Genomic DNA, 113720 nt, shown 5'->3' on the forward strand with positions numbered 1-113720 from the left:
GCTACACGTCGATCCTCAATGGCCGTTTCAAGGGCGGCTGGACCACGCGCCATTACGGCAAGCCGGAGAGCGGCGTCCACGCCATCCAGATGGAGCTTGCCCAGTCCACGCATCTGGCCACCGAAGCGGTTCCCTTCGCCTATGACGAGGCCAAGGCGGAAAAGCTCCGCGTGCATCTCAAATCCCTTTTGCAGCAGCTGGAACAGCTGGCTCCCAAATTAATTTCCTGAGGAGAACATCATGTCCAATCCACGCCATAACGAGCGCGAAGTGCGCGCTCCACGCGGCAGCGAACTCAATGCAAAAAGCTGGCTCACCGAAGCCCCGCTTCGCATGTTGATGAACAACCTCGACCCCGATGTGGCCGAGCGCCCGCATGAGCTGGTCGTTTATGGCGGCATCGGTCGCGCCGCCCGCACCTGGGATGATTTCGACCGCATCGTCGCGACCCTCAAGACGCTCAACGAAGACGAAACCCTGCTGGTGCAGTCGGGCAAGCCCGTCGGCGTTTTCCGCACCCACAAGGATGCGCCCCGCGTCCTGATCGCCAATTCCAACCTCGTGCCGCATTGGGCGACCTGGGATCATTTCAACGAACTGGATAAGAAGGGTCTTGCCATGTATGGCCAGATGACCGCCGGTTCGTGGATCTATATCGGCGCGCAGGGCATCGTTCAGGGCACATACGAGACCTTCGTGGAAGCCGGTCGCCAGCATTATGACGGCAACCTCAAGGGCAAGTGGATTTTGACCGGCGGTCTTGGGGGCATGGGCGGCGCACAGCCTCTCGCAGCCGTCATGGCCAGTGCCTGCTGCCTTGCGGTTGAATGCGATGAAACCCGCGCCGATTTCCGCCTCCGCACCCGTTATGTCGATGAAAAGACCCACAGCCTCGACGAAGCGCTGGCAAAGATCGATGAGTGGACCAAGGCAGGCGAGGCAAAGTCCATTGCGCTCATCGGCAATGCGGCTGAAATATTCCCGGAACTCGTCAAGCGCGGCGTACGTCCCGACATCGTCACCGACCAGACTTCCGCTCACGATCCGGTGCATGGCTATCTGCCGATCGGCTGGACGGTCGCCGAATGGCGCGCCAAGCAGGAAAGCGATCCGAAGGCCGTCGCCAAGGCCGCCCGTGCCTCGATGAAGGTGCAGGTTCAGGCCATGCTCGATTTCTGGAATGCAGGCATTCCGACCGTCGATTACGGCAATAATATCCGCCAGATGGCGCTGGAAGAAGGCCTGGAAAACGCCTTCGACTTCCCGGGCTTCGTTCCCGCCTATATCCGCCCGCTCTTCTGCCGCGGCATCGGGCCTTTCCGTTGGGCTGCCCTTTCCGGCGATCCGGAAGATATTGCAAAGACCGACGCCAAGGTGAAGGAGCTGCTGCCGGACAACAAGCATCTGCACAACTGGCTCGACATGGCGAAGGAACGCATCGAGTTCCAGGGCCTGCCCGCACGCATCTGCTGGGTCGGCCTCGGCGACCGTCATCGCCTCGGCCTCGCCTTCAACGAAATGGTCAGGAACGGCGAGCTGAAAGCGCCGGTCGTGATCGGTCGCGACCATCTCGACAGCGGCTCGGTTGCTTCACCGAACCGCGAGACCGAAGCGATGAAGGACGGCTCCGACGCCGTCTCCGACTGGCCGCTTCTGAACGCGCTTCTCAACACGGCCTCGGGCGCAACATGGGTGTCGCTCCATCACGGCGGCGGCGTCGGCATGGGCTTCAGCCAGCATTCGGGCATGGTCATCTGCTGCGACGGCACCGAAGATGCCGACCGGCGCATCGGTCGCGTGTTGTGGAACGACCCTGCAACGGGGGTCATGCGTCATGCCGATGCGGGCTACGACATAGCCCTCGACTGGGCAAAGCAGCAAGGTCTGCGCCTGCCCGGCATCCTCGGCAACTAACGCTGAATACCAAAGGCGACCCTCTCGCGGGGGGTCGCCTTTTTCATTGAAAAACCATGCATACAGGGGAATAACATGACAGACACCACACTTGGCCGCAATGAGAGCTCTCGCGGCCCTGCTGCCTTGAAACTGGTGCTATACAGTTTCATAGGCATCTTCTTCTTTTTCGTGCCCGTTACCATCGGCGGCAAATCCACCATTCTGCTCGACCACGCAGCCACCGCCGTAGCGACCCAGCTTCGCCCATTCGCACTGGCCTTTGTGTGCGTGCTGATCGCCTACGGCGCATTTGCGCCCTTCGTCACCGGCAAGTGGAAAGCCAACCTCACCGAAGCGATCTTCTCGGTCCTGCGCGTCGTCGGCTTCGTGCTGGCCTGCATGTATCTGGCCGGTGTGGGCCCTGCCGTCCTTTTCACGCCCGACATGCTGCCGTTCCTGTTCGACAAGCTCGTCCTGTCGGTCGGGCTCATCGTCCCTATCGGTGCGCTGGCGCTTGCCTTTCTCATCGGCTACGGCCTGCTGGAATTTACCGGCGTCATCGTCCAGCCGATCATGCGCCCGATCTGGCGCACGCCGGGCTGGTCGGCCATCGACGCCGTCGCTTCTTTCGTCGGCAGCTATTCGCTCGCCCTCCTGATCACCGACCGCGTTTATAAGGAAGGCAAATATACCGCGCGGGAAGCGGCTATCATTGCCACCGGCTTTTCCACGGTTTCCGCCACGTTCATGATCATCGTCGCCAAGACGCTTGGCCTGATGGATGCATGGAACCTTTATTTCTGGTCCACATTCTTCGTCACGTTCATCGTTTCGGCCATCACCGCCCGCCTGTGGCCGCTGAGCCGCATGGATCATCCGGGCGACCGCGATACGCCGCTGCCCGCTGGCAAGGGCCGCATTCAAACGGCAATCGAAACCGGCATCCAGCAGGCACAAAGCGCGCCAAAGCTTCTGCCGCTTCTGTGGGCGACCTTCCTTGATGGCCGGCGCATGGCGGCGATGATCCTGCCGAGCATCATGGCCGTCGGCCTTCTCGGCCTGCTTGCTTCCAAATATACGCCGATCTTTGACGTTCTGGGTCTCGCCCTCTACCCGTTCACCTGGATCGCGCAACTGGCCGACCCGATGCTTGCCGCAAAATCCATGGCCTCCGGCCTTGCCGAAATGTTCCTGCCCGCCATCCTGCTGAAAGACGCCGATGTCGTCCTGAAATTCGTGGCCGCAGTGGTTTCGGTCAGCCAGGTCCTGTTCCTGTCGGCTTCGATCCCTTGCGTGCTGGCAACATCGATACCGTTGAAGTTCCGCGACCTGATCGTGATCTGGTATATCCGCACCGCGCTCAGCATCCTGTTCACGGCGCCGATTGCGTTCTGGGCAGCGTCCAAGGGATGGCTCGGCTGATGCCCTCTCTCCTGAAGGCAGACAACCACCGCCGCATGCCGTGGAAAAACGGCGGCGGCGTCACGATCGAAATCGCCATTCACCCGCAAGGCGCGTCAGTCGATGATTTCGACTGGCGCATCTCCACGGCAACAGTGGCCAACGACGGCCCCTTTTCCGTCTTTCCCGGCATCGACCGCACATTGTCGGTGCTGGAGGGGGACGGCATCGTGCTTGATGTCGAGGGGCACGAAACGAAACTCACCCGCGAAAGCGCACCGCTGGCTTTCGCCGCCGACGCCCGTTCCAGCGCGCGCCTGACCGGATCGGCCATTACCGACCTCAATGTCATGACACGGCGCGGTCGTTTTACCCATAGGGTCAGCCGTCTGCCGGTCGATGACACCACATTGGTTGTGGCCGATGGCAACCCGGCGCTTCTTTTCTGCGCCGAAGGCCAGCTCCACCTGATTTCGGACGGCGAGGCCATTCGTCTGGAGAAACTGGACTGCGCGGATTTCGCAAACTGCGCCGCCATGCCCCTGACGATCAAGGGCAAGGGAACGGCATTTCTGATCTCGATCATTGCAGCCTGAACAAGCCCGTCGCAGCGGCCAGACGCCCGCACGAAAAATATTCCCATAAAACATGGGGTGGCATATGAAAGGGTCGCGACTTGTGTCGCGGCCCTTTCACGTCAGGACTTATCCCACATGGCCGTTTCAGCAGAAGAACTTGAAAACCGCATCGTTTATGTCAACGGCGAATATGTCACCGCCCGCGATGCCCGCATTTCCATTTTCGACCGTGGCTTTCTCTTCGGTGACGGCATTTACGAAGTGACCGCCGTTCTGGAAGGCAAGCTCATCGACAGCGAACCGCATATGACGCGCCTGCGCCGCTCGACCGGCGAGATCGGCATTCCCATGCCGATGAGCGAGGATGAGATTGTTGCCATCGAGCGCGAATTGATCCGCCGCAACAATCTGACTGAAGGTCTGGTCTATCTGCAAGTGACGCGCGGCGACGGACGCGACCGGGATTTTGTGCCTGCAAAGGACATGAAGCCATCGGTTGTTCTGTTCACACAGGAAACCGGCCTGCTCGACAAGCCGGTACTGAAGACCGGCGCGCGCGTGCTTTCGCTCGAAGATCTGCGCTGGAAGCGCCGCGACATCAAGACCGTCTGCCTGCTGCCGCAGGCGCTCGCCAAGGAAATCGCCAAAAACGCCGGTTGCGATGAAGCATGGATGATCGAGGACGGCTACGTGACCGAAGGCGCATCGTCCACCGCCTATATCGTGACGATGGATGATGTCGTCGTCACGCGTCCTAACAGCAATTCCATCCTGCCCGGCTGCACGCGGCGCTCGCTTCTGCAACTGATCGCAGAGACCGGCATGAAGTTGGAAGAGCGGCTCTTCACCATTGAAGAAGCCTATGCTGCAAAGGAAGCTTTCCTCACCAGCGCAGGCACATTCGTCACGCCGATTACGGTCATTGATGAAAAGACCATCGGCGATGGAAAGCCCGGCCCGATCGCCCAACGCCTGCGCGAAATCTATCTCGACCACGCCCGCTGCACGGCAATCTGAAGCAAGATGCGCCTTTTCCCTCGCTTCTCATCCTGAGCTTGCCGAAGGATCGAAGGAGAGAGGGAAACGCACTACGCCTGCCCCCATCCTTCGACAAGCTCAGGATGAGGGACAAACGCCGAGGTTCCTCAGCGCTTCTGGTTATAGACGTCGATACACACAGCCCCCAGCAGCACGACCCCCTTGATGACCTGCTGGTAATCGATACCGATGCCGAGGATCGACATGCCGTTGTTCATCACGCCCATGATCAGCGCGCCGATCACCGCACCCGTCACCCGACCGACGCCGCCATAGGCCGAGGCACCACCGATGAAGCAGGCCGCGATCACGTCCAGCTCAAAGCCGATACCGGCCTTGGGCGTCGCCGTGTTGAGGCGGGCCGCAAAGACTAGACCGGCGAGTGCTGCCAGCACGCCCATATTGACGAATGCAAGGAAGGTCAGCCGCTCGGTCTTCACGCCGGAAAGCTTGGCGGCATGGCGGTTTCCGCCCACTGCATAAATCTGCCTCCCGAGCACCGTCCGGTTGGTGAGAAACGCATAGGCCGCGATCAGCACAGCCATGATGATGAGCACGTTCGGCAGGCCGCGATGCATGGAAATCAACAGCGACAGATAGGCAATCGCGGCAAAGAACAGAATGTTCTTGATGACGAACAGGCCGAACGGCTCCGTTTCCACTTCATGGGCGATATGGCGCTGGCGCGATTTCACATTCTGCCAGATCATGAAACCTGCAAGCAGCACGCCGATGACGAGCGATGTCAGATAGACGCCGCCGCTTGTGCCGATGATTTCCGGAATGAACCCCGACGACAGCTTCTGGAACACGACCGGAAACGGACCCACCGACTGCCCGCCCAGCACGGCCAGCATCAGGCCCTTGAAGACCAGCATTCCCGCCAGCGTCACGATGAAGGACGGAATATTGAAATAGGCGACCCAGAAGCCCTGTATCGCGCCGATGAGACCGCCCACCAGCAGGCACAGAATTGCCGCGATGGGAAAAGGCACGCCGAGCTTGACCATCATCACGGCAGCAAGCGCGCCGATAAAGCCGCAGACCGAGCCGACCGAAAGGTCGATATGGCCGGTGACGATGATGAGCAGCATGCCGAGCGCCATGATGACGATATAGCTGTTCTGCAGCACCAGATTGGTGAGGTTCAGCGGCTTCATCAGCACGCCGCCCGTCACGATCTGGAAAAAGATCATGATCGCGACCAGCGAGAGCAGCATGCCGGATTCGCGCAGATTGTTCTTGAGATAGCGCCCCACGCTGCTTGCCGGAACCTTCGATCCGCTGCTTCCGATGATATTCTCGCTCATTGCCGTTTTCCCTTGTTCCGCATGATGGCGCGCATGATATTTTCCTGCGTTGCTTCCTCTCCGGCGACTTCGCCGACGAAAGCGCCTTCATGCATGACGACGATGCGGTCGCAGATGCCGATCAGTTCCGGCATTTCCGAAGAAATGACGACCACGCCCTTGCCGCTGTCTGCCAGTGAATTGATGATTGTGTAGATGTCGTATTTCGCGCCGACATCGATGCCGCGTGTCGGCTCGTCAAGGATGAGTACGTCCGGGCCGGTGAAGAGCCATTTCGACAGCACCACCTTCTGCTGGTTGCCGCCCGAAAGCGTGCCGGTTTCCTGATAGACGTTGTGGCAGCGAATGCTCATCTGCTCGCGATAGGAATTCGCGACCTTCATTTCGCGAATATCGTCGATGACGCCTTTCGGGCTGACACCGCGCAAATGCGCGAGCGAGATGTTGCGCGAAATATTCTCGCCCAGAACGAGGCCAAGCTTCTTGCGGTCCTCGGTCACATAGGCAAGGCCGGACTTGATCGCCCGCGCCACAGTGGAAATATCCGCCTGCTTGCCGTTGATGCGCGCCTCGCCACTGATATTCGTGCCCCATGAACGCCCGAAAAGGCTCATGGCGAATTCCGTACGGCCCGCGCCCATCAATCCGGCAATGCCGACGATTTCGCCCGCGCGCACCTTGAACGAGACGTTCTTGACCGAGTGCCGCTCCGGATGCAGCGGATGATAGACCGACCAGTTATCCACTTCAAAGATCACGTCACCGATCTTGGGATCACGCTTCGGGTAGCGGCTCTCCAGATCGCGATCCACCATCTTGCGAATAATGTCGTCTTCCTCGACCTCTCCCGCATGGCAATCGAGCGTGGCGACCGCCTTGCCATCGCGCAGCACCGTGATCTTGTCGGCAACTTCGCGGATTTCGTTGAGCTTGTGCGAAATGAGGATCGACGTGATGCCCTGTGCGCGAAACTCCCGCAGAAGCGCAAGCAACGCCGCGCTGTCGGTCTCGTTGAGGCTCGCGGTCGGTTCATCGAGGATCAGAAGCCGCACGCGCTTTGACAATGCCTTGGCGATTTCGACAAGCTGCTGCTTGCCGACACCAATATCGGTGACGAGCGTATCTGGCTGCTCCGACAGGCCAACCTTCTGCAAAAGCTCACGGGTGCGCTTGTGCACCGTGCTGCGATCAATGACACCATAGCTCGCCGGCGGATTGACGAGGAAAATGTTCTCGGCAATCGTCATCAGCGGTATGAGCGCCAGCTCCTGATGGATGATGACGATACCGAGCGCTTCGGAATCGTTGATGTCGCGAAACTGCCGTTCCTCGCCGTCAAAGAAGATCGATCCTTCGTAGCTGCCATGCGGATAAACACCCGACAGCACCTTCATCAGGGTCGACTTGCCCGCCCCGTTCTCGCCCACAAAGGCGTGGATCTCGCCCGGCATCACGGTAAAATTGACATCGCTCAGCGCTTTGACAACCCCGAAAGACTTGCTGATGCCGCGCATTTCCAGAAGCGGCTTGCCGGTGATTTCCGGCTTGCCGTCAGGCTGCTCGCGCAGGACAGGATTGGCTACATTCATCGCTCGCTCCCATTACAAGTTCTGCAACCATTGCCCACACAAAAAGACAACGCTGTCAATCGTCAAGCCTACCCCAGCCGTAAGGCTGGGGGGTTTGGGGCAATGGCTTGCAGAAAGCTCCGGGCATATCCTCCGATATGCCCGGAACATGAAATTACTGGATCTGGTCTTCCTTGTAGTAACTGCTATCGACCAGAACCTGTTTCCAGTTCGACTTGTCGACGATCACCGGCTTGAGCAGATAGGACGGCACGACCTTGACGCCATTGTCATAGGTCTTGGTGTCGTTGACTTCCGGCTCCGTGCCGCTCATCAGCGCATCGACCATGTCGACCGTGACCTTGGCCAGTTCACGGGTATCCTTGAAGATTGTCGAGTTCTGCTCACCGGCAAGGATCGACTTCACCGAAGGCACTTCCGCGTCCTGACCGGAGACAACCGGCATCGGCATGTCGCCGCTGCCATAGCCTACACCCTTGAGCGACGAGAGGATACCGATGGAAATGCCGTCATAGGGCGACAGGACCGCATCGAGCTTCTTGTCGGCATAATAGGCGGAAAGGATCGAATCCATGCGAGCCTGGGCGGTTGCGCCGTCCCAGCGCAGGGTCGCCACCTTGTCCATGCCGGTCTGGCCGCTGCCGATAACGACCTTGCCGCTATCGATATAAGGCTGCAGCACCGACATCGCGCCGTTGTAGAAGAAATATGCGTTGTTATCGTCCGGCGAGCCGCCGAAAAGTTCGATATTGAACGGGCCCGGCTTGTTCTTCAGGTCCAGAGCCTTTTCGATGGACTGTGCCTGCAGCACGCCGACCTGGAAATTGTCGAAGGTCGCATAGTAATCGACATTCGGCGTATCGCGGATCAGGCGATCATAGGCGATGACCTTGATGCCCGCATCGTGCGCCTTGGCCAGAACATCGGAAAGCGTCGTGCCGTCGATGGACGCAACGACGAGAACCTTGGCGCCCTTGGTCACCATGTTCTCGATCTGCGCAAGCTGGTTCGGCACATCGTCTTCGGCGTATTGAAGATCGGTCTGGTAGCCGCGCTCCTTCAACACCTTGACCATGTTGTCGCCATCGGCAATCCAGCGCGCCGAAGACTTCGTCGGCATGGCGACGGCGACAAGACCCTTGTCTTCCGCATGCGCCAGACCGCTAAAGGCAAGCGCGGCCATCGCGACTGCCAGTGTTAGAGATTTCATGCCTGCCATTGTCTCACTCCCAAATTGGGACAGGTTTGCGCCTGTCGTTCTCCCAAAATTTCCGCCCCCGCCTTCCGGCCACGCGGAATTCCTCACATCGTGGGCCTCGTCAGCCCGCGATCTTGTCCCATGCCGCAACCGCGCGTCCGGCACGTTCGCGAACCTCAGCCGCCGTAAAACCGGCCTTGTAAAGACTGGAACCCAATCCGAAACAGCTCACGCCCGCTGTCCGAAAGGTCGCAAAATCCGCTTCGGAAACGCCGCCCACGGCACCGACCGGAATATCCTTCGGCAAGACGGCGCATACCGCCTTAATGCCGTCAGCACCCAGCACGCTTGCCGGAAAGAACTTCAGTGCCGATGCGCCTGCGCGGATCGCCGTGAACGCTTCCGTCGGCGTGAACACACCCGGCATCGTCACCATGCCATGCTGTCCGGCACGGCGGATGACATCCGGCTCAACATTCGGGCTGACCAGCAGCCTGCCGCCCACATCATTGAGACGGTCCACATCTTCGACACTCAGCACGGTCCCGGCCCCGATCAACACATTGGCGGGCGCAAGCTTCACAGCCTTCGCGATCGACATAAACGGCTCCGGCGAATTGAGCGGGATTTCGATAGCCTCGAAACCGGTTTCGATCAGTGCACCGACAATCGCCTCGGTCTCCTCCGGGCGAATGCCGCGCAGGATCGCGACCAGCGGATAGCGCAATTTCGGCCATGCGATGCGGTCACTCATTGCGCAGTTCCTCCGAAAGCGTGCCGTGCCGCCATGAACAGTCCATCACGCACCAGCTCGTCCGCCGCCACGCGCCGAACCGTCAAGCCGCCGATTTCAAGCGCACTGCCGTAGAGCGCGCCCATCGTGTCATCCGAAAGGAGCAGCACTTCTCCGGGTCCGCCGTAAAGCGTGCGCCCGCCCGCAACCTCCAGCCCGATCAGCAGGCCGGAAAGCCGCGCCAGCTGGTCGGTCGGCTTGCGATCATGCACGAGCCATCCTGCGCGAATGGAGAAAAGCGCGTTGGAAATCAGCGCCGGATTTTCGAGCGACGCCCTGACGCCCGCTGCGAAAGCCGCGCCATGCGGATCGGCCCCGCCCGCACCTTCCAGCGCACCGGCCAGCACAGACTTGTCCTTCAAAAGAGCGAACATTTCGCCGGTCATGAAGGTTCGGTAATCGGCAAGACCGCCATCGGCAATCCGCACCCATTTGGCATGGGTGCCGGGCATGACGACAACGGCATCGCGGGTACCACCATGCACGAGGCCGAGCAGCTTTGTCTCCTCGCCGCGCATCACATCGGGCGATGCCTCGTCCCGCCGCGCAACGCCCGGCAGCATGATGACGTTGCGGCGCGCAGGCACGCGCACCGCAGCCTTCACGATACCGTCCAGCCCGGCGGGAAGGCTCATATAAGGAGCCTCGATCCAGCCAGTCCGCGAACCGGCCATCCCGCAGATCACCACCGGCAGATCATCCGGCGCACTGAGCGAAGCAAGGTGCCGTTCGAGCGTCGGCTCAAAACCAGCTTCCTTTGCCTGCAACAATCCATCGTCGCCGCGGCTTTCGCCCAGCACATTGCCATCGCGATCCAGCGTCCAGAGGCGGAACCGGGTGGTGCCCCAGTCCGCTACTGCTGCAAATGGCTTTTTATCGAGAGCCATCCGGGTCGGCCTTAGTGGTTGTCTCGCGGCAGGCCACGCGTATGCGCGATATCCTGATACTTGACCGCATTTTCCAGAACCGCGCCGGTTTCCATCTGGCCGACAACCGCACGCTGGATTTCCTGCCACGGCGTCTGGCTTTCCGGATATTTATAGCCGCCAGCCGCTTCCAAAGCCTTGCGGCGCTCAGCCAGTTCCTCATCGGAAATCAGGATATCCGCAGTGCCGCGACCGAGATCGATGCGCACGCGGTCGCCGGTCTTCAAAATGGCGAGACCACCGCCTGCCGCAGCTTCCGGCGAGGCATTGAGGATGGAAGGCGAACCCGAAGTGCCCGACTGGCGACCGTCGCCGATGCAAGGCAGCGAAGTAACGCCCTTCTTCAAGAGATAATCCGGCGCGCGCATGTTGACGACTTCCGCCGCACCCGGATAACCGATCGGCCCGGCACCGCGCATGAACAGCACCGTATGCTCGTCGATTTCCAGCGACGGATCGTCGATGCGGTGATGGTAATCCTCCGGCCCGTCGAACACGACCGCCTTGCCTTCAAAGGCATTCGGATCCTTGTCGTCGGAAAGGTAACGATTGCGGAACTCGTCCGAAATGACGCTCAGCTTCATGATCGCCGACGAGAACAGATTGCCGCGCAGCACGCGGAAACCGGCATGCTTCTTCAGCGGCTGGTCGTAGGTCTTGATGACATTGCCATCTTCGATGGTCGCGTTCTTGCAGTTCTCGCCAATGGTCTTGCCGTTGACGGTCAGCGCATCCTCATTGATGAGCCCCTGTCCCATCAGCTGATTGACGACAGCCGGGACACCGCCGGCATGATAATAGTCCTCGCCCAGATATTCACCGGCAGGCTGGAGATTGACCAGAAGCGGAATTTCCTCGCCATATTTCTGCCAGTCATCCACCGTCAGCTCCACGCCGACATGGCGCGCCAGAGCGTTCAGGTGGATCGGCGCATTGGTCGAGCCGCCAATGGCGGAATTGACGCGGATCGCATTGACGAAGGCATCCTTGGTCAGAATGTCCGACGGCTTCAGGTCTTCATGAACCATTTCCACAATGCGGCGTCCCGTCAGATAAGCCACTTCCTGACGGTCGCGATACGGCGCCGGAATAGCGGCGGAACCGGGAAGCTGCATGCCGAGCGCTTCGGCAAGCGAGTTCATGGTCGTGGCCGTGCCCATCGTGTTGCAATAGCCGGTCGATGGAGCGGAAGATGCAACCAGCTTGACGAAGCCCTGATAGTCGATCTCGCCCTTGGCCAGCAATTCGCGCGCCTTCCAGACGATGGTGCCCGAACCCGTGCGTTCGCCACGGAACCAGCCATTGAGCATCGGGCCCACCGAAAGGGCGATGGCCGGAATATTGACGGTTGCCGCCGCCATCAGGCAGGCAGGCGTGGTCTTGTCGCAACCAATCGTCAGCACGACGCCATCGAGCGGATAGCCGTAAAGCACTTCCACGAGGCCGAGATAGGCAAGGTTGCGGTCGAGACCGGCGGTCGGGCGCTTGCCGGTTTCCTGAATCGGGTGCACCGGAAATTCAATGACGATGCCACCCGCCTCGCGGACGCCTTCGCGAACACGCTTGGCCAGTTCCAGATGATGGCGGTTGCAAGGCGAGAGATCGGAACCCGTCTGCGCAATGCCGATGATCGGGCGACCGGACTGCAACTCTTCCTGGCTTAGGCCGTAATTCATGTAACGCTCCAGATAGAGCGCGGTCATATCGACATTATCGGGATTGTCGAACCAGGCGCGCGAGCGGAGCTTCGGTGTTTTCGGAGAGACGGGCTTGTTCATTTCATTGTCCTGCATGGGTAAGAGACCAGAAAGCGATCTCGATTCCTTCGACGCCGATCCTTAAAAATCAGATCGACATTCCAGATGTTTGGTTCATCGCGCATCTTGTCCGAAAACCGTTTCACACTTTCCGGGATGCGCTTTAATCTTCAAAAGCTTCGACGACATGGCGCTTTCCGAGCAGAAACGCATCGGCCACATGGGTCAGCGGAGCGAGATCGACATCCGAACGCCCCGCGCCGATCAATTGCACGAAACGCTTGTAAAGTCGTTGATATTCACGGTCAGGTTCGGCCATCTTCTCAGCCCCGGCAACGGTCAGGCGGCTGCCGCCATGGCTGAGCAGAACCGTGCCCTTGTCCGTCTCAACGCGAATATCCCAAGTCTGCGGGCCGGTTTGCCGCCAGTCCAGTTCAAACGAAACCGGTATGCCGCTTTCCGTCTGGAACTTGAGGTCAGCGGCAATGGGCGCCGCGCGGTTTTCTGGAAAGTACAGATCGGATTGGGTCAGGAAAAAGCGTTCCGGCAGGATATGCGTGACGATTGAAAGCGCATTGATGCCCGGATCGAACACGCCAAGCCCGCCCGGCTCCCATATCCATTGCTGGCCGGGGTGCCAGTGGCGCACATCTTCCTTCCATATGACCGAAACCGAACGGATTTCCGCATCTGTCAAAAATTCCCGCGCCGGTTCGACCGCTGCGGCCTCGCGTGAATGCCACGTGGCATAGAGCGTAACGCCTTGTGCTTCAGCGAGCCGCTCCAGCGCCTGCACTTCCGAAATGGTCGCGCCGGGAGGCTTTTCGAGCATCACATGCTTGCGCGCCTTCAGGGCTGCATAGGCTTGGGCGAAGCGGCCTTGTGGCGGTGTGCACAGCGACACCGCGTCAATGGCGACATCGCTGCCAAGCAACTGCTCGATATCGTGAAAGGACGGCAGACCGTCCAGCCCGGCATTGCGGCTGGCAATGGCTTTCAGCTCGATGCCATCGACGGCTTCAATCGACGGCAGATGCTGGTCGCGCGCGATCTTGCCGAGACCGACGATTGCAAGCGCGATGTTTGATTGCGCCGCCATTTCAGAGCGCCTTCACGACAACGTCTTCGGCGGCTGCCTGCGCCAGCCTGTTGACCAGCGGATAGCGGAACGGCTTGGCGGAAATCTCGAACTGGTCGCCAGTTTGCGTCTTCACGCCTTCCGAGAACGATAGGGTCGCCGTGCCGAAGAAATGGACGTGAATATCGCCCGGACGGCGGAACAGTTCATATTTGAAATGATGGTGTTCCAGATTGGCAATCGTGTGCGACATGTTCGCTTCGCCCGAGAGGAACGGCTTTTCAAAAATGACCTCATTGCCGCGGCGAATGCGCGATACGCCTTCCACATGATCCGGCAGCGCGCCCACATAAAGTTCCGGCCCGAGCGCCGCCTGCCGCAGCTTGGAATGAGCAAGCCAGAGATAATTCTGCTTCTCCGTCACATGGTCGGAAAATTCATTGGCAAGGCAGAAGCCGAGCCGGAACGGCGTACCATCCGGGCCGATCAGGTAGATGCCCGCCAGTTCTGGTTCCTCGCCGCCGTCTTCGGCGAAGGAAGGCGAAACCAGTTCGCCGCCAGTTGCCACCAGCGCGGAACCATCGCCCTTGTAGAACCATTCAGGCTGCACGCCGGTCTCGCCCGGCTTCGGCTTGCCGCCCTCGACGCCCATCAGGAACATGCGCATGGAATCGGTCGGCTTTTCAGCCGCCTGCGCGGCCTTGTGCATCTTGTCGCGACCGTCGGCGGAACCGAGATGCGTCAGGCCCGTACCGGCAACGATCAGATGCGCTGGATCGGCATGGGTGATCGGCAAGCCGACGCGACCCGCAGCAAGCGCTGCTTCTATATCGACGGCTTCGCCCTTGCCGCTCTGCGCCACCTGTTCTTCAAGGCTGATGCCTGCGGCAATTGCCGCCGAGGCCAGTTCATAAGTCGTTGCCACGCCCCTGACGACATGCGCCGCTCCCTCGTCATTGCAGGCAGCCACACGCATTTCTCCGCTTTCATCGCGGAACTGGACCAGACGTAACATTCAACCTCCCATTTTCCGCATTACCCTTTGCGGAATTCACCCTGACCGCTTGAAAACACCAGAAGGCGTCAATCCACGGTTCGCGTTATTAATATGACTATTTTGCTGTGGGTCGCTTTGTCAAGCAAGCAGACGCCCCCACATGCAACGTTCAGAAAAACGGCTCGACCAACCTTGCGTCAAGCCTTTGTTTAATATTCATAAATTTGGATATTGCCCGTTTGTCGCACCGGCATTTTATTGGGAAATACCGAAAGGCGCTTGCCATAAAGTAATATTATATGCTTCATAAAAGCGAAGGCCGGGAGGGCCTTGATATTGGGAGGAACTATCATGAAACGCAGTCTGGCGGCCCTGACGGCCGCACTATCGCTTGCCCTGATTTCCAGCGCATCCGCCGCATCGCTGACGGTCGGCTTTTCGCAGATCGGTTCGGAATCGGGCTGGCGCGCCGCTGAAACCGCCCTGACCAAGCAAGAAGCTGAAAAGCGCGGCTATACGCTGAAATTCGCCGACGCCCAGCAGAAGCAGGAAAACCAGATCAAGGCCGTTCGCGGCTTCATCGCCCAGGGAGTTGATGCGATCCTGATCGCGCCGGTCGTCTCCACCGGCTGGGACGCGGTTTTGAAGGAAGCCAAGGAAGCGGAAATTCCGGTCGTCCTGCTCGACCGCCAGATCGATTCCCCGGAAGACCTTTACCTCACCGCCGTCACCTCCGATCAGGTGCATGAAGGCAAGGTCGCCGGTGACTGGCTTGTGAAGGATGTGGGCGACAAGCCATGCAATGTGGTCGAGCTTCAGGGCACCACCGGCTCCTCGCCTGCCATCAACCGCAAGAAGGGCTTCGAGGACGCGATCAAGGGCCACGACAACATCAAGATCACCCGTTCGCAGACCGGTGACTTCACCCGCACCAAGGGCAAGGAAGTCATGGAAAGCTTCATCAAGGCCGAAGGCGGCGGTAAGAATATCTGCGCCGTCTATGCCCATAATGACGACATGGCTGTCGGCGCCATTCAGGCCATCAAGGAAGCCGGCTTGAAGCCGGGCACCGAGATCAAGATCGTATCGATCGACTCCGTGCCGGATATCTTCCAGGCCATGGCCGCTGGCGAAGCCAATGCGTCGGTCGAACTGACGCCGAACATGGCAGGCCCGGCCTTCGACGCGATTGAAGCCTTCAAGGAAAAGGGCACCGTTCCGCCGAAATGGATACAGACGGAATCGAAGCTCTACACGCAGGCTGACGATCCGAAAGCCGTCTACGAAGCCAAGAAGGGCCTCGGCTACTGATCCGCTTCATCCGGGCCGTTGCCGGCCCGGATATCCCTTTTGCGAAGCGCAAACGGAAGAATGCCATGGCTGCAAAAGACGCTGCATCGGCGGCGGGAACACCGCTTCTTGAAGCCCGTTCGATCACCAAATCCTTTCTCGGCGTAACCGCGCTCGACCATGTCGATTTCATGCTCAACCGCGGTGAAATCCATGCATTGCTCGGCGAAAACGGCGCGGGCAAATCCACGCTCATCAAGATATTGACCGGCGCCTATCACGGCTTCGACGGTTCGATCCTGCTTGAGGGACAGCCGATTGCGCCCGCATCCGTCGCGGAAGCGCAGACGCTCGGCATCGGCACGGTCTATCAGGAGGTTAATCTCCTCGAAAACCTGACAGTTGCCGAAAACCTGTTTTTGGGCCGCCAGCCCAAGCGCTTCGGGCTGGTCGATCGCGGGCGGATGGAAAAGGACGCGGCGAAACTCCTTTCGCGCTACAGCCTCGCTATTGATGTTGGTGCGCCCCTGTCCGCCTATTCGGTGGCCATCCGTCAGATCATCGCGATTGCCCGAGCCGTCGATCTTTCCGGCAAAGTGCTGGTGCTTGATGAGCCCACCGCCAGTCTCGACGCGCGTGAAGTCGACATGCTGTTCGGCGTGCTGCGGCAACTGAAGGCTGACGGCCTTGGCATTGTCGTCATCACCCATTTTCTCGATCAGGTCTATGCCATTGCTGATTGCGCCACCGTGCTGCGCAACGGACGGCTGGTCGGCAGCCGCAACCTTTCCGAGTTGCCGCGAACCGACCTGATTTCCATGATGCTTGGCCATCAGTTGCAGGAAACCGTACGCCGCCAGTTGACTGAAGAAGTCAGCGACGAGACGGTTGCGCCGATCCGTTTTTCGGGCTTCGGCAAGAAGGGCAGCGTTGCGCCCTTCGACCTCTCGATCAAGCCCGGAGAAGCCGTCGGCATTGCGGGTCTTCTCGGTTCGGGCCGCACGGAAACCGCGCTCCTGATGTTCGGCGTCGATCAGGCCGACAGCGGAACCCTTGCCGTTGACGGAAAGGAAATCCGGCTGCCCTCGCCGGTTGCGGCGATTGCCGAGCGCTTCGCCTTCTGCCCGGAAGAGCGCAAGACCGATGGCATCATCGGCGATTTTTCGGTGGCCGAAAACATCGCGCTTGCCGTTCAGGCCAAGCGCGGCTGGTCGAGACCGATCTCTTCACGCGAGAGGACCGCGCTTGCCCAGCGCTATATCAAGGCGCTTGATATCCGACCGCCCGATCCCGACAAGCCGATCAAGTTCCTGTCCGGCGGCAACCAGCAGAAAGCCATTCTGTCCCGCTGGCTCGCCACCGATCCGCGCCTCCTGATCCTCGATGAGCCGACGCGCGGCATCGATATCGGCGCCCATGCCGAAATCCTCAAGCTCATCGGCGAGCTTTGCGCGGAAGGCATGTCGCTTGTCATCATCTCGTCCGAACTCGAGGAGCTTGCCGCCGTCGCCAACCGTGTCGTCGTCCTCTCGGATCGTCGCCATGTCGCGGAACTGAAAGGCGAGGAAATCACCGCCGACAATATCGTGCGCGCAATCGCAGAGACCGGAAGCGAAAAGGAAGCGGCCGCATGATTGCCCGCATGACCAGAAAACTGAAAAGACTTGCCCCCCAGCTCGCTGCCCTTGTGCTCATTCTGGCGGCGAACACCATCATCGCGCCCGGATTTCTCGACATTTCCTTCCAGAACGGACGCCTCTATGGCAGCCTCATCGATATTCTGGTGCGCGCCGCTCCGGTTGCCATCCTGTCGGTCGGCATGACGCTGGTGATCGCAACGCGCGGCATTGATCTGTCGGTCGGCGCGGTCATGGCGATCAGCGGCGCTTTTGCCGCCTCGCTCATCGTGGCGGGCTATCCGCTTGCAATCGTCATTCCGGCAGCGCTCGGCGTCGGGCTGCTATGCGGCCTGTGGAACGGCTTTCTGGTTGCCGTCTTCGATCTCCAGCCGATCATTGCAACGCTGATCCTCATGGTGGCAGGGCGCGGCATCGCCCAGCTTGTCACCGAAGGCGCAATCCTAACCTTCAACAGCGATTCCTTTGCAGCCCTTGGCTCCGGCTCCTTCCTTGGCGTACCCGTTCCGGTACTGATATGGATTCTGGCCGGTCTCGCGGTGGGCCTTGCAGTGCGCACAAGCGCGCTCGGTTTCCTGATTGAGGCAACCGGCATCAACCGGCGCGCGGCGATGCTGGCAGGGGTCAAGGCCCGCTTTCTCCTGTTCAGCGTCTATGCTGTTTCCGGCGTGGGTGCTGCCCTTGCCGGGCTGATCGCGGCGGCGGATATTCGCGGCGCGGATGCCAACAATGCCGGGCTATGGCTCGAACTCGATGCCATTCTGGCGGTCGTCATCGGCGGCACCTCGCTCAATGGCGGCCGGTTCTCGATCATGGCCTCGCTGCTCGGCGCGCTCATCATCCAGGCGATCAATACCGGTATCCTGATGGCGGGCTTCCCCCCGGAATTCAACCTCATCATCAAGGCGATCATCATCGTGATCGTACTCACCTTCCAGTCGCCGGCCATTGTCCAGCTGATTGCCTTCCTGCGCTCCGAACGCAAGGGCAACCGAGCCAAGCCGGTTCGCCAAAGCCAGCAGGAGGCACAACAATGAGAGCGCTTCGCAATCTGCCTTTCCTGACAACTGTGGCGATCTTCCTGCTTGCCTATGCCGTCTGCATTATCCAGTTTCCGAACATGCTGTCCACGCGGGTGATCGGCAACCTTCTGACCGACAATGCCTTTCTGGGCATCGCCGCCGTCGGCATGACATTCGTGATCCTTTCGGGCGGAATCGACCTGTCGGTCGGCTCGGTCATCGCCTTCACCAGCATCTTTGTCGCCGTTCTGGTGGGGCAGCTCGGCGTGCATCCGCTCATGGCTTTCGCCCTCATTCTGGTGATCGCCGCACTGTTCGGGGCGTGGATGGGCATGATGATCCATTTCCTTGGCATTCCGCCCTTCGTGGCCACGCTTGCGGGCATGTTTCTGGCACGCGGCGCGGCCTTCCTCATTTCGACGCAATCCGTACCCATAGCGCATCCGTTTCTCGATACGTTGCAGGGGCTTTATCTCCGGCTTCCGGGCGGCGGCAGGCTGACATTCATCGCCATGCTCATGCTCGCGGTCTTCATCATCGGCGGCATCATCGCCCATCGCACGCGGTTCGGCGCCAACATCTATGCGCTTGGCGGCAACCAGCAGTCGGCGGAACTGATGGGTGTTCCGATTGCCCGCACCACAATCGGCATCTATACGATGTCGGGCATCCTTTCCGGCCTCGCCGGGATCGTCTATACGCTTTACACCTCATCGGGCTATTCACTGGCAACGGTTGGGGTGGAGCTGGACGCCATCGCCTCGGTGGTGATCGGCGGAACGCTTTTGACGGGTGGCGCGGGCCTTGTGGCAGGCACGTTCGTCGGCATTCTCATACAGGGCCTGATCCAGACCTACATTGTTTTCGACGGAACGCTGTCTTCATGGTGGACGAAAATTGCAATCGGTATATTGCTGTTCCTCTTCATTGCTCTGCAACGAGGACTTGTGTGGTTTTCCGATATAAAAAACGCGCGGCAACGCATGAAGGAGGCCTGAATTGGGATTGCTGGAAACGGCCATAACCGGACGCAAGCGCCACAACAGCCACGCGGTGGTGGTGGGGGAACTGGGCCGCGGGATCGTCGCGGGAAACATCCCTGAAGGCTCGATCCTTCCGGGCGACCATGAACTGTCGCTGCGCTTCGGCGTATCCCGCACCGTTCTGCGCGAGGCGATGAAGACGCTTGCCGCCAAGCGCCTCATCGAACCCAAGGCCAAAGTCGGCACGCGGGTTCTGGGCCATGCCAGCTGGAATTTCTTCGACCCCGATGTGCTGACCTGGCGCTTCGAAGCGGGCTTCGATGAAGTCTTCGTCGATCATCTGGCGGAAATGCGCATGGCGCTGGAACCGGCGGCAGCGGCTGCCGCCGCGGAACGTGCCTCCAGCGACGAGATCGTCGAGCTTTATGCGCTCGCCGCCAAATTCGACAATCCGGACCACACGCCGGAATCCATCGCCAAGGTCGATCTGGAATTTCATCTTGCCATTGCCCGCATGTCCGGCAACCCGTTCATGCGCTCGGTCAGCGGCCTGATCGAGGCGGCGCTGGCAATCTCGTTCCAGCTTTCATCGCCTGCGGCATCGCGGGAAGGCATTGCCGAATGTGCGGCCAATCACCTGCGCATCGCGCACGCCATTGCATCGCGCGATCCGCAGAAAGCGCGGCTGGCCATGGAAAGTGTCATCCAGCTTGGCGTCGAGCGTATCCGCGACGTGATATGACCGTTACGAGACGGTCAGCGCGAACTGAGGATCGCCGCGCAGCGTGTTGCTGACGGTGCAGATTTCCTCGGCCATTTCGGCGAGACGATGCTTTTCTTCATCGGTCAGATCGCCATCGAAATGAAAGGTGATGTTGAACCGCTCGATACGCGACGGTCCTTCATGCGCCTTGTCGCCCTTCACCTCCACTCGAACATCCGTCAGCTTTTCCTTCAGATCGAGCTTGCCGGCGGCAATGCGCGCGCTCAATGACATGCAGGCAGCGACCGACGAATAGATGAGATCGAGCGGATTGAACCCCGCCTGGCTAACGCTGGTGACGATCTCGACCACACCGCCGGTCGGCGTGGTGACGACCGGGAGCTTTCCATGCGGCATTTCGGCGACGGCACCCGTCTCGCGGGTTCTGACTTTCAGTTCGCTCATTCCTGAATTCTCCTGTAGTCCACATGCCGCGCCAGCCAGCAGCCGACGGTCATGCCTGTTATCCCGCCTTTTGCGTCGCGCTGGAAGACAAGTTTCCATTCGCCGGGTGACGGCGCATCCATCGAGCGCTGCACCGGCAAAAGCCAAACATCCGGCCCTGCTTCATAGAGCGGATACATATCGCTCTTGCCGAGAAAACCCTCGAAAGCCCCGTAGAACGCGCCGCCCTGATCAACGATCAGAAGATCGGCCTCCAGTTCGTCGCTGCGATAGCGCCCTGCAATATCCTGCTTCGCTGCACCTTTCAGGCGCTGCATCGTCAGGCTCAGATTTTCATACTCACGCATAAGCTTGATGGTATCGCCGTCGCGGCGGATCGTGGTCATCGAGGAACGCGCTTCACGTTCGCTCACCACATCCATCAATTCCGGCCCGGTGCCGAACCGCGCCTTCATGCGCCCGCGCCCGGCATCTTCGAGGCTCAGCACGAGGCCGGTTTCATGGTCCAGCCACGAACCGAACCATGCGGCATCGGCTTCAACCCGAGCCGGTTCGGTCGTTGAAACGCCAAGCGCGATATTCATCAGCTTGAAGGCAACATCCGATGCGCCGCCCTCAAAATTGAACATGGCGATGGTCGAAAGGCGTTCGTCGACGCTATGCCAGCGCTGGCAGCGCCAGCCGCGCAGCGCACCGCCATGGCCGGTGAGCCGCCTGCCGCCCGCTTCCTCGAACTTGAGGCCGAGACCGTAGGGAGCCGCGTTGCCGTCGCTGAAAGTCTGCGGACCGCTGAGGCGGCGATAGATTCCGTTTTCGTCATCCCGGGTCGCGTCGATGAACTGCTCCCACGCGATCATATCGTCGAGAGATGCGCAAATACCCGCATCGCCCATCCAGTGGATGCGATTGACGGCAGGCAGGAAGCCGCGCACCGTGTCGCCCTCATAGCCGGTGCATTCGTCAAACAGCGCCGTATCGGGGATGAGTTCTGCAGTCTTCATGCCCGCAGGCTTGAAAATACGCTCCGACAGCAGCTCGATCAGCGTTCGGCCTGTATGCTGTTCGATAAGATCAGCCAGAATGCGGAAATTGCCGTTGCAATAGGAATAATGCGTGCCTGGCGCGAAATGCGTGGTCTTCAGGCGGCGCAGCAGGCTTTGCGCCTGTTCAGGCAGAAAGACGCCTTCCGGATCGGCCCCGCACAGTACCGTGAGCGCCCAATAATCGCGCAGGCCCGACTGGTTGTTGCACAGGTCACGCACGCCTGGCCGCTTTTCCGCAAACCTGTCAAGATAGGCGGCAAGCGCATCGTCGAGAACTTCCGGCTCGCCAACGCTGTCGAGAAGCACGGCGCAGGTGAACTGCTTGCTGACCGAGCAGATCGGCATGCGCGTTTGCGGCGTCATCGCCTTGCGCGCGGCAAGATCGGCAAAGCCCCAAGCGTGGCGCAGCACCACCTTGCCATCCTTCACCACGGCAACCGCACCGCCCGGTCCCTTATAATGCTGCGGAACGGTGCGAACGAAGGCCTCAAGTGCGGGAAGATCGAATTTTTGCATGATGCTCAGGCGACTCAAATAAAATCAGGAGCCGCCACGAGGCATCATTTTGTCCGTTCGATCAAGGCCATCGCCGCGTGCGGATTATGCGCCTTATAGCCGCTGATGACATAGAGATAGACATCGCGGGCAATGTAATCGGCAACGGGCGGCGTGACGGTCTTCAAACCTTCGGCAAGCTCTCCGGCGGCAATCGCCTCGGCCCGCGCCGCCCATTGATCCAGTTCGTCCTTGCTGTAGCCGCCCGGTTCGCTTTCCTTCGTCCCCATGATGCGGAAATAGGCGAAGGGTGCGGTCATATCGGCAAATTGCGGAAAGTCGCTGTCGCCCGCAATCACCACCGCCACCCCATATTCGCGCAAGAGCGCGATGAACTCCGGCGAGTTGAAACTGTCGTGGCGCACTTCCACCGCGTGGCGCACATCGCGCCCGTCGACCCGCTTGGGCAGAAGCTTCAAGAACGCCTCGAAATCAACCGGGTCGAACTTCTTTGTCCCCATGAATTGCCAGTTGACCACACCGAGCTTGTCCTTCAGCTCCATCATGCCGCCAGTCATGAATTTCTCGATGCTCTCGCCTGCTTCAGCCAGCACGCGGCGATTGGTGGAAAAACGGGGCGCCTTCAGCGAGAATACAAAGCCGTCCGGCGTCTCGTCATGCCATTTGGCGAAGGTCGCAGGTTTCTGCGGACCGTAATAGGTGCTGTTGATCTCGATCGATGTGAGCTTGCTCGACGCATATTCGAGCTGGCGCTTCTTCGGCAGTTTTTCGGGGTAGAAGCTCTCGTCCCACGGTTCATAGGCCCAGCCGCCAATGCCGATGCGGATATTGCCCGTCTTTTCCTTGGCCATCGCCTTTCCTCCATACCGGTGCATCATGAGTTCATACTGTTTGGTCATGATGTTTAATCTGTATTCGCACCGCTGGCTATGTTCATATCAGCCACGGTTGGCTGGGAGGAAAAAGGGACGGCGAAAGAACCGCCCTAACCAAGCCAGTTTGGTGAGAGCCTGAATCAAAAGGCAACAGGCCAGTATGGCGACTTTTGGAACAGGCTCCGAGATTGAGGAAATGCATAGAATGACGAGCAAACCCAATGCCCGTACCGGAGGCCAGATTCTGGTGGATGCGCTGCGCATTCACGGGGCCGACCGCGTTTTCTGCGTGCCCGGCGAGAGCTATCTCGCGGCACTTGACGCCTTTCATGATGCCAGCGACGCGATCGATCTGGTCGTGTGCCGGCAGGAGGGCGGCGCGGCCTATATGGCGGAAGCCTATGGCAAGCTGACCGGCAAGCCCGGCATCTGCTTCGTCACACGCGGCCCCGGCGCGACCAATGCCTCGGTTGGCGTGCATACGGCCTTTCAGGATTCAACGCCGATGCTGCTCTTCATCGGTCAGGTCGCCAGCGATCAGGTCGAGCGCGAGGCGTTTCAGGAAATCGATTATCGCCGCATGTTCGGCCAGATGGCCAAATGGGTCGTGCAGATCGACGATGCCGCCCGCATACCGGAACTCGTCAGTCAGGCTTTCCATCGCGCCGTCAACGGGCGTCCCGGCCCGGTGGTGATCGCGCTCCCGGAAGACATGCTGACCTCCCATGCCGCCGTCAGCGACGCACCGGCTTACAAGCAGGTGCAGATGCATCCGGGCGCGGACCAGTTGCAGGACATGCAGGCGCTGCTTGCAAAGGCCGAGCGCCCACTGGTCATCGTCGGCGGTGGCGGCTGGAATGCACAAGCTGTCAGCGATCTGCGGAAATTTGCCGAGAACATGCATCTGCCGGTCGCGGCTTCCTTCCGCTGTCAGGACATGTTCGACAACACCCACCCGCTCTATGCGGGCGAAATGGGAACCTCGATCAGCCCCAAGCTGGCACAGCGCGTGCGCGATGCCGACCTGCTGATCGTCATCGGCGCGCGCCTCGGCGAAATGACGACGCAGGGCTACGAACTCGTCTCCATTCCGGTGCCGCAGCAAAAGCTCGTGCATATCCATCCGGGTGCGGAAGAACTTGGCCGCGTCTATCATGCGGACGTTCCAGTCAATGCCTCGATGCCTGCCTTCTGCGCGGCCGCGGCAAAGCTTAAGCCGGTTGCCGATCCGCGCTGGAAGGCATGGACCGACAGCGCCAATGCCGATTACCGCGACAATATCACATCGCCGGTCATCCCCGGCGATGTGCAGATGGGCGAAGTGATGGAATGGCTGCGCGCGCATCTGCCAGCCGACGCCATTATCACCAATGGCGCGGGCAATTATTCCGCCTGGCCGCATCGCTTCTACCAGTACCGCACCTATCGCAGCCAGCTTGCGCCCACCAACGGTTCCATGGGCTATGGCGTGCCGGCGGCGGTCGCGGCCAAGCTCACCGCACCGGAACGCACCGTGATTGCCTTTGCGGGCGACGGCTGTTTCCTCATGAACGGACAGGAACTGGCAACGGCGGCGCAATATGGCGCCAACGCTATTTTCATCGTCGTCAACAACGGCATGTACGGCACGATCCGCATGCATCAGGAACGTACCTATCCGGGCCGCGTTTCGGGCACCGGCCTTGCCAATCCTGACTTCGCGGCACTTGCCCGCGCCTATGGATTGCATGGCGAGGTGGTCGAAAAGACCGCTGATTTCGCGCCAGCCTTCGAGGCTTGCGAAAAATCCGGCAAGCCGGGCCTCATCGAAATCCGCATCGATCCCGAGGCGCTTTCACCGAAGATGAGCCTCAGCCAGATGCGCGAACAGGGTTTCGCCAAACAGAAGTAAAAACAAAAGAGCCCCGGTTTTCCGGGGCTCTTTCATCATTGGTCTGGCTTTACTTTACAGGCGGCGCGTACATCAGCCCGCCCTTGTTCCAAAGCGCATTGAGACCCCGGTCGATCTTGAGCAGGCTGCCCTTGCCGACGGTACGCTCGAACATTTCACCGTAGTTGCCGATCTTGGAAACGACATTATAGGCCCATTTCGGCTCAAGGCCGAGCTGCTGGCCGCTATCGCCTTCCGAGCCAAGGAAACGGCGCACGTCGGGCTTCTTGGAAGTGAGGTCCGCCTCAGCCGAAGCTTGCGTAACGCCCAGTTCCTCTGCCTCAAGCATCGCAAACAGGGTCCAGCGGACGATGTTGAACCATTTGTCGTCACCCTGACGGACGGCAGGTCCGAGCGGCTCCTTGGAAATCACTTCCGGCAGAACCGTGAAGGCGTCCGGCTCGGCAAGTTTGAGACGCTGCGCATAGAGCGCGGATGCGTCGGTCGTGTAAACATCGCAGCGACCCGTTTCAAACGCCTTCAGGATACCATCGGCGGAATCGATCACCACCGGCTCATATTTGATGTTGTTGGCGTTGAAATAATCGGCGGCGTTCTGTTCGGTGGTGGTGCCCTGTTCGGTGCAGACCGACGCGCCGTCGAGCTTAAGTGCACTATCGACGCCCAGATCCTTGCGGATCATGAAACCCTGACCGTCATAATAGGCTGTGCCGACAAAAAGAATGCCCATGCCCGCATCGCGTGAAAGCGTCCAGGTAGTCTGGCGCGAAAGCAGGTCAACCGTGCCGGATTGCAGCGCGGTAAAGCGCTCCTTGGTCGAAAGCGGAATGAAGCTCACCTTGTCGGGATCGCCGAAGACCGCAGCCGAAACCGCCCGACAGAAATCGATGTCGAAGCCGGTCCATTTGCCCTGATCGTCCGGCGACGAAAAGCCCGCGACGCCCTGGCTGACGCCGCAATTGATCTTGCCGCGTTCCTTCACGGTCGAAAGCGTATCCGCCTGCGCTCCGGTTTGAGCGGACAGGGCAAAGCCAGCCGCCAGCAACGAACCCAAAAGAATATTTTTCATTGTTCCTCCTCCCAGAGTTTCGGGCCAAGCCGATCCATTGCCCGGCGACATGCCGCCGGGCTTGTTGTTTGTTCAGTTATCCGACGACGAACTACTTCAGCGCAGCCGCGAAGCTATCCTCCAGAACGCTTAAGAGATGATCCGCATTGGCGCGGCTGAAAATCATCGGCGGGCGCATTTTCAGCACATTGTCGAACGGACCTTCGGTCCCCATCAGGATGCCGCGTTCGCGCGCGCCATCATTGATTTTCTTGGCCAGCGCCGTCGCCGGTTCCTTGGTCTTGCGATCCGTGACGAGTTCGATACCGAGGAACAGTCCCTGCCCGCGCACGTCGCCAATAATATCGAAGCGCTTCTGCATCGAACGGAAACCGTCGAGGAGATAATTGCCGATCTCCAGCGCGTTGCGGCGCAGATCGTTGCGCTCGATCACATCCAGCACCGCCAGACCTGCCGCGCAGGAAACCGGATTGCCGCCGAATGTGTTGAAATATTCCATTCCATTGTTGAAGCTGTCGGCCACTTCGCGGGTGGTGACAACCGCCGACATAGGATGGCCGTTGCCGATGGGCTTGCCCATGGTGACGATGTCCGGCACCACATCCTGCATTTCAAACGCCCACCAGTGGCTTCCGACGCGGCCAAAGCCGACCTGCACCTCATCCGCGATGCAAACGCCGCCAGCCGCCCGCACCATCCTGTAGACTTCCCTTAGATAGCCCTCCGGCAGGAAGACCTGACCGGCAACGCTCGGGATCGACTCGGCGATGAAATAGGCAGGGCCGCGTCCAAGGCTTTTGATGGTCTCGATCTGTTCGGCAATGCTTTCGGCAAAGCGCTTGCCATGCTCTGCAAGCGGCCAGTCTTCCGGCGCGCGATAGCTGTCGGGGATGGTCGCCTCGAACACATGGTCCGGGCGTCCCTTGCCGCCCTTGCGCTTGTACTTGTAGGGGCTGAGATCGATCAGCTCCTGCGTCGTGCCGTGATAGGCCCAGTCGAGCACCAGCGCATCGCGCTGGCCCGAATGCGCGCGCGCCATGCGCAGCGCCAGGCTGTTCGCCTCGCTGCCCGAACAGGCAAACGAGGCCACCGTCAAGCCTTCCGGCAAGGTCGCCGTCAGGCGCTCGGCATAGGAAACGATATTGTCATGCAGATAGCGCGTATTGGTGTTGAGGATCGCCGCCTGTCTGGCAATTGCCTCCACCACTTCCGGGTGCGCATGACCGAGATGGCAGACATTGTTGAAGCAGTCGAGATAGGCGCGTCCCCGATTGTCGATCAGCCGTGCACCCTCGCCGCGCACAAACTTGATCGGCTCGGAATAGGAAATGGAGAGGTTCGGCAGCAATATATCCTTGCGGACGCTGACGATTTCCGCCCGCGTGCGGCCGCTCTGGTGGAAGGCTTCCGCCGGAATGTCGGCAAGGGATGCCGCATCCGGGAAAATATCGGCCCAGACATCGAGATAGGCATTTTCGCCGACGCCCAGAATTTCCGCCGCCGTCAGTCCGGTATCTGTCGAAATCTGGAAATGGAGATGCGGCGTCCAGCCGCCATTCTCGTGCATGTCGCCCATATAGCCAACCAGTTCGCCAGCAGCGAGCTTCTGGCCGGGTTTCAGCCGCGACATCGCCTCATGCGCCATATGGCCCCAGAGCGTGATGAAGGGCGGGCAGTCTTCCGGCTGGTGTTCCAGCGCGATCAACCCGCCATAGCCGAGCGGCGCGGTCTCGATCTCAACGCTCTTCACGATTGCTGCAAGCGGCGTGTAGACAGGCGTGCCTGCGGGCATGAACAGATCAAGCCCCAGATGGTGGACACGCCGCTCGCCTTCGACAAAGCGCGAACGGAACGCTTCGTCGGTATAAACGGTACGCCTTTCGCCCCATGGTCCGATGCCCAGTTCGATACGGTTGCGGGCGCAGAAATCATCCCACCAGGCGGTCGCCTCCTTCGGGCGCTGCCCGGCGGAATCGACCGTCATCACATGAGCCGGATCGCCATAAGGCACCAGCGCCTTGTTCATCGTGGCGGGATGCGGGCGCACCACAGGCGCGAAAGCCTTGCTGTTCGCCGCGATCCAGCGGCGCACCGCACCGGCTCCCTCCACTGCATCGAAACCGCAGGCTTTGCGCAGGATCGCGGTGGCAAAGCGCGGATTCATGGCGTCGAGCTTGTGCAGAAGCCGCCAGGCCGGTGCTTCGCTGATCGCCAGATAAGGGTTGTCATCGGTCTTTTCGCGGCGCGAAGCCGACAGCGTGACGCTTGTCACAAGACGCATCGCGATCAGGTCGAACAGAAGATCGATTTCCTGCGGCAGGAGCGGATATTTCGCATGGAACCCGGCTGCAAGGGCGGCGGCGGCACCAATCGGGTCATCCATATCGAGGATGGAATAGGCACAGGCAATCGCGACCTCGGCAATCAGCACCGTATGGACGGAATCGCCGAAATCGATCAGCCCGGCAATGCGTTCATTATCCTGAGGGTCGACCAGCACGTTCCAGTCATTGGCGTCGTTGTGGATCACCTGCGCGCGCAGAAGCGGCAGTTTCGGCGCCACATCGCGCTCGAAACGGGCAAGGAAACGCTCCACAACGGCGCGGTCTTCCGCCTTGTCGATAAAATGCAGCCGGTTGCGGGCACGACCGGCATGACGCAGGTCCCAGTCGAAATCGCGCAGCGCGCCGGGATGGATGAAGCCTTGCAGGGCACGGTCAAGCTCGCCCAGCGCAGCGCCCAGATTTCTCATAAGCGTTTTGGTGCGCTTTACCTCCGCCAGCGGCGTGCCGGGAAGCCAGCTTGCCACCCGCAGCGCATGCGGCTTGCCCCCATCCTTATCGACAGAAGCCAGCACTTCGCCCGACAGGCTTGATTTCAGGCGCGGCACGGCCAGCGCCGGATCGGCCTTGGCCAGATGTTGCAGCAGCGCGGTCTGGAACTCGCTTTCGACCCGCGGCTCGCTGGCATTGACGATCTTCAATATCCAGTCCGCCGACCCGTTGCCCGTCTTCAGTCGGAAATTGCGGTCACGCTCGCTGTCCAGCGGCGAGGCACTGGCCGTCACCCCGAAATGAAGCTGGGCCAGCACTTCGGCCTCTTGCGCGGAAAAATCGGGGGCGGGATGCGAAAGATCGGTCATGGGAAGCGCTTCACGGGTTGAATGCAGATGGGGCGTCTCAAGATGAAAGCTTGGCACGTCGACAAATTTCAGGCATCAGACAAGTGGTCGGTCGGACCGGCACTTTGCCGGAATGGACCGGCACATTTACGGCAGCACGAAAGAACCGACCATGCGGGAACTGGATGCGAAGGATCGCGAGATACTGGCCATTCTCTCCAAGGAAGCGCGCATACCGCTGAAGACGCTGGCGGGCCGCATCGGGCTTTCGCGCAGCGCGACCGGCGAGCGCGTCGCCAATCTGGAGAAAAGCGGCGTCATTCGCGGCTATCGCGCGGATATTGGCCAGATCGACAGCAACATCATCCGCGCCATGATCCTGGTCAGTCTGAAGCGCACCCCGGCCCTCGGCCTGCTCGATGAACTGGCGCGGCACGCCGAAGTGCGCCGGGTTTCGTCGGTAAGCGGACAGCTCGATTTGATCGTTGAGGTTGAAGTTCCTTCCATCGACCGTCTCAATCGCCTGCGCGATCTGATGGCCACCCATGAAACGGTAGAGGATCTCACTACAGCTATCGTTCTTCGCCGGGATATCGAGCGTGAAAACGGCTGAAGAGCAGCTCTACCACTTTAGTCTGGATAGTTGCAATTTGCAGTGGACATTCCACCGGAAGTCGAACATAACGCCCCTGGGTTGAAAGGGAGGGGTCATGAAAACACTTAACCTATTCATTATCGGGTTCGGTTTCACCGCACTCGTCGTCACCTGCATTGTCGCCATTGGCGGCGGCACGATCTGAACGGCAATCGGCCATATATCATGCCCGCAGCAGGGGTTCTCCAAGGAAGATTGCTGACGACTCGCGCACGGCGCGGATCATGAAATCGCTCAACACCCGAATTCGCGGTGCGGCGACCACGTCGACGTGACAGCTCATCCAGTATTCACGCACAAGATGCATCTCGCGCGGCAGAACCGGAACCAGTTCCGGGTGTCGGCTTGCGATGAAATAAGGCAGCACGCACAGGCCATAACCGATCTGGGTGGCAATCAGCTGCGCATGGATGCTTGAGCTTTGATAGGTGCAGCGTTGCCCCGGCAGAATCTCGCGCATGTAGTCGAGGCCGGGCGTAAAAACCATGTCATCGATATAGCCGATGAACGGATGGCGGGCCATGTCCTCGCGCGTCCTGATTGGCGGATGCCGCTCCAGATAATCGCGATGACCATAGATGAAGAGACGATAGGGCGTCAGCTTCTCGCTGTGATAGGGGCCGGTGCGCGGCATGTGCAGCGTGATCGACAGTTCCGCTTCGCGTCGCGACAGTGACATGATCTGCTGGATCGTCACCACTTCCACAAACAGGCTCGGATAGGATTGCGCCAGCACCGGCAGGCGGTCGGCGAGAAAGAAATTGCCGAAGCCTTCCAGCGTCGAAAGACGCACGACGCCCGACAGCGCCGCCAGATTGCCCGTAGCTTCGGTCTGAAACTTGACCGCCTCGCGTTCCATGACCTCGGCGGATGTCACCAGCCGCTCGCCGATGGGCGTCAGCAGATAGCCGCGGGGATTGCGCTCGAAAAGTTTGGTGGCGAGAGCCTGTTCCAGCCGATCGATCCGCCGCAGCACCGTGACATGGCTGGTGCGCAGCTGGCGCGCCGCCGTGGAGAGCTGGCCGGTACGCGCAACCGCCAGAAAATATTGCAGGTCGTCCCATGTGAACTGCCGCATTCTCCCCTCCCAAACAGCTGCGTTGGCCTTCGCCTCGCCTTCTGTACGTTTTTGAACAGACAATGTTCAAAAATTGTTGTTCTTGTACGCATTTGTCAATGCTACCGTTTCAATCCAAGGCCCGGGTGGAGGAACAAATCGGGCGAAAGCAGAGGGCGAACGGCGAAGAGGAAAGCTGTTTCCCTGTCTCGAAAGACTGCTTGATGGAGGAATGCCGTGCGGTTTCCCCGCAATGGCTCAAGGTGTTATTGGGAGGAGCACTTCATGAAATGTCTCGCACTGGCAACGGCAGCGCTTTTTGCGGCCACGGCCATCTCATCGGCGGCGGAAATTTCCGACGGCAAGGTCAAGATCGGTATTCTGAACGACCAGTCCGGCGTCTATGCCGACTTCGGCGGCAAGTGGTCGTTCGAGGCCGCCAAGATGGCTGCCGAGGATTTTGGCGGCAAGGTGCTCGACGCGCCGATTGAGATCATCACCGCCGACCACCAGAACAAGCCGGACGTCGCCTCGAACATCGCGCGCCAGTGGTACGACACCGAGCAGGTCGATTCCATCATGGAACTGACGACCTCGTCTGTCGGCCTCGCGGTGCAGGCGCTGTCGAAAGACAAGAAAAAGATCACGATCAATACCGGCGCCGCTACATCCGAACTGACCGGCAAGCAGTGCACGCCATATGGCTTCCACTGGGCCTATGACACCCATGCGCTGGCGGTCGGCACCGGCGGCTCCCTCGTCCAGCAGGGCGGCGATACGTGGTATTTCCTCACCGCCGACTATGCCTTCGGCTATTCGCTGGAAGAACAGACCACGAAATTCGTCGAATCCAAGGGCGGCAAGGTGCTGGGCTCCGTACGCCACCCGCTGTCCACGACGGATTACTCGTCCTTCCTGTTGCAGGCCCAAGCTTCCGGCGCGAAGGTGGTAGGCCTCGCCAATGCGGGTCTCGACACATCGAATGCGATCAAGCAGGCGGCTGAATTCGGCATCGTTGCCGGCGGACAGCGCCTTGCCGCCCTGCTCTTCACGCTTGCCGAAGTGCATGGCCTCGGCCTCGAAGCAGCACAGGGGCTGACGCTGACCGAAGGCTTCTACTGGGACCGCGACGATGAATCCCGCGCATTCGCCAAGCGTTTCTTCGAGCGCACGGGCCGCATGCCGAACATGATCCAGGCAGGCACCTATTCCGCCGTCCTTCAATATCTGAAGGCGATCAAGGAAGCGGGCACCGACGAAACCGAAGCCGTTGCCAAGAAGCTGCATGAAATGCCGGTCGAAGACGTCTTCGCCCGCCACGGCAAGGTCGGCCCCAACGGACGCATGATCTATGACATGTATCTGATGGAAGTGAAAAAGCCTGATGAAAGCAAGGCGCCTTGGGATTACTATAAGGTTCTTGCCACCATCCCCGGCGATCAGGCCTACATGAAGCCGGAAGAAAGCGGCTGCCCGCTTGTGACGCAGTAAGAGGCTGGTTGAATGAACACAGCAACTGGCAATATGACGGCCCTGCATGAAGCAGGGCCGCACGATGGCGGCTCACCCGGCAGGATCGTTCTGTCGGCGCGCGGACTGGGCAAGTCCTTTGGCGGCTTTCACGCGGTCAGGAATGTCGATCTCGATGTGGAACATGCCCGCGTCCACGCGCTGATCGGGCCGAACGGCGCGGGCAAGACGACCGTATTCAACCTCCTGACCAAGTTCCTGCAGCCATCGAGCGGTGAGATCACGCTTCTGGGCGAAACCATCACCAAGACCGATCCGGCCAGGGTGGCGCGCATGGGGCTGGTGCGCTCGTTCCAGATTTCGGCCACCTTTCCGCATCTCACCGTGCTGGAAAACGTCAAGGTCGCGCTGCAGCGCCCCAACGGGCTTGCCACGCAATTCTGGCGTCCGCTATCGGCACTCGACCGGCTCGATGCACAGGCGATCGCGCTTCTGGAGCGCGTCGGCCTTGCCGATGCCCGCCATGCGCTGGCCGCCGATCTGTCCTATGGCCGCAAGCGCGCGCTTGAGATCGCGACCACGCTGGCGCTCGATCCCAAGGTGCTGCTGCTTGATGAGCCGATGGCCGGCATGGGCCATGAAGACGTCCACACCATTGCCGCCCTCATCGCCGATGTGGCCAAGGACCGCGCGGTGCTGATGGTCGAACACAATCTCAAGGTGGTGGCCGACATTGCCCACCACGTCACGGTGCTGCAGCGCGGCGAAATTCTCGCCTCCGGCAATTATGCCACCGTCTCGCAGGACGAGCGCGTGCGCACCGCCTATATGGGAACCGAACATGAATAGAGGCCAACCGCTCCTGTCCGTGCGCGGGCTCAATGCCTGGTATGGCGAAAGCCACGCCCTGCACGGCGTCGACCTCGACATCTGGCCGGGCGAAACGATCACGCTTCTGGGCCGCAACGGCGTCGGCAAGACAACGACGCTGCGCGCCATCATGGGCATCATCCGCAAGCGCACCGGCACCATCACGCTCGACGGCAAGGACATCATGCGGGTGCCGCTGCACCGCATTGCCCATGCCGGTCTCGGCTTTGTGCCGGAAGAACGCGGCATCTTCGCCACGCTCAGCGTGCACGAAAACCTGCTTTTGCCGCCGGTCGTCGCCAAAAGCGGCCAGAGCCTTATGTCTCTGGATGAGATCTACGAACTCTTCCCCAACCTGCATGAGCGCCGCAACAGCCCCGGCACCAAGCTTTCCGGCGGCGAGCAGCAGATGCTGGCCATTGCGCGCATCCTGCGCACCGGGGTCAAGGTGCTGCTGCTGGACGAGCCGACCGAAGGGCTTGCGCCCGTCATCGTGCAGCGCATCGGCGATGTGCTGGTGGAATTGAAGAAACGCGGCATGACCGTGCTTCTGGTCGAACAGAACTTCCGCTTTGCCGCCAAGGTCGCCGACCGCTTCTACCTCATGGATCATGGCGTGGTGACGGAAAACTTCCCGACCGCCGAACTGCCTGCCCGCATGGCAGAACTCACGCATGCGCTGGGGGTCTGAATGACAACGATTTTTGGAATACCTTTGCAGGCCCTTCTCGGGCAGTTGCTGGTCGGCCTCATCAACGGCTCTTTCTATGCGATGCTGAGCCTCGGCCTTGCCATCATCTTCGGGCTCCTGCGCATCATCAATTTCGCCCATGGCGCGCAATATATGCTCGGCGCCTTTGTGGGCTATCTGCTGTTGAGCTGGCTCGGCATCGGCTACTGGCCGGCGCTGATCCTCGCCCCGCTCATCGTCGGGCTGGGTGGCGCCATTGTCGAGCGCGTGGCGCTGTCGCGGCTTTATAATCTCGATCCGCTCTATGGGCTGCTCTTCACCTTCGGCCTTGCGCTCGTGATCGAAGGCACGTTCCGCTATTATTATGGCGCTGCCGGTCAGCCCTATGCGGTGCCGCCGTCGCTTGCGGGCGGGCATAATCTCGGCTTCATGTTCCTGCCCAACTATCGCGCCTGGGTGGTCGTCGCCTCGCTCATCGTCTGCCTTGGCACCTGGCTCTTGATCGAAAAGACCAAGCTTGGCGCTTACTTGCGCGCCGCGACGGAAAACCCGACGCTGGTGAAGGCCTTCGGCATCAATGTGCCGCTGCTTCTCACCTTCACCTATGCGCTCGGCGCCGCCCTTGCCGGTCTTGCGGGCGTCATGGCCGCGCCGATCTATCAGGTCAGCCCGCTGATGGGTTCCAACATCATCATCGTGGTCTTTGCCGTGGTGGTGGTGGGCGGCATGGGATCGATCCTCGGCGCCATCATCACCGGCTATGTGCTGGGGCTGGCGGAAGGCCTCACCAAGGTCTTCTACCCGGAAGCCTCCAGCATCGTCATCTTCGTCATCATGGCAATCGTCCTTCTGGTGCGACCCGCCGGATTGTTCGGGAAGGAGGCCTGACATGGCTGATACCGCTCTCAAGGCCGCCCCCCACAGCAAGACGCCTGCCGTCAACAGCCTCTCGGTCGTCGTCCTCGGCATTGCCCTGATCGGGCTGCTGGCCGCGCCATTCATGGTCTACCCGATCTTCCTGATGAAGATGCTGTGCTTTGCGCTGTTCGCCTCGGCCTTCAATCTTCTTCTGGGCTATACCGGCATTCTGTCCTTCGGCCATGCCGCCTTCTTCGGCGGTGCGGCCTATATCACCGCCCACACGGTCAAGGTCTGGGGCGTCACGCCGGAACTCGGCCTCGTGCTCGGCATCCTTGCCGCCGCCGCCCTTGGCCTCGTCATCGGCTATCTCGCCATCCGCCGTCAGGGCATCTATTCGACGATGATCACGCTGGCGCTGGCGCAGATGTTCTTCTTCTTCTGCCTGCAAGCCTCCTTCACCCATGGCGAGGACGGATTGCAGGGCGTGCCGCGCGGCTATCTCTTCGGCTTCATCGACCTCAACCAGCCGATGACCATGTATTACTTCGTGCTGGCGGTGTTCGTGCTTGGAATGTTCGTCATCTGGCGCATCATCAACTCGCCCTTCGGCATGATCCTGAAATCGGTGCGCGAGAATGAAAACCGCGCCGTGTCGCTTGGGCTTTCCGTCAACCGCTACAAGCTTGCAGCCTTCGTCATGTCGGCAGCGCTTGCCGGTCTTGCAGGCGGGCTGAAGGCGCTCGTCTTCCAGTTCGCGACGCTCACCGATGTCGGCTGGCAGATGTCGGGCGAAGTGATCCTGATGACGCTGCTCGGCGGCATTGGCACGCTGATCGGCCCCATCGTCGGCGCCGCCTTCGTCGTCGCCTTGCAGAACTATCTTGCAACATCCGATTTCCCCGTCACCATCGTTACCGGCGTCATCTTCATGGCCTGCGTCCTTCTCTTCCGAAAAGGCATCGTTGGCGAGTTTTATGCGTCGCGCCTTGGAAAGAGGCTTTTCGGATAACCGACACTGCGGAGCCACCCGCGCATTCGGTGGCTCCCGTCTTTTACTGGATATGAGATCATGACCGACACCTACGATTACATCGTGGTTGGCGCGGGCACGGCAGGTTGCGCGCTTGCGAACCGGCTTTCCGCAGACCACAACCGCTCCGTGCTGCTGCTGGAGGCAGGCGGCAAGGACAATTATGCCTGGATTCATATCCCCGTCGGCTATCTCTATTGCATCGGCAACCCGCGCACCGACTGGTGTTTTACCACAGAGGCCGAACCGGGACTGAATGGCCGCTCGCTCGGCTATCCGCGCGGCAAGGTGCTGGGCGGCTGTTCCTCCATCAACGGCATGATCTATATGCGCGGCCAGGCCCGCGATTACGACCTGTGGCGTCAGGCCGGTTGCGACGGCTGGGGCTGGGACGATGTGCTGCCGCTGTTCAAGAAATCGGAAGACTATTTTGCCGGTGCAAGCGACCTGCATGGCGCGGGCGGCGAATGGCGGGTCGAAAGCGCCCGCCTGCATTGGGATATCCTCGATGCGTTTCGTGATGCGGCCGTTGCGGCAGGCATTCCCGCCACCGACGATTTCAATCGCGGCGACAATGAAGGTGTGTCCTATTTCAAGGTCAACCAGAAGCGCGGCATACGCTGGAACAGCGCCAAGGCCTTTCTGCGCCCGGCGCTGGATCGCAAGAACCTCACCGTCGAAACCGGCGCGCATGTCCGCCGCATCGAGATCGAGGACTTGCGCGCCACCGGCGTCACCTTCGACCAGAACGGCGCGACCCGCACGGTGAAGGCACGGCGTGAGGTGATTCTCGCCGCCGGTGCGGTCGGTTCGCCGCAAATCCTCGAACTGTCCGGCATCGGGCGCGGCGACGTGCTGCAACAGGCGGGCATCCCGGTCAAGCTGGAGCGAAAGCAGCTTGGCGAAAACCTGCAGGATCATCTGCAATTGCGTTGCGCCTATAAGGTCAACGGCATCCCGACGCTCAACGAGAAGGCAAGCAAGCTCGTCGGCAAGGCGATGATCGGGCTTGAATATCTGCTGCGCCGTTCTGGTCCCATGTCGATGGCGCCAAGCCAGCTCGGCGTTTTCACCCGGTCCGACCCGTCCTATGAAACCGCCAATCTGCAATATCATGTGCAGCCGCTCAGCCTTGAGAAGTTCGGCGAGGCCGTGCACCCCTTCCCCGCCTTTACGGCCAGCGTGTGCAATCTGCGCCCTGACAGCCGCGGCTCGATCCATATCAAATCGCCGGATCACCGGACCCAACCGGCGATCAGGCCGAATTATCTGGCGACCGAAAGCGACCGCCGCGTCGCTGCTGACGCAATCCGCCTCACCCGCCATATCGTTGCGCAGGCTCCCTTGCAGAAATATCATCCGGAAGAGTTCAAGCCCGGGCCTGCTTACGAAACGCAGGAACAGCTTGAAAAGGCCGCGGGCGATATTGGCACGACCATCTTCCACCCGGTCGGCACCTGCCGCATGGGGCAGGATGCGGAAGCAATCGTCGATCCGCGCCTGCGCTTCAACGGTATTGCGGGCCTGCGCGTGGCCGACGCCTCCGTCATGCCGACCATCACGTCGGGCAACACCAATTCACCGACTCTCATGATCGCCGAAAAGGCCGCGCAGATGATTATCGCGGATAATCGGTAGAACCAGATTCCTGCGAAGACAGTGAGCGGAAATGGCAATCCGCTCACCGTCTTGTGAACGCAATTTCGGCATCATCGCGTGAACAAATTCTGAAATAATTTTCCTTGTTTCTTGGCAGGTAAAAGGGAATTATCGGTCACAAGGTGGGCAGGGGGAGAAAGATCATCTCAAAGATCGCTTTCCGGGACCGGCTCTCCACAATGTTCAGCTAAGGAAAACAACAATGTCGTCAGCCCTTTCCCGTTATGCTTTGACCCGTCGCGCGGGTCTGAAAGCCCTTCTCTTCACTGCAGCCGCCCTGACCGTCGGCTTCGCGTCGGCCCCGAGCCACGCGGAAGACAAGACCATCAAGGTCGGCATCATGGGCGGCGAAGATGAAGACGTCTGGAAAGTCGTTGCCGAAGAAGGCAAGAAGCACGGCCTCAACATCGAGCGCGTGACCTTCAACGATTACAACCAGCCGAACGAAGCCCTGGAACGCAAGGAAATCGACGCCAACGCCTTCCAGCACAAGCCCTATCTCGACGAGCAGATCAAGCAGCACGGCTACAAGATTTCCGTTGCCGGTTACACCGCCGTCTGGCCGATCGGCATCTATTCGCGCAAGCACAAGAGCCTTGACGAACTGAAGGAAGGTGCGGTCGTCGGCGTACCGAACGATCCGTCGAACGAGGGCCGCGCGCTGCGCGTTCTGGAAGAAAAGGGCCTCATCAAGCTGAAGCCGGATGCAGGCATTCTGGCGACCCCGATCGATATCGTCGAAAACCCGAAGAAGCTTGAGATCAAGGAACTCGACGCCGGTGTCGTCGGCCGTTCCATTGACGACCTCGATGCGGCAATCGTGAACAACGACTGGGCCGCAAAGGCAGACCTCAAGAAGGAAGAGGCAATCGGCTGGGAGTCGAAGGAAAACAACCCGTACAACAATTTCATCGCGGTCCGCACCGAAGACGAAAACGCCGAATGGGTGAAGAAGCTCGTGGCTTCGTTCCAGAACGATGCCGTGAAGGCCGAACTCGACCGCGCCTACAAGGGCACCGGCATCCCGGCCTGGAACTAATCGACAGAATGGCAGAAAGACCGCGCCGGAAGCGTTTCCGGCGCGGCTTTTGTTGACGCGCAGACAAAAATTGCCCTAAAGCATCGCCACGGCAAAAGCTGATGGCTTGAGCCAGGCATCATCTTTCCTTGAAGCCTTATCCGATTGCAGTTCGCCGCTGTTTGCAGCGGCCCATACAGACATAGAAGAAACGACCGTGACCATTGAAAAGCCACCCGCCGCGTCCGCGCCCATCGTCGAGATGAAAGACGTGCGCCGAATGTTCGGCGAAACGGCGGCGATCAACGGCGTTTCGCTTTCCGTCGCGCGCGGCGAAATCCTCGGCATTATCGGTCGCAGCGGCGCGGGCAAGTCCACGCTGATCCGCTGCGTCAACGGCCTTGAAGAGCCGGATGCCGGTTCGATCCTGATCGAAGGCCGCGAAATCACTGGCCTTGGCGAAGACGCGCTGCGCCCGGTGCGCCGCCGCATCGGCATGGTGTTCCAGCACTTCAACCTGCTTTCCGCCAAGACGGTTGCCGAAAACATCGCCCTGCCGCTGAAGATCGCGGGCAAGCCGAAGGCCGAACGCGCCCGGCGCGTGGCCGAACTTCTGGAACTTGTCGGCCTTTCCGACAAGGCGGCACATTATCCGGCCCAGCTTTCCGGCGGCCAGAAGCAGCGCGTCGGCATTGCCCGCGCGCTCGCCGCCGAACCTGCCGTGCTGCTGTCCGATGAAGCGACATCCGCCCTCGACCCGGAAACCACGCAGTCCATTCTGGCGCTCTTGAAAGACATCAACACCAAGCTTGGCCTTACCATCCTGCTCATCACGCATGAGATGGAGGTTATCCGCCGCATTGCCGACCGCGTGATCGTCCTCGACCATGGCACCATCGCCGAGGAAGGCCCGGTTTGGAAAGTCTTCGCCAATCCGCAATCGCCTGTGACGCAGAGCATGTTGCAGGTGCTGACGCCGGAACTGCCCGTCGTCTGGCGCGACCGGCTGCAAAAATCCGGCGATCTCGCCGTGCTGAAAGTCAAGCTGTCGGGCGCGGCGGCAAAAGGCGCGTTCTTCAGTGATATCGCAGCCGCCACCCAGATAGCCCCGCAACTGATCCATGGCGGCATGGACACGATCCAGGGCGAGCCGGTCGGCACGCTGTTCATCGGCCTGCCCGCAGGCGACCAGGCGAAACTTGACGCCGCCATCACCTATCTCGACACCCATGCAGACGCCACGGAGGTACTCGGCTATGTCTCAGGCAATGCTTGATCTTCTCTGGCGCTCCTTCTGGGAGACGATCATCATGACCGGCTTTTCGAGCCTGATTTCGCTCGTCATCGGCCTGCCGCTTGCGCTCATCATGATCCTGACCGAGCGCGGCGGCCTTGCCCAGAACCTGACGGTCAACACGATCCTCGGCGCGATCATCAACGGCTTCCGCTCGGTTCCGTTCATCATCCTTCTGGTGGCGCTCATCCCCGTCACGCGCTTCATCGTCGGCACCTCCATCGGGACATGGGCCTCCATCGTGCCGCTGTCGATTGCCGCGATCCCCTATTATGCGCGCATTGCGGAAGTGTCGCTGCGTGAAGTGGACCATGGCCTCATCGAAGCCGCGCGCTCCATGGGCGCAAACCGCTGGACCATCGTGCGCGAAGTGCTCGTTCCCGAAGCCCTGCCCGGCATCATCGCCGGTTTCACCGTGACCATCATCACGCTTGTCGGCGCATCGGCCATGGCGGGCGCCATCGGCGCGGGCGGTCTTGGCGACCTTGCCATTCGCTACGGCTATCAGCGCTTCGAGACGCAAATCATGATCGCGGTCGTGATCATCCTCATCATCATGGTTTGCGGCATCCAGTGGATCGGCGACCGGCTGGTGAACCGCCTCGACAAGCGCAACCTGCGCGCCTGAGAACGGTCTTCGCCGCGCAACACAAGAGGCCGGAGCACTTTCCGCGAAAGCGCAACGCGGTTTTGCGGGGAATGCTCTACAGCCAGGGCAGCTCTTTCAGGCGGTCGGGCAGTTCCATCTGACCGCTCAGAAAGAAATACTTCATCAGTATGAGGAGCGATACGAGCTTCTCGGTTCGTTTATCGAAGAATATGGCGCAATAATCATTGGCGTTCTTGATTATTTCCTCCGCCGCAAACGGGTATTGATTATAATATTTGATCTTCTCGGGCAGGTCGGAGAAATCATCGTTCAGTAGAACGAAATGGAACCCCGGCACAAGCCGCCCCTCCATAAACCACGTTTCGTAGATGCATTTTGGCATCATGCACAGGGATTTGCTGGACATGATCCATTTCAGGTTGGTGGCAACATCTATTCCTTCGACGGACAGGATATAGCGATACTGAAGCTGTGCCCTCATCGACAACCAGGGCTTGATGTATTTTTCTGGAAGATTGCCGTTTACGAGCCCGACATCGCACAGGGGATGATCGTGGAAGCCCTCCACGAGTTGCCGCCTTTTGACGTTGTTATCCCTGCCCCGCCACACGGCCCGGGGGAGCTTGGCACGGAAATCCAACCGATCTTTTATGGTATAATAATGCCGAAACTTATCCAGATTCAGGACAACGGAGTTTGAATTATCGCCAGCGATGGGCCGGCTTTTTACGATGGACGGCACTGCCGGGATTTCCGTAACATCGCCAAAAACGTAGGAAAGACCCAGCCCCTTCTTGAAATACCTAAAGTATTCTTTTAGATCATAGTAATACATACTCCCAAATTTATCCACACCGCTCAAGGATACTGGGTCATATAACGTGAATTTTGAGCTCAGTTTGTTGCAATAATTTACCCTTTCGAAACTTTCGCATATTTCTTCCATCGAGAAAGGGTCTATTGCGGAATAGAAATCACATTGAGATATACGCGACTTAAAGCTGTCCGAAGCAACATTACCAATATAATATTGCAACCTGCGAAAAACACGCATAATATATCCTGATACAAAAATTAATTCATAGTATTCTATAATTTATTATAAACATTATGTAGAAATTATGGCATTATATTTGCATTTAAACAAGATATATATTATATAGTTGTGACAAATATATTGGCCGCTATTTTGATGGAATACTGTTTCCCCGCGAGCCATCACAGCGGCCCACACCGACATCGGGCGGATGCTGCAGCCGTTGAAATGATAGCGCCCGGAAGCTGCGGCGACGCGAACCGCCGCTTTTCGGGCCTCAGCGCTTACGCTCACGGAAACCCGCTTCCAGCGTGTTTCCATCGGGATCGAAGACGAGCGCGGCGTAATAGCCCATCTCTTCGGGCCCCTGATAGGCGGGGCCGCCGCTATCCCTGCCGCCCGCTTTGAGTGCCGCCTGATGAAACGCCTCCACCGCCTCGCGGCTTCCGGCTGTAAACATCAGGTGCAGGCGGTCGCCTGGCTTGTCTTCGCCGTCGACTATCCCATCGGCACTGCCGTGGATCCACAGAAACGGAACAGGTGCCCTCTCCCCGCCGCTGACGAAGAAGCCGCTGCCGGACCGGGCAATGACCTCCAGTCCGAGTTCGGGCATGCAGCTTTCGTAAAAGGAAAGGCTGCGATTGACGTTACGGGCCTTGAAACCGATGTGATCGAAGAGCGACATGGGATGCAATATATCGCGGCCAATTATAAAGAAAAGCGGCGCCATCAATCTTCAATACTTGGCAATATGAGAGCGTGAATCAAAAAGGCGGTATGTGTGGGCGAAAATGGTGATTTTCGAGTACCGGAGCGGAGCGTACGTCTAACCATAGCCCCGAAAAGTTGCAGACTTTTCGGATAAGACTATGCGTCTTTGAAACCTACGTGAGCACCGGAACGCAGATAAATTGCCATTTGCAGCCACACAAGGCGACTTTTGGAACAGGCTCTAAAGGTTATCCGCGCGTACGAGCCAGACCATCCTTGGCAGGCTGGTATTTCGGGTCGAGCTGCACGGCGCGTGAATAGGAATTGGCGGCCTTGGCCTTGTCGCCGTTGTGCTCATAGACAAGCGCCTGATTGGCCCAGCTTTCCGCCACGTTCTGGTCGAGCGTGATGGCGGTGTTGAAATCGTCGAAGGCGTTATCGTAGTCGTTCAGCGCCACATAGGAAATGCCGCGCCCGTTATAGGGTTCGGGCGCCGTGGAATTGAGCGAAATCGCCTTGGAGAAATCCTCAATGGCCTGCTTGTGCTGGCCCTTGGCCTGATAGATCAGGCCGCGATTGTGATAGGCGCGCCCATCGGTCGTCTGCAATGCGATGGCCTGATTGAAGTCGCTCAGCGCCTGATCGAGACGCCCCGCCTGCCGATAGACGTTGCCGCGCCCGATATAGGCGGCGTCATATTGCGGGTTGAGCTGGATGGCCTTGCTGTAATCCTGCACGGCTTTGGTGCTGTCGCCCATATAGCGATAGACCAGCGCGCGGTTGGCATAGGCCTGATAGAAATTCGGATTGAGCGCGATTGCCTGATCGAAATCGCGCAGCGCTTCCTTGTAGCGCCCGGAATTGCCATAGGCGGAACCGCGCACATTGTAGCCTTCCGGATCGCGTGGATTGCTCTGGATCACGCTCGTCAGCGAACTGATGTTCTCGCTCGACCCTTGCGCCTTGTCCACCGTGCTGAGCGCGGTCGTGGAGCTTTGGCAGCCCGCAACGGTCAAAGCCAGAAGTGCGGCGGCAATGAGAAGACCGTTTCGGCCGGTTCCACCCAATGCCTCAATTCCCGAAACTTTCGTTCCTGACGATTGCATCATCTTCAAGCGTGTGGGCAACGATCGCATTCCTTTCAGCTCGCATCGGGCGCAAGGACCCTTCTGCCTCTTCTCCATCCCGTGCCGGCCCGCCCCCAGGGCTTGCGCTTGCCGGACTATTCTGCCTGTCACGGTACTATACTGGCCTCTACCAGCAGATAAAAACAGCAAAAAGGCGGCATTGTCTTAAGCTTGTTTTATCTCCGGATGGCGCTCCGGACAGGCCGATACCCCAATTATTTGTTTTTACACATAATGATGGGCGACAAGTCCAGAAACTTTTCGTAACGCTGCATTAAAAATGGAAGCAGAATAAATAAATATGCCTGCCATGGTCGTGTCGGCCCTTCGCTTCATATCGGAAACGAACGCGCAAAGCTGAAGCCCGAACATGCAAAATCCGGCGCAGGCAAAAGCCGACACCGGAAAGCAGAAAAGGCGCTGCTCGACAGCGCCTGATTTCAGAGTCGATCAGCGAGCGCCAGCGCGACCGCCGACGAGGCCTTCACGCTGAGCGCGCTTGCGGGCCAGCTTGCGTGCGCGACGAACGGCTTCTGCCTTTTCGCGAGCGCGCTTTTCGGACGGCTTTTCATAGTGGCCGCGCATCTTCATTTCGCGGAAGATACCTTCGCGCTGCATCTTTTTCTTGAGAGCGCGGAGAGCCTGATCAACATTATTATCGCGGACGAGTACCTGCACGTGTATTCCCGTATCGGTTAGAATTTCGGTTAAGCCTGAGGCCGTTAGGGGGTCTTTTAACGATTTCAGCCGGTCTGACCGGCCGATCAACGCCCAAAGGCTCCCAAGCTTCGCAACGGATACGCTGCAAATTGGTCGTGGCTATTACCAGAAAGAGCCCAGCCTGTCCACCTCAAGATGCAACTTTGCCCACCGGCTTGCGCGAATTACCGGCTTGTGCGCGATTTGCTATGGCCGCAACCGCGCAAATAGGCTAAGCCGCACGCGTTTCTCGCACAAATCGGCTTCAATGGCGACCCAGAACACTTTTCCTGCAAACCGATAATGCCTCCTCTCATCCTATCCGATTCTCCTTATGCCTCTCCGCAAACGACTCGTTATCCAGTTCACAGGCTATGAAGGCCTGCATCCCAAGGCTGTCCGTGTGCGCCACGCGCAGGCATTGAAGGATTTCGACCGCTTGTGGAACGCCAAGACCAGACTGCCCCCAATGGTGGAGGAGCCTGACGATTGCGGCACGCTGACCGCCATCACGACCGGCAATGGCTGGCGGACAGAAACCGAGTTCTGCCAGTTCGGCACCGCGGATATTTTCGACGATTATGCCGCGCGCTCGACACCGAAGCGGATGCTGACCGGCTTTCACGCGTTCATGAACATCCTCTTTACCGGAACGTTGTGGCGCTATCTGAGGACGAGCTGGCGCTTCGTCCTGTTTTTCCTCTGGCCGTTCCTGCTGTCGCTGGCGATTCTGGCTGTCGCTGCGCTGATCGTCCTGGCACCGGTGGCGGCGGGCTTTTCGGTCTTGCATCTTTTCTGGTCGGTTCCGCTTGCCGCCTTTATTGCCACCCTGCTGGTGCGCAAGCCCGGCGACCGGTTTTTCATGTCCTATCTGCTCGACGACTGGTCCGCGGCCTATGACCGTATCCATGGCCGCAACGAGAAGCTTAGCCAGCGGCGCAAGGCTTTTGCCGAAGCCCTGAAGCGGAAGATCGAAGAAAGCCAGGTCGATGAGGTCGTCATTGTCGCGCATAGTCTCGGCACGGTTCCGGCGGTGGAGGCGCTGGCCGATCTCCAGCGCGAGCACCCCGACCTTCTGACAAGACAGCCCGTGTCGCTGCTTGCCATCGGCTCGTGCCTGATGATGATCGCACTTCACCCCAGGGCAAAATCCCTGCGTGAGGATGTGCGCGTGGTGATTGAGGAAAGCCCGGTCCTGTGGTCGGAATTCCAGGTTCTGACCGACATCATCCATTTCTACGGTTCGGACCCGGCAAAGGTGCTGAAGCTGAAGACCGCCAATCCGCCACTCATCAACCGCATCCGCTTCAAGCACGTTCACAGCGAAAACCGCTACAAGCGCTCGAAGGGCAATTTCTTCCTGATGCATCTGCTTTACATGCGCGGGGCGGAGAAGAAGAACTTCTATGATTTCGGCATGTTCCTGCACGGTCCGTTCCTGTTCCGGGAACTGATGACCGAGCACAAAGGAAAAGCCGCCCCTCTCGATGAAGAAGGACGGCTTCCGGTCTCTTATCGCGAAGCGGCTTAGCTTTCTGGCGGCTCCACAACAGCAATCGTCAGCCAGGTTGCGGTCAGCGCCGGCTTCAGCGAATTCTCTATTTCCAGCGTCACATCATAGTGATTGACCACGCGACCGGACGGACGGATATCCGCATCCGCCAGCTTGAAGCGGGCGCGCACGCGGGAACCCGTCTTGACTGGCGACATGAAGCGCAGCTTGTCGAAACCGTAATTGATGCCCATCGTGGCGCCTTCCAGCATCGGCAGCGCTTCATAGGCCAGCGTCGAAAGCAGCGACAGCGTCAGGAAACCGTGGGCAATGGTCCCGCCGAACGGCGTTTCCTTGGCGGCGCGTTCCGGATCGACATGGATGAACTGATGATCGTCGGTCGCATCCGCGAACTGGTTGATCATTTCCTGCGTGACTTCGCGCCACTCGGAACATCCGATTTCCGTGCCGATTGCCTCGCGCAACTGGTCGAGCGTGATTGCGTCTTTCATTCGCTGGCTATTCCTGCTGATGTGATTTGCCTTGTGTTTAACCAATAAAGCTCAGGCGGCAACCAGAATTTCCCGGGCAATGTCGTTCCAATGCGCGAAAACCCGATGCGCGCCCTTGCCCGCCAGTTTTTCTGCATGGCCCTCATAAGTGTGCCCGCCCCCCGTATAACCGAATGCCGTCATGCCCGCAGCGATGGCTCCTTCAACGCCAAAAGGCGAATCCTCGATCACCACGCAACGCGCCGGATCAACGCCCATTTTGTCGGCGGCAAACAGGAACAGGTCTGGCGCAGGCTTGCCGCGCTTCACCATGCTGGACGAATAGACCGCATCGCCGAAATAGTGGCTGATGCCGGTCTTTTCCAGGCTGAACGCAATGCGTTCCGGCTGCGACGACGACGCCACGCAGCGCTTTTGTGGCAGTTCGCGCAGGAAATTGGCGATGCCGATCGTCGGCTCCAGCGATTCCGCAAAGAGCGCCCTTGTCGCGGGCCAGAACTGGCTCGTCGCCTCCTCCGGCAGGCGATGCCCGGTCATATCCTCGATCATCTTCATGATATCGGCCTGCTTCATGCCGATGCCCTTGGCAACCGTGCCCTGCGGCAGCTTCATGCCGTGGTCGGCATAGACCTGCTCGAACGCAAGACAGGAAAGCGGCTCGCTATCGACAAGCACACCGTCGCAATCGAAGATCACGAGATCGAAGGGGGATACGCTGCTCATTTTGGCTCCAGTCACATGCCTATTTTGTCGCGCAGTTTGGAGGTGCGCGTCCCTCGGTGTTGATATAGAGACTGTTCATCTATTACGCACCTATATCAACACAAGCGTGACAAAATCACCGCGCTTGCCGGGTTCTGAGATTTTGCGGAGATTTTCATGACGACAAATGTTGCACTGGTTGGACTGGCGCGTGATCTCGCAGCACGGGCCGAAACCGGCAAGCCGATCCGCATCGGTCTTATCGGCGCTGGCGAAATGGGCACCGACATCGTAACCCAAGTCGCGCGGATGCAGGGCATCGAAGTCGGCGCGCTCTCCGCCCGCAGACTGCCGAACACCTTCAAGGCTGTCCGCACCGCCTATGGCGACGAGGACAACGCGCAAGAAGCCGCCACCGAATCCGCAATGACCCGCGCCATCGAGTCGGGCAAGATCGCCGTCACCGACGACAATGACCTCATCCTTTCCAACCCGCTCATCGATGTCATCATCGATGCGACCGGCATTCCGGAAGTGGGTGCAGAGACCGGCATCAAGGCCATCCAGAACGGCAAGCACCTCGTCATGATGAATGTGGAAGCCGATGTCACCATCGGCCCCTACCTCAAGGCCGAGGCCGACAAGCAGGGCGTGATCTATTCGCTGGGCGCAGGCGACGAGCCTTCATCCTGCATGGAGCTGATCGAGTTCGTTTCCGCCATGGGCCACAAGGTCGTGGCCGCTGGCAAGGGCAAGAACAATCCGCTCAATTTCGATGCGATCCCTGACGATTATCAGGAAGAGGCCGACCGTCGGAACATGAATGTCCGCCTGCTGGTGGAATTTGTCGACGGCTCCAAGACGATGGTCGAAATGGCGGCGATTGCCAACGCCACCGGCCTTGTGCCGGATATTGCAGGCATGCACGGCCCCAAGGCCGCAATCGACGAATTGAATCGCACGCTGATCCCGAAGGAAGACGGCGGCGTCCTCAACAAGACAGGCGTGGTGGATTATTCCATCGGGCGTGGCGTGTCGCCGGGCGTCTTCGTCATCGCCAAGATGGAACATCCCCGCCTTGTGGAACGTCTGGAAGACCTGAAAATGGGCAAGGGTCCCTATTTCACCTTCCACCGTCCTTTCCACCTCACCTCGCTGGAAGTGCCGCTGACGGTTGCCCGTGTGGTCCTGCACGGCAAGACCGACATGGTGCCGCTGCCGAAGCCGGTGGCGGAAGTCTGCGCTGTGGCCAAAAAGGACTTGCAGCCCGGCGACCAGCTCGATGCCATCGGCCAATATTGCTATCGTTCATGGATCATGACGACGCCGGAAGCGCGCGCGGCCAAAGCCATTCCCTGCGGCCTGCTGCAGAACGGCTCGGTCATCGCGCCCATCCGCAAGGGCGAACTCATCACCTATGCCAATGCGGCCCCCAAGCCCGGCTCGAAGATCGCCGAACTGCGGGCCTTGCAGGACAAGATGTTAGGGCAGTAAGGCAATAAGGCATTAGGGCAATATGTTAAGGGAGTAAGGGAGTAAGGGAGTAAGGGAGTAAGGGAGTAAGGCGAATAGGGGGAGCATATTTGCAAGTCAAACATACTGCCCTACTGCCTTACTGCCCTATTGCCTTCCCTTAGTGATCCAACGCCTTCACAATACTTTCCACCATCTTCTTCGCGTCGGCAAAGAGCATCATGGTGTTGTCGCGGAAGAAAAGCTCGTTCTCCACGCCTGCATAGCCCGAGCCCATGCCGCGCTTGATGAACAGGACCGTGCCAGCCTTGTCGACATCGAGGATCGGCATGCCGAAGATCGGTGACTTCGGATCGGTCTTCGCCGCCGGATTGGTGACATCGTTCGCGCCGATCACGAAAGCAACGTCGGCCTGCGCGAATTCCGAATTGATGTCTTCCAGCTCGAACACTTCATCGTAAGGCACATTGGCCTCGGCCAGAAGCACGTTCATATGGCCCGGCATACGACCCGCCACGGGATGGATGGCATATTTGACTTCCACGCCTTCAGCCTTGAGCTTGTCGGCCATTTCGCGCAGCGCGTGCTGGGCCTGCGCCACCGCCATGCCATAGCCCGGCACGATGATGACTTTCGAAGCGTTCTTCATGATGAAGGCCGCATCGTCGGCAGAACCCTGCTTGACCGGACGCTGCTCGACCTCACCAGACGGACCGCCGGACGTATCGCCGCCAAAGCCGCCGAGAATGACCGAGATGAACGAGCGGTTCATGCCCTTGCACATGATGTAGGACAGGATTGCACCCGACGAACCAACCAGCGCGCCGGTGATGATCAGCGCCAGATTGCCGAGCGTGAAACCGATGCCCGCCGCTGCCCAGCCCGAATAGGAGTTGAGCATCGAAACGACAACCGGCATATCCGCGCCGCCGATAGGAATGATGATCAGCACGCCAAAGAGAAGCGACAGGAGCACGATCAGCCAGAACACGAAATGGCTTTCGGTGTTCGTGAGCACGACGATCAGCAACACGATGGCTGCGGCCAGAGCCGCATTGATGACGTGACGCCCCGGCAGCATGATCGGCTTGCCGGACATGCGGCCATCGAGTTTCAGGAAGGCGATGATCGAGCCGGTAAAGGTGATCGCGCCAATGGCCACGCCCAGCGACATTTCCACAAGCGCCTGACCGTGGATCTGGCCCACTTCGCCAATCCCGAAGGAATGCGGCGAATAGAGCGCGGCAGCGGCCACCAGCACGGCGGCAAGGCCGATCAGCGAGTGGAAGGCGGCGACAAGCTGCGGCATGGCCGTCATGGCGATGCGGCGGGCGATGACAGCACCGATGCCGCCGCCGATGGCGATGCCAATGACGATCAGCACAAGACCGCCGAAGCTCGGGCGCGCCAGCAACAATGTGGTGAGGATGGAAATCCCCATGCCGATCATGCCGTACATATTGCCCTGACGGCTGGTCGTCGGATGCGACAGGCCGCGCAGCGCCAGAATGAACAGCACGCCGGAGACGAGATAAAGGAAGGCTGCGAGATTAACGCTCATAATGGTTCAGCCTCACTTTTCTTTTTTCTTGTACATGGCGAGCATGCGCTGGGTGACCAGAAAGCCGCCGAAAATGTTGACGCTCGCCAGAATGAGCGCGATGAAACCGAAGCCGGTTGCCCAGCCCGAAAGGGAAAGGCCGACCGCCAGAAGCGCGCCCACCACAATCACCGATGAAATGGCGTTGGTGACGGCCATCAGCGGCGTATGGAGCGCAGGCGTGACCGACCAGACGACGTAATAGCCGACGAAGATCGACAGGATGAAGATCGCAAAGCGGAACACGAACGGATCGATTGCGCCGCCCGATGCGGCATGCGCGGCAGCCGCCGCCGCATCACCCAGACCGCCAGCATTTTCCGCCGCCTGACGCACGGCATCCGCGGCTTGATTCAGGCTCTCAAGAGCTTTTTCGAGATTTGTGTCGGCCATTATGCCTCTCCTCCATCAACCGGAGACTTGGGGGAAGACGGAGTCTTCGGGGCTTTAGCTGGTGTTTTCTTGGCAGGCTTCGCTGCCGCCTTTGCGGCCGGTTTCTCCGCTTTCGGTTTCGGCGCGGCTTTCGGTTTTACAGCTTTTTCAGCGGCCTCAGCCGGTGCCGTTTCAGCCTTGGCGAAAGCCGGATGCAGGATTTTGCCCTGATGGGTGAGAAGCGTTGCCTTCACCAGTTCGTCTTCCGGATCGATTTTCAGAAGCTTCGTTTCCTTGTCGACCAGCGTTTCGACAAAGGCGATCAGGTTGCGCGCATAAAGCTGCGAGGCGCTTGCAGCGATACGGCCCGGAACGTTGAGATGGCCGACGATCTTGACGCCATTGACCTCGGCTATCTGACCGGCAATCGCGCCTTCGACATTGCCGCCGCGCTCAACCGCCAGATCGACCAGCACCGAGCCGGGGCGCATTGAGGCAACCATTTCCTTGGAGACAAGACGCGGGGCCGGACGACCCTGAATAAGCGCCGTGGTGATGACGATATCCTGCTTGGCGATGTGATCGGCAACAAGTGCCGCCTGCTTCGCCTGATATTCCTTCGACATTTCCTTGGCATAACCGCCAGCGGTTTCCGCCGCCTTGAACTCGTCGTCCTCGACGGCAATGAATTTCGCGCCAAGCGAAGCGACCTGTTCCTTTGCCGCCGGGCGAACATCGGTCGCCGTCACGACGGCACCGAGGCGGCGCGCAGTCGCAATCGCCTGAAGACCGGCAACGCCCGCGCCCATGACGAATACCTTTGCGGCAGGCACGGTGCCCGCGGCCGTCATCATCATCGGCATGGCGCGGTCATAGACTTCCGCCGCATCGATCACCGCCTGATAACCGGCAAGGTTCGCCTGTGATGACAGCACGTCCATCACCTGCGCACGGGTGATGCGCGGCATGAATTCCATCGTGAAGGCCGAGATTCCAGCCTTGGCAAGCGCTGCAACGGCGTCCTCATGACCATAGGGGTCCAGCATGGCGAAGAGTGCCGCGCCCGATTTATACCCTTTCAGTTCCGCATCCGAAGGGCGGCGCACTTTAAGAACGACATCCGCCGTTTTTGCATCCGCCGCCGTGCCGATCCGGGCACCGGCTGCAATGAATTCAGCATCGGGAATGCGCGATTTCTCGCCCGCGCCTTTTTCCACCACGACATCGAAGCCGAGCGCGATGAATTTCTTCACCGTCTCCGCCGACGCCGCGACACGGCTTTCATTGGGGTCGCTTTCTTTCGGGATAAATAACGTCTGGGCCAAGCTGGTTTCCCTTTCGTGGCGTTCTTCCGGGACTGATTCCGGTCATGCACAGTTACGGGCTTCCGGGACGAAGCCCGTTCAAACAAACTGAACGATAGACATGCATAAGGCCCCGGCACGGTATTCCATGCCAAGGCATTCGATCAAATCGTGCGGGTTTGATCCCGGTTCGCGCTTCAGTTCAACGATACTGCGCCGGATGCCAGCATCCGGCGGCAGCGGTCACGAAAGAATGAACCAGGCAGCGACACAGACCAGGATGAAAAGAACGGTCGCGGAGAAGAAACCACCAGCAAAAAAGCCGAACGCCATGGCAATCATAAGGGCGATAAGCGCCACCGTGCTCCATTTAACCAGGCCCGTGAAACCGGCATAAGTTTTCTCATGCTCGGAATAGTCCATCGGTGCGCCAAGTTCAGCCGGAGCCGTCGTATGATGTTCTGCCATTTTAGTTCCACCCATTCAGAATTTCCGCCCATATACCGTCATGTTAAGCGGAAATGCCTGCAATCTTCAATGTGCGAGCGAACAAACCCGTGCTTTGACAGCAAGGCTTTTCGTCGCAGCTACCCTCTCCGCAGAAGCGGTTCCGCAATCTTCGTAAAGCGAAACCGCCCCTCTGGCTATATTTAATTGTTTAATCCGAGGGAAGATTTTTCCAATAGTAGCACCTGGATCGGAATGCGCTTCTTTTGCGAAGCACTACGACGTCTGGATCGGATACTTACACGCCGAGGCCGGTATATTTCGCCGTCGGCAAGATGGTCAGCGGCACAGTGCCGTCTCGCATGTCCGCAAACATGGCGCGGCGCTCATGCGGCTGCGACTTGAAGAACGGAAAGCGCACGGCCACCGCATCGCGGATATTGCGAATAGGGGCAGCACCTAGCCCGACCCTGATTCCATAGCCTTCATGCTCGCGGGCATCGGCCATGACGGAGGTGCCGAAAATGCGCTTGTAAAAAGCCATATGCTCCGGCTTTACCGAGGCAAGGCATTGATCTGCCGCGAAAAATTCCGACGCCATCGCCGCGATGCGCAAGGTGATATAGGGAATGGCCGGATATTCGCTCAACAGTTCCGGATCGGCGGCAAAACGGGTCGGATCGACAAAATGCATACCGCTGTTCAGAAGCGGATCGAGAATATCGGGAAACAGAGCATAGCTGGTGCCGCGACGATGATCGGGCGTGATGTGGTGGATGCGCAGCGTGCTGACCAGTTGCCCGTCCACATGCACGCCATAGACGAAAGCATGGCTGTCGCGGTCGATATCATCGACGATGGACGGCACTTCCGCCTCATGCATCACATTGCGCGTACGGTAGGAACGGTAGCGCAAACGGCCGATTTCCTCGAGGTCTTCCGCATGGACGATGCGGCGATATTCCACCCGGTCGAGAAACTGCAACAGCTGTCGCGCAAAATTGGACAATGGCGGTTTATCGCCTGTAACAGCTGTATTCGTCATGCAATCGATTTTCCGCACCCCGCAAATCAGTGTGCAGAATATGCGCCTTTATCAGCATGTAAAGATATTACTTTAGGCGCCGCCTTCTTATTGCCGCATAATGAACGCTCCTTCGCCACAATTGGAATGGTCTTTCCTGCACGCATACCCTGCAAAACGTGCGAAATGGCCCGATTAGGGGCCATTTCGACACTTCGCCTTAATTTGGAAAAGGTGCGTCAAAGCGCGTTGGCGATCGCCTGAAACGCATGCATGGTTTCGTCTTTCATGTCCTGTCCATCGACATTGTAACTGGCATGGGCGGAAGTCTTGGCAATCACCACCCGCCTGGCCGGATTGACATAGATGAATTGCCCATAAATTCCGACGGCACAGAAATCGCCTTGCCAGTCAACCGGCGTCCACCACTGATAGCCATAGCCGAACGGTATCTGGCCGGATCCATCCTCGCGACCCGGCATCAGATAAGGCGCATCGGGCGTTACCGAATCATGCACCCACTGCGCGGGCACGAGTTGCTCCCCCTTGAAGTTTCGGCCTTCGTTGAGATAAAGCAGCCCGAACCGCGCATAGTCGCGAAGCACAGCGTTCATACCGACCGCCGCGGCAGCCTCTCCGGTGGGGTCCACGATCCAATAGGCATCGGCTTCGGCTCCAAGCTTCGACCAGAGCCTGTCCTTCATATAGTCCTGCAAGGGAATGCCCGTCGCGCCTTCCAGAACCAGCCCCAGCACCTGTGTATCCGCCGAAACATAATGGCTGAACGTTCCCTGCGGACGCACAGCTTTCAGATGCGCGGTGAAATCCGTGATCGAGCCGGTCAGAAGCTCGACGGAATAACGGACAATATCGGAATTGAGATCGCCATAGTTCTCGTTGAACCCGATGCCGGACGCCATCTGCAGCACGTTCTTGACCGTCACGCCCTTGTAGCCGCCTTTGGCCAGCTCCGGCGCATAGCGGTCGACCGGCTGGTTGATATCGATGAGCCCGTCCCGGACGGCATTGCCGATAAGGAAGGAAATAACCGATTTTGAAACGGAGAATGCGATCGACTGGGTGGTCTGGCTATTCCCGTGATCATATTGCTCATGAACGATGACGCCATCCTTCAGGACAATGAGTCCCGTGGTGCCGCCACGCGCCAGCCAGTCGGAAATCTTGCGCGTTTCGCCCTTGTAGACGAACGTTTCCGGCAAGGGCCGCTCCGCCTTGGCAAGCGGGCTGACCTCGCCCTCATGCGCAATGCGCACTGACGGATAGCGTTTGTAAATATTGCGGAAATTTTCAAAAATCTCCGGTCCCTTGAACATCTGGGCATATTGATAGACGGCCCAGCTTTCATGGATCTTCTTCCAGAAGACCGCCGCGCCGACACCGGCAAGCACAACCAAAGCGACCAAAACAGATAAAATATAACGATACAATCTTTTCATTAGCCTCCCCATAAACGGCAGGACCCATCCTGACGTTTCTTCTATAAGAATATGAATGAATACTTATTTTCTCTCTTCCCGCCTATTATGATCATAATAGTTCCCCGGAAAAACATCCCTATTATTTTGATAAATTCAAATTTATGCCCAAAAGGGATGAAGCACTGCAAAGAATAGGGAGCAACGCGCTTTTGCAGCGCAGCCGTCACGGGCGAGAATCCGCCGGTTTGCGCATGTTCTCGCCGCGAAAACGGTTCGGCTTTTCGGTAATATGTGCCGGAGCGGTTCCGGTCAAAACGGCATCAAACCCGCCCTGTCTTTGGATTGTCTCGCCTGAACAGCGGGATTGCGCAAGCCCGGTCAGGCGACGGTGCGCCCGCCATCGCGGCGCGCTGCGGCCTTGGCGGTCATGGCGCTGATCGCCTCCACCGGCACCGGCATGCCGAGAAGATAGCCCTGGACGAGATCGGCGCCCGCCGCCACGCGGATCAGCGCAAGCTGTTCCTCGGTTTCGACACCCTCCACCGTCACGCCCAGCCCAAGCTCATGCGAAAGCTGGGTGACGCCGCGAAGCAGCATCAGCGACCGCCGGTCGGTGGTGATGTCGCGCACGAAGGAGCGGTCGACCTTCACCTTGGTCAAGGGCAATGTGTTGAGGTAGCTGAGACTGGAATAGCCGGTCCCAAAATCGTCCAGCGCGATATTGATCCCTGCGTTCTTGAGCCGCTGCAACACCATGGAAGTCTTGTTGCGGTCGGAAATGATCGCGCTTTCCGTCACTTCAACCTCAAGCCGATGCGCCGGCAAGCCCGATTTCTGCAAGGCATTGGCAATATCGCGGGCGATGTCATTGCTTTTCAGGTCGATGGCCGACAGGTTGACGGAAACGCCGATGCGGTCGCCCCATGACAGGCAGTCGGCACAGGCCTGGTCCAGCATGAAGCGGGTTATGTCGGTGATGATGCCCATTTCTTCCGCGAGCGGAATGAATTCGGCAGGCGGAACGAAGCCCAGTTCCGGATGTTCCCATCGCGCCAGCGCCTCACATGCGACAACGCGCAGGGACTGCGCGCTGACGATTGGCTGGTAGACGACCTTGATCTCGCCGTGATCGATGGCAAGCCGCAGATCCGCCTTGAGTTTCTGTCGCCCGCGATATTTGGTGTCCATTGCGTCGATGAAGACGGACCAGGACTTTTCTTCCGTGCTCTTGGCTTCGTAAAGCGCCAGGTCGGCATTGATATGCATGCTGCCGACATCGGATTTTTCGACATTCTCGATCGCCACGCCCGCGCTGATATCGATCTGAACCTGATCGCCATCGAGATCATAAACCCCGGTCGCAACCGCCATGATGTGGTCCATCACGCCGGCAATATCGGCCTCGCTGCGCAGGTTGAACACAAACACCACGAATTCGTCGCCGCCGAAGCGCGACGCAACGAAGCGCTGCGGGTCGAGCGAGTTCAGCCGTTCGGCGAACAGGCGCAACAGCACATCGCCCGTATGATGGCCCAGCGTGTCATTGACATGCTTGAAATGGTTGATGTCGATGACGATGAGCGCGACTTGCGTGCCCTTTTGCTGATGGTGACGCAGCGACCGCACCATGGTCTCGAAATAATTGCGGTTCGGCAGGCCGGTCAGGCCGTCATAGCGCGCCATATGCTGGATGCGCGCTTCCGCTTCCACGCGCTGCGTCACATCCTCGAACATCAGAACCGCCCCTTCATTGAGCGTCTGGTTGCCGATGCATTCGATATAGCGCTGGTTGGAAAGCTGGAAAATGTCGCGGGCGCGCTTGCCGATCAGAAGATCCTGCATCCGCACATGCACGTTTTTCAGGTCGGTGTGCGGAAACAGACCCTTCTTGGCACAATAGCGCAGAAGCACATCGAGCTTGCGGCCATGCAGCTTTGTGTGCTCGGCGATCTGCAGCATCGCCTTGGCCTTGTTGTTGATGACAGCGATGCGCTGCTGGCTGTCGAACATCAAAAGGCCCTGCGGCATGTTGTTGAGCGCTGCATCGAAACGCCCGGCGACGATGGAGAGACGCCGCTTGCCCATGACCGCGGCGAAGAGAAACTCGCGCAGGCCATTGGCCATCTGGATGTTGGACAGGAAATACGGGATCAGCAGCAGGCCGATAATGACGTGAAACGGCGTCCCCGCCAGAATAAGCCCGGCCAGAACCGGAATGAGCGTGCAGGCCGACATCAGGACGACGGCCTTTGCCGAAGCATAGTTGCGGCCCACGATGGAAACGACCGAGGCGAGCAGCACGGTCAGGCTGGCAAGCTCGGCGAAGGAATCCCGCAGCACGAAGCTTGAGAAGAAGCACAACATGCCGAGCGTCAGGCACACCGCGGATGCGCCGATCAGATAGCGTGTTTCCCATCGGTCGAGATCGGCATGGGAGAGCTGCTGCTGCTTTGCCTGATCGAACTTGTGCATGTCGAAGATGCGGCCGACCGCCACGATGGCGAAAACGCCGGCAAACATCAGATAGCGCCAGTCGGCGGTTTTCACATAGATGACGACGCAGGCCACAACGTGCGCGAGCAAGCCGAACCAGAGCGTGGTACGATTCCCATACAGCGCTCTGAGAAAAGATAGCCGCACATCTGCAGGTATCTCAGGTTTACGGCTTTGCCACATTCGATGCATTCAATCCCTTATATGGGGCAGCAATATCGCACCAATGACTTAAAAATATCTTTCGGGATATTAAACTACAAGCTGTCATGGCAACCACCATAAGATGTATTCTGATCTTTCCAAAGGAAAACCACAGCAGTACAACCCCCGGCAGGCAATTACAACCATAGGCATGTGTTGTATTAGTTATCCCAATATTATTGAAACAGCCAAAACTGGAGAACAGGGCAGGTTAATTGTCGCCCTGCGGAGAATTAATCCAGATTAGTCGCGATGGATATTCTGCCGCCGGATTCCCGTCTTTTAGAGAAAAATCCTGCCATATAGGGTCCCGCGACGGGAAATAACCGCAAAAGCCTTCCAACCTTGTCAAAGTCGGTGGCCGCCGTCGACGGTGATGATCGAGCCGGTCATATAGCGGCTGGCATCGGAAGCCAGCATCAGCACAACCCCGTCCAGATCCTGCGGCTCGCCAAGGCGGCGCATCGGGTTTCGCCCTTTGAAGTATCCCCCTGCCGGACCGTGCAGCTGCTCTTCATTGATTCGCGTGGGAAACCAGCCCGGCGAAATCGCGTTGACGCGAATATCATGCGCGGCCCATTCCAGCGCCAGCGCCCGCGTCATCTGCGTCACGCAGGCCTTGGACATGGAATAGGCGGCGGCGCCCTTCTGCGGACGCTCGCCCAGAATGCTGGTCGTGTTGACGATGGAGCCGCCCTCGCCGTGCCGTATCATGCGGCGCGCCGCCTCCTGCGCCACGAAAAAGGCACCGGCGACATTCACCTCGAATATATGTTCGAGCATGTCGCGTGTCGTGTCGAGCGCGCGCGCCATATGCGCGACGCCGGCATTGTTGAAAAGCGCCGTTATCGGTCCGAAACGCTCTTCCGCCTCATCGAAAGCGCGAATGATTTCATCCGGATGGGTTACATCCGCCATGATTTCCAGCACTTCGCCGCCCGATGGACAAATGCTTTCGCCCGCATGGGTGCGCGAGATCGAAATCACGCGCGCACCGTGCCCGGCCAGCACGTGAACCATGCGCAGGCCCAACCCCGAAGAACCACCCGTCACCGCAATGACCTTGCCCCTGACGGAGAAAAGCTGATCGTCAGTCATTCATCCCCTCAACTGCCAATCCGTCTTTATTCTTTCCTAGAATATAGGGAGCTGTATTTGAACCAGTTTGGACCGTAAAAATCGGTTCAAATCAACACAATACACAGAAGGCGCGACAAATGACCTTCGACGTGGCTGAAAGACGACACCTGTTCGTGATTGCGCACGCCATTGCGGAGAAGTAAGGAACGAAGCAAATAAGAGCATAATCCGACTGGTGGATACGAACATTATGCCCAAGACTTCCCGCCCCCTCGTCGCCGTGCCGACCGATGTGAAGCCGTTTGAAAACTACACATGGCACGCCGCGCCCCAACAATATCTGGCAGCGGCCATCGATGTTGCGGGCCTAACGCCGCTTCTGGTGCCGAGCTTCGGCGACAAATTAGACCTCGACGCCATTCTGGATGCCGTGGACGGCGTTCTCGTGACGGGTTCCAAATCGAACGTTCACCCCGCTCTCTACGGTGCAGAGCCGGGCCCTGCCTTCGAGCCTTATGACAATGCGCGCGATGCAACGTCGCTACCGCTGATCCGCGCGGCAATCGAGCGGGGCGTTCCGGTTCTGGCGATCTGCCGCGGCATACAGGAACTGAACGTCGCGCTGGGCGGCACGCTCGCCACCGAAATCCAGGAACTGGAAGGCCGGATGGACCACCGTGCGCCGGAATCGGAAAGCCAGGCGGAACGCTTCGCCATCCAGCACCCGATCAAGCTCAACCCGAACTCATGCCTTGCGGAAATCCTGAAGGAAGAGAGCATTCGCGTGAATTCCGTGCACCGGCAGGCCATCGACAAGCTTGCCCCACAGCTTGAAGTCGAAGCCGTGGCCGAAGACGGCACGATTGAGGCCGTCTCGGTCAAGAATGCGAAGGGATTTGTCGTCGGCGTCCAGTGGCACCCGGAATATTGGGTGCATTCCGACGCCCCTTCCCGCAGGATTTTCGAGGCGTTTGGCGATGCAGTACGCCAACATAGGGCAGTAGGGCAGTAGGGCAGTAGGGCAGTAGGGCAGTAGGGCAGTAGGGCAGTAGGGCAGTAGGGCAGTAGGGCAGTAGGGCAGTAGGGCAGTAGGGCAGTAGGGCAGAGAAGAATATGGTGGTTGCGGTCACGCGCAATCAAAACATACTCCCCTACTCCCTTATTCCCCTATTCCCTTAACATACTGCCTTACTGCCCTATTGCCTTATTGCCTTAACTTACCGCCTTAACGTGGCCCGTCTCCGGCACGGGCGTCAGCGCCGAACCGGTGTCGAACCAAGCAATGAGATTGTCGATCACCAGATCCGCCATTGCCTGGCGGGTTTTTTGCGATGCGGATGCGATATGCGGCAGCAGAACCGTGTTGGGCGCATCGAGCAGCCCCTGCGAAACATGCGGTTCGTTCGCGAAGACGTCGAGACCGGCGGCGGCAATCGTGCCGTTGTTCAGCGCCGCGACCAGCGCATCCTCATCGACCAGCGAACCGCGTCCGACATTGATCAGCACGCCATCGGCCCCAAGCGCCTCCAGCACGTCCGCATCGACCGCCTTCGCCGTTTCCGCCCCGCCCGGCGCGACCAGAATGAGCGTGTCGACGGCCTTGGCAAGCTCCTTCAGGCTGGGATAATAATCGTAGTGCACGTCGCTCGCCTGACGGCGATTGTGATAGGCAATCGGCAGGCCGAATGCCTCGATCCGGCGAGCGACCGCCTTGCCGATGCGGCCAAGGCCGAAAATGCCGACCTTGCGGCCGCGCAGCGAAAGCTTTGACAGCGGGTAGCGACCCTCCTTCACCCAATTGCCAGCGCGCAGGAATGCCTGCGACTTCGACAGTTCGCGCACCGTGTCGATCAGGAGGCCGATAGTCGTATCCGCCACTTCATCGGTCAGCACGTCCGGCGTGTTCGTGACCATCACGTTGCGGGTGGCGGCATGTTTTGCATCCACCGCGTCATAGCCGACGCCGAAATTGCCGATGATTTGCAGATTGGGCAGGGCGTCGATCAGCGCCGCATCGACGGTGGACATGCTGGCAATGCCTTTCACCTCCCCGGCCCAGGCAGCATTGACCAGCGCTGCATCGCCGCGCGGAATGCGGCGCACCGCAAACTCACCCGACAGGCGCTCGACGGCATAGTCGTTGAAGTTTCCGAGCACAAGAATGGTGGCATCGCGCTTGGTCATGACAATATTCCTCTGGGCAGCATGGGGGCAGTTCGTTGAAGATCGGCGACCGGCCAGCCAAAGGCTGAACCGGATCCGAAGCGGGGGAAATCAGCCGTGTTTCGGCTTGGAGGTCGATTGCCGGATATGCAGTTCCGGCTTGATGAGTTCCTGCATTGAGGAAACCTCGACGCCGTTGAGCTGATCGAGCAGCGCGCGCGCCGCGCGGCGTCCCACCTCGCGCTGTCCGTTCCAGACGGTCGTCAGCGCCGGCGTCGCGATGGCCGCTTCCTCAAGATCGTCATAGCCGGTCACGGAAATATCCTCGCCCGGCACCAGCCCGGCGCGGGCGATGCCGTTCATCAGGCCGATGGCGGTGAGGTCATTCCAGCAGACCGCCGCCGTCGGCTTGTCCTTCAGCGCCAGAAATTGCGGCGCGACCTCAAAGCCGCCCTGCTTGGTGCGCGGCCCGGCGATGCGCCAGTCCGGGCGAACCTCAAGCCCGGCCTTTTCCATCGCCTGCACATAGCCGCGATAGCGGTCGCGGCCCGTCGACGTCTGGTCGGTGCCGCCGATCATGGCGATGCGCGTATGGCCGAGCGAAATCAGGTGGTTGGTGGCAAGGCCGATGCCGTAGGCGTCGTCACCCCGGAAAACCGGCGCGTGAACGCCTTCGACGCTACGCGCGATGAGCACAACCGGCAGGCCGTTGTCCTCGGCAAGCTGGATGTCTTCCGGCGGCGTGCCGATGGCAGGCGACATGATGACCCCGTCCGCGCCCAGTTGCAAAAGCGTATCCATGAAGGTGCGCTGCTTTTCGAGCTGGTCATAATGGTTGGACAGGATGAAGGTCTGGCGCGAGCGGTCCAGTTCCGTTTCGATGGATTTGAGAATTTCCGCGAAGAACGGGTTCATGATGTCATGCACCACGACGCCGACAATGCCGGAGCGTGAGGTGCGCAGGCTCGCAGCGCGACGGTTATAGATATAACCGATGGCGCGGGCATGTTCCTTGATCTTCTCGCGGGTCTGGTCGGCAACGAGGGGACTGTCGCGCAAGGCGAGCGAAACGGTGGCTGTCGAAACACCAAGCGCGTCAGCGATGGTCGATAGCTTTATTTTCTGGGCCAAGTCGCCTCCCCAAATTGGTCCGTGCCGCAGTTGGAGACGCGGCCGCAACCTGACAAGGCGGGACGCGACCGTTCGTCCTGCGAACGGTTATGCCATTGCCATCCTTGAATTGGAAGCATTTTCGATAGCGCGCAACCTGAAAAGTGTTTCACGGTTTCGCGCCAAGATGCGCGTCAAAACAAATAGTTAGAGCTCGCCGAAGGATGGACTTATTCCACCTCTTCCTCTTCCGGCACTTCCGTTTCCGACTCTTCGGCAAGGCGCACGACGCCACGCAGCGCAAGATTGCTCTCCATCCGGCTCAGCATCTTGAGGAAAGCCTTGCGGTCCTTCTTGTCGAGGCTTTTCAGCATGTCCTTTTCGGTCTTGCGAATGGATTTCTCAATCGCCTTGATGGTCTCAAGGCCGGCTTGCGTGAGATAGATATGCGATTGGCGCTGATCGGTTTCCGAGGCGCGTTTGGCGACAAAACCCTGGCTTTGCAGGCGCGCGATGGTTTTGGTGATGGTCGGCGGACGCACACCCAGGCGCTGCGCAAGAACGCCCGGCGTCAGCCCGTCCTCGGCCGCCAGTTGCAGCATGACCGCATCCTGCCCCGCATAAAGCCCCTGTTCGAGAAGCCTGGTGGCCAGCACCGTGCGCGACAGTCTCGCCACGGATTGGAGCCGGTAAAGTACAACCGCCTTATTGTCCTTGCTCATCGCCACCTCACCCTTTTTACGACGTTTCGCTGTCGTCCGATCGATAGTCCCGCCTGTTCTCATATCCTAAAATATTGTCCGACTTATGAAACAACAAGCGCCTGTTGCTGTCATGGCTAATGGACGTTACGCTTCCGGGCTCCGATGAAATGAATGAAGTGAGGAAAACATGACCGATCTGCGTGATCAAAACAGCGACATGATTGTCGTTCTGCCTCTTGGCGCTCACGAACAGCATGGGCCTCACCTGCCGTTTGAAACGGATACGATCATCGCCGAAGGTATTGTCGCCCGCGTCAGCGATGCGCTGCCGCCTGAGCTGAATGTCAATTTTCTGCCTGCGCAGCCGGTCGGCTATTCCATCGAGCATATGGACACGGAAGGAACTCAGAGCCTCGCCTTTGCCGAGGCCGTGAACCAGTGGATCGGCATCGGTGAAAACCTTCACGCAGGCGGCATCCGCAAGCTGGTCATGCTGAACGCGCATGGCGGCAACTCGCCGCTGATGACCATCGTCGCGACGGAACTGCGCACAAGGCTCGACATGCTCGCCGTCGCCACGAGCTGGACCCGCTTCGGCCTGCCGGAAGGGCTGATTACGCCGGAGGAGAAGGCGCTCGACATTCACGGCGGCTTCATCGAGACATCGGTGATGCTGGCGCTGCGCCCCGATCTGGTGGATATGTCGAAGGCGCGCAACTTCTCCAACGCCCAATCACGCTACGCCGAGGAATTCAAGTTCCTGCGCGCCTATGGCCCGCACGCTTTCGGCTGGAAGATGCACGACCTCAACCCGGAAGGCGTGGCAGGCAACGCGGCGGCTGCAACGGCGGAAGCGGGCGAAAAGCTGCTCGCCAACGCGGTGACGGGCTTTATCGACCTGCTGCGCGATGTCGACAGGTTCGAGCTCGCCCGGTTCAAATCGCAACGCCTCGCCAGTCAGGCGAACTGACAAATCAGCCTATTCGAGCCAGTTTTCGACCGATAATTCGCTGACCCGTCCGAACTCGGACACATTGGCCGTCACCATGGTTTTTCCAAGCGTGGCGGCATGGGCTGCAATCAGAAGGTTATTGCCGCCAATCGGCTGCCCTTTTGCTTCAAGCGCAGCCCGAAGCGCTCCATATTTTGCATCGGCGGGAACATCGAACGGCAGAACAGGTATCTCCCGAAGAATGGCCTCGACACGCTCGGCCAGGGCAGGCGAACCTTTTTTCAGAACACCATAACGAAGTTCGGCAGCAACGATGATGCTGGTGCAAACGGCATCTGCCCCAACCCGCCTGATATGTCCGGCAACCGAACCCGCCGGATTTTTTACCAGATCGCTGATGATGTTGGTGTCTAACATATAGCGCATCAGAAGATGTCTTTCGGCTCGACCGGGCGGTCCGCAACATCAGGCAGGGCTTCATCCAGGGGTTTCCAGCTGTCGAGCAGGGCCAGCAGTCCGCCCCGGCGAAGCGGTTCGACGATCAGCCGGTCGCCGTCGCGCGTAATCAATGCCCGATCGCCCGGCAGCTCGAATTCGACCGGAATCCGGATTGCCTGATTGCGATTGTTGCGGAACAGCCGGACTTCCCGCGATTTGGGCCGAGGTTTCTGGGACATTTCCTCACCTCCTTGACATATACCAGAAACATATGCCGGATACGGTCGCGCTTCAAGCCCCTGCGCTCCTGTCGTCATCGTGAACGGCAACAATGTAATATTATAGCATTGCATATGGCATTCACGCTGCCCTTCCCTTATATGAATTGTCCTATCCGGGGTTTCGGTCTGGCCGTTTCGCGCTGGCCGTTCTGACCCCCGACTTCAAAGGCCACAACTTCAAGAGGCATGACCATGAGCCAGGCTGAAGCCCAAACCGAAGCTCCGTCTGAAACCAAGACGACCACTGAAGCTGGCCGCATCCCCGTGACCGTTCTGACGGGCTATCTGGGTTCGGGCAAGACCACCCTTCTCAACCGCATCCTGACCGAAAATCACGGCAAGCGTTATGCGGTCATCGTCAATGAATTCGGCGAGATCGGCATCGACAACGACCTGATCGTCGAGTCGGACGAAGAAATCTACGAAATGAACAATGGCTGCATCTGCTGCACCGTGCGCGGCGACCTGATCCGCGTGGTGGAAGGGCTGATGCGCCGTCCGGGCCGTTTTGACGCCATCATCGTCGAAACGACCGGCCTTGCCGACCCGGTTCCGGTCGCGCAGACCTTCTTCATGGATGACGACGTGCGCGCAAAGACCAGCCTCGACGCCGTTGTTGCCCTTGTCGATGCCAAGCACCTGCCGCTGCGCCTGAAAGACAGCCGCGAGGCAGAAGACCAGATCGCCTTTGCCGACGTGGTGCTCATCAACAAGACCGATCTCGTCACGCCGCAGGAACTGGCCGCCATCGAGGCGACCGTGCGCGCCATCAACCCGCACGCCATCATCCACCGCACCGAGCGCGCCTCCATCCCGCTCGACCGCGTGCTGGATCGCGGCGCCTTCGACCTGAAGCGCGTTCTGGACAACGATCCGCACTTCCTCGACCATGATCATCCCGATCACGTATGCGGCCCCGACTGCGATCACGATCACCACGATCATGACCATCATGGACACCATCACCATGCGCATGATCACGATCATCATCATCATGACCATGAATGCGGCCCTGATTGCGATCATGACCATCATCATCACCACGATCATGCCTCGCCAATCCATGACGTGACGGTGAAGTCGGTATCGCTCAGGGCGGGTGAAATCGATCCGGCCAAATTCTTCCCGTGGATCCAGAACATCACCCAGACGCAGGGTCCGAACATCCTGCGACTCAAGGGCATCATCGCCTTCAAGGACGACCCGGACCGCTATGTGGTGCAGGGTGTGCACATGATCATCGAAGGCGATCACCAGCGCGCCTGGAAGGCAGACGAAAAGCGCGAAAGCCGCCTCGTCTTCATCGGACGCGAACTCGACCCCGCCGCCCTGAAGGCCGGTTTCGAGAACAGCCAGGCGAAATAGCGCCCTCTTTCATCTTACGCATTTCCAGTAACCGCTCCAAAGCTTTGCTGGAAATGCCCTCATCAATAAACAATACCGGAAGCCAATGCCTACAGTAGCTCCGCTCGACCTTGAAGGTCATTGTCTTTATGCGCGCTTTGTCGGCGGCATTCCCTTCTTCGCCATGGCCGATGGCGCGATCCATCAGCTCAACAATGCAAACAGCACCGCGACAGCCCATGACGGGCTGTTGAGCGCGGCTGTTTCCGTTGATGGAAAGTCGCTCATCACCGGCGGCGAGGACGGGCGCGTCTGCCGCACGGATATCGATGGAACGGTGACCGAACTGGCAAAGGTTCCGCGCAAATGGATGACCGCGGTTGCCGCAGGTCCGGGCGGCACGGTCGGCTTTGCGTCCGGTCGCACCGTGTGGGTGCGCACGTCTGACGGCAAGGTGCAGGAGTTTGCGCAGGAACGCAGCGTCGAGGGCATTGCCTTCGCGCCGAAGGGCCAGCGGCTGGCGATTGCCCGCTATAATGGCGCAACGCTGATCTGGACCGGCACGGCGGCAAAGCCTGTGGAGCTGGAATGGAAAGGCGCGCATATCGGGGTGACCTTCTCGCCCGACGGACGCTTCCTCATCACCTCGATGCAGGAAAATGCTCTGCATGGCTGGCGTCTCGAAGATGCCAAGCACATGCGCATGACCGGCTATCCGGCGAAGGTCAAGGACTGGTCGTGGAGCGCCAAGGCCAAGTGGCTCGCCACCTCCGGCGCGCCTGCGGCAATCGTCTGGCCCTTCGCGGGCAAGGACGGTCCGATGGGCAAGGCCCCGCTGGAGCTTGGGCTTCGCGGCGACAGCATGGTGACATCGGTTGCCTGCCATCCGGTCGAGGACATTGCGGCCATCGGCTATAGCGACGGCATGATCCTGATCGCACGTTTTGCCGACAGCAAGGAAGTGCTGCTGCGCCGCCCCGGCAAGGGCGCCATCACCAGCATGGGCTGGGACAATGAAGGCCACCGCCTCGTCTTCGGCTCGGAGGCCGGGGATTGTGGAGTGGTTTCGATAAGGGATTAGGGCAGTAGGGCAGTAGGGCAGTAGGGCAGTAGGGCAGTGAAAGATATGTCCGTTGCGGTTATCCGCAACCAAAACATACTCCCCTACTCCCTTAACATACTGCCTTACTGCCTTACTGCCCTATTGCCTTACTGTCTTTTCATAGAAACCGCCGGCGCGCCATCCGGCCCGAGCGACGCGACCCACTGGCTGATGGCGGCAATGTCCTTTTCACCGAGCATATGGTCCGCATCGATGGTGCGGGCATCGACCTTCGCGCCGCCGGAGCGCAGAAGTGCTGAAAGCGCTGGCGCGAACGGCGAATAGAGCTTGTCGTCCTCGCCCGTGATGGTCAGAACCCGCGCCTTGCTCAAATTGGCGGCGGGCGCATTGTCCAGAACCGGCATCGAGCGCATCAGGACAGCGCGCTTCACCAGATCGGGATGCAGCATCATCGTCGCCGCCAGAAGATTGGCGCCGTTCGAATAGCCCACGAAGGTCGCATGGGTGAGGTCGAGGTCCTTGTCGTCGGCAAGGCGTGTCAGGAAAGTCACGAAGGCATTGGCTTCGAGCTTGATGTCCTTCTGGTCGAACTTGACCGGCGTGATGCGCTTGTACCAGCGCGTGCCGCCATCCTGCATCACGCGGCCGCGAATGCCGAGCAGCGTGGCGCGCGGCCAGATCTTGGTCGCCAGCGGCACGAGGCTGGTTTCATTCCCGCCCGAACCATGCAGCAGGATCACCAGCTCGTTCGAGGCGTTTTCCGGCTTGTAGAAGCGGTGGATGAACTGCTTGCTGCGCGAAAAATTCTGTTCAGGCGTCGTGTCCGTATCCATCTTCTTCTCGCGCATTGTCACGCCTTCGCCCAGCTTGGGGGCGCCCTGCTCTTCTTTCATCGATGCGGCGATGGCGCTCAGGGCTTTGCCCTGGCCGTTCGTCGAAACGGGCTGTCCCTCGGCCAGAGCCGAGCCAGCCGCCACCGCGAATGCTGCTGCCGCCAGAGCGGCCATAAACATCTTCTTTACCATGATCTCAACATAGCCAATGAGACGTTAACGAAGGTTTGAAGGCAGCTCTTCCCGGGTGCGTCCCCACCCCTGCCGGCGATAGCGAATTTCCATGTCCGAAGTCGCTCATTCGGTTGCGCTAATGTAATGCGGTTAACAGCAGAGTTTTAGCGAGATTATGGCAGAATGCACGAAAAGTTACATCGTGTTACAATTCTGTTACGCACTCACGCGGTTTCAACAATGCGTGACCAACGCCGTGTCAGCAAATTATCCATGCTTTTGACGCGTTTACGTGGGATCGTATCTGCAACTTGAGGGTCAATAATTTTGGAAGTGGGCCAATTGTTTTAATGGGAGTGACCATGAGCAGCTTCAAACCGGGGCGATTTTCATCCGCGCGCCTCACTTACGATGCGGTGACGCCCAAAAGCCTTTACCTGAACCGCCGCTCTTTCATGGTCGGTGCGGGTGCGCTTGCTGCTGCCGGGGTCGCGTCACCGGCCTTTGCCGACCCGCTCAAGGCGAAGGCCTCGGCCTATAAGGTGGACGAGAAGCTGACGCCGCAGGAAGCGGTCACCACCTACAACAATTTCTACGAGTTCGGCACGGACAAGAGCGACCCGTCCGCCAATTCCGGCAATTACAAGCCGCTGCCGTGGAAGCTGACAGTCGACGGTCTCATCAAGCAGCCGAAGGAATTCGACATTCAGGAGCTGATCGCGAAAATGCCGCTTGAAGAACGCGTCTATCGGATGCGCTGCGTCGAGGCATGGTCGATGGTCATTCCGTGGATCGGCTTTCCGCTTTCAAGCCTTCTGTCGCAGGTGGAGCCGCTTGGCTCGGCCAAATATATCGCCTTTACCGGCGTCGTGCGGCCGGAAGAAATGCCGGGCCAGACCGGTCTCTTTCAGGTTCTCGACTGGCCCTATATCGAGGGCCTGCGCCTCGATGAGGCCATGCATCCGCTGACCATCCTTTCGGTCGGCCTTTACGGCGAGACATTGCCCAATGCCAACGGCGCGCCGATCCGGCTCGTGGTGCCGTGGAAATATGGCTTCAAGGGGATCAAGGCGATCACGAAGGTCAGCTTTGTCGAAAAACAGCCGCCGACCTCATGGCAGCAGCAGGCCGCCAATGAATACGGTTTCTACGCCAATGTGAACCCGGAGGTCGATCATCCGCGCTGGAGCCAGGCGACCGAGCGGCGCATCGGCGAAGGCGGTTTTCTGGGCTCGGGCCGTCGCCCGACATTGCCCTTCAACGGTTATGGCGAGGAAGTCGCATCGCTTTATGCGGGCATGGACCTCAAGGTGAATTACTGACATGGAAGCCGCGACCCAGACAGGGCGGAAGAAAAAGTCCCGGCCCGGCGAATGGAAAATCTGGCTGCTCTATGCAGCCGGTTTCGTCCCGGCGGTCTGGACATTCTATCTGGGCCTCACGGACAGCCTTGGCGCCGATCCGGTCAAGACCTTTGAACACACGCTTGGCCTGTGGGCACTGCGCTTTCTGATCCTCACCCTCATGGTCACGCCGATCCGCGACCTGACCGGCATTGCGCTGCTGCGCTACCGGCGGGCGCTCGGCCTGCTCGCCTTCTATTATGCGCTGATGCACTTCGCCACCTATATGCTGCTGGATCAGGGCCTGAACATGTCCGCCATCGTCACCGATATTGTGCGGCGGCCCTTCATCACCATCGGCATGGTGAGCCTCCTGCTGCTGGTGCCGCTGGCGCTCACCTCCAACAACTGGTCGATCCGCAAGCTCGGGCGTCGCTGGAACAGCCTGCACAAGCTGGTCTATGTGGCCATCGCCGGCGGCGCGATCCATTTCATCATGTCGGTGAAAAGCTGGCCCGCCGAGCCGGTCATCTATGCCGGGATCGTCGGCGCGCTTCTGCTGTGGCGTCTGGTGCGCCCGCACGCCCGCAATCGCAAGCCTGTTTCCCGTCCGCGCGGCCAAGCAATCGCGGCAAAGAAATAAGCTTCCATCGGGAGCCTTTTTTAAAAACTTCTAATATAGAACCTAAATTTTCCGTTCCGACGCTTATCCCCATGACATGACGATGCAAATCATGTCAGTATCGCCGCGATTTCCGCAAACGGAATAGTTCCCGGCGGCGGCAACTGACGAATACGGAATGCATATGTCTTCTCTCCTGAAATCGGCTCCCGTCCGCATCGCAGGCAAATTCGTCTTCATTTTATTCACCCTTGTCTTTGCGATCTGGGCCAGCTTCGCCATGTGGTTCCAGTTGCCCTTCGGCGATGCGGTGCGCGGATCGATCATCGCCGCCTGGCTTGTAATCGTGCTGGCAGTGATCATTGGCGAAAGACATTACAGTTGCTGGCGCAGGCGTCTTTTCTTCTGCCTGCTGGCGCTGGCGATGCTGGCCGCATGGTCCACGGTGCGCCCCTCCCTCAACCGCATCTGGGCGCCCGACGTCGCCCGCACGGTGACCGGGCAGGTCAATGGCGATCTCGTCACCCTTTCCAATGTGCGCGACTTCATCTGGCGGACGACGGAGGATTTCACACCCAACTGGAAGGAAGAAACCTACGACCTCAGCAAGATCACATCGGTCGATGTTTTTCTTTCCTACTGGTCGAGCCCGGCCATCGCCCACACGCTGCTGTCGTTTGGTTTCGAGGATGGTCGTCATGTGGTGTTTTCCGGCGAAATCCGCCGCGAGCATCACGAGGTGTTTTCCTCTATTGCCGGATTCTTCCGCGAATTCGAACTCGCGATGATCGCCGCCGAAGAACGCGACATCATTTATCTGCGCACCAATATCCGCAAGGAAAACGTCTATCGCTATCGCGTGAACCTGCCGCCCGCGGGCGCGCGCGAACTCTTTCTCTCCTATGTCAAAATGGGCAATGAACTGGCCGTACAGCCGAAATTCTATAATACGCTGACCGCAAACTGCACCACGATCATCTTCCACATGGCGCGGGTGCTGGACCCGAACTTCCCTTTCGATTACCGCATTCTCCTGTCAGGCTTCCTGCCGGGCTATCTCTACGATCACGGCTGGCTTGAGAATGGCGGCACGCTGGAAGAACTGCGCCGGCGCGCATCGATCGATGCAAGGGCGCTCGCAGGCGGACGCGACGGCTTTTCGGAACGCATACGCGAATAGAGCATTTCCGGCAAAAGAGCGAAGCGGTTTTGAGCAGGATAATGCGTAAAAACATAAGAGCGGCTCTATGGAACCGCTCTAGAAAACCCCGCCGAAACCGAAACCTTGACGGGGTTGGAATCGATATGAAAAATCACACCGCAGCGGTGATGATGATCTCGACCTTGTAGTCGGGCGTCGCCAGCGCTGCCTCGCCGGTGGCGCGTGCAGGCGTGTGGGCCGGATCGACCCATGCATCCCAGACGGCGTTCATTTCGGCGAAGTCCTTCATGTCGGCAAGCCAGATGATCGCCTGCAAGACCTTGGTCTTGTCGGAGCCCGCTTCCTTGAGAAGGCGGTCAACCTCGGCCAGAACGGCCTTGGTCTGTTCCGTGACGCTGGCGCCGGGATTCCCCACCTGACCGGCGAGATAAACAGTGTTGCCGTGAATGACGGCCTGGCTCATGCGCGGGCCGACTCCGATGCGACGGATGCTCATGGTGGACTCCTCTCGATACTGCTCTTTGCGGGAATGGTCCCGCATGTGAAAATGTTGCGCATCCTTATTAAAGCGCTGGCCTGCTTTGGCAATGCCAATGCCGGCCCGATCGATGCTATTTCAGTGAAAAGAGCACTTCCGGCAGCGAAAAGCGGTTTCACGTTGGGAATGCGAAAAATGGATTATACGGTTCCGGCGACTTCGTTTGTCTGGGACCGCTCTCAAGGAGGAGGACCATCATGTCGCAACCGCTCGCCGAGATTTATCGTGACTATATCGCGTGCCTGAACCGGCAGGATTGGGACAACCTCGGGCTCTACGTCCATGAAGAGGTCATTCACAATGGCAGAGCCATGGGGCTTGTCGGCTATCGCAGGATGCTGGAACAGGATTTCGAGGCGATCCCGGACCTGCGCTTCAACATTGAGCTTCTTGTCAGCGAACCGCCGCATATTGCCAGCCGCCTCCAGTTCGACTGCACGCCAAGGGCGATGCTTTTCGGGCTGCCGGTCAACGGCAGGCGGGTCCGGTTCGCGGAAAATGTTTTCTATGAATTCAAAAATACGGTGATAAGGAAAGTCTGGTCCGTCATCGACAAGGCGGCGATTGAAGCGCAGCTGTGATATGCCGCCCGCCGCCATTGACTCTTTGCCCCCCTCACCCTATAAGCCGCGTCACGTTCGCCCGCGCGGGTTTACGGATGGTTTTGTGCTGTCCGTCGCAAAGGACAGAACCAGCTCCTGTTCAATAGAGCATGATCCCGAAAGGCGAATAACGGTTTCGGGCCAGATCGTGTTCAACGGAAAAACAGAATCAAGAAGGGCCGCACACCGCGGTATTAAATAAATGAAGCGCACTTACCAGCCATCCAAGATCGTCCGCAAGCGTCGTCACGGTTTCCGTGCACGCATGGCAACCACCGGCGGCCGCAAGGTTCTCGCCGCTCGCCGCGCCCGCGGCCGCAAGCGGCTTTCCGCTTAATCTTTTCCCGCGCTGCCGCGCGGTGACGAAAAGAATGAAAAAGCCGAAACAAATACTCCGCCTTCGCAAGAGAGCGGAGTTTTTGGCTTTGAGGAATGGTGAAAAGCGACGTGGTCCACTGTTTCTTCTCGAAGTCCGGGAACGGACCGAAGAGGAATCGCAAGCCGCCAAGATCGGCGACAAACCCCGTGCAGGTTTCACCGTAACAAAGAAGAACGGCAACGCCGTGATACGAAACCGCATCCGCCGCAGGCTCAGGGAAGCGGTTCGTTGTCACGCAGGGCGTGACATGGCGCCTTCGACCGACTATGTGATCGTAGCGCGCGAGCAAGCCCTCACTGCGCCCTTTTCGCGACTGACCGAAGAACTCTCCCGCCGCATCAAGGCGAAGGGTGAACGGCGGAGCGATGGGAAACGCCGAACGGAAAGACCGGAATCAGGACCCGTCAATGGAAAATAACCGCAATTTCTTCATCACCATTGCCCTGTCCATCCTCGTGCTGACGCTGTGGCAAGTGTTTTATCTGGGTCCGAAGACGGAAGCCCAGCGGGAGCAGGCACGCATTGAGGAGCAGCAGCAGAAACAACAGGCGACGCAACAGCAGGCCCAGGGCGGCGACACGCCGCAGATGCCGGCCACGTCCGGTAACATTCCCGGCCAAGGCGACGTTGCAGCCGCTGGCGGCACGCTGACCCGCGAGGCAGCCATTGCCCAGACTGAGCGCGTCGAAATCGATACGCCTTCGCTGCGCGGTTCGATCAACCTGACCGGCGCGCGTCTCGATGATCTCTTCCTGAAGAAGTATCACGAGACCGTCGACGACAATTCTCCGAATATCGAACTCTTGGCGCCGTCCGCGCTGAAGCAGGGCTATTTCGTCGAGCTCGGCTTTACCGGCAACGACACGACCGGCCCGGTTCCGGGTCCGAACACCGTCTGGACCGTCGAAGGCAACAACAAGCTGACGCCGTCCACGCCGGTCACGCTGACCTATACCAACGAGAAGAACATCACTTTCAAGCGCGTCATCTCGGTTGACGATGCCTATATGTTCTCCGTCGACGATACGATCACCAACAATACCGGTGCGCCGATTTCGCTGGCCTCCTATGGCCGCGTGACCCGCTTCAACCAGCCGGAACATGCCAGCGCGACCTATGTGCTGCATGAGGGCCTGATCGGCGTCATGGGTCAGGACGGCTTGCAGGAAATCAAGTATTCCAAGGTCGAAGACGACAAGGACATCTCGTTCAAGGACGTCAGCGGCGGCTGGCTCGGCATCACCGACAAGTACTGGGCGGCAACGCTCGTCCCGCCGCAGGACGAAAAGTTCACCGGTCGGTTCTCGCACTTCACCAATGATCGCCCGCGCTACCAGACCGACTTCCTCAGCGCGCCGATGACCATTGCGCCCGGCCAGGCACAGACGCTGAAGAACCACGTCTTCGCCGGTGCGAAAGTGGTTTCCGACATCAAGAACTACGAGGAAAAGCTCGGCATCAAGCAGTTCGAACTGCTGATCGACTGGGGCTGGTTCTACTTCATCACCAAGCCGATGTTCTATCTCATCGACTGGATCTACAAGTTCTCGGGCAATTTCGGCGTCGCCATTCTCGTCGTCACCGTTCTGCTCAAGGGCCTGTTCTTCCCGCTTGCCAACAAGTCGTACAAGTCGATGGCACGCATGAAGCTGGTGCAGCCGAAGCTGACTGAAATCCGCGAAAAATATGCGGATGACAAGATGAAGCAGCAGCAGGAAATGATGCGGCTTTACAAGGAAGAGAAGATCAATCCTCTCGCCGGTTGCTGGCCGGTGCTGGTGCAGATTCCGGTGTTCTTCGCACTCTACAAGGTGCTCTACGTCACCATCGAAATGCGCCACGCGCCGTTCTTCGGCTGGATTCAGGATCTTGCTGCGCCCGATCCGACCTCGATCTTCAACCTGTTCGGCCTCCTGCCGTTCGGCGTTCCGGCCTTCCTGATGATCGGCGTCTGGCCGCTCCTGATGGGCATCACCATGTTCCTGCAAATGCGCATGAACCCGACGCCTCCGGATCCGACGCAGGCCGCCATCTTCACCTGGATGCCGGTGATCTTCACCTTCATGCTGGCTTCGTTCCCGGCTGGTCTGGTGATCTATTGGGCATGGAACAACCTGCTCTCCATCACCCAGCAGGGCATCATCATGAAGCGCCAGGGCGTGAAGATCGAGCTTTGGGACAACCTCAAGGGCCTCTTCAAGCGAAAGCCGAAAGAGGCGAAAAAGTAAAATCTGAAAAACCCCGCTTCAGTGTCGTGATCCCAAAGTTCGCCAAAGCTCTATATCCGCTCACCAGCGAACTTTGGGATCAAAACGACACTGGAAAGCAACCTAGGGCCAGCGCCTTCCAATTCTGAAATTCGCACCAGCTCGCTATGGGCACCGTATCGAATTTCAGAATTGGGCGCTGGCTGTGGTTTTTTGTGCCGTCGTGTTGACAATGCGGCCCATAACATTGATGCGTGTACTCAATAGAATACACCACTGGGACAGAACCATTGAGCGAGCAGGATAAGAAGCAGGCGGCGATCAGGGCCGCTCAGGCAGCGGCGGATGCGGTCCGGGAAGCCCAGGCGGCACTTGTCGAGGAAGGACGCCTGCTTTTCAAGAAATCATGGATTTTCATTCGCGGCGTGCCGTCGATGAAGTTCCTGCCGCCGGAAGGTCCGGTGGAAATCGCCTTTGCGGGCCGCTCCAATGTCGGCAAGTCGTCGCTGATCAACGCGCTCGTCAACAAGAAGGGCCTTGCGCGCACCTCCAATACGCCGGGCCGCACGCAGGAACTGAACTATTTCGTGCCGGACGGCTATTCGGGCGAGAACGGCGACCTGCCGCCGCTGGCGCTGGTGGACATGCCGGGCTACGGTTTTGCCGAAGCACCGAAAGCGCAGGTCGATGCCTGGACGCGCCTTGTGTTCGATTACTTGCGCGGACGCACCACGCTGAAGCGCGTCTATGTGCTGATCGACGCCCGCCATGGCATCAAGAAGAACGATGCGGAAGTGCTCGATCTTCTCGACAAGGCGGCGGTGTCCTACCAGATCGTGCTGACCAAGATCGACAAGATCAAGCCAGCCGGTGTGCCGCGCCTGCTGGAAGAAACGCACAAGCTCACCTACAAGCGCGCGGCCTGCTTCCCCGGCATCATCGCCACATCATCGGAAAAGGGTGTAGGTCTCGACGAGTTGCGCGCGGCAATCGCGCTGCTAATCAAGGAATCCTGATAATCAGCCGGGCAGTTTTCCATTTTTCACGGATTCCAATTGCCGCAAAACCAGTCTAGAAAAACCTGTTTCTTCCTGCCCTGTCGCCTGCCATGGAGCCCGCGATGACGACACTTGAAAATCCCGAAATGCAAGCGCAACTTCTGTCCGCAGCCCTGCCCTATATGCAGCGCTACGAGAACAAGCATGTCGTCGTGAAATATGGCGGTCACGCCATGGGCAATCCGGAACTGGGCAGGGCTTTCGCACGGGACATCGCGCTTTTGAAGCAGTCGGGCGTAAACCCGATCGTCGTGCATGGCGGCGGCCCGCAGATTCAGGCCATGCTGACCAAGCTCGGCATCGAATCCCGCTTTGAAGGCGGCTTGCGCGTCACCGACGAAAAGACCGTCGAAGTGGTGGAAATGGTTCTGGCCGGTTCCATCAACAAGGAAATCGTCGCCCTCATCAATGCGGAAGGCGAATGGGCGATCGGGCTTTGCGGCAAGGATGGCAACATGGTCTTCGCGCAGAAGGCGCACAAGACTGTCCTCGACCCGGATTCCAACATCGAGAAAGTGCTGGACCTCGGCTTCGTCGGCGAACCGGCGGAAGTGGACCGCACCCTGCTCGATTTGCTGGCTCGCTCCGAAATGATCCCGGTCATTGCGCCGGTCGCGCCGGGCCGCGACGGCCACACCTACAACATCAATGCCGACACTTTTGCAGGCGCGATTGCCGGTGCGCTCGCCGCAACGCGCCTCCTGTTCCTGACCGATGTTCCGGGCGTTCTCGACAAGGACAAGAACCTCATCAAGGAATTGTCGGTTGCCGATGCGCAGGCGCTCATCAAGGACGGCACGATTTCCGGCGGCATGATCCCCAAGGTGGAAACCTGCATCGACGCCATCCGCCGCGGCGTGGAAGGCGTTGTCATCCTCAACGGCAAGACCCCGCATTCGGTGCTGCTGGAGCTTTTCACCGAGCATGGCGCCGGCACGTTGATCGTGCCGTAAGGAAAAAACTATGACCGATATTCCGGACAGAGCTGCCTTCGCCCACGTCACGGACTGGGTGTTCGACCTCGACAACACGCTCTACCCGCACGCCGCCAATCTGTTTGCGCAGATCGACGTGAAGATGACGAGCTATGTCGAGGCCCTGTTGAACCTGCCGCGCGACGAAGCGCGCAAGATTCAAAAGCAGTTCTATCTGGAATATGGCACCACGCTGAAAGGCTTGATGGAGTGCCATCAGATCGACCCGGACGACTTTCTGCAAAAGGTCCATGATATCGACTATTCCTGGCTCACCCCAAATCCGGCGCTCGGGGAGGCAATCAAAGCGCTGCCGGGCCGTCGCTTCATCTTCACCAACGGTGATCGCGGCCATGCCGAACGCGCGGCGCGCCAGCTCGGAATCCTCGACGATTTCGACGATATTTTCGATATTGTCGCGGCCGGCCTGATGCCGAAGCCGGAACGGGCCACCTATGACCGTTTCCTCGGCGCTTTCGGTGTCGATGCGGGCAAGGCCGTGATGTTCGAGGACCTTGCCCGCAATCTCGTCGTGCCCAAGACCCTCGGCATGAAGACGGTTCTGGTGGTGCCGAACAATTTTGAGCCCACATTTTCCGAAATATGGGAAAGCGATCCCGAGTTCACCGATCAGGTGGACTATGTGACCGACAACCTGACCCTGTTTCTGGAAGAAATTATTGCGCGACGATAGGCATTTCACCGGTCTGGAAAAGCATATCGACGAGGCAGCCCATCGCCTGCTCGATAATCTGCCCCGTCACCGGATCAGCGATGCGCTGATCGAATTTCTGGTTTTCGGATTGAAACAGGCATGGGCCTGCCTTTTCGGCGGCGCGATGCTGGCGCTCATCATCGTCACCCGCTGGTTCTGGCCGGATGGCGGCGCGGGGTTCATAACACGCTATGATTTCCTGTTTCTCTTCGCGCTCGCGATCCAGCTTGCCATGCTGGTTTTCAAGCTGGAAGCGTGGGAGGAAGCCAAGGTCATCCTCATCTTCCATGTCGTCGGCACGGCGATGGAAGTGTTCAAGACCCATGCCGGTTCATGGGTCTATCCGGAAGAAAACTTCTTCCGCATTGGCGGCGTGCCGCTTTTCTCTGGCTTCATGTATGCGGCTGTCGGCTCCTATATGGCGCGCATCAATCGCATCTTCGATATAAGGCTGAACCACTATCCGCCGCTTTGGATGACCGTGGTTCTGGCTGCCGCGATCTATATCAATTTCTTCGCGCACCACTTCATCTGGGACATGCGCTGGCTGCTGTTCGCCGCAACCTTTGCCCTTTTCTGGCGCACCACCATGCATTACCGCGTCTTCCGCTTCCGGCACAAAATGCCGCTGCTGGTGGCCTTCCTGCTGACCTCGCTTTTCATCTGGATCGCCGAAAACATCGGCACATGGTCGAAAGCATGGCTTTATCCCAACCAGCGCAACGGCTTTGAACTGGTATCGATGAGCAAGCTCGGCTCGTGGTATCTCCTGATGATTATCTCCGTCGTGCTGGTGACCCTCGTTCACCGCCCACGGCCCTACATCACGAAGTCAGCTACTGATTCATCAGCTAGAAGCTAACTAAATACCCGAAGTGCAACGCTGGAAATCAAGTCCCCGATCGATACTGCAAAATATACTGCGAGATATAGAAAGACGCCGGTAACACTTAGGCTCAGTAACCAATTTGAGTTGCGCCCTTTTTCGGTCAATCCTTCGATCTGTCTCTCAAGGAACCAAGCAACCAAATAGAGAACTCCCGTAACGAAAGCTAAGAAAGCCAAAGCAGAAGAAGACTGTGGGTTATTGTGTACGACGCCTGACACAATGGCAATGCCAAACCATCCCCATACCTTCCACATGGCATCAATAAATTTCCTAAATGAATAACAGAAGTTCGAAAGGCTATCCCAATACTGAGTATTGCTCATAGTTTTCTCTCCGTTTTAGAAACATTAACTGATAGCATTAGATAACAGAAAAATGAATACGTAAATCGGTGAGTATTAGGAGGCCATGTGCCTCCTAATATAGGGCCTCCAATCAGAGCTTGTAGAAATCCTTGATGAGGTCCCATGCTTCGTCGGCGGTTTCGACAAAGTTCAAGAGCTCGATATCGGCGGGCGAAATCGTGCCCTGCTCGGCCAGAAACTCGATATTGATCGCCTTGGTCCAGAACGCCTTGCCGAACAGGATCAGCGGCATACGCTCCATGCGATTGGTCTGGATCAGCGTCATCGCCTCGAAAAGTTCATCCATGGTGCCAAAGCCGCCGGGGAACACGCAGATCGCCTTGGCCCGCATCAGGAAATGCATCTTGCGGATCGCGAAATAATGGAAGTTAAAGCAGAGATCGGGCGTGACATAGGTGTTTGGCGCCTGTTCGTGCGGCAGCACGATATTGAGGCCGATGGTCGGCGCGCCGACATCGGCGGCGCCGCGATTGCCCGCTTCCATCACGCCGGGACCGCCGCCCGTCACCACGATGAATTCGCGATAATAGGTCGTGGCGGAATATTCGGAGCAAAGCCGCGCGAATTTGCGCGCTTCCTCGTAATATTGCGCGTTGGCTTCAAGGTTCTTTTTCTGCACCTCGTTCTTGGCTGCCCAGGCCTTGCCGCCGGGCTCTGGAATGCGCGCCCCGCCGAACATGACCACGGTGGACTTGATGCCGCGGTCGGCCAGAATCATTTCCGGCTTCAGAAGCTCCAATTGCAGACGCACCGGGCGCAAGTCACGCCGGGTCATGAAGTCGTCGTCGGTGAATGCAAGCCGATAGGCAGGCGCTTCGGTCTGCGGCGTCTGCGGTACGGTGCGCGCCTGCTTGACCGCATCCTCGGAATTGGGGAACGGCGTCCAGCCGGACTTCTCCATCGGGTTCATGCTACTCACCTGCTCTTTCATTCCGCCATGCAAAGAATTGAACATTCATTCTGGCGCTAAATGCTTAATCTGTCTCAAACGTGGCGCCGCAATCGGATCACGAACGAGATTGACCCTCATGGCGCCATCGCTTAATCAATTTCCCAGCAAACGGGCTGGACCTCTCCCGCCTGCCTTCCGCCGCCCCATCATGGAGACCGCACCTTATGACCAAGCCAGACCTCGCCTCCCTTGAGAAGACAATCGACAAGGCTTTCGACGAGCGCGACGGCATCAATACGGCAACGCGCGGTGAAGTGCGCGATGCCGTCGAACAATCGCTCATTCTGCTCGACCGCGGTGAAGCCCGTGTCGCAGAAAAACAGGCGGACGGCAACTGGCATGTCAACCAATGGCTGAAGAAAGCGGTTCTGCTCTCCTTCCGCCTCAACCCGATGGAAGTCATCAAGGGTGGCCCCGGCCAGTCGTCCTGGTGGGACAAGGTTCCTTCAAAGTTCGACGGATGGACGGCCAACGAGTTTGAAAAGGCTGGTTTCCGCGCCGTGCCGAACTGCGTCGTGCGTCACTCGGCCTATATCGCGCCGAACGCGATCCTCATGCCTTCCTTCGTCAATCTCGGCGCCTATGTCGGCGAAGGCACGATGGTCGACACCTGGGCGACGGTCGGCTCCTGCGCGCAGATCGGCAAGAATGTCCATCTTTCCGGCGGCGTGGGCATTGGCGGCGTGCTGGAGCCGATGCAGGCTGGCCCGACCATCATCGAGGACAATTGCTTCATCGGCGCGCGTTCGGAAGTCGTTGAAGGCTGCATCGTGCGCGAAGGCTCGGTCCTCGGCATGGGCGTCTTCATCGGCAAGTCCACCAAGATCGTGGACCGCGCCACTGGCGAGGTCTTCTACGGCGAAGTGCCGCCCTATTCCGTCGTCGTTGCAGGCACCATGCCGGGCAAGAACGTTCCGGGCGAAAACTGGGGCCCAAGCCTCTATTGCGCCGTCATCGTCAAGCGCGTCGATGAAAAAACCCGCTCCAAGACGTCGATCAACGAATTGCTGCGCGACTGACTAGAGCATTTCCAGCAAAAGTGTGAAACGGTTTTGCGTTCGGAAATGCGGAAAAACAAATGGATAGAGCGGTTCCAACGATTCCGTCAAAATAGGAACCGCTCTAACAATACGTCATCCGAAAAGAAAAAGGCGAAGCTTGCGGGCTCCGCCTTTTTCATTTGAACCTGGTCGCCCCTTCGGATGGCACAATGCCTCTGATCCGGGCAGTCCGGGGAGACATTGAAGCCATCCTCCGGGGAGATTCCTGATTGCGGCCTTGACCGCCTTTCGGCATTCCCTCGGCCATCCCGTGCGTGAGGGGGGAAACGCAAGGGATGGCCTGGGGATTTCCAGCTGTCAGAAAGAATTAGTTCTGATAGCTGGCCGGGGAAGCGTCGCCGAAGCGATGAGCCGAACCGTTCTGATAGACCGGCGCAGACTGGCGAATGGAAGCCGGAGCGGTGTAATCGATATTGCCAAGCGCAACGGGAGCCTGGCCAGGCTCCATGAAAGCCTTGTCCTGGGCTGCCATATTTGCAGGCTCGCCAACGTAAGGGTTTTCGGCATAGGCAGCACCGGCGCTAAGAGCGACAGCAAGGGCTGCGAGAGCAAATTTTTTCATGTGTATATTCCTTTTCTTTATAGCGTCCCCGACATCGGTTTTGACCGATCGCACCATTTCGAGCTCATAGGGGACATTGGTTAGCTGGGCCTTCGTGGCCCTGCCCCGCAATGTCAGGCACATCTGGGAGGAAATGCACCGACACTTCGGGACTGTTCATGCGTGACCCACCAGGGCCGGAGGACCAAAAGTCCGAAGGAACTCTTAGTTCTCGTATGAGGAAGGCGATGCGTCACCGAAGCGATGAGCAGAGCCGTTCTGATAGACCGGAGCCTTCTGGATCGATGCAGGAGCCGTGTAGTCAACCTTCTCGGACGCAACCGGGGTGCGGTCGTTCGCGTAAAGATCGGCGGGCTCGCCAACACGCGGGTTTTCAGCAAAGGCGGCGCCGGCGGTAAGAGCAAGGGCAGCGGCAGCAAGAACAATCTTCTTCATTTTCCTATCTCCTTGGAAGTGGAGCGGCGTTTTGTTCGTCGTTCCGATGCAGTTGAAATGGGTGACAATGAGCAAAAGTTCCAGTCACGAAAACGTTTTCTTGATCACACCTTCGTGCAGCCAATTTTACGGGTCATAAATTCAGATTCAAAAATAAATAAAAGGAATCAAAGATTTATAATGAGCATAGGTCTTCACAAAACCGTTGTGAAAGAGTTTTTGTTCAAAAAGCGCGAACAGTCTGTCCGAATATATTGTCCAATGGGAGTGAACAATGAGAGGATTTTCGCAACTCTCGCTTTTTGGCGGCCGAGCAACTGAAAACAAAAAGCCGCATCGAAATGCGGCTTGATGAGGAGTGAACCGGCGTTGGGCGGAGCGCTATCGGTCAGTTCCTGGCGACGGCGACAGACCGTCCGACGATGGAAACCCATTGGCCCGAATTGGCCGGCGACTGCATCTTTATATAGCGGTACGATGTCTTCTCGACCGGCAGCACTTCGTCGCGCAGATTGTCGAGAATATAATCACCGTGATCCGTGCGGGCGGTCAGGATGACATGCGGCTCGCTGCCCTGCACCATGGTGATAAGCAGCAATGACGGGCTGATGCCGCGCGCCATGAGCTGCGCCCTCTTCATCAGCACATAGTCCTCGCAATCGCCCTTGCCGTTGACCGGAAGCGTCCAGTAATCGCGCTTGCCGTAATTGTCCTGATCGGAGACCGGCTTGATGCGGTGATTGACGGAGCTGCTGACCGATTGCAGCAGCTTCATGCGCTGCGGGGTGAGCTTCATCGGCGGCAGGACGCGATGCGCGCCGCAATCGCGCTTGTTGCGATCGCAATAATCCTTGTGTCCGTAAGGAATGCTTGTAAGCCCGCCTGCCTCACTCCATTGCGCGGCTTTGGCCGGCATCGCCGCCCCGCCGAAGAACACCATCATGCCTGCTATCGCAGAAGTGACAAAACGCATGCGCAATTTCCCATTTTTAAAAGAGTTCCCGTTGACCGGCCCTTTGCGGGTCTCGTTATCAACTCTTTTTTAACTAACGATGACAGTGCCCCTTCGGTCAAGGAAATTTCGTTCCCAAATTGAAACCGGGCGAGAAAAACAAGTGAAAGGCGAAACATCGCCTCCCACGCACAACCGCCGCCGTCTACGACACCATGTTCCGAAAACCGCTTCGCACTTTTCGGGATGCCGGTTGCCTCCACGCGCATCTTGTTCCGAAAACCGCTTCGCACTTTTCGGGATGCGCGATAATCTCGCCACCAGACGATTCCCTTTTCACAAAGTCCCGATCCCATGAGTTTAGCCATTAATCCCGCCGATAATCTTGCCGCCCTGATCCGCTGCCCGTCTGTCACGCCCGCCGAGGGCGGCGCCCTGACGGCGCTGGAAGCCATGCTGAAGCCGATGGGATTTTCGGTGGAGCGGCCCGTCTTCCGCGATGAAGGCACGCCCGATATCGAAAATCTCTATGCCCGCAAGTCAGGCAATGGCCCGCATCTGATGTTCGCAGGCCATACCGATGTCGTGCCGCCCGGCAATGAAGGCGACTGGAAGCACCCGCCCTTCTCCGCCGCCATCGAGGACGGCGTGATGTACGGTCGCGGCGCGGTGGACATGAAAGGCGGCGTCGCCTGTTTCGTCGCAGCCGTTGCCCGCCACATCGAAAAGCATGGCAGCATCAAGGGCAGCGTTTCCTTCCTGATCACCGGCGACGAGGAAGGCCCGGCCATCAATGGCACGGTCAAGCTTCTCGACTGGGCAAAACAGCGCGGCGAAAGCTGGGATGCGTCCATCGTCGGCGAGCCGACCAATCCGAACGCGCTCGGCGACATGATCAAGATCGGACGGCGCGGCTCGCTGTCAGGCACCATCACCGTCCACGGCGTGCAGGGCCATGCCGCCTATCCGCATCTGGCCGAAAATCCGGTGCGCGGAATCACAACACTGGTCGACAGCCTGCTTTACCCGGCTTTCGATGAAGGCACGGCAGATTTTCAGGCCAGCAATCTGGAAGTCACGACCATCGATGTGGGCAACAAGGCCACCAATGTCATCGCGAACAAGGCAACCGCCTCGTTCAATATCCGCTTCAACGACACATGGACGGCAGAAACCTTGCAGGCCGAAATCGTGGCGCGCCTCGAAAAGGCCGCCCGCGACGATCGCCTGCGCCCGGGGCGCGAAACGCCGATCAATTATGAACTGACCTGGCGCGAGCATCCGAGCCATGTGTTCCTGACCCGCGACGAGAAGCTGATCGGCACGCTGACCGCATCGGTGGAGGCAGTGACCGGCAAGCGCCCGGAACTGTCGACCTCTGGCGGCACCTCCGACGCCCGCTTCATCAAGGATTACTGCCCGGTGGTTGAGTTTGGCCTTGTCGGGCAGACCATGCACATGGTTGACGAGCGCGTGGCCCTTGCCGACCTTGAAGGCCTGACACAGATTTATGAGCGCTTCATCGCCGATTTCTTTGAGCCAGTTTCTTTGGATAGAGCATAGCCCCGGACAGTCGCACGACCTGTCCGCCCGGATTATGCGAAAGTTTGGGAATCTCATGCCAAGCCTGGACGATATTTTCAGATATTTCTGGGGCGTCTGGAAAATGATGCTCGGGCGCAAGGAAGGACTGGATCATCTCGACGTTTCTGCCGAGAGCTTCTGGTCGTCATTCTATGCGATAGCCGTTGCGCTGCCGCCAATGTTCGCAAGCTGGGTGGCCTATGCGGCGAACCTGGCGGCGGGTCGCGAGGAAGCGGGCCTGCGCTTTGCCATCGTCACCCGCGCCGCCTTCGTGGACATCGCGGCCTGGGTCATCCCGCTCGTCATCGTCGGCCTTGTCGCCAGGCAAATCGGCATCGCCAAGCGCTATGCGGCCTTCGTGATTGCCACCAATTGGGGCAGCGCGCTCATTGCATGGATCTTCGCGCCCATCACATTGCTGCAACTGTTCTTTCCCGGACGGACCGATGTGTCGACATTGTTCGCCTTCATCATGTTCGGCATATCCATCGTTCTGAGCTACCGGCTCACATTCGTCGCGCTGCAGCGGCCTCATGCCTATGCCGCGCCGTTCTTCGCCTGCATCTTCTTCGGCTCGCTGTTCCTGACTGTCCTGCTGCAGCAATTGCTCGGGATCGGCTTTGATCCGCAGTCGTATTAGGAAGCATGGACTCTTGAGAGACCATACTTCCTAAAACGGGAAGGCGTAATCGACGCCGACAAGATAAAGCCCATAGGGCGGGGCAACCTGCCCGCAAGCCTTGCGGTCTCTGGCTTCCAAGGCAGCCTGCAAATCATCCGCTGTCCAGCGCCCTACGCCCACTTCCATCAGGCTGCCCGCAAATGACCTGACCTGATTGTGCAGGAAGGACCGCGCTGAAACGCGCATCTCAACATAATCGCCATTGCGGGTGACATCCAGCCGGTCGAGCGTCTTGACCGGGCTCTTGGCCTGGCATTGCGTGGCGCGAAACGTCGTGAAATCGTGCTCGCCCAACAGCCGCTTCGCCGCTTCATGCATTGCATCGGCGTCAAGGCGTTTCTGCACCCACCACGCGCGCTGATAATCGATGGCCAGGGGCGCACGGCGATTGTGGATGCGATAGAGATAATGCCGGGCGCGTGCCGAAAAACGGGCGTCGAATGTGTCGGTCGTCTTCTCGACATTCAGAATGCTGACGCGCTCATCCGCCATGACCAGATGCGCATTGACCGCATCGCGCACCTTGCCCGCGTCCCAGTCCTTGGCAAGGTCGACATGGGCAACCTGTGCTGTCGCATGAACGCCCGCATCGGTGCGCCCGGCGGCGCTCAATGTCAGGTCCTCGCCACAGAACTTCTTGAATGCCAGCTCGATGGCATTCTGCACCGCATGGCCGTTTTCCTGCCGCTGCCAGCCGACATAGGGCGTGCCGTCATATTCGACAGTGAGCTTGTAGCGCGGCACCGCTTACAGAACCTTCGTGACCTGTGCGCCACGCAGAAATTCCTGCGCAGGCAATGGCTTGCCGCCGGAACGCTGCAGCGTGACGAGCCGGACGGCGCCCTCGCCGCAGGCAACCGTCAGCCGATCATCCAGCACCGCGCCCGGTTCGCCCCTGCCCTCGCCCAAGGTGGAGCGCTGCAGTTTCACGCGCTCGACAGCGCCGTTGATTTCCATCTCGCACCACGCGCCCGGAAAAGGCGACAGGCCGCGAATGGTGTTGTGCACGTCCTTTGCAGGCTTCGACCAGTCTATGCGCGCCTCGGCCTTGTCGATCTTGGCGGCATAGGTGACGCCTTCTTCCGCCTGCGGCTGCAAGGCAAGGCTTTCCCGCTCCAGCGCGCCCAGCGCGCGGATCATCAGGTCGGCCCCGATCATGCTCAGGCGATCATGCAGCTCGCCCGCCGTCATGTCCGGCGTGATGGCAATCTTTTCCGCCATGGCAACCGGCCCGGTATCGAGCCCCGCATCCATCTTCATGATCATCATGCCGGTTTCCGCATCGCCCGCCATGATGGCGCGCTGGATGGGAGCGGCACCGCGCCAGCGGGGCAAAAGCGAGGCATGGCCATTATAGCAACCAAGACGCGGCGCATCGAGAATGGCCTGCGGCAGCAGCAGGCCATAGGCCACCACAATCGCGACATCAGCTTCGAGACTTGCGAAAACCGCCTGCTCTTCCGGGCTCTTGAGGCTCTTCGGCGTGAACACCGGAATGCCGAACTGCTCGGCCTTTTCATGCACCGGCGACTTGGTCAGCTCCAGACCTCTGCGGCCCGCCGGACGCGGCGGCTGCGTATAGACCGCAACAACCTCATAACCGTGACCGATAATGGCGGTGAGGATCGGCACGGAAAATTCCGGCGTCCCCATGAAAACGACACGCATTAAAGCACTTTCCCGGATGCGCGCTGGCTGGCTAGCTTCTTGAACTTCTTGATGACCATATCGCGCTTGAGCTTGGAAATATGGTCGATGAAGAGCACGCCGTTCAGATGGTCGATCTCATGCTGCAGGCAGGTGGCCATCAGCCCGTCGGCTTCCATGGACTGCGGCTTGCCGTCGGCATCGAAATACTCGACCTTGACCGTCGCGGGGCGCTCCACCTCGGCATAATAATCCGGGATTGAAAGACAGCCCTCTTCATAGGTGCCGCGCTCGTCGGAAGACTGCACGATCGTCGGATTGACGAAGACATGCGGCGCCTTCGGCTCGCCTTCCTTGGCGAGATCGATGACGAGCATGCGGATCGGTTCGCCCACCTGAATGGCGGCAAGGCCAATGCCCGGCGCATCATACATGGTGTCGAACATGTCGCCGGCAAATTTGCGCAGCTGGTCGTCAAAGCGTTCCACAGGCGCGGAAACCTGACGCAGGACGGGATCGGGAAGGATGACAAGCGGTTTTACAGACATGCGCTTCACGTAATCGCTCGCATGGGAATCGTCAATTACACTTTGCAAAATGTTCCCGTTTTGATCTCATCAAGGCGATACGAATCAGCTAAGCTCTTCCCATGGAAAACCAAAATCTCTTGAATGAGCCGCTTCTGCAGCTCGGCGCCACATCCTTCACGCTCGGCAATATCCTGCTGGCGGGCATTGTCGTGCTGGTGCTGTGCCTCTGCCTTTTTCTGATCGCGGCGGCGCGTTCCGCCCGGCTTCGCGCAGTTGCGGAAGCGCAGGCCGAGGACCGCGCCCGCGACGCGGAATATCGCATGGCGGAAATCCTGAAAGCCCAAGCAGAAATGCAGGGTCGCATGCAGACCATGGCGGAAGTATTCGGCTCACGGCAGGCGGAATTGAATCAGTCGATCCGCGAACGGCTCGACGGCATGACGCACCGCATCGGCCAGACCATGACCGAGCAGACGCGCTCGACCCACGAGAACCTTGCCAAATTGCAGGAGCGCCTCGCCGTCATCGACACGGCGCAGAACAATATCCAGTCGCTCGCCGGTCAGGTGGTACAATTGCAGGCGATCCTCGCCAACAAGCAGACGCGCGGCGCTTTCGGCCAGTCGCGGATGGAGGCGATCATTGCCGACGGCCTGCCGCAGGGCGCCTACGAATTTCAGGCAACGCTTTCCAACAGCACCCGGCCCGATTGCCTTGTGCGTATGCCCAACAACGCGCCCTCACTGGTGATCGACGCGAAATTCCCGCTTGAAGCCTGGAATGCCATGCGCGAGACCGAACAGGCGGAGGCGCGCAAGGTGGCAGTCGCCCAGTTCCGCCGCGATATGGAAATCCATATCAAGGATGTGTCCGACAAATATCTGATCCCCGGCGAAACGCAGGACACTGCCTTCCTGTTCGTGCCGTCGGAATCGATCTTTGCGGATATTCACGAGCATTTTGAGGCGCTCATCCAGCGCGCGCACCGGGCGCGGGTGGTGATCGTCTCGCCGTCGCTGCTGATGCTCTCCATTCAGGTCATTCAGGCTATTCTGAAAGACGCCCGGATGCGCGAGCAGGCGCATGTCATTCAGGGCGAAGTGATCCGGCTGATGGAAGATGTGGGCCGCCTCGACGAGCGCGTGCGCAAGCTGCAGACGCATTTCGCGCAAGCCAACAAGGATATTGACGATATTCTGGTCTCTTCCAGCAAGGTAACGAAACGCGGCGCGAAGATCGAGGCGCTGGAGTTCGGCCCTGCGCCCACGGAGGAACCTTCACGCCCACAGGCCAGACCGACCGAACCGGGTCAGCTACGTTTGCGTGTCGTGGATGAAGACTAACCGCATTCCAAGCGGGTCAGCGAATTTGCAGACCCGCTATTCGGACTTCGGCTTATTGTCCGAATGACCGAGATCACGCTCCGGCCAGACCAGATCACGCACGCGCTGCTTCAACACCTTGGCTTCCGGAAAACCGCCATCGCGCTTGCGTTCCCAGATGAGTTCTTCACTGCCATCAGGCATTTGAACGCGGATTTCAAAAACCCCGCCCGTGCCCGGACGTAGAGCCACTTCCGCCAGATCCTGCCCGAAAGTTTGCAACAGTTCCTGCGCCATCCACGCCGCCCGCAACAGCCAGTTGCATTGAGTGCAATAGGTGATGGATATGCGGGGATGTTCGGACATGTGAACTAGTACCTCGTCCAATATTGATAGAGAACTTCAATTATATTAGCATATGCAAATATTAGAATGATATAATTTAAAGAACTGCTCTTTAAGCTCAAAAAAAATACCCTATATTATTCTAGTTATATTCGAACGGAGCCCTCATGCCCAATTTCGGAATTTCCTCTTTTCTCAAAATATTACACCTAAACGAAAAGCCTCAAAAGACAGAAATTCGAGGCCGCCTTGAACCAAAGACTGGCGGCGGCTACGATTTCCATGGAAGCGTTAGAAGACTCTGTACTGAAATCGCTCTAAACGACGGCGACCCAGCATTAGTGATTGGCCATATAAAGGATATTAAGAAAGCAGCCGAGCGCAATTCGGCTCGTTTAGGCCTTCAAGCTTTTCTTGAATGGAGAAAACATAATCTTTCAGAAGTATCTACCGCAACAAATGTTACTTATCAAAGCCCTAAAGATTTATTCAAAGTAACATTCAAGCCGAATTTCAGTATGATCGACAGTAACGGCGTCACTGCAGTGCATATCTGGAATACCGCTAAACCAAAACTTGACGATCATTTTGTCCGAGCAACACTATCCATATTTCCAGAACTGTATACAGAAAATAAACCCGATGACCTTGCTGTCCTCTGCTTGCGATCGCAGCGATTAATCCGGCTTGGCCAACCAGACGCAAAGCTGCAAGCGCTCGGAAACATTCTGATCAATAAAATTGAACGAATTATTTCTGAGATAAACGAGGGCGGCGACCGAAAACCTCGGGACATTGGAGAACATCCAACGCCCCCCCGATTCCATTAAACATAATGTGCCTGCCCGAAATGGGCAGGCACTCAATCATCGCCCATCTTGAGCGCCTGAATAAAGGCCTCCTGCGGGATTTCGACCTTGCCGAACTGGCGCATGCGCTTCTTGCCTTCCTTCTGCTTTTCCAGAAGCTTGCGCTTGCGCGTCACGTCGCCGCCGTAGCACTTGGCCGTCACGTCCTTGCGCAGCGCCGAGATCGTCTCGCGCGCCACGATGCGGCCGCCAATCGCCGCCTGGATCGGAATCTTGAACATGTGCTGCGGGATCAGCTCTTTCAGCTTTTCGCAGAGCGCGCGACCGCGCTTTTCCGCAGCCGAACGGTGCACCAGCATCGAAAGCGCGTCCACCGGCTCTTCGTTAACGAGGATCGACATCTTGACCAGATCACCCTCGCGGTAATCCGAAAGATTGTAATCGAACGAGGCATAGCCCTTCGAGATCGACTTGAGGCGGTCGTAGAAATCGAACACCACTTCGTTGAGCGGCAGATCATAGGTGATCATGGCGCGCGGCCCGACATAGGTCAGGTCGATCTGGATGCCGCGGCGCTCCTGGCAAAGCTTCATGATCGCGCCGAGATAATCATCCGGCGTCATGATGGTTGCCTTGATCCAGGGCTCCTCGATCGCGCTGATCTTCACCACATCCGGCATATCGGCCGGATTGTGGAGTTCCTTCTCGGTGCCGTCCGTCATTTTCAGGCGATAGACAACCGAAGGCGCGGTCGTGATGAGGTCGAGATTGAACTCGCGCTCCAGACGCTCCTGAATGATTTCCAGATGCAAAAGGCCGAGGAAGCCGCAACGGAAGCCGAAGCCAAGGGCCGCAGAGGTTTCCATTTCGAACGAGAACGACGCATCGTTGAGGCGCAGCTTGCCCATGGCAGCGCGCAGGTCCTCGAAATCCGCCGCATCGACCGGGAACAGGCCGCAGAACACAACCGGCTGCGCGGGCTTGAAGCCGGGCAGCATCTTTTCGGTCGGGCGGCGATCTTCGGTGATCGTATCGCCAACGCGGGTGTCGGCCACTTCCTTGATGGACGCGGTGATGAAGCCAAGCTCGCCGGGGCCGAGTTCGTCCACCTGAACCATTTTGGGCGTGAATACGCCGGTGCGTTCCACCGGATATTTCGCGCCCGTGCCCATCATGCGGATGGTCTGGCCCTTCTTGAGCACGCCATCGATGATACGCACCAGAACGATGACGCCAAGATAGCTATCATACCAGCTATCGACCAGCATGGCCTTCAGCGGCGCGTTGCGGTCGCCTTCCTTCGGCGCGGGCAACTGCGTGACGATGGCTTCCAGCACATCTTCAATCCCGAGGCCGGTCTTGGCGGAAATATGCACGGCCTGCGCCGCATCGATGCCGATGACTTCCTCGATCTGCTGCTTCACGCGCTCAGGCTCGGCGGCGGGCAGGTCGATCTTGTTCAGCACGACCACGATTTCGTGGTTGTTGTCGATGGCCTGATAAACGTTCGCCAGCGTCTGCGCTTCCACGCCCTGTGAGGCATCCACCACCAGAAGCGAACCTTCGCACGCCGCCAGCGAGCGCGAGACTTCATAGGCAAAGTCGACGTGGCCGGGCGTGTCGATCAGGTTCAGCACATAATCTTCGCCGTTCTTCGCCTTGTAGGAAAGACGGACGGTCTGCGCCTTGATGGTGATGCCGCGCTCGCGCTCGATATCCATCGAGTCGAGGACCTGATCCTTCATCTCACGCGTATCCAGCCCGCCGGTCAACTGAATGAGGCGGTCGGCCAGCGTCGATTTGCCGTGGTCGATATGGGCGACGATCGAAAAATTGCGAATATGGTCTAGTGGTGTGCTCATGCGCGCGATTTAACAGCAAGATGCCAAATTTCAAAGGAGTATTCGCGCCAAAAGGCGGGAAAACCGGCAGCTTTCGCAATCGTGACAACAAGTCCCCTTTGCCTTGTGGCAAAAAGGCGATAAATCACCGCTCGAATAGCGTGCTTTCATGCAGGAGTTTAGGATGAAGACCGAACCGAACGAAGTCCACAACAGGCCGAAACTGGTCACCGTTTTCGGCGGCTCCGGCTTTGTAGGGCGTGCGGTCGTCGCGGCTCTCACCAAGCGCGGCTATCGCGTGCGTGTCGCCGTGCGCAAGCCGGAAATCGCCTATTACATGGCCCCGCTCGGCAATGTCGGCCAGATCCAGATGGTGCAGGCCAATGTACGCCATCGCGGCTCGGTGGAGCACGTGATCAAGGGGGCCGATCATGTGATCAACCTCGTCGGCATTCTGTCCGAAAGCGGCCGCCAGCGCTTCAACGCCGTTCAGGTGCTGGGCGCGAAAAACATTGCCGAAGCCGCCAAGGCCGCAGGCATCCGCATGACGCATGTGTCCTCGCTTGCAGCCGACGCCAATTCGCCGTCGGATTATGCGCGCACCAAGGCGGAAGGCGAAAAGGCCATCCTTTCCGTCCTGCCGGATAGCGTGATCCTCCGTCCGTCGATCATTTTCGGCCCCGAAGACCGCTTCTTCAACCGCTTCGCCAATATGGCGCGCTTCTCGCCTTTCCTGCCGGCAATAGGCGGCGGCGAGACAAAACTCCAGCCGGTCTATGTCGGCGACGTGGCGGAAGCCGTGGCGCTTGCTGTCGATGGCAAGCTGGCGGCAGGCGGCATCTATGAGCTGGGCGGCCCGGATGTGCAGCCGTTCAAGAACTGGATGAAGGACATGCTTGGCGTCATCGGGCGCAAGCGCGCGATCCTCTCCATGCCATGGTGGGTTGCCCGTTTGCAGGCGTCGGTCCTCGGCCTGCTGCCGAACCCGATGCTCACCAACGATCAGGTGACGCTGCTGAAATTCGACAATGTGGTTTCCGAAAAGGCCATCAAGGAAGGCCGCACATTGCAGGGCATCGGCATCACGCCGGAAAGCGTCGACGCCGTGCTGCCATCCTATCTGTGGCGCTACCGCGTCGCCGGACAATACACCAAGACCGGCTTTGCGTGATCCATAGCCGCAGCGGAAACGAACAAGGGGCCTCGCGGCCCCTTTTTGCTGTCCGGCTCACAGGCTTTTTGTCCGCTACGCGGACCGCACCTCATCCCCAGATCAACAGCGCCGCCATTCCAAGCGCACCGACGATCAGACGCCACCAGGCAAACAGCTTGAAGCCGTGGCGAGACACATAGTCGAGCAGATAGCGCACGACGAAAACGCCGGAGATGAAGGCCATCACGAAGCCGACCCCGATCAGCGCCCCGTCGTTGAACGACAGTATATCGCGGCTCTTATAGAGGTCATAGGCAAAAGCGCCTGCCATGGTGGGCATGGCGAGGAAGAAGGAAAACTCCGCCGCCGAACGCTTGTCCGCCCCCAGCAGCAGCGAGCCGACGATGGTGGAGCCGGAACGCGACACGCCCGGTATCATGGCAAGGCACTGGATGAAGCCGATGGCAAGGCACATGGGCAGCGGATAATCCATCACATCGTGATAGCGCGGGCGCAGATTGAGCTGGTCCACCCAGAGCAGGATGAACCCGCCGATGATCAGCATGACGCAGACCAGCATCGGCGTTTCAAACAGCACGCTCTTGATGAAGCCATGCGCCAGCGCGCCGATGACGGCCGCAGGCAGGAAAGCGACCAGAATGCCGAAAACGAAGCGCCGCGTGCGGGCATCGCGGGGGAAATCAGCGAGGATTTTCAGAAGTTTCGCCGAATAGACCGTCAGAATGGCCAGAATGGCGCCGAGCTGGATCAGCACCTCGAAGGTCTTTCCTGTGGATTCAAAACCCAGAAAATGCCCGACCAGCAGCAAATGTCCGGTGGAGGAAACCGGAATAAATTCGGTCAGACCTTCGATAAGACCGAGAAATGCAGCTTCCAGAAGATTGAAAATATCCATGAAGTCAGTACCTTGGGATAGTGGGCACGGCGACGGGTTAAAAAGGCGGATCGGGATAGCGGGCCATCGGCTGAAAACACGCATTTCCAGCGATTGCTTGTCTCACGCAAACATAGCCCTTATAGACTTTATATTCCGTTGAGGCGGCTTCGAATCGCTTGATAGCAGGAAATAGCCTGCTGCATGCGCAAACGCCAGCCGCCGTGCAAACTCCGGACGTTCAATTCAAGCTTCAGTCGAGAGTCTCGCGTCGATCATGCTTACGCTTTTTCATCATCCCATGTCTTCGGGTTCGCGCTATGTGCGGCTCATCCTCGGCGAATATGGCGTTGAAGCGGAACTTATCGAGGAACGGCCGTGGTCGCGCCGCAAGGAATTTCTGGCGCTGAACCCGGCGGGAACCCTGCCAGTGCTCCTGGCCGAAAACGACCTGCCGGTCGTCGGCGCGACGGTGATCGCCGAATATCTGGACGAGACGCGCGGCGCATTGAAGCGCAGCCGCCGCCTCCTGCCGGAAAGCCCGATGGAGCGCGCCGAAGTGCGTCGTCTGGTCGACTGGTTCCTGCTGAAATTCGAGAATGAAGTGACGCGCCACATTGCCCGCGAACGTGTGTTCAAGCTGCAAATGGCGGCAGAGATGGGCGGCAGCGCGCCGGATTCGACCGCCATCCGCGCCGCCCGCACCAATATCCGCCAGCACATGAAATATATCGACTGGCTGGCGGCGACCCGCGACTGGCTTGGCGGCGCGCATCCAAGCTACGCCGACATGGCGGCGGCGGCCTCCATTTCCGTGCTCGACTATCTGGGCGAAATCGAATGGGGCGAAACCAAAGCGGCGCGTGACTGGTATGCCCGCATGAAGTCGCGCCCGGCTTTCCGCCCGTTACTCTCCGACCGCGTGCGCGGGCTTGCCCCGGTGGCCCATTATGGCGACCTCGATTTCTGATAGCCGCGAACAGAAACTCAAGCGCTTCCTGATCGAAGAGGCGAAGGCGGTGGGTTTCGACGCCGTTGCCTTCACCACGCCCGATGCAATTCCGCAAGCCCCCGAACGGCTGCGGCAATATATTGCCGACGGCCATCATGCCGACATGGAATGGATGGAGGAAACCGAAGCCCGCCGCGCCGATCCGAGCGTGCTGTGGCCGGAAGTCCGCTCCATCATGATGCTGGCCATGAATTACGGGCCGGACGCCAATCCGCTCGCCATTCTGGACAAACGAGATCGCGCAGCCATCTCGGTCTATGCGCAGAACCGCGACTATCATGGCATTATCAAGGGCAAGCTGAAACACATCGCGAGCCGCTTCGCCGCGCGCGCCGGGCAGGACGTCAAGGTGTTTGTCGACACCGCGCCCGTCATGGAAAAGCCGCTCGCGCAAGCCGCCGGTCTCGGCTGGCAGGGCAAGCACACCAATCTGGTAAGCCGCGAGCTTGGCTCATGGCTGTTTCTCGGCTCGATTTTCACCACGGCGGAAATCCCGCCCGACGAGCCTGATCGCGACCATTGCGGCTCGTGCCGCGCCTGTCTCGACGCCTGCCCGACCAAGGCTTTTCCCTCGCCCTATCGCATCGATGCGCGGCGCTGCATTTCTTATCTCACCATCGAGAACAAGGGGCCGATCCCGCAAGAGTTCCGAAAAGCCATCGGCAACCGCATTTATGGCTGCGACGACTGCCTTTCCGTCTGCCCGTGGAACAAGTTCGCGCAGGCGACCAGCGAAATGAAGCTGAAAGCCCGTGACGACTTGAAAGAGCCGCATCTGGCCGATCTTCTGGCGCTGGATGACCCGGCTTTCCGCACGCTTTTTTCCGGCTCGCCGGTAAAGCGGATCGGGCGCGACCGCTTCATCCGCAATGTGCTGATCGCCGCTGGAAATTCCGGTGATGCCGCGCTTCTGCCGAGTGTCGAACACCTGCTGGAGGACGCAGCGCCGGTCGTGCGCGGCGCGGCGATATGGGCCTTGAAGCAACTGGCAAGCCCCGATCATGTTGCCGCCAAGCGGAAACGTCTGGCCTCATCCGAAGAGGATGCTACGGTACAGGCCGAGTGGAATATGGAGGAAGTCTGATGCGCATTTTTCTGTTCGGAGCCGGTTATTCCGCCCAAGCCTTTGCTCAAAGGATGGCCGGTGAAGCTGAACGCATCGACGGAACCACACGGCACGAGCAGAAATTTCCCCTCCTTGAACAGGCAGGCATAAAGCCGCTGCTTTTCGATGGTGAGACGCCCTCGCCGAACCTTCTGGACCGGCTTGCCCAATCGACCCATGTGGTCGTTTCAATCTCTCCCGGCGAAAGCGGCGATCCCGCCGTCGCCGTGGTTGAGGAAGCGCTTCGCCGTCCCGACAACACCATCCGCTGGATCGGCTATCTGTCGACGGTCGGCGTCTATGGCGACCATCAGGGCGCGTGGGTGGACGAAACCACAGCCTGCAAGCCTGCCTCCCGCCGCAGCCTTGAGCGCGTCGAAGCCGAAAAGGCATGGGGGCAATTGAGCGAACGGCATGGAACACCGCTGGCGATCTTACGTCTCTCTGGCATTTTCGGGCCGGGCCGCAACGCCTTCATCAATCTGGAACGCGGCAACGCACGGCGCATCGTGAAAAAGGACCAGGTCTTCAACCGCATCCATGTCGGTGACATTGCCGGTTCCTTGCGCTTTCTGGCAGGCACCGACACAGGCGGCATCTTCAACATCACCGACAATGAACCAAGCCCGCCGCAGGATGTCGTCACCTATGCGGCGGAATTGATGGGCGCGACGCCGCCGCCGGAAGTCCCCTTCGAGGAGGCCGATCTGACGCCGATGGCGCGTTCCTTCTATGGCGAGAACAAACGCGTCTCCAACCGCCGCATCAAGGATCTCGGTTACGAATTTGCCTATCCCGACTACCGGACAGCCTTTTCGGCCATGTGGCGCGAGGATAGCTGGCGCTGAAGCCGTGCTGCTGCTAAAAGCAAGCCTGCAACCGAACCGGGACAACACAGAATGAGCAGTACCGAACTCGCAACCAGATAAGCCGCAACAGCCTTTCCGACCTGTTGCGGCGTCTGCCCCGGACCAACTTCCCTTAAAACGCATCCCGACGATGCGCGTTTATAAAAGGCAGACAGCCGCCCGATTTTCCTCGAGCGGATGCTTAGTCATGCCTTTTGATAACAAACAAACTCCTCAGTGGAGCTATTCCCTGCCGTTCGCGCTGGCGCTGATGGCTCCTTTCGACATTCTCGCCTCGCTGGCCATGGACATCTACCTGCCGGTGGTGCCGTCCATGCCCTCAATCCTGCAAACAACACCCGCCATGGTGCAGCTCACCCTCAGTCTCTACATGGTGATGCTGGGCGTCGGGCAATTGCTGTTCGGCCCATTGTCGGACCGTTTCGGACGCAGGCCGGTCCTCATTGGCGGCGGGCTGGTTTTCGCCCTTGCGTCTTTCGCCCTGGCGATCACCGACAATGCCACGCTATTTGTGGCGCTTCGCTTCGTGCAGGCAACGGGGGCGTCGGCGGCGCTGGTCGCCACTTTCGCAACTGTCCGCGACGTTTATGCGACGCGTCCCGAAGGGGCGACGATCTATGGCCTGTTCAGCGCCATGCTTTCCTTCGTCCCGGCGCTTGGGCCGATTGCCGGCGCACTGATTGCAAAGGGTTTCGGATGGCGGGCAATCTTCGCCACGCTCGGACTGTTCGGCCTCGCCGCAACGTGGCGCGCCTTGCGCCACTGGCACGAGACACGACCGAGCAGCACTGCGCCAGCAGCCGGAAGTCTTGGCCGGATCGTGAAGGACTTTTCGTTCTGGACCTATACGCTCGGATTCGCGACAGCCATGGGCACGTTCTTCGTTTTCTTTTCCACCGCACCGCGCATTCTGATCGAACGCGGCGGCTTTGGTGAAACCGGCTTCAGCTTCGCCTTTGCCAGCGTTGCCGTCGTCATGATCGCCGCCACGCGTATCCTGCCCCGCCATACGCAGAAATGGGGCGCGCGCATCAGCGTGGCGCTGGGCATGGCGACGCTGCTTGCAAGCGCCCTGCTTCTGGGCCTCGGCGAGACATTGCTCAAGCCCTCGTTCCTGAGCCTTATCGTCCCGATGTGGCTTGCCGCTGTCGGCATCGTTCTCACCGCATCGATGACTGCCAACGGTGCGCTTGCCGCCTTTGATGACAGTGCGGGCATGGCGGTCGCGGTCTATTTCTGCATCCAGAGCCTGATCGTCAGCCTTGCTGGAACAGCACTTGTCATCTTCCTGCCCGGTGATACCGCATGGCCCCTGATCGCCTTCTGCACGGCGATGCCATTGCTGGTTTTGACCTTGCTGGCAAGGCTGCGGCAGCGCTGAACGAAATGGCGGTCGGCAGCACAAACTGTCGACCGCCATTGAAGCCCCGCCGTTGACACAGCATAATGCCCGCAATCCGGCTGCCTTGATTCGCAGCCGCAGCGCCCTTTGGCAAAACTGGAATTGCCCCATGATCGCAAACAGCCCCAAGATCGCAAACAGATTGAAGAAGTTCGTTCTCGCAGCTTCGCTGGCCGCAATGATCGCGCCCGACTTCGTGCCCATGGCCGCGGCGGAAGACATGCCCGCCAAACAGGCATTTGGCGCGCAAGTGCTGCCGGTGCTTACGCAAGAGCCGCAATCCATCGGCTTTTATGCGAAGGGATGCCTCACCGGTGCCGTGGCCCTGCCGACCGACGGACCAAACTGGCAGGTGATGCGCCTTTCGCGCAATCGCCGCTGGGGCCATCCGCGCATGATCGGCCTTCTGGAAAAACTGTCCCGCGATGCGGCAAAGGACGGCTGGCCCGGCCTGCTCGTCGGCGACATTTCGCAGCCGCGCGGCGGCCCGATGCTGACCGGCCATGCCTCGCATCAGGTCGGCCTCGATGCTGATATCTGGCTGACGCCGATGCCGAAAAAACGTTTTACCGACGCCGAGCGCGAGAGCGTGTCAGCCGTATCGATGCTGCAAAAAGATTCGCTCTATGTCGATCCGAAGAAATGGACCCCTGCCCGCACGGCCCTGCTGAAACACGCCGCAAGCTATCCGGAAGTGGAGCGCATCTTCGTGCATCCCGGCATCAAGAAGCAGCTTTGCGACACGGTGACCGGCGACAGAAGCTGGCTCGGAAAGGTTCGCCCCTATTGGGGTCATTTCTACCATTTCCATGTGCGCCTGACCTGTCAGCCCGGATCGCCCGAGTGCAAGGCACAGCCGAAGGTGCCTGCCGGTGACGGCTGCGACAAGTCTCTCGCCTGGTGGTTCACCGATGAACCGTGGAAGCCCGCCAAGCCATCGAAGGAACCGCCGAAAAAGCCGCGTCCGGTGATGGTCTCCGATCTGCCGAAGTCTTGCGCCGCCGTACTGAACGGCCCTGCGCCGAATTCGATCGCGGACGTCACCTACGGCGCGCAGTGAGGCTTTTGCCACTTTTCAGGTCTTTGGCGCTTCGCTATAGACTTAAAACGATTTAGAAAGCCGGAGCGGTTCCGTTGGAACAGAACCGTTGAACCGCCCCGGCTCTGTACTCCATCGCATTTTCCCTACGCAAAACCGTTTCACACTTTTGCTGGAAATGCTCTAGGTTTCATCGCATTGTCCCACGCAAAACCGTTTCACACTTCTGCTGGAAATGCTCTAATGACAAGGTTATCAGCTCACAAGGTTGCTCATTCATGACGGAACGCCTGCGCATCGCATTGATCGCCCACGACCAGAAGAAGGACGACATGGTCGCCTTCGCAAAAGCGCATGAGCAGGCGCTGTCGCGCTATGACATTGTGGCGACGGGAACGACCGGCGGCCTCATTCTGGATGCCTGCCCTTCACTGCGCATCCAGCGCGTGAAAAGCGGGCCGCTCGGCGGCGACCAGCAGATTGGCGCGATGATCGCGGAGGGCACGGTGGAAGTGCTCATTTTCTTCATCGACCCGCTGTCGCCGCTTCCGCACGATGTCGACGTGAAGGCGCTGACGCGCCTCGGCAGCGTCTATGACATTCCGATGGCGCTCAATCGTGCGACTGCCGAAAGGCTGATCAAGGCGCTTGATTGATCAGGCGCGACCAACCAGCAGGCGAAAAGATGACCAGGGAGAGGACATGCTAGCGACTATCGACGCCGAACAGGGGTTCCGGTTTCCAGTGCTCGTCGGCGATATCGGTGGAACCAATGCCCGTTTTGCCATTCTCGTGGATTCCAATGCGGAACCGAAGGAGTTTCCCGTTCTCCAGACGGCGAATTACGCCACAATCGATGAGGCGATACAGAGCGCCATTCTCGACCACACCTCGATCCGTCCGCGTTCCGCCATTCTGGCTGTAGCCGGTCCCGTCGACGGGGATGAGATCGACCTCACCAATTGCGACTGGGTGGTGCGCCCGAAAAAGATGATCGCCGATCTCGGCTTCGAGGACGTAACCGTGCTGAACGATTTCGAGGCGCAGGCGCTCGCCGTCGTGTCTCTCGGCAGCGATCATCTGGAACAGATCGGCGGCAAGCCCGACGAGGTGATCGCTACCCGCGTCGTACTTGGACCGGGAACGGGGCTTGGCGTTGCCGGGCTTGTCCGCACGCGCCATGCCTGGGTGCCGGTGCCGGGCGAAGGCGGCCATATCGACATCGGCCCGCGCACGACACGTGACTATGAGGTCTTCCCGCATATCGAGCGCATAGAGGGCCGCGTTGCTGGCGAACAGATTCTTTGCGGGCGCGGACTGCGCAATCTCTATCTGGCCATATGCGCCGCCGACAAGGTGACGCCGACGCTGGAAACCCCCGCCGATATTACATCAGCCGGGCTCGACGGCAGCAATGCGCAAGCCGAGGAAACCCTGCATCTGTTCGTCACCTACCTAGGACGGGTGGCAGGCGATCTGGCGCTGATCTTCATGGCGCATGGCGGCGTCTATCTTTCCGGCGGCATTCCGCAGCGCATCCTTTCCGCGCTGAAAGCCGGTGCCTTTCGCGAGGCTTTTGAGGACAAGGCCCCGCATAAGGCCATCATGCGCGACATTCCTGTCCGCGTGATCACGCACCAGCTTGCCGCCCTTACCGGGCTTTCCGCCTTTGCGCAGGCCCCTGCCCGTTTTGAAGTCGCGACCGAAGGACGCCGCTGGCGCATCGACTGATCGGCAAAGCTTGAGGATGGTCAAGCCGCACGGATAACGTTATAGAAACGCTGCACTGAAATTGTCGCTGGCTTTTTCAGTGCAGCGTTTCCGTATGGGAAGTCGTATTTTTCAACGTTAGCCGCCGGTCCAGCCGGAGGGCAAAGAGACAAAAAGCGCTTTTGCACGTGAGCCTATTCAAGAAGAAGAACAAGAAGATCGATACGGGCGAAGCCACCCGCGTAATCCGGCGCATGATGTCGGAAAATATCCGCGAATATAAGAAGAACTACGTCATCGCCATACTGGCTTCGCTCATCGTCGGCGCATCGAATGGCGCGCTGGCCTATCTGATGAAGCCGATGATCGACAAGATTTTCTACGAGCAGAATCTCGGTCTGGTCTGGGTCATTTGCGGCACATTGCTGGCCATTTTCATCCTGCGCGGCATTTCCGGCTACATACAGGCCGTGGAGCTTGCCAAGATCGGCAACAATCTGGTCGCGCGCTATCAGAAGCGCATTTTCGACCATCTAATGAAGCTCGGCCTCGATTTCTACAACGATACACGTTCCGGCCATCTGGCGGCGCAGATCAACCAGAATGTTTCCGGCATCCGCGATCTTCTCAACATGACGATTTCGTCGATCGCGCGTGACCTCATTTCGCTGATCGGTCTCGTCGGCACCATGTTCTATATGGACCCTGTCCTGTCCGTCGCGATTTTCCTGATCGGGCCGCCGCTCATTCTGGCCGTCGCCTATATTTCGCGCCGCATCCGCTCCGTCACCCGCGATCTCGTGCATCTCAATTCCCATCTGCTGGGCGCGATGCAGGAATCGATTCAGGGCATTGCCATCGTCAAGGCCTTTACGATGGAGGATCAGCTGCGCGCCAAGATCGGCAAGCTTATCGATCAGTCGGAAGGCCGCAGCAACAAGATCGCCAAAGTGTCCGAGCGCACGACGCCCATTTCCGAAATGCTGGCCGGTTTTGCCGTGGCTGGCGTGCTGGCCTATAGCGGCTATCGCGCCATTCTCGACCACCAGCCGCCGGGCGCAACCTTCGCCTTCATCACCGCGATGCTGCTTGCCTATGATCCGGCGCGCCGCCTCGCCCGCCTTCAGGTCGGACTGGAAAAGGCGCTCGTCAATGCCCGCATGATCTACGAAGTGCTGGATATAGAGCCGCGCCAGCGCGATGTTCCGCACGCAATGGAGCTGAAAGCTGGCCCCGGCGAAATCCGCTTCGAGGATATCTATTTCACCTATAACGAAACCGCGCCGGTGCTGCATGGCGTGAGCTTTGTCGCCAAGGCAGGCGAAACCACTGCGGTGGTCGGCGCTTCAGGCGCAGGCAAATCCACCCTCATCAATCTCGTCCAGCGCTTTTACGATCTCGACAAAGGCAAGATCCTGTTCGACGGGCAGGATATCGCCCAGGTCAGAAAGCGGTCGCTGCGCCATGCCATCGCCTATGTCTCGCAGCAGCCCTATCTCTTTGAAGGCACAATTGCCGACAATATCCGCTATGGCCGCCCGGACGCGACGGATGAGGAAATCATCGAGGCGGCCAAGCTTGCCCATGCGCATGATTTCATCCTGCAACAGCCGCAGGGCTACGATACGCCGGTCGGCGAAAACGGTGTGACGCTTTCCGGCGGCCAGCGCCAGCGCGTTTCGATTGCCCGCGCCATCGTGCGCAATGCGCCGGTTCTCCTGCTCGACGAGGCGACTTCCGCCCTTGACAATGAATCGGAAAAGCGGGTCCAGCAGGCGCTGGAAGGCATCATGCAGAACCGCACTACGATCGTGATTGCGCATCGCCTTTCCACCGTGGTCAATGCCGATCGCATCGTGGTGATGGAAGCGGGCCGCGTGGTGGAGGAAGGCCGTCACGACGATCTGATCGCCATCCCGAACGGTGTCTATGCCCGTTTCTATCAGTTGCAGAGCGGCAACGGCGATTTCATCACTGAAAAGACGGCAGAAGAATTGCGGACAGGAGAACCACGATGAGCGGAGAAACCGAAAGCAGCGAAATGGGCCTTGTCGTCGTCGGCGCGGGCGGGCGCATGGGCCAGACGTTGATCCGCACCATCCAGACCATCGAAGGCGCGAAACTGGTGGGCGCCATCGAACGCTCAAGCTCCCCGCTTCTGGGCCGGGATGCCGGCGAGGTCGCCGGCGTAGGCCCGCTCGGCGTGACCATCACCGACGATCCGCTGCCGGTGTTCGCCAGGGCACAGGGCGTCCTCGATTTCACAAGTCCCGCGGCAAGCGTCGAATTTGCAGGCCTCGCCGCGCAGGCGCGCATCGTGCACGTCGTCGGCACCACAGGCTGCTCGGCGGAAGACGAAGAGAAAATCCGCGCCGCTGCCCGCCACGCAACCATCGTCAAATCCGGCAATATGAGCCTCGGCGTCAATCTTCTGTCCGTTCTGGTGCAGAAGGCGGCGCAAGCACTTGATCCGGCCGATTTCGACATCGAAATCCTTGAGATGCACCACAAGCACAAGGTCGATGCGCCATCCGGCACCGCCCTGCTTCTCGGCGAAGCGGCAGCCAAGGGGCGCGACATTGCCTTGGCGGAAAACAGCGTCCGTGTGCGTGACGGCTATACGGGCCCGCGCGAACCCGGCTCCATCGGCTTCGCCACATTGCGCGGCGGTTCGGTCATTGGCGACCATTCGGTGATTCTGGCCGGTCCCGGCGAACGCATTGTTCTCTCTCACCATGCCGAAGACCGTTCGATCTTCGCGCGCGGTGCGATCAAGGCCGCACTTTGGGCCTATGGCAAAAAGCCCGGCCTCTATTCAATGCTCGATGTTCTCGGGCTGAACGACTGATTTTCTTCATAAACGGAGCGTTGCATATGTCTCGTACTCTCGTCCTGGTCCGCCACGGTCAAAGCGAATGGAACCTCAAGAACCTTTTCACCGGATGGCGCGATCCGGGCCTGACCGAACAGGGCCACGCCGAAGCCAAGGCCGCTGGCCAGCGCCTGAAGGCCGCCGGTCTCAAGTTCGACATCGCATACACGTCCGCGCTGTCGCGCGCCCAGGTGACCTGCCAGCACATCCTCGATGAGCTCGGCCAGTCCGATCTCGAGACGATTCGCGATCAGGCCCTGAACGAGCGCGACTATGGCGATCTGTCCGGCCTCAACAAGGACGATGCCCGCGCCAAATGGGGCGAGGAACAGGTGCATATCTGGCGCCGTTCCTATGACGTTCCGCCTCCGGGCGGCGAAAGCCTGAAGGATACCGGCGCGCGCGTATGGCCCTATTATCTGCATACCGTGCAGCCGCATGTGCTGCGCGGCGAAACGGTTCTGGTCGCCGCACACGGCAATTCGCTGCGTGCGCTCATCATGGCGCTGGACGGCCTGACGCCGGAGCAGATTCTCAAGCAGGAACTCAATACCGGCGTTCCGGTCATCTACCGGCTCAATGCTGATTCGACCGTTGCCTCGAAGGAAATTCTCGAAGCCTGATAGCCGTTTGGCTGTGAATTCATCGGGCGCGTCCGCGCGCCCATCCCTCTTTCCAACGCGAAAAAAGCATCGGCTGAAAAAAAGCTGGCTGAATGTCGAAAACGCGATTGACAGAGGCAGGTCGACCCCTTAGATGGGTCCTCGTCGCCCAGATGGCGGAATTGGTAGACGCACCAGCTTCAGGTGCTGGCGCTCGCAAGGGCGTGGAGGTTCGAGTCCTCTTCTGGGCACCATTTCCAAGTCTTCGGACCACTACCAAGGTTCTGAAGCGCCCCAAAAAGCCCGCGCAAGCGGGCTTTTTTGTTTGGGATTGATGTTCACTGGCCGCAGGCTTTATGCCCCCGATTCACCCAGTATTCTGATAGACAATGCAGTTTTCTCCTTCCGAACGCGCCGCTTTCTTTGAATTGCTGAAATGGCGGCGCGACGTCCGCCACTTCAGCAACAGGGCCGTGGACGATGGAATCATTGAGGCTTTGCAGAAAGCGATGGATTACGCCCCCTCCGTCGGCAATGCCCGCCCCTGGCGGGTGATTTCAGTCGAAACTGCTGCAAAACGTGCAGCGGTTCACGACATCTTTCTGGCAGCCAACCGATCAGCCGCCGAGATCTATGACAGCGCGCGCGCAGAGCATTACCGGAACCTGAAATTGGAAGGCATCAGCGTTGCTCCGGTGCAGCTTGCCATTTTCACCGAAACCGCGCCGGTCGAAGGGCATGGTCTCGGTCGGCAGTCGATGGCCGTTACCCTTGAACACAGCACCGCCATGGCGGTCCAGAACCTCAATCTGGCGGCAAGATCGTTCGGGCTCGGCGTCGGCATGGTTTCCATTCTCGACCCCGACGCGATGGAAAAGCTTTTCGAGGCCCAGTCCAGCTGGCACTTCAGCCTCTATCTGTGCATCGGCTGGCCATTGGCCGATGACGACACCCCCCTGCTGCACAAAGACAGCTGGCAGAAAAACAAGCCGACCGTCTGGCAGCGCGCCTGAACTGCCTTCACAGCGCATTGTCAACAGCGCTACAAATTCTGCCTATTGCGCTGTTCTCGCAATTGGCGGCACAATTCCGCCTGCTATGCTCAAAATATAAAAATGGGGGGCAAACATGCGCCGCAGAGGCTTGCTGGAATTCGGCAGAAACAGAACGCTCTATGGCCTGTTCCTGCTTTGCGCGATCTGCGCCATTGCGGGCAGTGTGATGAGCTACAATGGCGAGGTTTCAGGCTGGCGCTGGCTGCATTATCTGACCAAGCCAACCGCAACTCTACTGCTGCTCGCAGCCGTCCTATGCGCCGGACGGCCCAAATCGAAAACTTACGGATTCGCCATCGCCTTCGGGCTGGTTTTCGCCGCACTTGGCGATTTCTTCCTGATGCTGTCCGGCGACTATTTCATGGCGGGCCTGATCTGCTTTCTCATTACCCATTGCGCCTATATCTATGCGCTTTGCCGCCAGACGCGCTTTGCCGCGCATAAGGGCGTTTTCGTCCTTTTCGCCATCGCCGCCCTTGCCATCATAGCTGGCCTCTGGTCGTCACTGCCGACGCCCATGAAAATCCCGGTCATTGTCTATGCCGCAGCCCTCGGCATCATGGCAGCACAGGCGATGAGCCGCGCGCTCGGCACCGAACCGGAAACGCCGCAACGCTACGCCGCCTGGCTTGCGGCCGCTGGCGGTCTTTTTTTCATGGCAAGCGACACGCTGCTGGCCTTCGGACGGTTCAGCCTCGACATTCCGCTAAGTGGCCTTTGGGTGCTTGCAACCTATTATGCCGCCCAATTCCTCTTTGCCCGCTCGACGGAGGACTTTGCCTATGGCAGTTGAAGAACAGAGACTGCAACTGTCGTTTGAGCGCCTGCGCAACGCCTGGCTTGAGAACCGTCCGGCCTATGAACAGCGTCTGGACGATCTGAAGCGGCTGCGTCAGGCGCTCGAAAAGCGGCTTGATGAAATGGCGAAAGCCATCAGCGCGGATTTCGGCAACCGCTCGCTGCACGAAACCCTGCTCGGTGAGGCCAGCGTCGTCTTTGCCGAAATCGACGATGCGCTGCACAACCTCAAGCGCTGGATGAAACCGAAACGCCGCAAGGCCGGATGGAAAATGTGGCCCGCCAAAGCGGAAATCCGCTATGTGCCGCTCGGTGTGGTTGGGGTCATCGCGCCGTGGAACTATCCCGTCAATCTGGCGCTGGCACCGCTCGTCGCAGCAATCGCAGCCGGAAATCATGTTTTCCTAAAGCCGTCCGAACATACGCCGCGCACGGCGCAATTCCTACAAAGCCTGCTTGCCGAAGTTTTCCCGGAGGATCGCGTTGCCGTGGCGCTTGGTGATGCATCGCTTTCCGCGCAATTCGCATCGCTGCCCTTCGACCATCTCTTTTTCACCGGCTCAACATCTGTGGGGCGCAAGATCATGGCGGCGGCAGCACCGAACCTGACGCCGGTGACGCTGGAACTTGGCGGCAAGTCACCCGCCATCGTCAGCGAGAATGCCAATCTCAAACGCGCCGCCCGCTCAATCGCGACGGGAAAATTCTTCAATGCCGGACAGACCTGCATCGCTCCTGATTATGTGCTGATCCACCAGAGCCGGCGCGACGAATTCATAGACCTTCTGCGCGCTGAAATGCAGGCGCGCTATGGCGGCTCATCAGCGGCAAAGGACCGCACCACGATCATCAATGAAGCGCAGGAAGCACGGCTCGCGAAGCTGCTGACCGATGCCGCGAACAAGAGCGAAGCTGTCATTGAACTTCTGGCCGGTTTCGATCGGCCGCGACTGATGTCGCCCGTCCTCGTGCTCGAACCCGCCGCTGACAGCGCAATCATGCAGGAGGAGATTTTCGGCCCGCTTCTGCCGATCCTCAGCTATCGCCTGCTCGACGATGCCATCGGTTTCGTTCTGCGGCTCGACCGTCCGCTGGCGCTTTACTGTTTCAGCGACAACACCGCAGAGATCGAAATGATGCTAGGCCGCATTGTTGCTGGCGGGGTCTGCGTCAATGATACGCTCTACCATTTCGCCTGTAGCGACCTGCCATTCGGCGGCGTGGGCGCAAGCGGCATGGGCCAGTATCATGGCCAAGACGGTTTCCTGACCTTTTCCAAGGCAATGCCGGTCCTGACCAAATTTGCCCCGGCGCCGAGCGATCTCATCAGGCCGCCTTATACCGGCCTCACCGACAGGCTTATCCGTTTCATTGCAAGATGAGGCTCGGAACCTGCCGAACCAACTTTGCGTTTAGTTCCGGAAGTCGCCGAATTGTGTAGGCAACTGCTATTCAAACAGATGAACAATCCGACTATATAGAAACGGATGCGGGTTTATCATAGGCTTTCGGACCGAATACCTCACAGGTGAGAACGGGTGCTGAAAAAGAAAGAACCAAACCGGATATCGAAGTCCATCCTGACTGCAATCCGGAACAGGCCGGGTTACAGGCCGCTCAACGCCAATATTGCTGGCGGTGACGTCGTTATTGCATCTTACAATGTCCATAAATGCATCGGCATCGACAAGCAGTTCAATCCGCAGCGAACCGCCGAGGTCATCAGTGAGATCGACGCGGACGTGATCGCCTTGCAGGAAGCCGACAGGCGTTTCGGCGAGCGATCCGGCCTGCTCGATCTGGGGCTGCTTGAGCGCCGTCATGGACTTATCCCCGTTCCCATCACAGCAACAATGCCCAAGGGCCACGGCTGGCACGGCAACGTGCTCCTGTTCCGCGAAGGTGTGGTGCGCAATGTGCAGCAGCTCAAGCTGCCCGGCGTCGAGCCGCGCGGCGCGCTGGTCGCGGACCTGCAATTTCCGGCAGGCCCTTTGCGCGTCATCGCCGCGCATCTCGGCCTTCTGAAACGCTCCCGCGAGCAACAGGCCGAGAGCATCCTTACCGTCTTGCAGGAGGCTGACACACTGCCGACGCTGCTGATCGGCGACCTCAACGAATGGCGCATCGGCAAGCGCTCGTCGCTGGCCGCCCTCATGCCGACATTCAACCATGTCGCAACGGCAGTACCGAGCTTTCCTTCGCGGTTCCCGGTTTTTGCACTGGATCGCGTACTGGGCGCGCCCCACAATCTGGTCACATCGGTTGAAGTGCACAACACGCCGCTGGCGCGTCTGGCGTCCGATCACCTGCCGATCAAGGCGCATCTCGACCTCAAATCGGCAACGAGCCTGCTTGAAGAACTCAGCCCGGAAATATTCAACAGCCGAACGGGATGATATTCACAGGTAAGGCGAACCCAGCCAGATAATCCGGTCCAGAAGACGCTCCAGGAAAGGCCGATTCTTGAGCCGCGCAAGATTGACCTCGCGGCTTCCCTCTATCACCTTGCCGATACGCTCTTCCACCTGACGCGCCACGTCACGGTCGAGAATTTCCAGATCGACCTCGAAATTCAGCCGCAGCGAGCGCGGATCGATATTGGATGACCCGACATAGGACCATGCGCCGTCGATGGTCATCAGCTTGGAGTGATTGAAGGCACCCCCAGCCCGCCAGATACGGCAGCCATCCTTCAAGAGTTGATCGAACTGCGCGCGCATGGCGCGGTCCACCAGCTTCAGGTTGTTGACGCCCGGCACGACGATATCCACCGACACGCCGCGCCGCGCCGCCGTCACCAGCGCGCTGATCAATTCGCGGTCCGGCAGAAGATAAGGCGTCATGATGAGAATATGCTGCTCGGCAATCGAGAAGGCGCCCATCATCATGCGCTGGTTGGTTTCCACGTTCTTGTCCGGCCCCGACCCGACGACACGCACCAGCGTTCCCGTTCCCGGCGGGTTTTCCGGCGGCGCGATCTTCCATGCTTCCCCGGTCAGAAGCTCGCCGGTGGCAAAGCGCCAGTCTTCCGATGCGATATGAAAGAGATCGGCGATAGCCGGTCCTTCCAGCTTGAAGTGCGTATCGAAGGCAACGGCATCGCCCGCAATCCTTCGCACAAACCCCGCGCGGATATTCATGCCGCCGGTAAAGGCGATCTTGCCGTCGACGATGAGGATTTTGCGGTGGGTGCGAAGGTTCGCGTAAGGCAGGCGCAGCCCGATGATGATGTTGCCGTTGAACACATCCACGGCAACGCCCTTGTCCTTCAGGAGCTTGACGATGCTTGGAAAGGAATAGCGTGCACCGACGGCATCCACCAGCACGCGCACTTCCACGCCGCGCCGGACCGCATCGCCCAGCGCATCGGCAAACACTTCGCCAATCCCGTCCCGGTCGAAAATATAGGTTTCCAGCATGATGCTGCGTTCAGCGCGGCCTATGGCGTCGAGCATTGCGGCATAAGCTTCGTCGCCCGTCTCCAGCATGTCGATATTGTTGCCGCTGGTGAAATCGTAAAGGCTGACCGCATCGCCAAGAATCTTCATGGCCCCGAACTGGCGTCCGAAGGCGGCCCGCACCAGATCGTTCGTCGTATCGAAGTGCGACAGGTGATAGAGCGCAATCTTGCCCCGGTTGGCGCGCTGGTGGCTGAGCGTCGAACGCCGGATGCGGTTTACGCCAGCAATCGCATAGACCACCGCTCCCACGATGGGCGAAAGCACAATCACGCCGACCCAGCCGATGGCTGTTCGGACTTCCTCTTTCGTCATGGTCGCGTGAATGGCGGCGATCGCTCCGAGAACGACCGACAGGACAAACAGGATATGCGGCCAGTAGTGGGAAACGAGATCGAACATCACATGAACTTTAAACGGAATACGATTTTAATAGCAAAGAGATATAATGGGAGATCGTCGAGACGAACAGTGGGGGGCATTGGCGTTCTCACCCGTTCATCGCAAAGCTGGCCAAATCCGGGACATGCCTTATATTGTTCTGGAGGCATGACAATTTGAGGGACGTCTCATGGCAACAGCTCACAATGATTTCGACCGTCCGGCTCTTCCAAAGGAACTCTCCGGCAAGTGGGGCTGGTTCGTCGCCCTTGGGGTGGCGCTTCTGATCCTCGGAGGCATCGCCTTCGGCAATCTGGTGCTGGCCACCGTGGTCTCGGTCTACTATGTCGGCCTGATGATGCTCATCGGCGGCGCCATGGAAATCGTTCATGCATTCGGCGTCAAAACCTGGGGCAGCTTCTTCTTCTGGCTCCTGAGCGGCCTGCTTTATACGGCGGCGGGCATCGTCGCCTTCATCAATCCCGTGCTGGCGGCCGGTGTGCTGACCTTCCTGCTGGCGGCGGCGCTTCTGGGTTCCGGTGCTTTCCGCATCTGGCTCGGCTTCAAGTCGAAACCCTCGGCTGGCTGGGGCTGGATCGTCGCAGGCGGCGTCGTCACGTTGCTCCTCGGCCTTATCATCGCCATGCAATGGCCGGTCAACAGCCTGTTCATCCTTGGCCTGTTTCTGGCGATAGACCTGATTTTCCAGGGCTGGTCTTTCATCGCCTTCGGTCTCGGCATCAAAAGCCGATAATATATGCAAAGCATTTAAACTCGACCTTTTGGCAAAGGACTGCTAGATGAACCGCCAATCTTTGCGGCGGTTCATGCTGCCCGTTCCTTTGCTATCACGAGTTTCTTCATGCCCGCTGACCATCCCGTTTCCAAGCGCCGCACATTCGCGATCATCGCGCACCCGGACGCCGGTAAGACCACGCTGACCGAAAAGCTGCTGCTGTTCGGCGGCGCCATCCAGCTTGCCGGTGAGGTGAAGGCCAAGAAAGACCGCATCCAGACCCGCTCCGACTGGATGAATATCGAGCGCGACCGCGGCATTTCCGTCGTCACCTCGGTGATGACCTTCGAGTACAAGGATTGCATCTTCAACCTGCTCGACACGCCGGGCCACGAAGATTTTGCCGACGACACCTATCGCACGCTGACCGCCGTTGATAGCGCCGTCATGGTCATCGACGCCGCCAAGGGTATCGAGCCACGCACGCTGAAACTCTTTGAAGTCTGCCGCATGCGCGATATTCCCATCGTCACCTTCGTCAACAAGATGGACCGCGAGGCGCGCGACCCGCTGGAAATCCTTGATGAGATCGAAGAGAAGCTGGCGCTCGACACGGCCCCCATCACCTGGCCGATCGGCTCGGGCAAGAGCTTTGCGGGCACCTTCGACCTGCATAACGACACGCTGCGCCGCCAGGACAACGAAGAACAGCCAACCAAGGTGAGCGGGCCGGAAGAAGCGGCAAAGCTTTTGCCGGAAAATGAGCGTGAAGCATGGCTGGAAGGCGTGGAACTGGCGCGCGGCGTCTGCCGCCCGTTCGACCTCGCCGCCTTCCGCGAAGGCCACATGACCCCGGTTTATTTCGGCTCGGCGCTGAAGAATTATGGTGTGCGCGACCTCATCGAAGCCTTCTGCGATTTCGGCCCCTCCCCGCGCGACCAGCAGGCCGATACTCGCATGGTGGCGGCAACCGAAGACAAGATGACCGGTTTCGTGTTCAAGATTCAGGCCAATATGGACCCGAACCACCGCGACCGCATCGCCTTCCTGCGCGTCTGCTCGGGCAAGCTGTCGCGCGGCATGAAGGCGAAGCTGGTGCGCACCGGAAAACCAATGAGCCTGTCGGCACCGCAATTCTTCTTCGCGCGCTCGCGCCAGATTGCCGACGAAGCCTTCGCGGGCGATGTGGTCGGCATTCCGAACCACGGCACCTTGCGCATCGGTGACACGCTGACCGAGGGCGAGGACATCCTGTTCCGTGGGGTGCCGAACTTCGCGCCGGAAATCCTGCGCCGCGTGCGCCTCGACGATGCGATGAAAGCCAAGAAGCTGCGCGAAGCGCTGCAGCAGATGGCCGAGGAAGGCGTCGTGCAGCTCTTCCTGCCCGATGACGGTTCTCCAGCCATTGTCGGCGTCGTCGGCGCGCTGCAGATCGACGTCCTGACCGAACGGCTCAAGGTCGAATATTCGCTGCCGGTCGGCTTTGAAATGTCGCGCTTCTCTGTCTGCCGGTGGATTTCCGCCGACGATCCGGCGGAAGTCGACCGCTTCATTGCCGCGCATCGCGCCGATATCGCACACGATCTTGACCGTGACCCGGTATTTCTGGCCCAGAACGGCTTCTCGCTCAATTACGAGGCTGAGCGCTGGAAAGCCATCCGCTTTGCCACCGTCAAGGATTACCAGGTCCGCGGCAAAGCCTGATCCTTTGGAGAGAAAATGAACGATCCGGTTCTGGCTGCGCTCGATCTGCCCGAGGCGCTGCGGCAGCAATTGCGGGAATATCGCAGTCGAAAGGACGAGCTTGGCCGCTCAACGGCCAATGTGCATCTGCTCGACCATCCCGAACGCGAACCTCTGGTTCTGAAAGTGGAGCCGCAAAGCCCGGTCGGCGAACTTGCCGACGAAGCGGCCCGGCTTCGCTGGCTCAGGCAGCAAAATCTCGCCTGCCCGGAAGTTCTCGCTTTCGAAATCGCCCCGGCGCGCAGCTTTCTGCTGATGACGCGTCTGCCGGGCCAAGATCTGGCTTCGGCAGTCGGCACGCTGACGCCGGAGCGGATTGTCGATATTCTGGCGACCGCCCTGAAATCGATGCATGCCATCGACCCGGCATCCTGTCCGTTCGATCACCGGCTGGAGTTTCGCATCGAAGACGCGCGCAAGCGTGTTGCAGCCGGTGCGGTGGACGAAGAGGATTTCGACGAGGAACGCGAAGGACGGACCGCTCAGGGCGTATTCGAAGAACTGCTTCACCTCAAACCTGAAAGCGAAGACATTGTCGTCACTCATGGCGATGCCTGCCTGCCGAATTTCATGGCTGACAACGACGCTTTTTCTGGTTTCATCGATTGCGGCAGGCTCGGCCTCGCCGACCGTCATCAGGATCTGGCGCTTGCCTGCTGGAGCATCCGCTACAATCTGGGCGAGGAATGGGTACAGCCTTTCCTTGACATCTATGGCGGGCCTGCCATCGATGAAGCAAAGATCACTTATTATCGTCTGCTGGACGAGTTCTTTTAAAAAAAACAAATAGATAGGCGCGATCTGATTGGATCAGCTCGCCGCCCCTTTACCGATCCGCACATGGCGGAGTTTTTCGGGATTGCGCACGAGATAAATCGCATGGACCTGTCCGTCGACGATCTCCAGTGCCGCAACCTGCGGCAGCCCATCCGCCTCCATGCTGATATGCCCCGGCAGGCCGTCGAATACTGCAAACTGCCGGATTGCGGGAGGCACGCCATTGGCCTTGCGGGAAATGCCCTCGTAAAAGCGCATGATCTTCGCCCGCCCGTAGATGGGATTGAGCGCCGCATTGCGAACACCGCCGCCATCTGAATACATTATCGCATCTTCCGCCAGAAGGCTCTGCAATGCAGTGAGATCGCCACTGCGCGAAGCTTGAAAGAAGGCGTCCGCGATGGTGCGTCCGCGGTCTTCCGGCAGGCTGAACCGCGGCTTTTCCTGACGCACATGCATCCGTGCCCGGCTAGCAAGCTGTCGGCAGGCCGCCGCATCGCGGTCGAGCACTTGCGCGACTTCCCGAAAATCCATGCCGAAAACATCATGTAACAGAAAAGCCGCCCGCTCCAGCGGTGACAGCCGGTCAAGCGCCAGCATGAGCGTCAGCGTGATCTCGTCGCTCCGGTCTTCCTCTTCCTCGACGAGAGGTTCGGGGAGCCACAGGCCGGGGTAGGTCTCACGGCGCACCCGTGCGGACTTCAGATGATCCAATGCGAGCCGGCTCACCACGCGCACCAGCCAGCCCTCCGGTTCGCGAACGGCATCCTGCGCTGCCCTGTTCCAGCGCAACCAGGCTTCCTGCACAATATCCTCGGCCTCCGCATGAGAGCCTATCATGCGGTAAGCGATGCGAACGAGCCGGGGCCGCAGAGCCTCGAACGCGTCCGCATCGAAAATTTTATCCGTTTCAGGCTGCTGACGCATCGGCCATGACCGGATGCACGGTGCGAAATCCGACCGCGACGCGGTTCCAGAGGTTGATCATATTGATGGCCATGCTGAGTTTCACGATTTCCTCATCGGTGAAATGCTCCTTCAGGGCATTGAAATCCTCATCCGGCGCGCGGGTCTGCGCGATAAGCGTCAATGCCTCGGTCCATGCAAGCGCGGCACGCTCGCGCGGCGTGAATAACGGCGATTCCCGCCACGCTGCCACGAGGTAGAGGCGTTCTTCAGTCTCTCCCGCCTTGCGGGCATCGCGCGTGTGCATGTGAATGCAATAAGCGCATCCGTTGATCTGCGATGCGCGAATACGCACGAGTTCATAAAGACTATATTCCAGCCCGGCCTCCGACACGGCCTTTTCCGCCTCGACCATGACCTGCATGATCTTGGGCGCCAGCTTATACGGAACGAGTCTCGCTTC

110 protein-coding genes and 1 tRNA gene (2 of these 111 cut by a window edge) are annotated in these 113720 nt (G+C 59.1%); 62 read left to right on the forward strand and 49 right to left on the reverse strand.

All coding sequences use genetic code 11. The features are described 5' to 3' along the window. From hutG to F9K78_RS01915, 5 genes are all read left to right on the forward strand, one after another. On the forward strand, window positions 1–230 hold the 3' end of the coding sequence (hutG, locus tag F9K78_RS01895) for an N-formylglutamate deformylase (RefSeq protein ID WP_121985896.1). It extends 571 nt beyond the left edge of the window; only the last 230 of its 801 coding nucleotides appear in the window; the start codon falls outside the window, past its left edge; the stop codon is at window positions 228–230. Window positions 231–240: 10 nt separating this feature from the next. After that, window positions 241–1914 (forward strand): urocanate hydratase, encoded by a 1674-nt coding sequence (hutU, locus tag F9K78_RS01900; RefSeq protein WP_121985895.1) that lies wholly within the window; start codon window positions 241–243, stop codon window positions 1912–1914. A gap of 75 nt (window positions 1915–1989) precedes the next feature. Beyond that, window positions 1990–3318, forward strand: coding sequence for a YjiH family protein (locus F9K78_RS01905; protein WP_121985894.1), 1329 nt, complete (start codon window positions 1990–1992; stop codon window positions 3316–3318). Next, window positions 3318–3893, forward strand: a complete 576-nt coding sequence (locus tag F9K78_RS01910; RefSeq protein WP_376902996.1) for a HutD/Ves family protein — start codon at window positions 3318–3320, stop codon at window positions 3891–3893. Before F9K78_RS01905 ends, F9K78_RS01910 begins: the two co-directional genes overlap by 1 nt. A 117-nt stretch (window positions 3894–4010) precedes the next feature. Continuing rightward, the gene (locus tag F9K78_RS01915) at window positions 4011–4892 is read left to right on the forward strand and encodes a D-amino-acid transaminase (RefSeq protein ID WP_121985893.1); all 882 of its coding nucleotides are present in this window, start codon (window positions 4011–4013) and stop codon (window positions 4890–4892) included. Between the two features lie 128 nt (window positions 4893–5020). Here the strand turns inward: F9K78_RS01915 and mmsB are convergent, their stop codons facing one another. The 8 genes from mmsB to araD1 all read right to left on the reverse strand — a co-directional run bounded on the left by mmsB (window position 5021) and on the right by araD1 (window position 14579). Further along, window positions 5021–6223, reverse strand: a complete 1203-nt coding sequence (gene mmsB, locus F9K78_RS01920; RefSeq protein ID WP_121985892.1) for a multiple monosaccharide ABC transporter permease — start codon at window positions 6221–6223, stop codon at window positions 5021–5023. Further along, window positions 6220–7812, reverse strand: a complete 1593-nt coding sequence (gene mmsA, locus F9K78_RS01925; protein ID WP_121985891.1) for a multiple monosaccharide ABC transporter ATP-binding protein — start codon at window positions 7810–7812, stop codon at window positions 6220–6222. The genes mmsB and mmsA overlap by 4 nt, the downstream gene beginning before the upstream one ends. Window positions 7813–7966: 154 nt before the next feature. Continuing rightward, complete coding sequence (chvE, locus tag F9K78_RS01930) at window positions 7967–9031, reverse strand: multiple monosaccharide ABC transporter substrate-binding protein (protein ID WP_121985890.1); 1065 nt, start codon at window positions 9029–9031, stop codon at window positions 7967–7969. 100 nt (window positions 9032–9131) lie between these two features. Next, window positions 9132–9764: a 2-dehydro-3-deoxy-6-phosphogalactonate aldolase gene (locus F9K78_RS01935; RefSeq protein ID WP_121985889.1), complete on the reverse strand. Its 633-nt coding sequence runs from the start codon at window positions 9762–9764 to the stop codon at window positions 9132–9134. Next, window positions 9761–10690 (reverse strand): 2-dehydro-3-deoxygalactonokinase, encoded by a 930-nt coding sequence (locus F9K78_RS01940; protein ID WP_121985888.1) that lies wholly within the window; start codon window positions 10688–10690, stop codon window positions 9761–9763. The genes F9K78_RS01935 and F9K78_RS01940 overlap by 4 nt, the downstream gene beginning before the upstream one ends. Window positions 10691–10701: 11 nt before the next feature. After that, window positions 10702–12507 (reverse strand): IlvD/Edd family dehydratase, encoded by a 1806-nt coding sequence (locus tag F9K78_RS01945; RefSeq protein ID WP_121985887.1) that lies wholly within the window; start codon window positions 12505–12507, stop codon window positions 10702–10704. A gap of 142 nt (window positions 12508–12649) precedes the next feature. Continuing rightward, on the reverse strand, window positions 12650–13585 hold the full coding sequence (locus F9K78_RS01950; protein ID WP_121985886.1) for a Gfo/Idh/MocA family protein: 936 nt from the start codon (window positions 13583–13585) through the stop codon (window positions 12650–12652). A 1-nt stretch (window position 13586) separates the two neighbouring features. Next, complete coding sequence (gene araD1, locus F9K78_RS01955; RefSeq protein ID WP_121985885.1) at window positions 13587–14579, reverse strand: AraD1 family protein; 993 nt, start codon at window positions 14577–14579, stop codon at window positions 13587–13589. 333 nt (window positions 14580–14912) lie between these two features. On the opposite strand from araD1, the gene ytfQ reads away from it, so the two are divergent. From ytfQ to F9K78_RS01980, 5 genes are all read left to right on the forward strand, one after another. Next, complete coding sequence (gene ytfQ, locus F9K78_RS01960; RefSeq protein WP_121981791.1) at window positions 14913–15872, forward strand: galactofuranose ABC transporter, galactofuranose-binding protein YtfQ; 960 nt, start codon at window positions 14913–14915, stop codon at window positions 15870–15872. Between the two features lie 65 nt (window positions 15873–15937). Continuing rightward, window positions 15938–17485 carry a sugar ABC transporter ATP-binding protein gene (locus F9K78_RS01965; protein ID WP_121985884.1) on the forward strand — a complete coding sequence of 516 codons (1548 nt, stop codon included), beginning with the start codon at window positions 15938–15940 and terminating at the stop codon, window positions 17483–17485. After that, on the forward strand, window positions 17482–18525 hold the full coding sequence (locus F9K78_RS01970; RefSeq protein ID WP_121985883.1) for an ABC transporter permease: 1044 nt from the start codon (window positions 17482–17484) through the stop codon (window positions 18523–18525). Before F9K78_RS01965 ends, F9K78_RS01970 begins: the two co-directional genes overlap by 4 nt. Then, complete coding sequence (gene yjfF / locus F9K78_RS01975) at window positions 18522–19508, forward strand: galactofuranose ABC transporter, permease protein YjfF (RefSeq protein WP_121985882.1); 987 nt, start codon at window positions 18522–18524, stop codon at window positions 19506–19508. The genes F9K78_RS01970 and yjfF overlap by 4 nt, the downstream gene beginning before the upstream one ends. 1 nt (window position 19509) lies before the next feature. Continuing rightward, window positions 19510–20235: a FadR/GntR family transcriptional regulator gene (locus tag F9K78_RS01980; RefSeq protein ID WP_121981746.1), complete on the forward strand. Its 726-nt coding sequence runs from the start codon at window positions 19510–19512 to the stop codon at window positions 20233–20235. A gap of 3 nt (window positions 20236–20238) precedes the next feature. On the opposite strand, the gene F9K78_RS01985 is transcribed toward F9K78_RS01980, so the two are convergent. From F9K78_RS01985 to F9K78_RS01995, 3 genes are read right to left on the reverse strand one after another with little or no spacing between them, the layout of a single operon-like run. Beyond that, window positions 20239–20661: an OsmC family protein gene (locus F9K78_RS01985; RefSeq protein ID WP_121985881.1), complete on the reverse strand. Its 423-nt coding sequence runs from the start codon at window positions 20659–20661 to the stop codon at window positions 20239–20241. Continuing rightward, complete coding sequence (locus F9K78_RS01990) at window positions 20658–22220, reverse strand: D-aminopeptidase (RefSeq protein ID WP_121985880.1); 1563 nt, start codon at window positions 22218–22220, stop codon at window positions 20658–20660. The genes F9K78_RS01985 and F9K78_RS01990 overlap by 4 nt, the downstream gene beginning before the upstream one ends. A gap of 44 nt (window positions 22221–22264) precedes the next feature. Beyond that, a complete protein-coding gene (locus tag F9K78_RS01995; protein ID WP_121985879.1) occupies window positions 22265–23071 on the reverse strand; it encodes a DUF72 domain-containing protein in 807 nt (268 codons plus the stop codon). Window positions 23072–23300: 229 nt separating this feature from the next. Here F9K78_RS01995 and F9K78_RS02000 point away from each other — a divergent pair, with 229 nt between their 5' ends. Beyond that, entirely contained in the window at window positions 23301–24986 is a 1686-nt protein-coding gene (locus tag F9K78_RS02000; RefSeq protein WP_122066396.1) for a thiamine pyrophosphate-binding protein, read from the forward strand. 49 nt (window positions 24987–25035) lie between these two features. Here the strand turns inward: F9K78_RS02000 and F9K78_RS02005 are convergent, their stop codons facing one another. Together F9K78_RS02005 and F9K78_RS02010 are read right to left on the reverse strand one after the other, a co-directional pair. Next, window positions 25036–26055 carry an amino acid ABC transporter substrate-binding protein gene (locus F9K78_RS02005; protein WP_121985877.1) on the reverse strand — a complete coding sequence of 340 codons (1020 nt, stop codon included), beginning with the start codon at window positions 26053–26055 and terminating at the stop codon, window positions 25036–25038. A 91-nt stretch (window positions 26056–26146) separates the two neighbouring features. After that, a complete protein-coding gene (locus F9K78_RS02010; RefSeq protein WP_121986031.1) occupies window positions 26147–29197 on the reverse strand; it encodes an aminotransferase class III-fold pyridoxal phosphate-dependent enzyme in 3051 nt (1016 codons plus the stop codon). Between the two features lie 151 nt (window positions 29198–29348). Here F9K78_RS02010 and F9K78_RS02015 point away from each other — a divergent pair, with 151 nt between their 5' ends. Further along, window positions 29349–29789 (forward strand): Lrp/AsnC family transcriptional regulator, encoded by a 441-nt coding sequence (locus F9K78_RS02015; protein WP_121981789.1) that lies wholly within the window; start codon window positions 29349–29351, stop codon window positions 29787–29789. A gap of 205 nt (window positions 29790–29994) precedes the next feature. On the opposite strand, the gene F9K78_RS02020 is transcribed toward F9K78_RS02015, so the two are convergent. Then, window positions 29995–30909, reverse strand: a complete 915-nt coding sequence (locus F9K78_RS02020; protein WP_121981740.1) for a LysR family transcriptional regulator — start codon at window positions 30907–30909, stop codon at window positions 29995–29997. 264 nt (window positions 30910–31173) lie between these two features. Here F9K78_RS02020 and F9K78_RS02025 point away from each other — a divergent pair, with 264 nt between their 5' ends. The 9 genes from F9K78_RS02025 (at window position 31174) to F9K78_RS02065 (ending at window position 40409) form a co-directional block, all read left to right on the forward strand. Further along, on the forward strand, window positions 31174–32379 hold the full coding sequence (locus tag F9K78_RS02025; protein WP_121981739.1) for an ABC transporter substrate-binding protein: 1206 nt from the start codon (window positions 31174–31176) through the stop codon (window positions 32377–32379). A gap of 12 nt (window positions 32380–32391) precedes the next feature. Next, window positions 32392–33207 (forward strand): ABC transporter ATP-binding protein, encoded by an 816-nt coding sequence (locus F9K78_RS02030; RefSeq protein WP_121981738.1) that lies wholly within the window; start codon window positions 32392–32394, stop codon window positions 33205–33207. Next, complete coding sequence (locus tag F9K78_RS02035) at window positions 33200–33919, forward strand: ABC transporter ATP-binding protein (RefSeq protein WP_121985876.1); 720 nt, start codon at window positions 33200–33202, stop codon at window positions 33917–33919. The genes F9K78_RS02030 and F9K78_RS02035 overlap by 8 nt, the downstream gene beginning before the upstream one ends. Further along, window positions 33920–34807 (forward strand): branched-chain amino acid ABC transporter permease, encoded by an 888-nt coding sequence (locus tag F9K78_RS02040; RefSeq protein ID WP_121985875.1) that lies wholly within the window; start codon window positions 33920–33922, stop codon window positions 34805–34807. 1 nt (window position 34808) lies between these two features. Beyond that, complete coding sequence (locus tag F9K78_RS02045; protein ID WP_121985874.1) at window positions 34809–35789, forward strand: branched-chain amino acid ABC transporter permease; 981 nt, start codon at window positions 34809–34811, stop codon at window positions 35787–35789. Window positions 35790–35849: 60 nt separating this feature from the next. Next, on the forward strand, window positions 35850–37448 hold the full coding sequence (locus F9K78_RS02050; RefSeq protein ID WP_121985873.1) for a GMC family oxidoreductase: 1599 nt from the start codon (window positions 35850–35852) through the stop codon (window positions 37446–37448). Between the two features lie 223 nt (window positions 37449–37671). Further along, entirely contained in the window at window positions 37672–38508 is an 837-nt protein-coding gene (locus F9K78_RS02055; protein ID WP_121981733.1) for a MetQ/NlpA family ABC transporter substrate-binding protein, read from the forward strand. A gap of 196 nt (window positions 38509–38704) precedes the next feature. Next, on the forward strand, window positions 38705–39763 hold the full coding sequence (locus F9K78_RS02060) for a methionine ABC transporter ATP-binding protein (RefSeq protein WP_121986030.1): 1059 nt from the start codon (window positions 38705–38707) through the stop codon (window positions 39761–39763). Beyond that, on the forward strand, window positions 39744–40409 hold the full coding sequence (locus F9K78_RS02065; RefSeq protein WP_121985872.1) for a methionine ABC transporter permease: 666 nt from the start codon (window positions 39744–39746) through the stop codon (window positions 40407–40409). The genes F9K78_RS02060 and F9K78_RS02065 overlap by 20 nt, the downstream gene beginning before the upstream one ends. A 76-nt stretch (window positions 40410–40485) precedes the next feature. On the opposite strand, the gene F9K78_RS02070 is transcribed toward F9K78_RS02065, so the two are convergent. The 4 genes from F9K78_RS02070 to rpsU all read right to left on the reverse strand — a co-directional run bounded on the left by F9K78_RS02070 (window position 40486) and on the right by rpsU (window position 43943). Further along, window positions 40486–41226, reverse strand: a complete 741-nt coding sequence (locus F9K78_RS02070; protein ID WP_162929752.1) for a glycosyl transferase family 90 — start codon at window positions 41224–41226, stop codon at window positions 40486–40488. A 478-nt stretch (window positions 41227–41704) separates the two neighbouring features. Continuing rightward, window positions 41705–42112, reverse strand: a complete 408-nt coding sequence (locus F9K78_RS02075) for a VOC family protein (RefSeq protein WP_121981787.1) — start codon at window positions 42110–42112, stop codon at window positions 41705–41707. Window positions 42113–42386: 274 nt separating this feature from the next. Continuing rightward, window positions 42387–43274: a tetratricopeptide repeat protein gene (locus tag F9K78_RS02085; RefSeq protein ID WP_121985870.1), complete on the reverse strand. Its 888-nt coding sequence runs from the start codon at window positions 43272–43274 to the stop codon at window positions 42387–42389. Window positions 43275–43715: 441 nt separating this feature from the next. Next, window positions 43716–43943 carry a 30S ribosomal protein S21 gene (rpsU, locus tag F9K78_RS02090; RefSeq protein WP_006471186.1) on the reverse strand — a complete coding sequence of 76 codons (228 nt, stop codon included), beginning with the start codon at window positions 43941–43943 and terminating at the stop codon, window positions 43716–43718. Between the two features lie 355 nt (window positions 43944–44298). On the opposite strand from rpsU, the gene F9K78_RS02095 reads away from it, so the two are divergent. Then, window positions 44299–45495, forward strand: a complete 1197-nt coding sequence (locus tag F9K78_RS02095; RefSeq protein WP_121985869.1) for an alpha/beta hydrolase — start codon at window positions 44299–44301, stop codon at window positions 45493–45495. Here the strand turns inward: F9K78_RS02095 and F9K78_RS02100 are convergent. Next, the gene (locus tag F9K78_RS02100) at window positions 45492–45968 is read right to left on the reverse strand and encodes a MaoC family dehydratase (protein WP_121981728.1); all 477 of its coding nucleotides are present in this window, start codon (window positions 45966–45968) and stop codon (window positions 45492–45494) included. The two genes, F9K78_RS02095 and F9K78_RS02100, sit on opposite strands and share 4 nt — an antisense overlap. 51 nt (window positions 45969–46019) lie before the next feature. Then, window positions 46020–46691 (reverse strand): HAD family hydrolase, encoded by a 672-nt coding sequence (locus F9K78_RS02105; RefSeq protein WP_121985868.1) that lies wholly within the window; start codon window positions 46689–46691, stop codon window positions 46020–46022. A 156-nt stretch (window positions 46692–46847) separates the two neighbouring features. Between F9K78_RS02105 and F9K78_RS02110 the strand changes: the two genes are divergently transcribed. Continuing rightward, window positions 46848–48164 (forward strand): 1-deoxy-D-ribulose 5-phosphate reductoisomerase, encoded by a 1317-nt coding sequence (locus tag F9K78_RS02110; RefSeq protein WP_121985867.1) that lies wholly within the window; start codon window positions 46848–46850, stop codon window positions 48162–48164. Window positions 48165–48303: 139 nt separating this feature from the next. On the opposite strand, the gene F9K78_RS02120 is transcribed toward F9K78_RS02110, so the two are convergent. The 8 genes from F9K78_RS02120 to F9K78_RS02155 form a co-directional block, all read right to left on the reverse strand. Continuing rightward, window positions 48304–49704, reverse strand: a complete 1401-nt coding sequence (locus F9K78_RS02120; RefSeq protein WP_121981724.1) for an NAD(P)(+) transhydrogenase (Re/Si-specific) subunit beta — start codon at window positions 49702–49704, stop codon at window positions 48304–48306. Between the two features lie 12 nt (window positions 49705–49716). Beyond that, entirely contained in the window at window positions 49717–50136 is a 420-nt protein-coding gene (locus F9K78_RS02125; RefSeq protein WP_114216199.1) for a proton-translocating transhydrogenase family protein, read from the reverse strand. Next, window positions 50136–51440 (reverse strand): Re/Si-specific NAD(P)(+) transhydrogenase subunit alpha, encoded by a 1305-nt coding sequence (locus F9K78_RS02130; RefSeq protein ID WP_151682036.1) that lies wholly within the window; start codon window positions 51438–51440, stop codon window positions 50136–50138. The genes F9K78_RS02125 and F9K78_RS02130 overlap by 1 nt, the downstream gene beginning before the upstream one ends. 222 nt (window positions 51441–51662) lie before the next feature. Further along, on the reverse strand, window positions 51663–51887 hold the full coding sequence (locus F9K78_RS02135; protein ID WP_006471190.1) for an aa3-type cytochrome c oxidase subunit IV: 225 nt from the start codon (window positions 51885–51887) through the stop codon (window positions 51663–51665). 277 nt (window positions 51888–52164) lie between these two features. Next, window positions 52165–52911 (reverse strand): N-acyl amino acid synthase FeeM domain-containing protein, encoded by a 747-nt coding sequence (locus F9K78_RS02140; protein ID WP_121981722.1) that lies wholly within the window; start codon window positions 52909–52911, stop codon window positions 52165–52167. Window positions 52912–53129: 218 nt separating this feature from the next. Next, complete coding sequence (locus F9K78_RS02145; protein ID WP_121981721.1) at window positions 53130–54347, reverse strand: serine hydrolase domain-containing protein; 1218 nt, start codon at window positions 54345–54347, stop codon at window positions 53130–53132. A 360-nt stretch (window positions 54348–54707) separates the two neighbouring features. Then, window positions 54708–57005 carry a putative bifunctional diguanylate cyclase/phosphodiesterase gene (locus F9K78_RS02150; protein ID WP_121985863.1) on the reverse strand — a complete coding sequence of 766 codons (2298 nt, stop codon included), beginning with the start codon at window positions 57003–57005 and terminating at the stop codon, window positions 54708–54710. A gap of 369 nt (window positions 57006–57374) precedes the next feature. Next, window positions 57375–58124 (reverse strand): SDR family NAD(P)-dependent oxidoreductase, encoded by a 750-nt coding sequence (locus tag F9K78_RS02155; protein ID WP_121981719.1) that lies wholly within the window; start codon window positions 58122–58124, stop codon window positions 57375–57377. 232 nt (window positions 58125–58356) lie between these two features. On the opposite strand from F9K78_RS02155, the gene F9K78_RS02160 reads away from it, so the two are divergent. After that, window positions 58357–59118 (forward strand): gamma-glutamyl-gamma-aminobutyrate hydrolase family protein, encoded by a 762-nt coding sequence (locus F9K78_RS02160; RefSeq protein WP_121985862.1) that lies wholly within the window; start codon window positions 58357–58359, stop codon window positions 59116–59118. 200 nt (window positions 59119–59318) lie between these two features. Here the strand turns inward: F9K78_RS02160 and F9K78_RS02165 are convergent, their stop codons facing one another. The 3 genes from F9K78_RS02165 to F9K78_RS02175 all read right to left on the reverse strand — a co-directional run bounded on the left by F9K78_RS02165 (window position 59319) and on the right by F9K78_RS02175 (window position 62101). Continuing rightward, window positions 59319–60290, reverse strand: a complete 972-nt coding sequence (locus F9K78_RS02165) for a 2-hydroxyacid dehydrogenase (RefSeq protein ID WP_121985861.1) — start codon at window positions 60288–60290, stop codon at window positions 59319–59321. Between the two features lie 90 nt (window positions 60291–60380). Continuing rightward, the gene (locus F9K78_RS02170) at window positions 60381–61400 is read right to left on the reverse strand and encodes a LacI family DNA-binding transcriptional regulator (protein WP_006471199.1); all 1020 of its coding nucleotides are present in this window, start codon (window positions 61398–61400) and stop codon (window positions 60381–60383) included. Window positions 61401–61609: 209 nt separating this feature from the next. After that, window positions 61610–62101 carry a MarR family winged helix-turn-helix transcriptional regulator gene (locus tag F9K78_RS02175; protein ID WP_121985860.1) on the reverse strand — a complete coding sequence of 164 codons (492 nt, stop codon included), beginning with the start codon at window positions 62099–62101 and terminating at the stop codon, window positions 61610–61612. A 169-nt stretch (window positions 62102–62270) separates the two neighbouring features. Between F9K78_RS02175 and F9K78_RS02180 the strand changes: the two genes are divergently transcribed. Beyond that, window positions 62271–63053, forward strand: a complete 783-nt coding sequence (locus F9K78_RS02180) for a creatininase family protein (protein ID WP_121985859.1) — start codon at window positions 62271–62273, stop codon at window positions 63051–63053. A gap of 9 nt (window positions 63054–63062) precedes the next feature. On the opposite strand, the gene F9K78_RS02185 is transcribed toward F9K78_RS02180, so the two are convergent. Both F9K78_RS02185 and F9K78_RS02190 read right to left on the reverse strand, forming a co-directional pair. Then, window positions 63063–63461 carry a type II toxin-antitoxin system VapC family toxin gene (locus tag F9K78_RS02185; RefSeq protein ID WP_144897092.1) on the reverse strand — a complete coding sequence of 133 codons (399 nt, stop codon included), beginning with the start codon at window positions 63459–63461 and terminating at the stop codon, window positions 63063–63065. Next, window positions 63461–63712 carry an antitoxin gene (locus tag F9K78_RS02190; protein WP_121981713.1) on the reverse strand — a complete coding sequence of 84 codons (252 nt, stop codon included), beginning with the start codon at window positions 63710–63712 and terminating at the stop codon, window positions 63461–63463. The genes F9K78_RS02185 and F9K78_RS02190 overlap by 1 nt, the downstream gene beginning before the upstream one ends. Before the next feature lie 234 nt (window positions 63713–63946). Between F9K78_RS02190 and F9K78_RS02195 the strand changes: the two genes are divergently transcribed. Next, the gene (locus tag F9K78_RS02195) at window positions 63947–65119 is read left to right on the forward strand and encodes a CobW family GTP-binding protein (protein WP_174813501.1); all 1173 of its coding nucleotides are present in this window, start codon (window positions 63947–63949) and stop codon (window positions 65117–65119) included. 85 nt (window positions 65120–65204) lie between these two features. Next, window positions 65205–66179: a WD40 repeat domain-containing protein gene (locus tag F9K78_RS02200; RefSeq protein ID WP_121981711.1), complete on the forward strand. Its 975-nt coding sequence runs from the start codon at window positions 65205–65207 to the stop codon at window positions 66177–66179. A 128-nt stretch (window positions 66180–66307) separates the two neighbouring features. Here the strand turns inward: F9K78_RS02200 and F9K78_RS02205 are convergent, their stop codons facing one another. Further along, window positions 66308–67186: an alpha/beta hydrolase gene (locus F9K78_RS02205; RefSeq protein ID WP_121985856.1), complete on the reverse strand. Its 879-nt coding sequence runs from the start codon at window positions 67184–67186 to the stop codon at window positions 66308–66310. 344 nt (window positions 67187–67530) lie between these two features. On the opposite strand from F9K78_RS02205, the gene msrP reads away from it, so the two are divergent. The 3 genes from msrP to F9K78_RS02220 all read left to right on the forward strand — a co-directional run bounded on the left by msrP (window position 67531) and on the right by F9K78_RS02220 (window position 70313). Next, a complete protein-coding gene (msrP, locus tag F9K78_RS02210; RefSeq protein WP_121985855.1) occupies window positions 67531–68490 on the forward strand; it encodes a protein-methionine-sulfoxide reductase catalytic subunit MsrP in 960 nt (319 codons plus the stop codon). Between the two features lies 1 nt (window position 68491). Then, entirely contained in the window at window positions 68492–69154 is a 663-nt protein-coding gene (gene msrQ / locus F9K78_RS02215; RefSeq protein ID WP_121985854.1) for a protein-methionine-sulfoxide reductase heme-binding subunit MsrQ, read from the forward strand. Between the two features lie 163 nt (window positions 69155–69317). Continuing rightward, on the forward strand, window positions 69318–70313 hold the full coding sequence (locus F9K78_RS02220; protein ID WP_235925376.1) for an Lnb N-terminal periplasmic domain-containing protein: 996 nt from the start codon (window positions 69318–69320) through the stop codon (window positions 70311–70313). Window positions 70314–70446: 133 nt separating this feature from the next. Here F9K78_RS02220 and F9K78_RS02225 read toward each other — a convergent pair whose 3' ends face one another. After that, the gene (locus F9K78_RS02225; protein WP_121981706.1) at window positions 70447–70791 is read right to left on the reverse strand and encodes a RidA family protein; all 345 of its coding nucleotides are present in this window, start codon (window positions 70789–70791) and stop codon (window positions 70447–70449) included. A gap of 239 nt (window positions 70792–71030) precedes the next feature. Between F9K78_RS02225 and F9K78_RS02230 the strand changes: the two genes are divergently transcribed. From F9K78_RS02230 to F9K78_RS02270, 8 genes are all read left to right on the forward strand, one after another. Next, on the forward strand, window positions 71031–71414 hold the full coding sequence (locus F9K78_RS02230; RefSeq protein WP_121985852.1) for an ester cyclase: 384 nt from the start codon (window positions 71031–71033) through the stop codon (window positions 71412–71414). Window positions 71415–71637: 223 nt separating this feature from the next. Next, window positions 71638–71772, forward strand: coding sequence for a 50S ribosomal protein L34 (rpmH, locus tag F9K78_RS02240; RefSeq protein ID WP_109707486.1), 135 nt, complete (start codon window positions 71638–71640; stop codon window positions 71770–71772). 34 nt (window positions 71773–71806) lie between these two features. Then, the gene (gene rnpA / locus F9K78_RS02245) at window positions 71807–72232 is read left to right on the forward strand and encodes a ribonuclease P protein component (RefSeq protein WP_121985851.1); all 426 of its coding nucleotides are present in this window, start codon (window positions 71807–71809) and stop codon (window positions 72230–72232) included. Then, the gene (gene yidC / locus F9K78_RS02250) at window positions 72222–74042 is read left to right on the forward strand and encodes a membrane protein insertase YidC (RefSeq protein ID WP_121985850.1); all 1821 of its coding nucleotides are present in this window, start codon (window positions 72222–72224) and stop codon (window positions 74040–74042) included. Before rnpA ends, yidC begins: the two co-directional genes overlap by 11 nt. Before the next feature lie 368 nt (window positions 74043–74410). Then, window positions 74411–75037: a ribosome biogenesis GTP-binding protein YihA/YsxC gene (gene yihA, locus F9K78_RS02255; RefSeq protein WP_376903291.1), complete on the forward strand. Its 627-nt coding sequence runs from the start codon at window positions 74411–74413 to the stop codon at window positions 75035–75037. Window positions 75038–75141: 104 nt separating this feature from the next. Continuing rightward, window positions 75142–76032, forward strand: a complete 891-nt coding sequence (gene argB / locus F9K78_RS02260; RefSeq protein WP_121981702.1) for an acetylglutamate kinase — start codon at window positions 75142–75144, stop codon at window positions 76030–76032. 10 nt (window positions 76033–76042) lie between these two features. Then, the gene (locus F9K78_RS02265) at window positions 76043–76747 is read left to right on the forward strand and encodes a pyrimidine 5'-nucleotidase (RefSeq protein ID WP_121985849.1); all 705 of its coding nucleotides are present in this window, start codon (window positions 76043–76045) and stop codon (window positions 76745–76747) included. Further along, window positions 76734–77630, forward strand: coding sequence for a DUF817 domain-containing protein (locus F9K78_RS02270; RefSeq protein WP_121985848.1), 897 nt, complete (start codon window positions 76734–76736; stop codon window positions 77628–77630). The genes F9K78_RS02265 and F9K78_RS02270 overlap by 14 nt, the downstream gene beginning before the upstream one ends. On the opposite strand, the gene F9K78_RS02275 is transcribed toward F9K78_RS02270, so the two are convergent. Next, window positions 77627–77980: a hypothetical protein gene (locus F9K78_RS02275; protein WP_121985847.1), complete on the reverse strand. Its 354-nt coding sequence runs from the start codon at window positions 77978–77980 to the stop codon at window positions 77627–77629. The genes F9K78_RS02270 and F9K78_RS02275 overlap by 4 nt on opposite strands. Window positions 77981–78092: 112 nt before the next feature. Next, window positions 78093–78932, reverse strand: a complete 840-nt coding sequence (locus F9K78_RS02280; RefSeq protein WP_151682037.1) for an LOG family protein — start codon at window positions 78930–78932, stop codon at window positions 78093–78095. A gap of 206 nt (window positions 78933–79138) precedes the next feature. Here F9K78_RS02280 and dapD point away from each other — a divergent pair, with 206 nt between their 5' ends. Continuing rightward, a complete protein-coding gene (gene dapD / locus F9K78_RS02285) occupies window positions 79139–79993 on the forward strand; it encodes a 2,3,4,5-tetrahydropyridine-2,6-dicarboxylate N-succinyltransferase (protein ID WP_121981698.1) in 855 nt (284 codons plus the stop codon). 349 nt (window positions 79994–80342) lie between these two features. Here dapD and F9K78_RS02290 read toward each other — a convergent pair whose 3' ends face one another. The 3 genes from F9K78_RS02290 to F9K78_RS02300 form a co-directional block, all read right to left on the reverse strand. Next, window positions 80343–80597, reverse strand: a complete 255-nt coding sequence (locus F9K78_RS02290; RefSeq protein ID WP_121985846.1) for a hypothetical protein — start codon at window positions 80595–80597, stop codon at window positions 80343–80345. A gap of 204 nt (window positions 80598–80801) precedes the next feature. Beyond that, window positions 80802–81032, reverse strand: coding sequence for a hypothetical protein (locus tag F9K78_RS02295; RefSeq protein ID WP_121985845.1), 231 nt, complete (start codon window positions 81030–81032; stop codon window positions 80802–80804). A 388-nt stretch (window positions 81033–81420) separates the two neighbouring features. After that, a complete protein-coding gene (locus F9K78_RS02300) occupies window positions 81421–81972 on the reverse strand; it encodes a transglutaminase-like cysteine peptidase (protein ID WP_121986027.1) in 552 nt (183 codons plus the stop codon). Between the two features lie 366 nt (window positions 81973–82338). Here F9K78_RS02300 and dapE point away from each other — a divergent pair, with 366 nt between their 5' ends. Both dapE and F9K78_RS02310 read left to right on the forward strand, forming a co-directional pair. Next, the gene (gene dapE, locus F9K78_RS02305; protein WP_121985844.1) at window positions 82339–83547 is read left to right on the forward strand and encodes a succinyl-diaminopimelate desuccinylase; all 1209 of its coding nucleotides are present in this window, start codon (window positions 82339–82341) and stop codon (window positions 83545–83547) included. Between the two features lie 55 nt (window positions 83548–83602). After that, window positions 83603–84208, forward strand: a complete 606-nt coding sequence (locus F9K78_RS02310; RefSeq protein WP_121985843.1) for a hypothetical protein — start codon at window positions 83603–83605, stop codon at window positions 84206–84208. A 30-nt stretch (window positions 84209–84238) separates the two neighbouring features. Here the strand turns inward: F9K78_RS02310 and truA are convergent, their stop codons facing one another. From truA to def, 3 genes are read right to left on the reverse strand one after another with little or no spacing between them, the layout of a single operon-like run. Continuing rightward, on the reverse strand, window positions 84239–84994 hold the full coding sequence (truA, locus tag F9K78_RS02315; RefSeq protein WP_121985842.1) for a tRNA pseudouridine(38-40) synthase TruA: 756 nt from the start codon (window positions 84992–84994) through the stop codon (window positions 84239–84241). 3 nt (window positions 84995–84997) lie between these two features. Continuing rightward, a complete protein-coding gene (gene fmt, locus F9K78_RS02320; protein WP_121981692.1) occupies window positions 84998–85918 on the reverse strand; it encodes a methionyl-tRNA formyltransferase in 921 nt (306 codons plus the stop codon). Continuing rightward, a complete protein-coding gene (gene def, locus F9K78_RS02325) occupies window positions 85918–86445 on the reverse strand; it encodes a peptide deformylase (protein WP_121981691.1) in 528 nt (175 codons plus the stop codon). The genes fmt and def overlap by 1 nt, the downstream gene beginning before the upstream one ends. Window positions 86446–86546: 101 nt before the next feature. Here def and F9K78_RS02330 point away from each other — a divergent pair, with 101 nt between their 5' ends. Then, window positions 86547–87770, forward strand: coding sequence for a DNA recombination protein RmuC (locus F9K78_RS02330; RefSeq protein WP_122066394.1), 1224 nt, complete (start codon window positions 86547–86549; stop codon window positions 87768–87770). Window positions 87771–87806: 36 nt separating this feature from the next. Here F9K78_RS02330 and F9K78_RS02335 read toward each other — a convergent pair whose 3' ends face one another. Beyond that, entirely contained in the window at window positions 87807–88115 is a 309-nt protein-coding gene (locus F9K78_RS02335) for an Rdx family protein (protein ID WP_121985840.1), read from the reverse strand. Window positions 88116–88261: 146 nt separating this feature from the next. Between F9K78_RS02335 and F9K78_RS02340 the strand changes: the two genes are divergently transcribed. Next, on the forward strand, window positions 88262–88924 hold the full coding sequence (locus F9K78_RS02340; RefSeq protein WP_144897094.1) for a hypothetical protein: 663 nt from the start codon (window positions 88262–88264) through the stop codon (window positions 88922–88924). Window positions 88925–88956: 32 nt separating this feature from the next. On the opposite strand, the gene lepA is transcribed toward F9K78_RS02340, so the two are convergent. Then, window positions 88957–90765, reverse strand: a complete 1809-nt coding sequence (lepA, locus tag F9K78_RS02345; protein WP_122066393.1) for a translation elongation factor 4 — start codon at window positions 90763–90765, stop codon at window positions 88957–88959. A gap of 163 nt (window positions 90766–90928) precedes the next feature. Here lepA and F9K78_RS02350 point away from each other — a divergent pair, with 163 nt between their 5' ends. Further along, on the forward strand, window positions 90929–91915 hold the full coding sequence (locus F9K78_RS02350) for a complex I NDUFA9 subunit family protein (protein ID WP_121981686.1): 987 nt from the start codon (window positions 90929–90931) through the stop codon (window positions 91913–91915). Between the two features lie 91 nt (window positions 91916–92006). Here the strand turns inward: F9K78_RS02350 and F9K78_RS02355 are convergent, their stop codons facing one another. Next, window positions 92007–92813 (reverse strand): undecaprenyl-diphosphate phosphatase, encoded by an 807-nt coding sequence (locus tag F9K78_RS02355; protein WP_121981685.1) that lies wholly within the window; start codon window positions 92811–92813, stop codon window positions 92007–92009. Between the two features lie 256 nt (window positions 92814–93069). On the opposite strand from F9K78_RS02355, the gene F9K78_RS02360 reads away from it, so the two are divergent. From F9K78_RS02360 to F9K78_RS02430, 15 genes are all read left to right on the forward strand, one after another. Further along, a complete protein-coding gene (locus F9K78_RS02360) occupies window positions 93070–93762 on the forward strand; it encodes a glutathione S-transferase family protein (RefSeq protein ID WP_112585422.1) in 693 nt (230 codons plus the stop codon). Continuing rightward, entirely contained in the window at window positions 93743–94888 is a 1146-nt protein-coding gene (gene queG, locus F9K78_RS02365) for a tRNA epoxyqueuosine(34) reductase QueG (protein WP_121985838.1), read from the forward strand. Before F9K78_RS02360 ends, queG begins: the two co-directional genes overlap by 20 nt. Further along, entirely contained in the window at window positions 94888–95757 is an 870-nt protein-coding gene (locus tag F9K78_RS02370; protein WP_151682038.1) for an SDR family oxidoreductase, read from the forward strand. Before queG ends, F9K78_RS02370 begins: the two co-directional genes overlap by 1 nt. Window positions 95758–95965: 208 nt before the next feature. After that, entirely contained in the window at window positions 95966–97159 is a 1194-nt protein-coding gene (gene cml / locus F9K78_RS02375; RefSeq protein ID WP_121985836.1) for a CmlA/FloR family chloramphenicol efflux MFS transporter, read from the forward strand. A gap of 130 nt (window positions 97160–97289) precedes the next feature. Further along, window positions 97290–98240 carry a penicillin-insensitive murein endopeptidase gene (mepA, locus tag F9K78_RS02380; RefSeq protein WP_121985835.1) on the forward strand — a complete coding sequence of 317 codons (951 nt, stop codon included), beginning with the start codon at window positions 97290–97292 and terminating at the stop codon, window positions 98238–98240. 257 nt (window positions 98241–98497) lie between these two features. Next, window positions 98498–98875: a methylglyoxal synthase gene (locus F9K78_RS02385; RefSeq protein ID WP_021587119.1), complete on the forward strand. Its 378-nt coding sequence runs from the start codon at window positions 98498–98500 to the stop codon at window positions 98873–98875. A 46-nt stretch (window positions 98876–98921) separates the two neighbouring features. Next, window positions 98922–99950, forward strand: coding sequence for a glucokinase (locus F9K78_RS02390; RefSeq protein WP_121985834.1), 1029 nt, complete (start codon window positions 98922–98924; stop codon window positions 99948–99950). 167 nt (window positions 99951–100117) lie between these two features. Beyond that, window positions 100118–101947, forward strand: a complete 1830-nt coding sequence (locus F9K78_RS02395) for an ABC transporter ATP-binding protein (protein WP_121981679.1) — start codon at window positions 100118–100120, stop codon at window positions 101945–101947. Then, window positions 101944–102777 (forward strand): 4-hydroxy-tetrahydrodipicolinate reductase, encoded by an 834-nt coding sequence (dapB, locus tag F9K78_RS02400; protein ID WP_121985833.1) that lies wholly within the window; start codon window positions 101944–101946, stop codon window positions 102775–102777. Before F9K78_RS02395 ends, dapB begins: the two co-directional genes overlap by 4 nt. Before the next feature lie 26 nt (window positions 102778–102803). Beyond that, window positions 102804–103424, forward strand: coding sequence for a 2,3-bisphosphoglycerate-dependent phosphoglycerate mutase (locus F9K78_RS02405; protein ID WP_121985832.1), 621 nt, complete (start codon window positions 102804–102806; stop codon window positions 103422–103424). Between the two features lie 146 nt (window positions 103425–103570). After that, window positions 103571–103657 (forward strand) — tRNA-Leu (locus F9K78_RS02410). A gap of 135 nt (window positions 103658–103792) precedes the next feature. Further along, the gene (gene bluB, locus F9K78_RS02415) at window positions 103793–104416 is read left to right on the forward strand and encodes a 5,6-dimethylbenzimidazole synthase (RefSeq protein ID WP_121985831.1); all 624 of its coding nucleotides are present in this window, start codon (window positions 103793–103795) and stop codon (window positions 104414–104416) included. A 115-nt stretch (window positions 104417–104531) separates the two neighbouring features. Continuing rightward, window positions 104532–105251 carry a lysoplasmalogenase gene (locus F9K78_RS02420; protein ID WP_121985830.1) on the forward strand — a complete coding sequence of 240 codons (720 nt, stop codon included), beginning with the start codon at window positions 104532–104534 and terminating at the stop codon, window positions 105249–105251. Beyond that, window positions 105241–106638: a coniferyl aldehyde dehydrogenase gene (locus tag F9K78_RS02425; RefSeq protein ID WP_121985829.1), complete on the forward strand. Its 1398-nt coding sequence runs from the start codon at window positions 105241–105243 to the stop codon at window positions 106636–106638. The genes F9K78_RS02420 and F9K78_RS02425 overlap by 11 nt, the downstream gene beginning before the upstream one ends. Window positions 106639–106794: 156 nt before the next feature. Beyond that, window positions 106795–107652, forward strand: coding sequence for an endonuclease/exonuclease/phosphatase family protein (locus tag F9K78_RS02430; protein WP_121981673.1), 858 nt, complete (start codon window positions 106795–106797; stop codon window positions 107650–107652). Window positions 107653–107655: 3 nt separating this feature from the next. Here the strand turns inward: F9K78_RS02430 and cls are convergent, their stop codons facing one another. Next, window positions 107656–109116 (reverse strand): cardiolipin synthase, encoded by a 1461-nt coding sequence (gene cls, locus F9K78_RS02435; protein ID WP_121985828.1) that lies wholly within the window; start codon window positions 109114–109116, stop codon window positions 107656–107658. A 169-nt stretch (window positions 109117–109285) separates the two neighbouring features. Here cls and F9K78_RS02440 point away from each other — a divergent pair, with 169 nt between their 5' ends. The 3 genes from F9K78_RS02440 (at window position 109286) to aph(3')-IId (ending at window position 112351) form a co-directional block, all read left to right on the forward strand. After that, window positions 109286–109849: an HdeD family acid-resistance protein gene (locus tag F9K78_RS02440; RefSeq protein WP_121985827.1), complete on the forward strand. Its 564-nt coding sequence runs from the start codon at window positions 109286–109288 to the stop codon at window positions 109847–109849. A gap of 108 nt (window positions 109850–109957) precedes the next feature. Next, window positions 109958–111535: a peptide chain release factor 3 gene (locus F9K78_RS02445; protein WP_121985826.1), complete on the forward strand. Its 1578-nt coding sequence runs from the start codon at window positions 109958–109960 to the stop codon at window positions 111533–111535. A gap of 15 nt (window positions 111536–111550) precedes the next feature. Further along, window positions 111551–112351, forward strand: a complete 801-nt coding sequence (gene aph(3')-IId / locus F9K78_RS02450; RefSeq protein WP_121985825.1) for an aminoglycoside O-phosphotransferase APH(3')-IId — start codon at window positions 111551–111553, stop codon at window positions 112349–112351. A 33-nt stretch (window positions 112352–112384) separates the two neighbouring features. On the opposite strand, the gene F9K78_RS02455 is transcribed toward aph(3')-IId, so the two are convergent. Continuing rightward, window positions 112385–113278, reverse strand: coding sequence for a sigma-70 family RNA polymerase sigma factor (locus F9K78_RS02455; protein ID WP_121985824.1), 894 nt, complete (start codon window positions 113276–113278; stop codon window positions 112385–112387). Further along, on the reverse strand, window positions 113262–113720 hold the 3' portion of the coding sequence (locus F9K78_RS02460; protein WP_121985823.1) for a carboxymuconolactone decarboxylase family protein. 3 nt of this gene lie beyond the right edge of the window; 459 of the gene's 462 nt are visible here — the last part of the coding sequence; its start codon lies beyond the right edge, outside the window; its stop codon occupies window positions 113262–113264. Before F9K78_RS02460 ends, F9K78_RS02455 begins: the two co-directional genes overlap by 17 nt.

Origin of the sequence: Brucella pseudintermedia (genome assembly GCF_008932435.1) — a bacterium.
Classification (GTDB): domain Bacteria; phylum Pseudomonadota; class Alphaproteobacteria; order Rhizobiales; family Rhizobiaceae; genus Brucella; species Brucella pseudintermedia.

Coding starts and splice junctions, on each gene's coding strand:
- hutU (WP_121985895.1), top strand. CDS start 241: ATGTCCAATCCACGCCATAACGAGCGCGAAGTGCGCGCTCCACGCGGC.
- F9K78_RS01905 (WP_121985894.1), top strand. CDS start 1,990: ATGACAGACACCACACTTGGCCGCAATGAGAGCTCTCGCGGCCCTGCT.
- F9K78_RS01910 (WP_376902996.1), top strand. CDS start 3,318: ATGCCCTCTCTCCTGAAGGCAGACAACCACCGCCGCATGCCGTGGAAA.
- F9K78_RS01915 (WP_121985893.1), top strand. CDS start 4,011: ATGGCCGTTTCAGCAGAAGAACTTGAAAACCGCATCGTTTATGTCAAC.
- mmsB (WP_121985892.1), bottom strand. CDS start 6,223: ATGAGCGAGAATATCATCGGAAGCAGCGGATCGAAGGTTCCGGCAAGC.
- mmsA (WP_121985891.1), bottom strand. CDS start 7,812: ATGAATGTAGCCAATCCTGTCCTGCGCGAGCAGCCTGACGGCAAGCCG.
- chvE (WP_121985890.1), bottom strand. CDS start 9,031: ATGGCAGGCATGAAATCTCTAACACTGGCAGTCGCGATGGCCGCGCTT.
- F9K78_RS01935 (WP_121985889.1), bottom strand. CDS start 9,764: ATGAGTGACCGCATCGCATGGCCGAAATTGCGCTATCCGCTGGTCGCG.
- F9K78_RS01940 (WP_121985888.1), bottom strand. CDS start 10,690: ATGGCTCTCGATAAAAAGCCATTTGCAGCAGTAGCGGACTGGGGCACC.
- F9K78_RS01945 (WP_121985887.1), bottom strand. CDS start 12,507: ATGAACAAGCCCGTCTCTCCGAAAACACCGAAGCTCCGCTCGCGCGCC.
- F9K78_RS01950 (WP_121985886.1), bottom strand. CDS start 13,585: ATGGCGGCGCAATCAAACATCGCGCTTGCAATCGTCGGTCTCGGCAAG.
- araD1 (WP_121985885.1), bottom strand. CDS start 14,579: ATGTTACGTCTGGTCCAGTTCCGCGATGAAAGCGGAGAAATGCGTGTG.
- ytfQ (WP_121981791.1), top strand. CDS start 14,913: ATGAAACGCAGTCTGGCGGCCCTGACGGCCGCACTATCGCTTGCCCTG.
- F9K78_RS01965 (WP_121985884.1), top strand. CDS start 15,938: ATGGCTGCAAAAGACGCTGCATCGGCGGCGGGAACACCGCTTCTTGAA.
- F9K78_RS01970 (WP_121985883.1), top strand. CDS start 17,482: ATGATTGCCCGCATGACCAGAAAACTGAAAAGACTTGCCCCCCAGCTC.
- yjfF (WP_121985882.1), top strand. CDS start 18,522: ATGAGAGCGCTTCGCAATCTGCCTTTCCTGACAACTGTGGCGATCTTC.
- F9K78_RS01985 (WP_121985881.1), bottom strand. CDS start 20,661: ATGAGCGAACTGAAAGTCAGAACCCGCGAGACGGGTGCCGTCGCCGAA.
- F9K78_RS01990 (WP_121985880.1), bottom strand. CDS start 22,220: ATGCAAAAATTCGATCTTCCCGCACTTGAGGCCTTCGTTCGCACCGTT.
- F9K78_RS01995 (WP_121985879.1), bottom strand. CDS start 23,071: ATGGCCAAGGAAAAGACGGGCAATATCCGCATCGGCATTGGCGGCTGG.
- F9K78_RS02000 (WP_122066396.1), top strand. CDS start 23,301: ATGACGAGCAAACCCAATGCCCGTACCGGAGGCCAGATTCTGGTGGAT.
- F9K78_RS02005 (WP_121985877.1), bottom strand. CDS start 26,055: ATGAAAAATATTCTTTTGGGTTCGTTGCTGGCGGCTGGCTTTGCCCTG.
- F9K78_RS02010 (WP_121986031.1), bottom strand. CDS start 29,197: ATGACCGATCTTTCGCATCCCGCCCCCGATTTTTCCGCGCAAGAGGCC.
- F9K78_RS02015 (WP_121981789.1), top strand. CDS start 29,349: ATGCGGGAACTGGATGCGAAGGATCGCGAGATACTGGCCATTCTCTCC.
- F9K78_RS02020 (WP_121981740.1), bottom strand. CDS start 30,909: ATGCGGCAGTTCACATGGGACGACCTGCAATATTTTCTGGCGGTTGCG.
- F9K78_RS02025 (WP_121981739.1), top strand. CDS start 31,174: ATGAAATGTCTCGCACTGGCAACGGCAGCGCTTTTTGCGGCCACGGCC.
- F9K78_RS02030 (WP_121981738.1), top strand. CDS start 32,392: ATGAACACAGCAACTGGCAATATGACGGCCCTGCATGAAGCAGGGCCG.
- F9K78_RS02035 (WP_121985876.1), top strand. CDS start 33,200: ATGAATAGAGGCCAACCGCTCCTGTCCGTGCGCGGGCTCAATGCCTGG.
- F9K78_RS02040 (WP_121985875.1), top strand. CDS start 33,920: ATGACAACGATTTTTGGAATACCTTTGCAGGCCCTTCTCGGGCAGTTG.
- F9K78_RS02045 (WP_121985874.1), top strand. CDS start 34,809: ATGGCTGATACCGCTCTCAAGGCCGCCCCCCACAGCAAGACGCCTGCC.
- F9K78_RS02050 (WP_121985873.1), top strand. CDS start 35,850: ATGACCGACACCTACGATTACATCGTGGTTGGCGCGGGCACGGCAGGT.
- F9K78_RS02055 (WP_121981733.1), top strand. CDS start 37,672: ATGTCGTCAGCCCTTTCCCGTTATGCTTTGACCCGTCGCGCGGGTCTG.
- F9K78_RS02065 (WP_121985872.1), top strand. CDS start 39,744: ATGTCTCAGGCAATGCTTGATCTTCTCTGGCGCTCCTTCTGGGAGACG.
- F9K78_RS02070 (WP_162929752.1), bottom strand. CDS start 41,226: ATGTATTACTATGATCTAAAAGAATACTTTAGGTATTTCAAGAAGGGG.
- F9K78_RS02075 (WP_121981787.1), bottom strand. CDS start 42,112: ATGTCGCTCTTCGATCACATCGGTTTCAAGGCCCGTAACGTCAATCGC.
- F9K78_RS02085 (WP_121985870.1), bottom strand. CDS start 43,274: ATGCGATCGTTGCCCACACGCTTGAAGATGATGCAATCGTCAGGAACG.
- F9K78_RS02095 (WP_121985869.1), top strand. CDS start 44,299: ATGCCTCTCCGCAAACGACTCGTTATCCAGTTCACAGGCTATGAAGGC.
- F9K78_RS02100 (WP_121981728.1), bottom strand. CDS start 45,968: ATGAAAGACGCAATCACGCTCGACCAGTTGCGCGAGGCAATCGGCACG.
- F9K78_RS02105 (WP_121985868.1), bottom strand. CDS start 46,691: ATGAGCAGCGTATCCCCCTTCGATCTCGTGATCTTCGATTGCGACGGT.
- F9K78_RS02110 (WP_121985867.1), top strand. CDS start 46,848: ATGACGACAAATGTTGCACTGGTTGGACTGGCGCGTGATCTCGCAGCA.
- F9K78_RS02120 (WP_121981724.1), bottom strand. CDS start 49,704: ATGAGCGTTAATCTCGCAGCCTTCCTTTATCTCGTCTCCGGCGTGCTG.
- F9K78_RS02125 (WP_114216199.1), bottom strand. CDS start 50,136: ATGGCCGACACAAATCTCGAAAAAGCTCTTGAGAGCCTGAATCAAGCC.
- F9K78_RS02135 (WP_006471190.1), bottom strand. CDS start 51,887: ATGGCAGAACATCATACGACGGCTCCGGCTGAACTTGGCGCACCGATG.
- F9K78_RS02140 (WP_121981722.1), bottom strand. CDS start 52,911: ATGACGAATACAGCTGTTACAGGCGATAAACCGCCATTGTCCAATTTT.
- F9K78_RS02145 (WP_121981721.1), bottom strand. CDS start 54,347: ATGAAAAGATTGTATCGTTATATTTTATCTGTTTTGGTCGCTTTGGTT.
- F9K78_RS02150 (WP_121985863.1), bottom strand. CDS start 57,005: ATGTGGCAAAGCCGTAAACCTGAGATACCTGCAGATGTGCGGCTATCT.
- F9K78_RS02155 (WP_121981719.1), bottom strand. CDS start 58,124: ATGACTGACGATCAGCTTTTCTCCGTCAGGGGCAAGGTCATTGCGGTG.
- F9K78_RS02160 (WP_121985862.1), top strand. CDS start 58,357: ATGCCCAAGACTTCCCGCCCCCTCGTCGCCGTGCCGACCGATGTGAAG.
- F9K78_RS02165 (WP_121985861.1), bottom strand. CDS start 60,290: ATGACCAAGCGCGATGCCACCATTCTTGTGCTCGGAAACTTCAACGAC.
- F9K78_RS02175 (WP_121985860.1), bottom strand. CDS start 62,101: ATGAGCAAGGACAATAAGGCGGTTGTACTTTACCGGCTCCAATCCGTG.
- F9K78_RS02180 (WP_121985859.1), top strand. CDS start 62,271: ATGACCGATCTGCGTGATCAAAACAGCGACATGATTGTCGTTCTGCCT.
- F9K78_RS02185 (WP_144897092.1), bottom strand. CDS start 63,461: ATGCGCTATATGTTAGACACCAACATCATCAGCGATCTGGTAAAAAAT.
- F9K78_RS02190 (WP_121981713.1), bottom strand. CDS start 63,712: ATGTCCCAGAAACCTCGGCCCAAATCGCGGGAAGTCCGGCTGTTCCGC.
- F9K78_RS02195 (WP_174813501.1), top strand. CDS start 63,947: ATGAGCCAGGCTGAAGCCCAAACCGAAGCTCCGTCTGAAACCAAGACG.
- F9K78_RS02200 (WP_121981711.1), top strand. CDS start 65,205: ATGCCTACAGTAGCTCCGCTCGACCTTGAAGGTCATTGTCTTTATGCG.
- F9K78_RS02205 (WP_121985856.1), bottom strand. CDS start 67,186: ATGGTAAAGAAGATGTTTATGGCCGCTCTGGCGGCAGCAGCATTCGCG.
- msrP (WP_121985855.1), top strand. CDS start 67,531: ATGAGCAGCTTCAAACCGGGGCGATTTTCATCCGCGCGCCTCACTTAC.
- msrQ (WP_121985854.1), top strand. CDS start 68,492: ATGGAAGCCGCGACCCAGACAGGGCGGAAGAAAAAGTCCCGGCCCGGC.
- F9K78_RS02220 (WP_235925376.1), top strand. CDS start 69,318: ATGTCTTCTCTCCTGAAATCGGCTCCCGTCCGCATCGCAGGCAAATTC.
- F9K78_RS02225 (WP_121981706.1), bottom strand. CDS start 70,791: ATGAGCATCCGTCGCATCGGAGTCGGCCCGCGCATGAGCCAGGCCGTC.
- F9K78_RS02230 (WP_121985852.1), top strand. CDS start 71,031: ATGTCGCAACCGCTCGCCGAGATTTATCGTGACTATATCGCGTGCCTG.
- rpmH (WP_109707486.1), top strand. CDS start 71,638: ATGAAGCGCACTTACCAGCCATCCAAGATCGTCCGCAAGCGTCGTCAC.
- rnpA (WP_121985851.1), top strand. CDS start 71,807: ATGAAAAAGCCGAAACAAATACTCCGCCTTCGCAAGAGAGCGGAGTTT.
- yidC (WP_121985850.1), top strand. CDS start 72,222: ATGGAAAATAACCGCAATTTCTTCATCACCATTGCCCTGTCCATCCTC.
- argB (WP_121981702.1), top strand. CDS start 75,142: ATGACGACACTTGAAAATCCCGAAATGCAAGCGCAACTTCTGTCCGCA.
- F9K78_RS02265 (WP_121985849.1), top strand. CDS start 76,043: ATGACCGATATTCCGGACAGAGCTGCCTTCGCCCACGTCACGGACTGG.
- F9K78_RS02275 (WP_121985847.1), bottom strand. CDS start 77,980: ATGAGCAATACTCAGTATTGGGATAGCCTTTCGAACTTCTGTTATTCA.
- F9K78_RS02280 (WP_151682037.1), bottom strand. CDS start 78,932: ATGAACCCGATGGAGAAGTCCGGCTGGACGCCGTTCCCCAATTCCGAG.
- dapD (WP_121981698.1), top strand. CDS start 79,139: ATGACCAAGCCAGACCTCGCCTCCCTTGAGAAGACAATCGACAAGGCT.
- F9K78_RS02290 (WP_121985846.1), bottom strand. CDS start 80,597: ATGAAAAAATTTGCTCTCGCAGCCCTTGCTGTCGCTCTTAGCGCCGGT.
- F9K78_RS02295 (WP_121985845.1), bottom strand. CDS start 81,032: ATGAAGAAGATTGTTCTTGCTGCCGCTGCCCTTGCTCTTACCGCCGGC.
- F9K78_RS02300 (WP_121986027.1), bottom strand. CDS start 81,972: ATGGTGTTCTTCGGCGGGGCGGCGATGCCGGCCAAAGCCGCGCAATGG.
- dapE (WP_121985844.1), top strand. CDS start 82,339: ATGAGTTTAGCCATTAATCCCGCCGATAATCTTGCCGCCCTGATCCGC.
- F9K78_RS02310 (WP_121985843.1), top strand. CDS start 83,603: ATGCCAAGCCTGGACGATATTTTCAGATATTTCTGGGGCGTCTGGAAA.
- fmt (WP_121981692.1), bottom strand. CDS start 85,918: ATGCGTGTCGTTTTCATGGGGACGCCGGAATTTTCCGTGCCGATCCTC.
- def (WP_121981691.1), bottom strand. CDS start 86,445: ATGTCTGTAAAACCGCTTGTCATCCTTCCCGATCCCGTCCTGCGTCAG.
- F9K78_RS02330 (WP_122066394.1), top strand. CDS start 86,547: ATGGAAAACCAAAATCTCTTGAATGAGCCGCTTCTGCAGCTCGGCGCC.
- F9K78_RS02335 (WP_121985840.1), bottom strand. CDS start 88,115: ATGTCCGAACATCCCCGCATATCCATCACCTATTGCACTCAATGCAAC.
- F9K78_RS02340 (WP_144897094.1), top strand. CDS start 88,262: ATGCCCAATTTCGGAATTTCCTCTTTTCTCAAAATATTACACCTAAAC.
- lepA (WP_122066393.1), bottom strand. CDS start 90,765: ATGAGCACACCACTAGACCATATTCGCAATTTTTCGATCGTCGCCCAT.
- F9K78_RS02350 (WP_121981686.1), top strand. CDS start 90,929: ATGAAGACCGAACCGAACGAAGTCCACAACAGGCCGAAACTGGTCACC.
- F9K78_RS02355 (WP_121981685.1), bottom strand. CDS start 92,813: ATGGATATTTTCAATCTTCTGGAAGCTGCATTTCTCGGTCTTATCGAA.
- F9K78_RS02360 (WP_112585422.1), top strand. CDS start 93,070: ATGCTTACGCTTTTTCATCATCCCATGTCTTCGGGTTCGCGCTATGTG.
- queG (WP_121985838.1), top strand. CDS start 93,743: ATGGCGACCTCGATTTCTGATAGCCGCGAACAGAAACTCAAGCGCTTC.
- F9K78_RS02370 (WP_151682038.1), top strand. CDS start 94,888: ATGCGCATTTTTCTGTTCGGAGCCGGTTATTCCGCCCAAGCCTTTGCT.
- cml (WP_121985836.1), top strand. CDS start 95,966: ATGCCTTTTGATAACAAACAAACTCCTCAGTGGAGCTATTCCCTGCCG.
- mepA (WP_121985835.1), top strand. CDS start 97,290: ATGATCGCAAACAGCCCCAAGATCGCAAACAGATTGAAGAAGTTCGTT.
- F9K78_RS02385 (WP_021587119.1), top strand. CDS start 98,498: ATGACGGAACGCCTGCGCATCGCATTGATCGCCCACGACCAGAAGAAG.
- F9K78_RS02390 (WP_121985834.1), top strand. CDS start 98,922: ATGCTAGCGACTATCGACGCCGAACAGGGGTTCCGGTTTCCAGTGCTC.
- dapB (WP_121985833.1), top strand. CDS start 101,944: ATGAGCGGAGAAACCGAAAGCAGCGAAATGGGCCTTGTCGTCGTCGGC.
- F9K78_RS02405 (WP_121985832.1), top strand. CDS start 102,804: ATGTCTCGTACTCTCGTCCTGGTCCGCCACGGTCAAAGCGAATGGAAC.
- bluB (WP_121985831.1), top strand. CDS start 103,793: ATGCAGTTTTCTCCTTCCGAACGCGCCGCTTTCTTTGAATTGCTGAAA.
- F9K78_RS02420 (WP_121985830.1), top strand. CDS start 104,532: ATGCGCCGCAGAGGCTTGCTGGAATTCGGCAGAAACAGAACGCTCTAT.
- F9K78_RS02425 (WP_121985829.1), top strand. CDS start 105,241: ATGGCAGTTGAAGAACAGAGACTGCAACTGTCGTTTGAGCGCCTGCGC.
- cls (WP_121985828.1), bottom strand. CDS start 109,116: ATGTTCGATCTCGTTTCCCACTACTGGCCGCATATCCTGTTTGTCCTG.
- F9K78_RS02440 (WP_121985827.1), top strand. CDS start 109,286: ATGGCAACAGCTCACAATGATTTCGACCGTCCGGCTCTTCCAAAGGAA.
- F9K78_RS02445 (WP_121985826.1), top strand. CDS start 109,958: ATGCCCGCTGACCATCCCGTTTCCAAGCGCCGCACATTCGCGATCATC.
- F9K78_RS02455 (WP_121985824.1), bottom strand. CDS start 113,278: ATGCGTCAGCAGCCTGAAACGGATAAAATTTTCGATGCGGACGCGTTC.